The following is a 97,976-nucleotide window of genomic DNA, read 5'->3' as shown; positions in this document are numbered from 1 at the left end:
CGGTAGGCGCCGCGCCCACGCCGGCCGTCACCGCGCGGGCCATGCCGGCGCGCGCGGCCGACGCCGGCCCGCCGCTCAACCCGGCACCCAGGCCGGCCCCGAGCGCGGACCTCGGGATCTCCGGCAGCAGCGTCTGCGGCTTGTGGAACGTCTTGAACTGGACCATGCCGAAGTTGGGCCCGCTCAACACGACATTGCCCAGCCCACCGAACTTCATGACCCCGCCGAGCGTGCTGAACAGTGCCTCGTAGATGCCCGAGATCCCCGCAATCTCCGAAGCGTCCCCGGCTGCGGCGGTGCCCGGTCCGGCGTGGCCGGCCGGGTTGGTTGACTGCGGCGGCGAGGCGAACGGGGTGAGCCGGGTGGCCGCCGCGGCGGCGGCCTCGTATCGGACCATCGCGGCGGCGTCCTGGGCCCACATCTGCGCGTACTGGGCGTCAGCGGCCGCGATCGCCGCGGTGTTCTGCCCGAGGGTGTTGGTCGCCAGCAGCGCTTCTCGCAGGCTGCGGTTGGCCGCGATCACCGGCGGTGGCACCACCGCGGCCAACGCCACCTCGAAGGCGCCCGCCGCGGCACCGGCCTGCGCCGCCGCCGCAGCGGCCTGCGCGGCCGCAGCCGACACCCACTCCACGAAGGGCGTTGCGGCGGCGACCATCGCCGCCGACGAGGGGCCGACCCAGTCCACCGTCACCGTCGACAGCACGGCGCGATAGGAGGCCGTGACGGCCTGCAGTTCGGTGGCCAATCCCTGCCAGGCGGTGGCCGCGGTCAGCAGTGAGTCGGCACCCGGACCGGCGTAGATCAGGCCCGAGGTGACCTCCGGGGGAATAGCAGCGAAGTCGATCACGACGCACCCCCCTCCTCGGGCACCGGGATGACCAGGATGGTTGCGGTGGTCAGCGCCTCGGTGTCGGGCGCCTTGTCGATCACCCGCACGGCACCGCCCGCGACGGACTGCACCGCGGTGCCACCGAGGGCGCGCCCGGCCAGGCTCGACAGCGCCATCTCGTTGAACATCGCACTCGATGAGCCCTCGACGGCGAACGCCGCGGCGCCGGCGCTGGCCGGGCTGCCCGACAGTGCCGCCGGCAGCGCCTTTCCGGCCGGTGCGGCGGTGGCCCAGCTCGCCGGCACGGACAGCGATCCGACCATGCTCGCCTGTCCGGCGCTGGCCGCCACCGTGGCACCCGTCGAACCCCCCGCCGACAGTGGCAGCTGGTAGGAGATGTACCCACCCGTGAGCGGGCCCAGTGCACCGGTGACCGGTGCCGGGCCGCTGAGCACCGCGGCCACGCCGGGCGGATTCTGGGCCAAGCCCACGAGCTGCCCGGCGATCAGCCACCCGCTGCCGAGGTTGGAGAGGTGACCGAGCGGCGAGTACGGCCCCACCAGGTCGCCCAGCAGTTTGCCGACGTCGCCGATCCCCGAACCGACGTCACCCAGCGACGGCGCCGCCTGCGCCGGGGACGGATTGAGGTGCTGCAGCGCTCGGGGCACCGCCGACATCAGTTGCGAAACCCGCGACGGGGCGGCCGAGGCGGTCCTGACCCCGGCATTCTCCGCAGCCGTGACCGCCCGGGTCACGGCCGCGAGGTCGGCGGTCTCCGGGGCCGGGTCGAACACGCTGACCTCGGTGGCAGCCGCCGCCGAGCCGGCGTAGGCGTACATGGCCGCAGCGTCCTGCGCCCACATCTCGGCGTAGAGCGCGTCGGTGGCCGCGATCGCCGGGGTGTTTTGCCCCAGCAGGTTCGTCGCAACCAGCGTCATGTGCAGGCTGCGGTTGGCCGCGATCACCGGTGGCGGGACGTGCGCCGCGAACGCGGTCTCGTAGGCCGCGGCCGCCGCGGCGACCTGGCCGGCCACGTGCTCGACCCGCAGCGCCGTCGCACCGATCCATTCCGCGTAGGGGGTGGCCGCCACCGCCATCGACATCGCGGACGGCCCGTGCCAGGACCCGGACAGATCGGCGATCACCGAACGGTAGGCCGCGGCCGCGGAGTGCAGTTCGCCGGCCAGCCCGGACCACGCCGCGGCGGCGGCCAGCAACGGCCCGGGCCCCGCTCCGGAATACATCAGGCCGGAGTGGACTTCGGGGGGCGTAGCTGCAAATTCCATCTCGCCTGACCTCCGGAGGTGGGGACTCCCGACGACCACCCGCGGTGGTCAGAAGGTGAATCTAAGGCGGCCGTCTGGTAGATCGCCGGGAGGTGCCTGTCCGAATTCCTGGAGAATCCTGTGGTCGCGATCACATGTCGGCGGCCGTCCGGCCGGCCCAGCGCCTTACTGTTACGCCAAGATACTCTTAAATTTCTTAATTTGTGTGTATCGTTGGCCGCTGGCGTCGGGAAGGGGATTGCGGTGGGCGAATCGGGAACGTCTGCGGTCGTGCTGGGAGCCGGGATGGCCGGACTGCTGGCGGCCCGGGTGGTGTCGGAGTTCTACGACTGCGTCACGGTGGTGGACCGCGATCAGCTGCCCGATCACCCGGTCCACCGCAAGGGGGTGCCGCAGGGCCGCCACCTGCACAGCTTCCTCAGCGCCGGCACCAACATCCTCGGCGAACTGTTCCCCGGCATCCTCGCCGAGCTCGCCACCGCCGGCGCGGTGGTGATCGACAACCCCGACCTGTCCGGGCGGTACGCCCGTCTCGGCCGTCATGAGCTCAACCGGACGGGCAGGCTCGCCGATCCGACGTCGTTGGCGATCTACAGCGCGAGCCGGCCGCTCCTGGAGTTCCAGGTGCGGCGCCGTGTCGACCGGATCGGCAACGTCGCATTTCTCGACGGCCACGACGCGATCGAGCCGGTGCACCACCGGGGCGCGGTCACCGGTGTCCGTGTCACGAATCAACGTAACCGCCTCACGCAGGTGCTGCCCGCGGATCTGGTCGTCGACGCGACGGGACGCGCTTCGCGCACCACCGAGTTCCTGACCGGGCACGGCTTCGGCTGCGTGCCCGAGCAGCGCCGCAACGCCAACTGGGGCTACTCCAGCCAGCTGCTGCGCATCCCGCCGGACCGGCTCACCGACCGGCTGGTCTTCGTCAACCGGGGCCGGCCCGCCCCGGTGCTGTTGCTGGTGGCCTACGAACACGACACCTGGATGCTGGCCATCGCCCGCAGCGACGAGCAGGGCGCTCCCCCATCCGATTTCACCGCCATGCTGGCCGCGGCCAAGCAGCTCCTGCCGGCCGACATCATGGCGGGGTTACGCGATGCCACACCGATGGGCGAGCTCGCGGTGTCCCGCGACACCGGCGCGTTGTGGCACCGCTACGACCGAATGCCGCGGATGCCCGCCGGGTTGGTGGTGACCGGCGACGGGCTGTGCCGGCTCAATCCGCTGCACGGCCAAGGCATGACGATGGCGGCACTCGAGGCGGTCGTGCTGCGCGACTGCCTGCGCGAACGCGGACCGGCACTGCCGCAGCGGTTCTTTCGCGCCGCGGCCGGCCGGATCGCACCGGTCTGGGCTGCGAACGCCGCCGCCGACCACCCGTCCTCGCCGGATCACCCACGACCGCTCCGCCACCGGCTCGGCCGCTGGTTCGCCGAGGCGGCCGGCAACGCCGCGGCCCGTGACATCGTCGTCACCGAACGCCTGCTACGGGTGCGCAACCTCGTCGACCCGCCGTCGCGGCTACGCGACCCGGCGTTAATGGGCCGTATCCTGCTGGCCAACCTGCGCGGCGACCGACAGCTCACCCGCCCGCTGACTCCCGAAAGCCCCACGGGCACCCTGTTTTCGCGACGCCCCAGCGCCGGGGGCTCCCATGCTTGACGCGATCTACCGCGCCGCTCGCGGCCGGATCGGGGCGCTGGCCGCCGGGCTCGGCGACCACCAACTGCGCACGCCGGTCCCGGCCACGCCCGGCTGGACGGTGCACGACGTGCTGGCCCACCTCGTCGGCGGCGCCGCCGATGTGTTGGCCGGGCGCCTCGACGGTGCGCCGGGCGACTCCTGGACCGGACGGCACGTCGCCGAACGGCGCGCGCTGCCGATCGAGGAGTTGCTCGACGAATGGGAGCGCGCCGCCCCGGCGGTCGAATCGAGTCTGCCGGAGCAGCACACCGGTCCGAATCTGGCCGCGGACGCCATCTGCCACGAAGCTGACCTGCACGAGGCGCTGGGCCTGCCACGCACCGACCGCGAGCACTGGCAGCCGTTCCTGGACGTGATGGGCTACTTCCCCGGCCGCCGGCTGCGCGACACCGCGACGCTGGTGATCACCGACGAACTGGGGCAGGAATGGCATTGCGGCTCAGGGGTGTCAGTGACCGTGCTGCGCGCCGACGGCTATGAACTGCTGCGCGGCGTGTTCAGCCGGCGGTCGCGCCGGCAGATCGCCGCCTGGGACTGGTCGCCCGAGCCACTCGGTCAGCTCGTCGACGGGTTCGGCGCGTTCGGCCCCCGCGACGACGACCAGCCGATCCCGCCGCCCGGCCGGCTGACCTAGGTACGCCCGGCCCGCCGCGGCGGAGGAACTTCACCGGGAGTGACCCCGCGCGAGCCCTCACTCCCGCAGTGCAGCAACTACCTGTTTGCCGAACTCGGCGATCGTTTCCGGTGCGGCGAAATCGGAGAACCACACATAGAAGCGTTGCGCGCCATGGTCGCGCAGGCCGGTGAAGTAGGCGACCAGTTCGTCGGCACCGCCGCAGACCAGCCCGGGGCCGAGCTGACTGAACCGGCGGCGTGCCTTGCCGATCACCGCTTCGGCGTCAGCACCGTCGCCGACGAACCCGACCATCTGCTGCACCGAGGCCCGCGCCGAACCGATCTTGTCCACCAGTTGCGGCAGTTCGTTGACGTGTGTGGCCGGTAGATTCCACCAATCCGCATGCTGAGCAACCAGTTTCAGCATCCTCGGGCCACGGCCGGCCAGCAGCAGCGGGATCGGGCTGCTCGGTGTCGGCAGCTGGGTGTCCTCGCCGCCGGACCAGTAGCGTTTCAGCGCGGCCACCGTCTGTGCCAGGGCGGTGACACGGCCGCCCGCGGTGGGTTCGCCAAGGCCGAAGCGGGCCAACTCGTCGGGCATCGACCCCGATCCCAACCCCAGCTCGAATCGCCCACCGGTGGCCTCGGCCAGGGTCACCGCCTGCTTGGCCAGCACCGCGGCATGTCGGAACGCATCGCAGAGCACCAGGTGGCCGATCCGCAGCCGTTCGGTGTGCGCGGCGACCCAGGTGGCGATCGTCATCGCCTCCCAGACCGGGGCGTCGGGTGCCATCGGGGTCTCGAGGTGGTCGAGGAACGCCAGGCCGTCGAAACCGCTGGCCTCGGCGGTGCGTGCCCGCAGCACGATGTCGTCGATGCTGAGCCTGCTCTGCGGCAGGAACAGGAACCATTCGGCCATCACAAGACTCCGTCGGCGCTACAGCGCCGCCCAGATCGACTTGGTCTTCAGGTAGGCGTCGATGCCCTCGTAGCCGAACTCTTTGCCGACGCCGGACTGCTGGAAGCCGCCGAAGGGCACGTTGTGGTCGAACGTCAACTGGCAGTTGAGTCCCACCATGCCGGCGTTGAGCCGCTTGCCCAGATCGTGGGCGCGGGCCAGGTTCGTGGTCCAGGCGGTGGCGGCCAGGCCGTAGCTGGTGTCGTTGGCCATCGCCACGGCTTCGTCGTCGTCGTCGAACGGCAGGATGGTGACGACCGGACCGAAGATCTCCTCCCGGTAGAGCCGGCTGGTCGCCGGGTCGACGCCGGTGACCACGGTCGGCTTGACGAAGTAGCCCTTGCGGTCCAATCGGTAACCGCCACTGACGATCTCGACGCCGTCCTTCTTACCTTGGTCGATGTAGCCCAGCACCCGATCGAGTTGTTTCTGGCTGACCAGCGGGCTGATCATGGCGCCCTCGTCCTTCGGCCCGCCCAGCACCAGGTTCTCCCCGATCATCGCAATGCCGGCCACCACTCGCTCGTAGACGCTGCGCTGCACGAAGATTCGGGAACCGCACACGCAGCCCTGACCCGAGTGCACGAAGATGCCCATCGAGGCCATCATGATCGCCATGTCCAGATCGGCGTCGGCGTAGATGAGCACCGGGGACTTGCCGCCCAGCTCGAGGGTGACCTTCTTCAGGTTGTCCGCCGAGTCGCGCATGATCTGCTTGCCGACCTCGGTGGAGCCGGTGAAGGCGACCTTCTCCACGTCGGGATGCGCGGTGATCGCGGCACCGGCGGTGGCGCCGTAGCCGATGACGAAGTTGGCGACGCCGTCGGGCACCCCGGCCTGCGCGATCAGTTTCTCCAGCAGCACCGCCGACAGCGGGGTCTCCTCGGCCGGTTTGACGACGCTGCTGCAACCGGCGGCCAGCGCGGGGGCGACTTTGGCGCAGGCGTTGAACAGCGGGCCGTTCCACGGGTAGATCAGCCCGACGACGCCGTAGGGCTCCTTGTGGGTGTAGGCGTGGAAATTGGCGTGGGTGCTGTTGACACCGCCCTCCATCTGCACCTGGTAGCTGGCGCCGTTGATCTTGGTGCACCAGCCGGCGTAGTAGCGGAAGAACTCCGCGCAGGTGGACACGATCATCTCGGCCTGGGCCGGCGGCATGCCGGCGTCCAGCGACTCCAGTTCGGTGAACTCCTTGGCGTGCTCGTCGATGAGGTCACCGAGGCGCCACAGCACCTTGGCGCGCTCGCGAGCCGCGATGTCGGTCCAGACGCCCGACTGGTAGGCCGCCTTGGCGCGGGCGACGGCCTCGTCGACTGCTTCGGGGCCGGCGTCGCGGAACTCGGTGATCTGCTCCTCGGTGGCCGGGTCGATCACCGGGATCAGCTCGCCGGTGCCGGGACGCTTCGCCAGATCATCGATAACCGACTGCAGTGCCATAACTGGACCTTTCCCGTCGCGGAGATGCTGGGCACTTGCTTAGCACCCGGCGGGTGGCGCGGTCAACAGTGAGACAGTTTATTCATCATCTGTAAAGGTGTGTTGAGTGCGGGCGCTGGTCGGCGGCTCGCGCGACGATCAGAAAGGCACAGCGTTGGGCATCGTCACCACCAGCTCGGAAACCGCATTCAGCCACGCCGCTGAGACGATCTACGACTTCGTCACCAATCCGGCCAACTGGACGAAGACCTACCCCGGCAGTGCCCACATCGAGAACCTGCCCGATCGACTGCCGCTGCAGGTGGGCGACACCTGGGCCGAGGCCGGCCCGGATGGGGAACGCATCTTCAGCTGGCAGCTGGCGATCGCCACCCGACCCCGACTCTGGGTCTTCAGTTCGGTCGGACGCCTCGGCCATGACCGCGCCGGCAACGGGGGGATGGCAGGCCGCATCACGGTGCAGTACCACTTCACCCAGCCCGCCGATGCCACCACGCTGTTCACCCGCACCATGACCGTCGAGGCCTACAAGCACGCGCCGTTGCCGGACGGCTTCTTCCGCGCGGTCAATCCGGCCAAGATCGACGACTACCACGCCGCCATCGCGCGAGAGTTGGGCAGCTGACGCTTACCGTCGACTTTCGCTGCGGCAGTGGGGCTACCGGTCGTCGAGGCCGACGGTCTACACGTGGTGGCCAGCCGAATGACACCGTTGGACCGCGGGTCGATTACGGTTCCGGCTATGACGCGACGCCGGCTCGGGAGGTTCTGATGCGCACCCGCGGCTGGGGCGGCGATGTGCCGGCCAGCGACGATGAGGCGGTGGCCCGGATCCTGCAAGCGACCCGGCGCACCATCGACGAACGCGGTGAACAGACCAGCATCGCCGATGTGGCCCGCACCCTCGGCGTCACGCGCCAGACCGTCTACCGCTACTTCCCCAGCACCGAGGAGTTGCTGTCGGCCACCGCGATCGACGGCGTCGGGGATTTTCTGGACCAACTCGCCGCGGCACTGGCCGGCATCACCGATCCCGGGGAGGCGGTCGCCGAAGGTGTGGCGCTGACCCTGGAGCGCCTCCCCGATGATCCCTATGTCGGGCTGCTGCTGCGCGCCCAGCAGCCCAGCGCCTTCGCCGTCACGGTGACCACCGACACCGGCCGCGCTTTCGGGCACTCGATTCTCGAGCGGCTGGATGTCGACTGGTCCGGTTTCGACGCGCAGGCCATCGACGACATCATCGAGATGGTGCTGCGCACCCTGCAGTCGTTCATCCTGGCGCCGCTGCCCGCCCCGGGCGCCGAGTTGCGGCGACTGCTGCGCCGGTGGATCGCCCCGGCGGTGACCGCGGCGCGGGGCGCTACGAAGGTTCGCGGGTCAGTGGGTAGCGCACGCCGGTGAGATCCTCGGCGATCTGCCAGAGCCGCTGCTGCGCCTCGACGTCGTGGGCGCGCCCGGCGGCCCGGACCAGCACCGGCGGGCCGATCTGCTCGAAACGCCCACCCGGCCCGTAGAACTGGCCGCCCGCCGCGGCCGGGTCGGTCGCCGCCCGCAGCATCGGCAGTGCTCCGTCGGCCGGGGCCTGGGTGAACCAGCCGGTCAGGTGGCGGAAGCGCCCGTTGAACACCCAGCGAACCGATCGGGATTGCTCGCGCAGGATCCCGGTGCGGGTTCCGCCGGGGTGCGCTGCCAGCGAGATCGCTTGGCTGCCCATCGATTCCAGTCGCCGCTGCAGTTCGAACACGGCCATCAGCTGGGCGAGCTTGGACTGGGTGTAGGCCACCGCCGGGGTGAACGAGGACTCCAGCTGCAGATCGTCGAACGAGATCCGGCCGCCCCGACTGGTTTTGCTGTTCACCGCGATGATCCGCCCCGCCCCGGAGGCGAGCACCCGGTCGAGCAGCAGTCCGGTCAGGGCGAATGGCCCGAGGAAATTGGTGCCGAGGTCGCCCTCAAAGCCATCGACGGTCAGCTGCCTCCTGTGGTGCATGACCCCGGCGTTGTTGACCAGGATGTCGATGACCGGGTATGACGCCCGCAACGCGGCGGCGCAGCCGCGCACCGACTCCAGGTCGCTGACATCCAGCTGAATCACCTCGGTTCGCGCGGCCGGGGCCGTCCGCAGGATGTCGCGGCGAGCCGCGTCGGCAGCCTCGAGGCTGCGGCAGGCCAGTACGACGTCGGCGCCGAGGATGGCCAATCCCCGGGCGACCTCGAGGCCGACACCGGTGTTGGCTCCGGTCACAACGGCGGTCCGCCCGTGCTGGGGTGAACCCTGCGCCAACGTCCAGTCCGTCGCGGTCACACGCCGAACTATAGACGGGACACCACAATCAATGTGTATGGTCCTGACTTGATGCACGACGACGTCGACCTCACCGACCTGGACCGGTTCACGTCCGGCTTCCCGTATCACGTCTTCGATGTGTTACGCCGCGAATCGCCGGTCTGGTTCCATCCGGCCACCGCCCACTCCCCGGGCGGCGAAGGGTTCTGGGTGCTCAGCCGCTACGCCGACATCGTCGCCGCGGCCACCGACAGCGAGACCTTCTCCTCGGAGACCGGCGGCGGCCGCGACGGCGGCGGCACCACCCTGGAGGACATGCCGCTCGGGTTCGCCGTCGGTGCACTGCTGAACATGATGGACGACCCGCGCCACGCCAGCCTCCGAAAGCTGCTGATGCCCAGCATGACTCCGCGGGCGCTGCGCGGCATCGAGCAGGATCTGCGCCGGCGCGCGGTGACGATCGTCGACGCCGCGCTGGCCAAACGGGAATGCGACTTTTTGGTCGATGTCGCCGCGGAGCTGCCGCTGCAGGCCGTCGCGGAGTTGGTGGGCGTGCCGCAGCAGGATCGCCACGAGCTGATGGACTGGGCCAACGTCACCTTGGACTACGAGGACCGCGAAGTCGGCGAGGTCAGCGACCGACTGGTGCAGGCCCATGCCCGGATGCACGCCTACGGGGCCGAGCTGCTGGAATACAAGCGCGCCCACCCGGCCGATGACCTGCTGTCGGTGGTGACGCACGCCGAGATCGACGGCGAGCCGCTCACCGCCAACGAGCAGCAGATGTTCTTGAGCCTGATCATCGCCGCGGGCAGTGAGACGACGCGCAACTCGATCGCGATCGGCATGTCGGCACTCAGCGAGCATCCCGCGGCCTGGGAGCGGTTGCGCCGGGACCGGGAGCTGCTGCCGGTGGCCGTCGAGGAACTGCTGCGCTGGGCGTCGTCGACGCCGTACAACCGGCGCACCGCCACCCGCGACGTCGAACTGCACGGGCAGCAGATCCGGGCCGGTGACAAGGTGAGCCTGTGGTGGGCGTCGGCGAACCGCGACGACTCGGTGTTCGCCGAGCCCTACACCTTCGACATTCTGCGGAACCCCAACCCGCATTTGACATTCGGGCGCGGCGTGCACTTCTGCCTCGGCTCCACGCTGGCCCGCCTGGAGATGCGGGTGATCTTCGATGTGCTGCTCGACCGGGTGGGCGCGGTTACCCTGACCGGCCCGATCGAGTACGTCCGCAGCAACAAGCACGCCGGGGTCCGGCACATGCCGGTCACCATCGAGCCGCGCTAGCGCTTTCGAGACAGGGCGGGCGTCAGCCCAGCAGTGACTCGGCGAGCAGACCGGCGACCATCGATTCGATGGTCGACTCGATCGACGAGGCCAAGGTGGCGGTGACCGATGCGACGGCCTGGGTGCGAAACCGCACCAGCATGCCGATCAACTCCGCGATCGCGGTGTCGGCCGGCAGCGGTGCACCGGGCTGGATCAGCTCCAGGACGTGTTCGGCGCCGGCGCGCACCAACAGCTGGCTGATCGCGTCGATGTGCGGCAGCGTCTGCTCATAGAGATCGATGAGCTTGTCCACGGTGATGCCGTACCCGCGAATCTCGTTGAATGCCTCGATCAGCTTGGGCCGGGTGATGGTGGCCTGTGATCCGTCGGGCCCGTCGAGGCGGATCACTCCGAGCTGCACCAGCCGGCGCAACGCCGGCGGGTCGTCGATCAGCCGTTCGGCTTCGGCGCGCGGCATGGTTTGCGGGCGCTCGGTGGTCCAGGTTCCGGCGATGGCGCTCTCCAGCCCCAGGATGTCGCCGAGGTCCTTGCCCTGTTCCCAGGCGCCGATCATCTCTTTGACGTGCGCGATCGTGTAGCCGCGGTCGAGCATCGAGGTGATCAGCCGCAGCCGGGTCAGGTGCGTGTCGTTGAACAGCGCAATCCGCCCGACCCGCCGCGGCGGCGGCAGCAGATCCCGGTCCCGGTACACCCGGACGTTGCGGGTGGTGGTGCCGGCCATCCGGGCCAGGTCGTCGACCCGATACTCGCGCGAGGCCGCACTGCCGCCGGGGTGACGCACCACGACCTCGAACAGCTGGGTCACTGCGGCTTCGATCACCTCACGCGACTCGCGCCGCACCCGGCGGGGCACCCGTCGCAGGTTGGCCAGCACGCCGGCGATGGAGTCGGCTTTGGGGTGACGATCCGGCGTGCTCATGCCACCGCGTGATAGTCGGCGAGACGGAACCTGCGCATCTGCCGAAGATACTGGGTCGCGAACCCGGGGTACATCGATGCGTTGACGCCGTCCTCGGTGAGATACCAACTGCGGCAACCCGACATCCAGGTCGTGTTGGCCAGCCGGCGCTGGATCTGCTCATTGTGGCGGCGTTGCACCTCGTCGCGGACGTCAAGATAGCGCAGGTTCGATGTGCGGATGGCGCCGACGGCACGCACCACATAGTCGAGTTGCCCCTCGACGTACACCAGCAGGGAGTTGTGTCCCGGGCCGGAGTTGGGGCCGGTCATGAAGAACAGGTTCGGATAACCGTGCGCCTGAATGCTCTTGAAGGCCTGCGCGCCGCCGGTCCACTCGGCGGCCAGCGAGCGGCCGCCCAGCCCGGTGACCGGAAACGGCGGGCCGGTCAGGTGCACGTCATAGCCGGTGGCGAAGACGATGGCGTCGAGCTGGTGCTCCACCCCATCGCTGGTGCGGATGCCGGCCGGGCTGATCGTGGCGATCGGCCAGTCGATGAGTTTGCAGTTCTCCCGCTGCAGTGCCGGGTAATAGTCACTGGAGACCAGCATGCGTTTGCAGCCCGGGGTGAAGTCCGGAGTGAGCTGACGGCGCAGCCAGGGATCCTTGACCGTCGCCCGCAGGTGGGCCTTGCCTAGTCGGGCCACCAGGGCGCTGAGCGGAGTGTTCCATACCAGTGCGGTGGCGCTGGCCTCGTGCCCCCAGAACAGGGCCTGCCGGGCAAGCTGCTGGGCGGCAGGGACTTTGGCGAACAACTCCTGCACGACCGGCGGCATGCCCACATCGAGTCGGGGGATCACCCAGCCGGGGGTCCGCTGGAACACCTTGACGAAGCCGGCTTGCTTGACCAACTCCGGGACGATCTGCACCGCGCTGGCACCGGTGCCCACGACGGCCACCTTCTTGCCGGCGAAGTCGTAATCGGGATCCCAGCGGGCGCTGTGGATCTTGCGGCCGGCGTATGTTTCCAGACCGCGGATGGCAGGAAAGCTGGAATCGGGCAGCGGTCCGGATGCCAGCACCACCGTGCGGGCCCGAAACTTCGTGCTGCCGGCCGACACCGTCCACACGCCGGCGTCCTCGTCGAACGCCAGTCCGGTGACCTCGGTGTTGAACCGGATGTGGCGCCGCAGGCCGAACCGGTCAACCATGTCCTCGATGTGGCGATAGATCTCCTCTGCCGACGGGTACGCCCGTGACCAGCCGGGGTTGGCGACAAACGAGAACGAGTACAGCAGCGACGGAATATCGCATGCCGCACCGGGATACCGGGTGTCGCGCCAGGTTCCACCGACCCGTTCGCTGCGTTCCAGGATCACGATCTCGTCGTCGGCGATACCGGCTTCGGTCAGCTTGATCGCTGCGCCGATCCCGCTGAAGCCGGCGCCGACGATCAGAGTCTGGTAGACGGGTGCGCACGCCATGTCAGGCCGCCGGTTCGTGCGTGAGCTCTTTGAACCAGCTCGGCACGGGTTTGAGTAGCCGCTTGGGATAGAAGCCGGACAGCCACACCGCGGGATTGGCGAGCAGGTGATACGGACTGTCCGGGTTGGCCATCCAGCCCGAGTAGCGCTTGACGACCTGGTAGGCCGGTACACGCCGGGTGCCTTCGCCACGTTCGCCGAACTGGCGGAAACGCATCAGTGCCGAGTAAAGACGTTGCGGATCCAATCCCATGCCGATCACCTCGTTGCGGACCCGGTTGAGCAGTGGGACCGCGATCAGTGCGCCGACGATCAGTGAGGGGGAGGCGACAGTGCCGACGAACTCGATGGCCAGCCGGCGGGCATCGGCGTGCCCGATCATCTCCAACACCGCGAAGTCGACGGCGATGTGCCGGGACTCGTCGTTGTTGATCTTCTCGAACACCTGGTGGCAGACCGGGTCATCGACCTCATCGAGCAGGAACTTGAGCAGCGCGCCGTCGAGTGCGACTTCCAGCATCGGGATCACCGTTCCCAGCACCGACAGCGGCAAGTCATCGGAGTAGTCATCCAGCCACTGCATCGCCAATCGGATGTTGACGTTGGGCTCTGGCATTTCGCCGTCGGCAAGCATGCCCCAGCGCTTCATCAGCGCCAGTTCGGCGTTGGCATGGCGCTGTTCCTCGGCATGGAAATACCGGTAGATCTCAGCGAGCGTCGAAGTCGGGGCCTTGCGCGCCATGGCTGCGAAACCGCGGGCTCCGATGTTCTCGATCCAGCACAGATCCGCCATGAATTTCTTGAGTTTGGGCCGGAACTCATCATCGATGGTCTCGGCTCCCGGTGCGTCCCAGTCGATGTCGGCCAGTGCCCACTGCCGATCCTTGATCTTGGCGAGCATGATGTCCAAATCGAGGCTCATCGGACACTCCCTCTAGTTCGATAGATGCGAGCCGGCCCGGAACGCCAGGCCGATCGTTCGAGTGAACGTCTCGGGTGCTAATCGTTTGATGTTCCAGCCGATTTTCGCGTCCAGCTGCGGCATGCAGTACAGCCCGCCGCGGTCATGGGTGTCCAGGCAATCTCGCGCCACCCGGGCGGCGGAGATTCCGGTCCAGCGCATCAACCGGTTCGCGGCTTCGGTGGATTGTGCGGTGCTGCGGCCGGATTCGACGATGTTGGTCTTGACGAACGTCGGGCACAGCGCGGTCACGCCGATCCCGCTGCCGGACAGCTCTGCGGCCAGCGTCTCCGACAATGAAAGCACGCCGGCCTTGCTGACGTTGTAGGCCGCCATCTCCGGGGCGGCGCCGAACGAGGCCGCCGAAGCGACGTTGATGATCCCGCGTGGTTGATCGGTCTGCGCCGCACGCAGCATCGGGGTGAACACATGGCAGCCGTGGATCGGGCCCCACAGGTTGATGCCCAGCGTCCAGTTCCAGTCGTCGAGCGACATGGCCCCGATCGGCTGGCCGCCGGTGCCGACGCCGGCATTGTTGATCACCAGCGTGGGCGGGTGGCCGAACCAGGTCCGGGCGCCTTCGGCCAACGCGGTGACCTCGTCGATGGCGGAGACGTCGCAGTGCACCGCGATGGCCCGGCCGCCGGCGGCGGTGATGGCTTCGACGGTGCGTTGGACGGCATCATCGTCGATGTCGCTGCAGACCACGGCGCTGCCGCGGCGGGCGAGTTCGGTGGCGAATGCCGCTCCGATGCCGCTGCCGGCGCCGGTGATGACGGCTGAGGCTTCATGGCTGCGTTTCCGCGACCGCCCAAGGATCATGTGACTGAGTCAACAGCTAATGGTGCCATTAGTCAATGGCATGTTTTGCGGCCGCTCGGCGGCAGGGCGTCAACCGCGCGGCGACGTGGCGAACCGCTCGTCGGTGTAGCGGCGCAGGTTGGTCAGGAAGCGGCGAAACGCCAGGTTCATCAGCGGCCCGCTCAGCGGGGAGAACAGCCGCGCCGGGCCGGTCAGCCGATTGGCCAGGGTCCAGGTGAGCCGGCAGCCCTGCGCGGTCGGTTCGATGCGGTAGTCCTCGACGAAAACCGCCAGCGCCGATGTCGAGCTGGCGTTGAACCGAAACGCCATGTGCCGGCAGGGTTCCCAGGCGAGGAATTCCTCGTCGCCGATGATGCCGCCCCGCATGTCGACGAGCCGGGTGGTGCCGACACCGCGCGGCTCGGGGCTGGTCCAGGTCACGTTGGTGATCACCGACGCCCAGCGGGGCCAGGCGGCGGCGTCGGCGAGCACCTCCCACACCTGCTCGGGGGTCACGGCCAGCTCGACACTGTTGCTGAACCGCTGCGGCGCCTCGTCGATGAAGCCGAGATCGACACGCTCGCAGGGATACATCCGGGCCAAGGAATTTCCTTTCCGTGCTTCGTGATTCAGCGCGCGCCGCGCACCAGCCTGCCCGGGCGGGCGCCGGTGTCGGCGCCGTTACGCCGCGTAACGGTACCGCTGACGATGGTCGCCTGGTAGCCGCTCGCGCCTTGCAGCAGGCGGCGCCCCCCGGCCGGCAGGTCGTAGGCCATCCGGGCCGGGTGCAGGGTCAGTGCGTCCATGTCGATCACATTAAGGTCCGCCTTCTTGCCCACCTCGATGGCGCCGCGATCGGTCAGCCCGAACAGCTGCGCGGTGTCGCGGCACTGCTTGCGCACCACGTATTCCAGCGACAGTTTTTCGCCGCGGTGCCGGTCGCGGGCCCAATGGGTGAGCAGGAAGGTCGGGTAGGAGGCATCGCAGATCAGTCCACAGTGCGCGCCGCCGTCGGACAGGCCCAGCACCCCGGCGGGGTGGGTGAGCATCTCGCGGATCGCGTCATGGTTGCCGTCGGCGTAGTTGAAGAACGGCAGCATCAACATCGCGCCGGCGTCATCGCGCAGCATCAGGTCGTACAGCGTCGACAGCGGATCCTGACCGCGCGCCGCGGCGATCCCCGCCACCGAGCGGTCCGGTGTCGGCTCGTAGTCCGGCGGGTCGCCCAGGTCGAAGATGCGGTGCAGCGAGTGCTGCACCAGCGCGAACATCCCGTCGAACTGCAGGGAAGTATCGACGGGCAGGTCGTCTTCGGCCAGGATGGCGGCTTTGACCGCCGGCTCGGCGAGCCGCTGCGCGAGTTCCTCGCGGCTGCACTGCGCTTTCAATCGCCGGTAGGTCGGGCGGTGGGTGAACCCGTGGTGGCCGGGGAAGCCGAGCAGCATGCCGAAGGGCCGGGCAGCGATCTGCGGGTACAAGGCGCTGCCCGCCTGATGGGCGGCGGCGGAGATGTCGAGCTGTTGGCGCCACAGGTTCGGGTCGGCGTCAACCTGGATCAGCGCGAACGACAGCGGGCGGTCGATCTCGGCGGCGAGGCGCTGCATCCACTCGAGTTCCTTCTTCGGCGCCACGATGTCCTCGCCGGCGGTGCCCTGCGGGGCCAGCTCGAACACCGCCTGACCCCCGGCAGCCATCGCGCGGCCCAGCCCGAACAGTTCGTCGTCGGCGGCGAAGGTGCCCGGCACCGGTTCGCCGTCCATCGCGCGGTGCGCCAGGGTGCGAGAGGTCGAAAAGCCCAGCGCCCCGGCCTCGATCGCCTCCTGCACCAGTCGGCTCATCGCGGCGATGTCATCGCCGGTGGCCGGTTCGTTGCGCGCGCCACGGTCGCCCATGGCGTAGGCGCGGATCGCTCCGTGCGCGACCTGGCTGCCGACGTCGACGGCGAAGCTCTGCCGCTCGAGCGCATCCAGGTACTCCGGGTAGCTCTCCCATCCCCAGGTGATGCCTTCGGTCAGCGCGGTGCCGGGGATGTCTTCCACGCCCTCCATCAGCTTGATCAGCCACTCCTCGCGGCCGGGGCGCACCGGGGCGAATCCGACGCCGCAGTTGCCGCTGACGACCGTGGTTACTCCGTGCCCGCTGGAGGGCTCCAGCAGGCTGTCCCAGCTCACCTGCCCGTCGTAGTGGGTGTGGATGTCGACGAACCCGGGGGCGACGATCCGCCCGGTGGCGTCGATCGTCTCGGCTGCCGCGCCGGTCAGGCCGGGATCGTCGGCTCCGGTGCGGCGCTGAACAGCCACGATTTTGCCGTCCCGGACGCCGATATCGGCCGGGTAGCGATCGGCTCCCGTCCCATCGACGACGGTGCCACCGGTGATCGCGAGGTCGTACACAGCCGTCTCCTTCGAAGTACCGGACGCGGCGACGAATGGTATTGATCAATTTGTACACATTTCGTTAATGTGTGCAAGTGCCCGGCGATGCAGGATCTCGAACGCTGCCGTCGCCACTGCTCACCGCCGCGACCGACACTTTGCGCCAGCTCGGGCCTCGCCGCTTCAGCCTGACGGCGGTCGCCGAGGCGGCGGGGGTGTCACGCGGCACGGTGCACAACATCCTGGGCACCCGCCACGAAGCGATCGCCGCTGCGCTGGAGCAGCTGTCCTCGGCGTTCATCGAGACCATGGCCGCCGAGGTGAACCAGCAGCAGAACCTGGCCGAACAGGTCGCGGCCGCGGCGGTGCTGATCTCGGCGCATCGCCGCCGATCGTCGGCCGAATCCCGCGCGATCAACCAGAGTGTGCTGGTACTGCTGCTCGAACACGGCGGTGAGGAGTTGATGCGGCGCTCGGTGCAGTTGTGGATGCCACTGGTGCGCGCCGCACAACGCAGCGGGGAGGTCAGCGATGCCCTGGATCCGGGTCGCGCCAGCGAATGGATCGTGCGGATGCTGTTCAGCTTCGAGTTGCTGCCGCCCATGCGGGTGAATCTGGACAGCCCCCGCGCGGTGCGCCGCTTCGTGTGCGACCACATCGTCGCCGGGCTGAGCGGGGCCGGCCATGGCTGACCCGCACCACGTGGGGGCGATCGTCGGCGATTTCGTCATCGTGGAACGAGCCGACGACTTCGGCGGCGCCTGGCGCTATCACCGCCCCCAGACCATCACCGGCTCACGCCGGTTCAGCCGGCGCTCGTCGCTGGCCGACTATATATTTCGACAGCCAACCGGGGTTCCGCCGATCCCCGCCGACAAGGGGGACCTCAAGATATGAGCGACCGCATCGAACCGTTGACTATCGACGTCGACGACCGCCAGCTCGACGATCTGCGACGTCGACTCAGCGATACCCGCTGGCCAGCGGAGATCGACGGTGCGGGTTGGGATTACGGCACCGAACAAGGGTTCCTCAAGAACGTGGTCGAGCACTGGCTGCACCGCTACGACTGGCGCCGTGTCGAATCCGAAGTCAATGCCATCGGCTCGTTCGTCACCGAGGCGGCCGGGCAGCGGGTGCACTTCCTGCACGCCCGAGCGACCGGCCCGCAAGCCATTCCGCTGGTGATCACCCACGGCTGGCCCGGATCGATCGTCGAGTTCCTCGACGCAATCCCGTTGCTGCGGCCCCGTTTCCACGTCGTGGTCATCTCGATGCCCGGATACGGCTTCTCCGGGCCCACCCGGCAGCGCGGTGTCGACTCCGCGGCCGTGGCGGCCGCGGTCGCCGATGTGATGGCGCAACTGGGCTACCACCGATACGTCGCGCAGGGCGGCGACTGGGGTGCCATCGTCACCCGCCACCTCGGCGAGCACTACGCCGATCGGGTCACCGCCATCCACACCAACATGTGCTTCGCACCGCCCGACCGGGACGACCCGGAGTTGCTGGCCGCCGTGACCGGGACCGAGCAGGCCGCGATCGCCGCCGCGGCCCAACGGATGACCGACGGCATGGCCTACCTGAATCAGCAAGCCACCCGGCCGCATTCGCTGGGCTTCGGTCTGGACGACTCGCCGGTGGGGCTGGCCGGCTGGATTCTGGAGAAGTTCCACGCCTGGTGCGACACCCGAGAAGGCATACCGATCAGCACCGATCGGCTCATCGACAACCTGATGTTCTACTGGCTGACGGCGACCGCGACCTCGGCGGCCCGGCTGTACTGCGAATCCACCCGGGCCGGCACCGGCCCGCTCGGCACGTGGGAAGGCCGGGTCGAGGTGCCCACCGGGTATGCGGTGTACCCCTACGAGATGTTGCAGACCCCGCGGGCGTGGGCCGCGCATCGCTACAACCTGGTGCACTACAGCGTCGCAGACCGCGGCGGACACTTTGCCGCGTTCGAGCAGCCCGCGATCTTCGCCGCCGACCTGGCGGCGTTCGCCGATGTCCTGGTGGAACGGCGGGTGTTTTAACCGAGCGCTGAGCTCCGGGGAGTGGTTTGATGCCCTATGCCTCGTTTGACGTCGTTGAGCCGTTCGGTTGCGGGCAAGGTGGTCGTGGTGACCGGGGCCGGCAGCGGCATGGGCAGGGCGACCGCGCACCTGCTCGCCGATGAGGGCGCGGTGGTCGGTGTCGTCGACCGTGCCGCCGACGGGCTGGCGCGGGTGGCCGACGAGCTCCGCGCCGCCGGCGCCCGGTTCCACGCCGTGGTCGCGGACGTCGGCACCGCCGAGGCCCCCGCAGCTGTCCTCGGCGAGATTCGTGAGTCTCTGGGCGCGATCGACGGTCTGGTCAACAACGCCGGGGTGAGCCTCCCCGCGCCGGTGGACAGCGACGACTTCGAGGGCGTGTGGGCCACCACGATGGCGATCAACCTGACCACCTACGCCCGGTTCGTCCGCGCCGCGCTGCCCGATCTGCGCCGGGAGGGCGCCGGACGAATCGTCAACGTGGCGTCCACCGAAGGGCTGGGCGCGACCGCCGGAATCGCGCCGTACACGGTCGCGAAACACGGCGTGATCGGTCTGACGCGGTCGCTTGCGGTGGAACTCGGGCCGGCCGGGGTGACCGTCAACTGTGTGTGCCCGGGCCCGATCAACACCGGCATGACCGCCGCCATCCCGGACGAACAGAAGGCGGTCTTCGCTCGCCGGCGCACAGCGCTGCGCCGCTACGGGGAGCCCGAAGAGGTCGCGCATGCGACGCTGTCGCTGCTGTTACCGGCCGCCTCGTACATCACCGGAGCGATTCTCGTCGCCGACGGCGGGCTCACGATCCGCAATGCGTGAAAGGCATGTGAAATGAGTGCCACGATAAGCACCGTGCTCATTCGCATTTGACGGACACGCGCCCGGTGCTCGGGCACCATGGCGGCATGGCAGCAACCCCGCGGACGGTGCACACCTTCTGCAGGTACTGCCTGGCCTCCTGCGGCGTGGAGGTGACGGTCGAGGACAACCAGGTCCGTAAGATCTCCGCCGACAAGCCCAACCCGCACAGCTGGCATGACTTCTGCGCCAAGGGCCGCACCGCTAATGAGCTGGTAGAACATCCGCGCCGGATCATGCGACCGATGCGACGGGTAGGCGACGCCTACGTCGAGGAGACCTGGGACGTGGCGATCCGCGACATCGCCGCGCGGATGAACGCATTGATCGACGCGGGCGGGCCCGACACGATCGGGACCTACTACGGCAACCCGTCCGGGCACTCGTCGTCGAACGTGATCTTCATGAACGCCTGGATGGACGCCGTCGGCACCCGCAGCCGCTACGCCGTCGGCTCCGTCGATCAGAACGCGCTGCATGTGGTGGCCGAGGCGATGTACGGATCGGCACTGATGGTGCCGGTCTCCGACGTCGACAACTGCGACTACTTCCTGCTGGTCGGCACCAATCCAGCGGTGAGCGGCTGGAACTGGCTGGAGACGGTTCCCGACGGCTGGCGTCGCGCGCTGACCCGCCAACAGGGCGGCGCCACCATCGTGGTGGTCGATCCGTTGCGCACCGAGTCCGCGGAGAAGGCCGACGTGCACCTGGCGGTGCGGCCGGGCCAGGACTGGGCGCTGCTGCTGGCGATGGTGAAGGTGATCCTCGACGAGGGCCGCGAACACCGGCGCGACTGCGCGGAGCTGGCGACCGGCGTCCCGGAGCTACGCCGGCTGGCGGCCGGCGCGGATCTGGATGACTTGGCCGACCGGTGCGGGATCGACCGGGACCTGATCGAGCGCACCGCGCGGGATTTCGCCGCTGCCGGCGGCGCGATGGTGGTCACACGCACCGGGGTCTCGCAACACGCGGCGGGCACCGTGGGCGAATGGCTCGGCCAGGTGCTCAACGTGATCACCGGCCGGATGGACCGCCCGGGCGGGCGTCGCTTCGAGCCGGGCTATTTCGACGCACTGAAATTGGCCGAACTGGCCAAGACGAAGCCGCACGTCAGCCGGGTGGCAGGACGGGAGCTGGTGGCCGGAGCGCATGCGTTGGCCGAATTGCCCGACGAGATCACCACACCGGGCCGCGGGCAGATCAAGGCAATGCTGATCAACTGCGGCAACCCGGTGGTGTCGGGCCCGGACGGGGCCAAACTGGATAAGGCGCTCGCCCAACTGGACCTGCTGGTCGTGATCGACCTCGTGCAGCGGGAAAGTCACCGGCACGCGCACTGGCTGCTGCCCGCGGTGCACTGGCTCGAGCGCAACGATCTGCTGGCGTTCACCAGCAATATGCACGATCAACCGTTCGTCCAGTACGGCGCGAAGGCCATCGAGCCCCCGCCCGATGCCCGGCAGGAGTGGCAGATCTTCGTCGACCTCGCGATCGCGATGGGTAGACCACTGTTCGGGGTGAAGGGCCTCAACGGGTTCATCAAGGCGACCCGGCGGGTGGCGGCGATGACGGGTCGGCCCGCGCTGGCGTTCGGTCCGCACTGGCTCGACCGCCTTATCGTGCGGATGTCGCGGAAAGTCAACGGACGCAGGCTTACCTGGCGTGACCTGATGACCCACCCGCACGGGATAGTGCTGGGACCGCGGGAGTTCGGCCATTTCAAGGAGGCGTTGCGGACCGACGACAAAATGGTCCACGCGGCGCCACCCGAATTCCTCGCGCGGGCACGAGAGTTGCTTGCTGACCTGAATCCCAGTGCCCCGGAGGGTTTTCCATTCCAGCTGGGGAACCGGCGTAATCGGCATTCGATGAATTCCTGGCTCAACGAGCTGCCCGGACTGCACCGCTCCGGTAAACGCAACGAGGTCGTGATCAACGCTGAGGACGCCGCCGCCCTCGGCATCGGCGGGGGCGACCGGGTGAGGGTGTTCTCCCCGGTCGGTGAGGTCGAACTGACGGCGACGCTGTCCGACCGACCGCGGCGCGGTCTGGTGATCATCGACCACGGCTGGGGTTCGCGGATCTTCGACCCGCGGGGTGGCCGAGCACCGGAGTCGTTCGGCGTCAACCGTAATCTGCTGGTCGACGGCACGAGCCTCGACCCGCTGTCGCAGACGTCGGCCCTCAGTTCGTGCTACGTCGGCCTGGAACGGCTCTGAGCGAGCGCAGCGTGGCCGTCGGCTGATCTCACTGCTGTTTTCGGCACACACCGGCCCTCGCCGGTGACATCATCGGCAACACACCATCGTTTTTGAAGTCCACAACCTGAGGACGACGACATGGGCGAGCGGCCGATCGACCGGCTGATGGCCATCGCCGACCAGTTGCGGGAGCAGTCCGGCGAGACGGAGAAGATCGGCCATCGGCGAGGCGGCCGCCGACATCAACGCCGCCCGACAAGAGCTACTGGCAAACGTCGACCGGATCTATGACATGGTCGCCGCCGGCGAGGAGGTCGGTTTCGCCGATCGCGCCGCCGGGCGCCGCACCCAGATCCGTGCGGTGTGGCGGGCCGTGGGAGCCGTCGACCAGATCTTCGCCCGCTCGGGAGGCAACGCGTTGCGGATGGACAAGCCGCTGCAACGGTATTGGCGCGACGCGCATGCGGGGCTCAACCATGCCATCCACGTGCCCGGCACCACGTTCCACGCCGCCGCGCTGAGTTCGCTGGGTATCGAGCCGGCCGGACCACTCCGGGCGATGATCTAGGACCCCTACCCGCGTTCCGGGGCCAACCGCTTCAGGGCCAGCCCGCCCTCAAAAGGCCGGTAGCCGAATGCGGCCGGGGCGCGATAGCCGGTGTCTCCCAGCGGTGTCGCCACTTCGGCGACGGTTGGCCCTATCTCGGCGGCGACGGGAGCAAGCGCGTCGAGGTCGAAGCGGTACAGCCGGCCCGCGTTTCCGGCCAGGATCTTGCGGCACTCCTGCTCCGACCGGTCATGCAGTGCCCAGCGGATCGCCAGCTTGGAATGCGGCGCGAAGCCTTCCTCGTGGGGATAATCGCTGCCCCACATGATGTGGTCGGCTCCCAGGTAATCGATCATCGCCGCATCGTAAGGTGTCAGCTCACTGGCCAGATAGCAGTTCCGTCGGGCGTATTCGCTGGGGAGCATGGTCATCTCGTCAACGGACGAGCCGCCGAACATCCCGTAGGTGCGGTTGTTGGCCTCGGTCTTCATGGTGGGCACCATGGCGTCGAGCATCATCAGTTGCTGCTGCACCCATAAGGTGCCCTGCTCGGTCGGCACGAACCGCAGTTCCGGGTGCCGCTCGAAGACCCCGGCCAGGATCAGGTGGCTCAGCGTGCGCTGGGCCCACAGCGCCATCTCGGTGATCAGCACCGCGTTGGAGGCCGGCTGGTCCATCGGCATCTCGGGGCTGCCGGCCCCGGCGTGCTGTACCACCGTCAGGTCCAAGTCCGCGCACAGCGCCCAGATCGGCTCGTAGCGGGTGTGAAACAGCGGAGCCACCTGCGGGTCGCCCGGTGAGACGGCCGGGATCAGCACACCGCCGAAGCACTCCAGCCCGGCACCCCAGCGGATCTCGTTGAGCGCCAGGTCGATGTCGTTGGGGAAGATCTGGATCAACCCGCGCCGCCGCGCGGGTGCCAATGCGCAGAAGTCGACCTGCCACCGGTTGTGGGCCTGTACCCCGGCCCATCGCTGCTCGAACTCATCACGGGTGCGGGGCAGGCTGATGGTGATGTTGGGCGTGGTCGGAAAGAACGGCGGAACGGTGTTGGGCAGCAATACCTCGCCTGCCACCCCGTCGGCGTCCATCTCGGTGATCCGCAACTCGTGGTCCCAGTTGCGGTTGGCGGTGGCGACGATCAGGTCGTCGAACGGGCTGCTGTAGGTCTTTGCCCAGGCATCGAAATCGTCGTGGAGGCGCGCGGGCAGATACGGCTTGTAGTCGTAGAGATCGGCTCCGGCGTGGGTGTCGGTCGAGATGACGACGTACCGGTCGATCGCGTCCCACTTTGCAGTCATGGCTTCCTCAGTTCCGCTCGAGACTCCGTCGCCGTCGCGTTGCGGGCCGGTCAGCCCGGGACGGCGGCCTGCAACACGGCGAGCGCCGCGGTGCTCAACCGGGCCAGTTCCGCGGCCTCGTCCGGGGCCAGGGCGGCGGCGAACAGTTCCGCCATCCGCCGGTTGGTGGCCGCTTCGATCTGGGCGTAGCGGTCCTTCTTGTCGGCGCCGTCGGCGAACGGCTCGGGCCAGCCGAACATCGTGGCGTACTGCGGCCCCTTGTTGAGCATGTGCGCCTCGATCGGGGTGATGCCGGAGACGGTCAGCACGTTGAAATGCACACCGGCGCGCAGTTCTCGCAGCACGAACATCACCTGCAGCGCCCTCCCCGCGGCGTCGTCGGCCAACGGCATCGCCCGCCAGCCGGCGAACAACGGCAGGCCCGCCGGCGGTGTCGCCGCGATGACCTTCTCCCCGAGTGCGGCGATCCGATCCAGGCCCTGGGCACCGGAGAAGTACTTGCGCCCGAACTCGGCCGTTTGGCTCCAATATTGTTGCGCCGCGGCGGCAGCGCCGCGCACCGCGACGCCCTCGTCCCACATGGCGCTCAAGCCGGTCGGTTCGAACACCGCGAACACCGCACCGACGGCATCACCGGTGGCCTCGCCCAGCACGCCGCCGCGCCCGGCGACGTAGCCGGCCAGCGGGTTCTGATAGCCGGCGGCGATGCTGCCCGCGAAGGTCTCCGGGTGCAGCATGAACACCGCGACGGCCTGCTCCATCGCCGCTCCGGCGGCTGCGGCCGACTTTTCGATGTCGCTCATGGGTTCGGCTCCTCCCGACCAGGGCAGCCTATCCCCCGGCCCGTGCGCATCCAGCTAAACTTTCTAAAGATGAGTATCGTCGCCCTGCGCACCGAACTGCCGATTCCGGCGGAACGCGCCGCGGCACTGGCGCGAAAGCCCGAACTGATGCAATTCGTTTTGGCCCCGTTGCTCACGATGCGCCCCTTGGCAGCCCCCGATCGCGTCGAGGTGGGCACCCGGGTGTCGGCGCGGCTGTGGTGGTTCGGCGTGATCCCGTCCTGGAGGCATCACCTCGAGATTAAAGAACTCGAGGATCTGATGATCTACACCAACGAGCACGGCGGCCCGGTGCGGACCTGGAACCATCGCCTCACGTTCACGCCGCTTGATGAGCAGCGCTGCCGCTACACCGATGAGATCGAGACCGTCGACGGCGTCACCGGCTGGGGCACCCGGCTGTTCATCCGGCTGTTGTTCGCCCATCGGCACCGCCGCTGGCGCATGCTGGCGCCGCTGCTCGCTTAACCGGCTCGGGCCGGCCGGGGGCACGGAATCTCCGGTCGCCGAGTCCGCGCGCTAGGGTGCTTGGGTCGGGCGCAGCAAACACACCGACAGAACGGTTGAGTCAATTTCATGACCGCAGCACAGGTATCGCCGTTGGAAGCACGCGTCGGCCACTACTACCAGATGGACGGCACCTATCTGGTCGGCCGGGAGAAGGTCCGCGAGTACGCCCGCGCGGTGCAGGACTATCACCCGGCGCACTGGGACGTCGCGGCGGCCGCGGAGCTGGGCTACCCGGAGGTGGTGGCGCCGCTGACGTTCACCTCGACCCCCGGCATGAGTTGCAATCGCCGCATGTTCGAGTCCGTGGTCGTCGGTTATGACACCTACATGCAGACCGAAGAGGTTTTCGAGCAGCACCGGCCGATCGTCGCCGGGGACGAGCTGAAGATCGACGTCGAGCTGACGTCGGTACGCCGGATCGCCGGACGAGACCTGATCACCGTCACCAACACCTTCACCGACACCGCCGGTGAGCGGGTGCACACCCTGCACACCACCGTCGTCGGGGTGACCGCCGAGGACATCGACCCGGCCATCAAGACCGCCGTGCACAACGCGATGATGCACGACGTCAACATCCTCGGCGTCGGCGAATCCGAGGCCGGCTACGAAAAAACGGTGCGACCCGAAGGCGAGGTCCACATCGCCGACGGCGGCCTGACCCGCACCCCGGCCACACCGTCGTTCGACGAGCTGAAGGTCGGCGACCCGCTCCCGGTGCGCCACACCCGGCTCTCGCGGGGCGACCTGGTGAACTACGCCGGGGTGGCCGGTGACGCCAACCCGATCCACTGGGACGAGGAGATCGCCAAGCTGGCCGGGCTGCCCGACGTGATCGCCCACGGCATGCTGACCATGGGCCTGGGAGCCGGTTTCGCCTCCGCCTGGACCGGCGATCCCGGTGCGGTCACCCGCTACGCGGTGCGGCTGTCGGCGCCGGCGGTCGTGTCGGCCAAGGAGGGCGCCGACATCGAGTTCAGCGGCAAGATCAAGTCGCTGGATCCCGAGACCCGCAGCGGCGTCATCCTGGTCGGTGCGAAATCCGGTGACAAGAAGATTTTCGGCCTGGCGACGCTGCACGTTCGGTTCCGCTGAGGCAACCGGCGCGACATCGGGCGCCGATTCCAGCGCTTCGGCAGTGCGCGGTCCAGTGTCGGGGGCGACGAAGTGGGACCGGCGGTAGCGGGCCGGCAGGGCGGGTGTTCACCGTCGATAGCCTTGAGCAGGTGGGCGCACTGCTAGCCGGCCTCGCCAACGACGATCGGTGGTGGCCGCACCAGACCTGGTCGGCGATACCACCGGGTGGCCGCGGGCCACGCAGCTCGTGGTCGGTGGACGTGCGGATGTTGCGCTGGGCCGCGAGCCGGGGCCGGCCGTGATCGATCCGTTCGACAACTACACCGACCTCACCATCTGCGGCGGACCGGTGCGGGTCTACCGCGCCGGCGATACCGGACCGCCCCTGCTGTTGCTGCACGGCGCGATGCTCGATACCGCGCAGGGGGTGTGGCGCCGAGTCGCTCCGGAGCTGGCCGCCGACTACCGCGTGCACCTGATCGATCTGCCCCGCCACGGGGCCAGCAGGCCCTGGCGCGGGGTGCTCGACGACGCGTTCTTCCGCCGCTTTCTCGCCGAATTGCTCGACGCGCTGGAGCTGCCGCAGGCGGCGTTCATCGGGCTGTCGTTAGGCGCCGGTATCGCCACCGGCTTCGCCCTCGAGCATCCCGAGCGCGTCAGCGCCCTGGTCGCGATCGGGCCCGGCGGACTCGACGCCAAGCGCCCGGCGCAGTTGGTGACCTGGTTGGTCATGCGCACACCGGGCCTGCTGCGCGCCGCCAGCTGGTATCTGGCCCGGTTTCCCGGCGCCATCCGCCGGTCCATGCTCGCCAACCTGGCTGCCGGAGAACGGACCCCGGATTTCGAGGAGATCATGGCCGCGGTGGTGGGCGAGGCCCGCGCCAAGCACCGGCACGGCGAGAAGGCCTTGGACGACTGGCAGATCGAAGCCTACGGCCCGCGCTCGATGCGACTGAACCTGCTGCCCGAGTTGCCGCGACTGTCGGTGCCGACGCTGTGGGTCCGCGGCGCGCACGATCCGCTGGTCGGCGCCGCCCAGCTGGCCGCGGCCCATGCCGCCGCACCGCAATCCCGGCTGGTCACCATCGCCGGCGCCGGGCACATCGTCACCTACGACCGGCCCGAGGAGTTCACTCGCCTGGTGCGGGAGTTCCTCGAATCCGTCCCATAACTCCGTCCACCAATAGGGCGCGGCTCTCGGCACTGCCGTCGAGGCGGCGGGTGATGCGTGTGACGATCTGCCACCGCCACGGTGACTCGGGCGCCCTGCTGAGGTGAAAGTAGTTGGCGCCGCCGCGGGCTACCCGGTAGCCGTTCTCATGTCTGACCAGCAGCGTCGAGTCGCACACCGCGACCGCGTCGTCGCCGTGCACGGTGACCACCGCCGGACCCAGGAAGTGAACGCAACCACCGTGGATCAGATTCTGGTGTCCCGGCGAGCGCACCATAGCGGCGATGTCGTTGCGGCCCTGCATCACCCAATTCTCGACGTCATAGACACCGTCGTCACACCAGAGGGCGGCGGTGGCGTCGGCATCGCCGGCATCCACCAGGGGGCCGTAGCAGCCGATCATCCGCTCGATGGCGCGTTCGTCTTCGATGCGTTGCAGCCGGCGTTCGAGGTCGGCGAGCCGTTGTTCGCTCACGATCCTTCCTCGGCCAGGTTCGTCAACTGCGCGAGTGCTGCGAGCTGGTCGCAGAAATGCCCCACCGATTGCGCCGAGATCACACAGCTGACATCCGTCGCCCCCGCTTCGGCCAGCCGCTCGATCTGATCGGTGGCGCGTTGCGGGGCGCCGATCGGGTCCAGCGGCGGCGTCGCCAGCACGACGGCGAAGTCATCGGGAACAGCTATGGAGCCAAGCATTTTCGCGATCTTGTCCACCGTAAGGCCGAACGGCGTCCAGCCGTCACCCAGTTCGACCGCCCGTCGCAGCGAGCGCCTGGTTCGGCCGCCCACCCAGATCGGCACCCGCGGTTGCACCGCACACGGCTCCACGATCAGCGAGTCGTATCGGTAATAGTCGCCGTGGTAGGCGGGCCGGCTGGTCGACAACGACGCGCGCAGTGCCTTCATCGCGTCGTCGGCGCGGGCGCCGCGATCCTCCCAGGCGCAGCCCAGCAGGTCGAACTCCTCTCGCAGCGAACCGACACCCACCCCGAGCGTCAGCCGGCCGGCGCTGACCCGGTCCAGGGTGCCGTAGCGCTTGGCGATCTCTAGCGGGTGGTGGTATCCGAGCACCAGCACAGAGGTGACCAGCCTGATCCGTCGGGTGCGTGCGGCGAGAAACGATAAGGTGGCCAACGGGTCCCAGTACGTCGCGCCGCGCAACGCCGCCACTTCGACGGGCACCGCGACGTGTTCCGAGCAAGTGAGGTGGGTGTAGCCGAGTTCATCGGCGGCCGTGGCTATCTCGGCGATGTCGCCGATACCGCCGTCGGCTTCCCACTCGGATGCGGTGCCGGGCACCTGGATGACCACCGGCGTGAACAGGCCGACGCGCATCAACGAGCCCGGCGAACGTCGTACCGCAATCGGTTCATGCACTTTCCTTGCGCTGCGTGCCCGAGGTAGCCTTGCGAGAAAACTAAAGCGAATTTTAGTTATGGAGGCGGCTGTTGTCCAGCGGTGAGGAACCGACCTGGGGCCCGCAGTACGGACCGTGGGCCGTGATCGCGGGCGGTTCCGAAGGTGTCGGGGCCGAGTTCGCGCTGTTGCTGGCACGCGCGGGAATCGACCTGGTTCTGATCGCACGCAAACCGGAACCGCTGCACCACACCGCTGACCGCTGCCGCCAACTCGGCGTGGACGTCCGCGAACTGGCGCTGGATCTGTCGCGGGCCGACAGCATCGAGCAGATCCGCTCGGCCACAACGGGTCTAGAGATCGGCCTGCTGATCTACAACGCCGGCGCCAACACCCACAGCGCGGAGTTCCTCGACGGCGATCTGGCGGCCTTCCAGCAGGTGATCGACCTGAACGTGAGCACGCCGCTGGCACTGATCCATCACTTCGCCGGCCCGATGCGTGCTCGCCGTCGCGGCGGTGTGCTGCTGGTCGGCTCGCTCACCGGCTACCAGGGTTCGGCGCGGCACAGCGTGTACGGCGGCGTGAAGGCCTTCACCCGGATCTACGCCGAGGGCCTGTGGCTGGAGTTGCGCGAACACAACGTGCATGTGCTCGAACTGGTGCTCGGCGTCACCAGGACACCGGCCATGCAGCGGGTGGGGCTCAACTTCGACATCCCCGGGATGCCGGTCTCCGATCCGGCCGACGTTGCCCGCGAGGGACTGGCCCAGCTCCCCCACGGCCCGGTGCACGTCGTCTCGGCTCATGCCGGCAATCCCGCGCTGCGCGCCACGCCCGACCGGGCCGCAGCCATACTCGCGTCCCATCGGATGATGCAGAAGCTGCTCGGCGGCAGGCCCACCCCCGACTCCGATGCCCCGCCCACCGGTTGATCGCGAGCCGGCGGCTCCCAGAACGGCCGCCCAGCGACGGCGCTGCGAACGGATACTCGCCACCGCCGCCCGACTCGGCGCCCGCCACGGGCTGGAGGCGGTCCGGATGCAGGCTGTGGCGGATCAATCCGGCGTTTCGATCACCACCGTCTACCGCTACTACCCGACGAAGCATCACCTGTTCAGCGCGCTGCTGTTGCACTACACCCGATCCATCACGCCGCCGGAGCCGGTGACCGGCTGTCCAACAGCCGATGTCAGCGAACTCATGGCCGGTATCTGCCGGTCCATGCTCGCCCGACCCCGGTTGGCCCGCGCGATGATCACCTCGGTCAATGCCCGGCGAGCCGAGTCCAGAGCGGCCGGCGATTTCAATCTGCGCGAGATCATCCTGTCGGTCGCCGGGATCACCCGACCCGCACCGCAGGACGCCCAGCTTGCGCTGCTGGTCGAGCAGTGCGCCTATGGCGTCTTGTCGTGGGCGGTGATGGGTGAGACCACGCCGGCGCAAGCCGAAACCGACATGCGCCGCGCGTGCGAACTGCTGCTGGCAGCCTGGCGCAAAACCTAGCTCCGCGTCACCGATGTATAGCACGTTTTCATGCCGCGCACAGCTAGTTCTACGCTGATCCAACGGGGACACCTCCCCGACGCGAAAGGGCGGCTCCTGCGACCAGACTGACACCCAACGTATTTCGAAACGCGCCCCACGGGGCCAACGTCGGCCGCGGGAAAGCGCCTTCTCTCTAGCCCCGAAATACGTTGCTGGCCAGCGGGTTTCCATACCCAGATTGGTCCGGCACGGCAGCCACGCCACGCCGGTCGAGTTGACTCTGCGCACTGTTGATGCCAACATGGCCGCGAACGCACCTCGCTAGGTGAGGCGTCTGTACGGATACAGGCCACTGACCTCCAACGTCGAGAGACGCCCAGGGTCAGGACAGCTCTTCCCGGCTTAAGGGTTGAGCCCAAGTGGCTTCCGGCTTCTGGCCGGATACGGCGTGCAGTGCCGAAACTCTGACGAGAGGGGTGCTGGCCGGCGGTGTTGTCGGCCCGGCTCTCCCTGATGTGCATGCTGCGCCGGCATCCCCGTGTGCCCTGGCCGTGAGGAGGTGAGAGTGACATTGAGTCCAGACGATAGTCCTTATCCGAGTTCGACGACCCCTTCACTCGAACCCGTTCGCGGCGCCGCTTTCACTTTCTGACTCGGCTCGCGCCTTACCGTACCCGCGCTCCCGTCTGCTGTCCCGAGCGCGGTCCCTCCGCGCGAATTTGCTTGCTCTGCAGCGTTATTCGCCATGCCAAAAGGAGTTTCGATGTCTTTTGTGTCTGCACTTCCCGAGGAACTCACCGCGACGGCGGCTGATCTGAACAGCATCGGCAACGCGGTGGCTGCGCAGAACACGGCCGCCGCCGGGCCGACAACCGGCGTGGTTCCGGCGGCCGCCGACGAGGTCTCTGCGCTGACCGCCGCACAGTTTGCCCGACATGCGCAGATGTACCAGACGATCAGCAAGCGCGCCGCTGTGGTGCACGAGAGGTTCGTGATCATGCTGCAGCGCAACGCGCAGTCCTACGCAGCGACCGACGCCGCCAACGCCATCTCGATCTAGCGAAAGGGTCCACTGATGATGGATTACGGAGCAGTTCCCCCGGAAATCAATTCCGCACGCATGTACGCCGGTCCCGGTGTCGGTCCGATACTGTCCGCCGCAGCGGCCTGGAACCTGTTGGCGGCAGAATTGCGGTCTGCAGCAATATCTTTCGAATGGTCGGTAGCGAGCCTGGTCAGCCAAGGTTGGTGGGGTCCTTCGGCATCGGCGATGACTGCGGCCGCTGAGCCCTACATCAGCTGGATGAGCGTCACCGCCGAACAGGCAGAGCAGACCGCAGCGCAGGCCTACGCCGCCGCCGATGCCTACGCCTCGGCCTACGCCATGACGGTGCCGCCGGCGGCGATCGCAGACAATCGAGTGATGTTGGCGGCATTGGTGAAGACGAACGCTCTGGGACTGAATACACCGGCGATCGCGGCGACCGAAGCCCGCTACGCTGCGATGTGGGCGCAGGACGCCGTTGCGATGTACAGCTACGCCGCCGCTGCCGCATCCGCCACCGAACTGATTCCGTTCGCGGCAGCGCCGGAGACCACCAGTTCAGACGACGAGGGTAGTTCGGGCGCCCTCCCCGCCGACACCGGAAATGCGCATTCCCAGGTGCCCAGCGCATTGCGGAGCATGGCGTCGCCGGCACAGGGCACGAGGCCGACGGACCCCGATTGGCATTGGACGAAGTTCTTCGACGGCCTCTTCGACGGGACCTGGGGCCACGACGACGGCTCGGGCCTGAATGTCAACGCGCAGCTGTGGAACACGATCGCCGCAACCGGGATCTTCGATCCGGGCGGGAACATCGAGGGCTTCGCGGGTCTGGCCACGCTCGGGTTTTTGGCCCGCGGCATGGACGGCGGCACGGCCGCCCTGACTGGGGGCGGGCTCAGCTCCGCGCCCGGTATCACACTGGCGTCGACCGAGACCGCCGGTCGTGCTGCCGGAGCTGCGGTCGGCGGCGCGGGCTCCCCGGTGTCGGCCGGAGTGGGCAGAGCGACCCTGATCGGATCCTTGTCCGCGCCACCGAACTGGGCAACGGCCGTCCCGGCAGCTGCGCCGAGTGCCGGAACAGCCAGCGGCTGGACGGTCGCCCCGGACAGCAGGTCAATGACGGCCATCCCGCCTCCGATGCTCCCGAACGGTGGCGGACGGAGCGGCAGCTTCGGGCTCGGGACGCCGCGCTATGGCGTCAAGCTCACCGTGATGCCGCGTCCGGTGGTGGTCGGGTAGGTGCATCGGCGCGGCGTGGGCGAACTGAGGAACCGACCGCTAAGCCTTACGCGGCATCCCCAACGCGGTTCCCAGGACCCACGCGAACAAGAACGCCGGCATGGCGGTGATCGAGAGTCCTTCCAGCGACAGCGGTCCGGCGCCGACGATGAACGCCAGCAACAACAGCGGATGTACCGCGGCAGCGGCAACGGCGAGGTGGGCGGTGTATCGGGGCAGCACCCCGTGGACGTACACCGCGACCGCGAACGACGCCAGGGCCACCACGGTCGGCATACCGGACATGGCCAGCAGACCGAACGCCAGGTCGTAGAGCAGCGCGACTGCTTCGGGGCTGTGGAATCGGTACAGCAGGATGTCGAACGCGGTGAACCCGCTGAGCAGCAGCGTCACGCAGCCGATGAAGCCGGTGGCGAAGCACGGCGCAAGAACCGATCTCACCGGCAGCCGATCCCGCAGCAGTGTCCACACTGCCCCGCCGAACACCAGCCACAGCGTCACACCGACCGTGTTGAGCAGCATCGTCACGACCAGTCGATCGTGATGCTGGGTCGCCCACCAGGCCACCTCGGTGGCCAGCGTCTGGGTGCCGGGGAACGACCAGATCGGATACACCGCGAGCGTCACAACCGGGAGCGCGAAGCCGAGCGTGCCGGACCATCGCGCCACCCGCGCCGCGTCCCACTCCATCAGCGCACCAGCTCCCACTGGCCGAAATCGGCCGCCAACACGTCGTCCACGTCGACGTGGATGTCGTCGATCAGGAAACCCGGGTCGGTTGCGGTGACCATCTCCCGCTGGAAGAGCACGGCCGCCGGTTCGCGTTCGCCGCCCGACCACGCCCGGGTCTGCCAGGCCCACCGGTGGCCCGCACTGGTCGAGTGCCCGATGACGTCGTCGGCGATCGCCCAGGAACACTGCCGGGCACCGCCGTAGATCCCGGTGCGCGCTGCCCCCAGCACCGAGTTGATGCCCCGAAACCACCCGACCGCGAGGTTCTTCCAGGTCTTGGCGTCGATGTCCTCATCGACGCTGAAGAAGATCGGCGCGCTCTGCGGGCCCCCGGCGGCGGTGTGCAGCCGCAGCGCCGTGCGGGCATCCGCGGCGCCGCCGTCGTAGCCGCGGGTGAAATCCGACGGCGAATCCGGCCAGCCGGGCTTGCCGAACTGGTAGCAGCTGACGATCTGCAGGCTCGCGGCACGGAGCCGGTCGGCGTAGTCGCGGGTGACGGGCTTGAAATCGAAGGTGGCGCCGGACCGCAGCTCCGAGACGTAGACCAGCGCCCCGGCGAAGCCGGCCGCCTTGATCCGCTCGGGCTCGACCAGCCGGTGGGCGAAATCGATGAGCTGCAGTCCCTCGGCCGAGGCCTTCGGCGCACCGGCTGTTGCCGCGAAGAAACCGGGGACCGCCAATGCCGGTGCCAGCAGCGCGCCGTACCGCAGGGCTTCGCGGCGGGAAACCGATCGCGTCACACCGGAAGGGTAGCCGCCGCCGGCGTCCGGCGCGCCATCAGCAGGCCCGTGCATCGCTAAACGTGCTTGATCACCGCTTCCCCGAACTGCGCTATCGCCTCGATCGCGCGCCCCAGACTATCGCCGGGAAGCGCGACCTGCACCCAGCTGACCCCGACGTCAGCGAGCCGGCCCAGACCGTCCAGGTAGGCGTCGGCGTCGAAGTCGTCGTAGCCGAGGCGGCCGCCGGCCAGGTTGGAGAAGCAGATGTCGATGGCCGACCAGTCCCGGCCCGCCTGGTCGCAGCGGCGCTTCAGGTCATCGCCTCCCGCCGCAAGCATTTCGATGGAATCCATCGCGGCGGTGCGAGCCGTGCCGGCCAGACCGGGCGGCGCAGCGAACGGCGCCCACCCGTCACCCCGGGTGGCGACCCGCTGCCGCGCCTTGCCGGTGTTGCCGCCGATCCAGATCGGCGGATGCGGGCTGCTGACCGGGCGCGGATGCGCGGTGACCCCCCTGGCATTGAAGTGCCGGCCCTGAAACGACACGTCGTCCCCGGTCCAGATGGCCCGGATGACGTCGAGGCTCTCTTCGACCAATGCGGTGCGCTCATCGAAATCCACGCCCAACGCCGCGAATTCGCCTTTGAGGTAGCCCACGCCGACCGCCAGGGTGAACCTGCCGCCGGACAACAGATCCAGCGTGGCCCCGGACTTGGCCACCACGAACGGGTTCCGGTAGGGAAGCACAACGACGTTCGGGATGAATCGCAGCGTTCGGGTGTGCGCCGCCGCGAACCCCATCGCCACGAACGGGTCCAGGCTGTCGTGTCCGCCGGCGTCGAGCCAGCGCTGGGTCGGCGCGGGATGGTCAGTGAAGCCCATGGCGCCGAAACCGGCGGCTTCAGCGGCCTTCGCCACCGTGGTCACCCCGTGCGGGGAGACCAGTTCCGGGTCACACGGATGCGTGATGATCGGGTAGGTGAACGCGAACCGCATGCGGATTCCTCTCATTCTGGTTTCGGCCGCGGCGGACCGAGTAGGTAGTCGCCGGTGTCCGGGTGGTGATACCAGCCGCCCGCCGCGTGCGTCCCACCGTCGACGTGCAGCGTCTGGCCGGTGACGTAGCTACTCAGATTGCCGGCGAGAAACACTGCGGCACCGGCCATCTCATCGACATGGCCGGGCCGTCCCATCGGGATCATGTAGCCGGCGTGCGCCAGCATCTCGGCCGAGCCGACCCGCTCGATACCTTCGGTGAGCGTGAGATCGGGCGCCAGGCAGTTGACCCGGATGCCGTGCGGCGCCAACTCCAGCGCCGCCGTCTTGGTGACGTTGATAACGCCGGCTTTCGCCGCCGCGTAAGCCGCGTAACCGGGTGCGGCACGGGTGCCCTCGATGCTGGCGATGTTGATAATGCTGCCCGGTGCGCCGTGTTGCACCAGGGCCCGCGCGACGCGCTGCGTGCAGAGTAGGACCTGCGTCAGATTGGAGCGGATCAGCGTGTCCCACCCCTTCGGCGCGGTTTCCAGCAGCGGTGAGGCGAACACCCCGCCGGCGTTGTTGACCAGCACCGTCGGCAGCCCCACCTCGGCGATGGTGCTGGCCAACGCCGCATCGACCTGATCGGCGTCGCGGACATCGATCGCACCGGCCAGCCCCCCAACCGCGGCAGCCGTGCTCTCCGCAGCCTGCGGGTCACGCTCCCAGATCACCACCCGGGCACCGAATTCCGCGAACGTCTCGGCGATCCCGCGGCCGATACCGGAACCGCCGCCGGTGATGACGGCCACCCGGCCGTCAAGGGCCGGCGCGTCCTTGCGCAGCACCACTAGCCACCTCCGGGCGGGATCACCGGCACGGTCGGTCAGAGACTGATGTAGACCGATTTGGTGTTGAAGTAGGCCTCGATGCCCTTGCGGCCGCGTTCGCCGCCCCAACCGGACTGCTTGTGCCCACAGATCGGCATGGACGGGTCGGCCGCCAACGCGCAGTTCACCCAGATCTGGCCGCCCCGGAGCTGATTCGCGACGCGGTGGGCGCGACTGAGGTTCTCGGTCCAGATCGCCCCGGCCAGCCCGTACTCGGTGTCGTTGGCGGCAGCGATCGCCTCTTCCTCTTCGTCGAACGGGATCACCGAGCCGACCGGGCCGAAGATCTCTTCGCGGATGAGCCGCATATCCGGCGTGGTGTTGGTGATGATCGTCGCCTCATAGAAGTAGCCGCGCCGATCCATCGGCTTGCCGCCGGTGATCACCTGCGCACCGGCGGCCACGCCGTCGTTGACGATGCCCGCCACGCGCTGGCGCTGCTTCTCACTGATCAGCGGGCCCAGCACCGAGTTCGGGTCGTCGCTGCCGCCCATCGGCAGCAGCTGGGCGAAGTTGGCCAGGCCCTCCACGACCTGGTCGTAGATACCGCGTTGGACGTAGATCCGGGAGGTGCAGGAACAGTTCTGGCCCGAGCCGGCCAGCAGACCCATGCCGGCCATCATGATGGCCTTGTCGAGGTTGGCGTCGTCGAACATGATCAACGGCGACTTGCCGCCGAGTTCCAGGGTGAGGCGCTTGAGGTTGCCGGCGGCCGCCTTGACGATCAGCCGGCCCACCTCGGTGGATCCGGTGAACGAGATCTTGTCGACGTCGGGATGCGCGGTCAGCGCCGCACCGGTGGTCTCGCCGTAGCCGGTCACGACATTCAGCACGCCGTCGGGCAGGCCGGCCTCGCGGAAGATCTCTTCCAGCTTCAGCGCGGTCAGCGGTGTCTCCTCGGCGGGCTTGAGCACACAGCTGCACCCCGCCGCCAACGCCGGCGCCACCTTGAGCATCGCCACGAAGAACGGTCCGTTCCAGGGGATGATCAGGCCGACGACGCCGACCGGCTCGAGCTGGGTGAAGGTGTGGTACTCCTCGAAGTGGCCAAGCAGACCGTCGGAGACCAGGTTGGCCGACTCACCGTGGATCTTGCCGACCCAGCCCGCGTAGTAGGTCAGCATCTCCTGGGACACCTTGATGATCTGGCTGGCGCCCATGGCGGTCATGCCGTTGTCACGGGACTCGATCTCGGCGAGCTCGGCGGTGCGTTCCTTGATGATCTCCGCCGCACGGAACATGATTTCGGCGCGCCGCGCGGCCGGCAGCTTGCGCCACACCCCGGATTCGAAGCTCTCCCGCGCGCGGGCCACCGCCGCGTCGACGGCCGCCTGGTCGGAATCGGGGACCTCGGCGATCTGTTCTTCGGTCGACGGGTTGAAGACCGGGATGATGCCGCCGCCGGCCACCACTGTTTCGGTTTCGATGGTGCTGCTCACTGGTTTTCGTCCTTCCATGGTTCATCTGGTGTGCGATAGCCGTCGCGGGTCAGCAGCCGGATCGGATCCGTGCCGTCCCAGGTCTCACAGGTGCGCGCGATGGTGGCGAGGTTGATTCGAAAGCTGGGCTTGTCCTCGACGATCTCGGTGAAGAAGCCGAATTCGGCGAAGGTGTCGATGAACGCCACCCGCTGACCGGGATTGGTGAACTCGCACGCCAGTTCGTAGCCCTGATCGAGGTAGTGGGCGAGCTTGGCGTCGTAGTCACGGGTGAGCGTGGACACCTGATGGAAGCCGAACTGGTTGCCGCCGTGCAGCGACGCCATCTCGGCGAACACCGAGTTGGTCGCGGTGTGGTCGCGGATGAGTTCGACCTGCACGGGTCCGGCCTGAGCGACACCGATCTGGACATCGACGCCGGCATCGGTGCCGCGGTACCGGCAGCGGCTCTGCGCTCGCGGCATGACGTGAAACGGCCCCACGCCGAAGACCTTCACCCACCGCGCCGCCGCACTCAACAGGTCGGGGACAACGAAACCCAGTTGGAAGAGCCGGAATTCTCCATCGGGCCAGCGATATTCGAACAGCGGGTTCGGGTCGGCCGTCACGCGGTGTCGCCTTGTTCGGGCGACTCGGCGATCGGCCGGACCAGGACTTCCTGCGCGGTGCTGGCGACATGTCGGCCCGCGGCGTCGACGATGGTTCCGTTCACCACCGCGCGGTGGCCGGCGGCGGCGACGACCTGCTGGGTGTGGCGATGCCACTGATCGAATCGCACCGGACGGTGCAGCCAGATCGTGTGATCGAGGGTCAGGCCACGATGCGTGCGGTAACCGACGGGTTCGGGATGGGCCCGAAACGCCGTGTCCACCAGCAGATAATCGCTTGCGTAGGACAGCATCGCCGCGTGAGCTCCCGGCCCGCCGTCGATCGCCCGTGGCAGCCGCATCCATACCGAGCGCGGGCCGCCGGCCTGGGCGCCGCCGAGGAATATCGGCGCGTCGGCGATGCGCATCTCCAACGGCGGCGGCGTGTCGACCCACGTGCTTGCCGACCCGGCCAGCTCCTGCGGCGCCTGCTGCGCCCAGTGCTGCAGCAGCGGAAGAGCTTCCGGTGCCGTCACCGACCCCTCGACGGTGACGGCCTCGGAGCACTCGGGGTTCGTGTCGAAGGACACCATCGCGGTCACCAGCACCCGTCCTGCTTGCCGGATGACCACCTGTCGTGCCGACATCGTCCGCCCGTCGCGGGTGCGGTCGACGGCGATGTCCAGCGGGGCGGCAGAGTCCCCGGGCCGCAGGAACATCGCATGAATCGAGTGCGGGGCGAGTTCGGCGACGGTGGCCGCGGCCGCGGTCAGCGCCTGCGCGACCAGTTGACCGCCGAAGATTCGGCCGAACCTGCCGGGTTCGCTGTCCGCGCGAAAGCGATCCGTGCCCGCCGGCTGCAGCGTCAGCACCTGCTGGAGATGGTCGAGTGCACCGAGCGTGGCGGCTTCCAACCGGCTGCCGGACCCGAGCAGCGGTGCGTCGTGGCCGGGGCGGGCGGGAGCTTCGGGCGTCGGCGTCGGCCGCAACGCATCCTCCTCACCGCGCTCAGCCGGTGCTTGGGCGCTGGGCCCAACGGGCGAACCGGACTGTGACTGTCGGTCCATTTAAGTAAAACGTTTGACTTAGGTCAAGGGGGCGATGTTGACTGAGCTCATGCCCTCACCCGTGCGCAGCCCGCGGTCCACCCGCGCCGACAGCACCCGGGAGGCGCTGTTATCCGCGGCTGAGCGGCTGATCGCCGAGCGCGGTGTGGAAGCTGTTACCCATCGGCAGATCGTCGAGGCCGCCGGCCAAGGCAACAACGCCGCGGTGGCCTACCACTTCGGCACCAAGAAGGAGCTGGTGCGCGCCATCGAGGCCAGCCACGCCGGGCACATCGAGGAGTTGCGCACCGCCCGGATCGCCGACACCGATGATTCGGCCGGCCTGCGCGACTGGGTGGGGTGCCTGGTGCAGCCGCTGACCGACCATCTGGCGTCGCTGCCCGCGCCCACCTGGTACGCGCGGTTCGCCGCTCAGGTGATGACCGACCCGACGTATCGGCGCGTGGTCACCAAGAGCGCACTGGAGTCCGAGTCACTGCGACACGTCATCGAGCGCATCGGCCACGGCATCCCCGAATTGCCCAAACACGTTCGATCCGAACGCAACATCATGATGCGCATCGTGCTGATGTATACCTGCGCGGAGATCGAACGGGGCTTCGCCGACGACGCCAGCGGGCCGCGCCCGGACTGGCCGCGCGCCGGCCGCAGCCTCGTCGACGCGATCGCGGGCCTATGGCAGGCGCCGGTGACAGACCGGTGATGGCTCCGGTAGCACGGTGTCGCGAGTAGTTCGACCACCCGGCTTGGGCACGCCACGCTACGGCCTCAAACCAACAGTCATGCCGCGTCCCACCGTGGTCGGCTAGTCCGCCCTGCTCTGGCATAGCCGTGCTACCGCGATGGCGACCACCAGCACCATCGTGAACCATGTTGTCGCAACGGAAGTGGCATAGATGTCGGAGAAGGGAACGGACCGGCCGCCTTGAATCGTCGCCGAACCGTCACCGACACGCAGCATCTCCAAATTCACCTGCAGTGCCAGTCCGAACCAGACCACGACCGGCATCACCAGCGTCGAGCGAACGGGTGCGGGTGCCGAGTCCCGGCGCCACCGCCGTTCGACCAACGCGAAAAGCTGGAACAGCACCCATCCGGTGAGCAGCCAGCCGAAGTAGTTGCTCAGCGGAACGCCCAGCGCGCCGTTGGGTGACCCGTAGGAGAACAGCCCGCGCACATAAGCCCCGATCGGATCGATCACCAGGTCGTATCCGCCCAGGATCAGGGTGGCGACGACGGGCGTCGCCACCACCGGAAGCCGGCGATTGTGGTCGTCCCCCACGATCACGCGGGCCAGGTTCCAGGCCAGCCAGGCCAGGATCACCCAGGCGACGACCACGGTGAACGGCACTCCCAGCGCGCGGGGGCCTTCCATGTGGTGGATGTAGAAGCCGAACGGGAAACCGGTTGCCACACTGCACGCCTCGAGGCCGAACGACACGGCGACGGCGAGGGCGAAGTATGCGGCGGCGCCGGCGGGCCGGTACAGCGTCAGCGTGTGCAGCACCACGAACAGCGCCAGCGCGCCACCGTAAATCGCCTGGGCGACGGCCGCTATCGGTGATCCGCCGCCCAGCGCGCCCGCCACCGTCGCGGCGAGCCAGATCGCGACCAGACACCAGCCGGCCGGCACCAGCCATCGGGTCCGCGAAGGCGTCTGGTCACCGGGAATCGTCGTGCCGTCGGTCATCGTGGTCTCCCTCAGCTGTCGGCCGCCGCCCGCACCGGAGATGAGTGTGGCACGGCTCGCGATGGCCGGGTGCAGATCCCGGATACCTGGCGTGGACCGGCTCGGTCGCAGCCGAGGAGTACCTGCCGGCCGCCTCGGTGCGGCTAGCGTGGGCACCGCAACAGCAAGAATCGAGGTATCGCAGCCATGAGCATGCCGGTCGGGCCACGGGTCATCCCATCGCAGCAGACGGTGCAGGTTTGGACGGTCGAAACGGCCCCTCACGACGGCGAGCAGCAGCGCCGTATCCCGAAGTGGCAGCGCAGCTGATGCCGCTGCCGCGCCTGGTTCCCCCGGCCACCGGCGATCCGGCCGACACTGCGGTCCTGCGAGCGGAGGTCCGCGCCTTCCTGGCCGAGCAGCTCGCGGCCGGCGCTTTCACCCCGTCGGTGGACGCCTGGTTGTGCGGCTGGAGCGAAACCTTCACCGGAGCGCTGGCAGCTCGCGGCTGGCTGGGCATGACCGTGCCGAAAGAGTATGGCGGAGCTGGCCGCTCGTTCCTCGAACGGTTCGTGGTCACCGAGGAGCTGCTTGCCGGCGGTGCTCCAGTAGCCGCGCACTGGATCGCTGACCGGCAGATCGTGCCGGCCTTGCTGAAGTACGGGACCGAGGCACAAAAACGGGAATTCCTCCCGGCGATCGCAGCCGGCGAGTGCTTCTTCGGTATCGGGATGAGCGAGCCCGACTCCGGCTCGGATCTGGCCAGCGTGCGGACCCGTGCCGTACAGGTCGACGGCGGCTGGGCGTTGACCGGCACCAAAGTCTGGACGTCCGGCGCGCACCGCGCTCACGCGTTCATCGTGCTGGCCCGCACCGCACCGGTCGACCCACAGCATCGACACGCCGGGCTGAGCCAGTTCATCGTGCGCCTCGACGGCCCCGGCGTCAAAGTGCGGCCCATCATCTCGATGAACGGGGGTCACCACTTCAACGAGGTCATCCTCGACGACGCCTTCGTGCCCGACGCCATGGTGTTCGGCGAGATCGGCGAGGGCTGGCGTCAAGTCACCTCGGAGCTCAGTTTCGAACGAAGCGGACCCGAGCGGCTGCTCTCCACGTTCACGCTGCTGGCCGCGGTGACGGACGACATGGCCAATGATCGGCTGGCCCATGACGCTGGACTGGGCCGGTTGGTGGCTCGGATCGCCGGGCTGCACCAGATGTCCACCGCCGTGGCAGGCGCGCTGGAACGCAAGGAGTCTGCCGATGTTGCGGCAGCGGTGGTCAAGGTGCTCGGCACCACCACCGAGGGCGATGTCGCCGATTTCGCAGACCTGCGCACCGGCGACCGCACCGGCGGGGCATCCCATCAGCTGATCGCGGAAGCGGTCGACCAGCGGCCCGGCTTCACGCTGCGGGGCGGCACCAACGAGGTGCTGCGCGGTGTGATCGCGCGCGGATTGGGGCTGCGATGAACGTTTCCCGCCCCGATCGTGGAGCAGAGCTCGATGCCGATCTGGTCGACATGATGAACGCGGTGTTCGCCGACTACCGCGCGGCGCAGCCGCCGACCGCGCCGATTCGGCGCGACACCGACTTGTGGGCCGCCCTCGATCGACTGGGCTTGCTGCGATTGACCGGCTCCGAACAATCCGGGGGAAGCGGGGCCAGCTGGTACGCGGCCGCCGAACTCCTCGCCGCGGCAGCGCGAAACTCCGTTCGCGTCCCGCTTGCCGAACACGATCTGTTGGCCTGCTGGCTGCTCGAGAAGGTCGGTGCGCCCATCGCGGAGACCGCACGTACCGTCTGCGTTCTCGATGAGACCGGTGTCGCAACGGCGGTGCCCTGGGCGTCGACGGCCGAGCGGATCGTGGTCATCTGGCGAGATGACGACACCCAGCTACTTGCCGACGTGGATTGCGCCGATCTGCGAATCATTCCGGGCAGCAATCTGATCGGTGAGCCCCGCGACACCGTCTCCGCCGACACCGCGGCACTGGCGGGAACACCCGTACCGGCGGAACTGGTTGCGCAACTGCACTTGAAGGCCGCATTGGTGCGGTCGATCCAAGTCTGCGCCGCGCTCGACAAGATCCTGGAGTTGGCCGTCGAGCATGCCTCCGCACGTACCCAGTTCGGCCGCCCACTGTCGCGATTTCAAGCGGTCCAGCAGCTGATCGCCGACACCGCCGCCGAGGCTGCGTTGGCGCGCGCGGCCACCGAGGCCGCGCTGTCAGCGGCGGTCCGCAGCGACTGGTCGGGGCCCAATGTCACATTCGCGGTTGCGGTGGCGCGCTCGTGTGCCGGGCACGCGGCGTCGGTCGCCGTCCGCAATGCCCACCAGGTGCTCGGCGCCATCGGCACCACTATCGAACACCGCCTGCACGAGTACACCCGCGCCGCGCTGGCATGGCGGTCGGAGTTCGGGTCCGTCCACCACTGGGATGAGCAGGTCACCCGTGCCGCCCTGGCCGCCGGCGCCGACGGGCTGTGGCGCCTGATCGCCGATTGACCGCCGCGCGCCTCGGCGCCGGCCTCGCCCCGGCGAGGCTCCATCGTTAACACCAGCAACATTGTTAACATCGGCCGGTGCAGGATTCCCCGAGGATCGACCCGCCTCGGCGTCCCGTTTCCCGACGTGATGCGCTGCGGTATGGCTCCGCGGCGGCACTCGCCGGGCTGGGGGCGGCCGCCGGCGCCGGCACGCCCCCCGCTTCGGCCGCCGCGCCCACGCTGATCGACTACGCCATGCGCCAGATCCCGGCGCAGGACATCCGGGCCGCTGGCCATGCGGGGGTGATCAACTACGTCTCGACGTCACGCCCCGGGTCGAACTTCGGGGCCAAGCCGATCACCCGGCCCTACGCCGAGTCGCTGACCGCCGCGGGGCTGGTGATCGTCAGCAACTTCCAGTACGGCAAGCCGGGCGGGACCGCACCGTCGGACTTCACCCGCGGGTTCGCCGGCGGTGTCGCCGACGCCCAGACCGCCTGGAACATCCACACCGCGGCCGGCGGTGGCCGCAGCGCCCCGATCTTCTTCAGCGTCGACGACGACATCAACCGCGACACCTGGAACAACGTTGCGCTGCAGTGGTTCCGGGGAATCAACTCGGTACTGGGGGTACAACGCACCGGGATCTACGGCGGCGTCAACGCCTGCAAGTGGGCGGCCGCCGACGGTGTCATCGGAAACTCACGCACCCCGGGCCACCGGTGGGCGTGGCAGACCAGATCCTGGTCGCGTGGCGAGCGCTTCCCCGCCGCCGTGCTCTTCCAGCGCATCGTGAGCACCGCCTCAACCCCGGGCCCGATCGTGGGCGGGATCGAGGTCGACGTCAACGACGTGATGGCCCAGGACTGCGGCCAGTGGAACCTGCACCCGTGACGTAGTCGGTCGGTAGACGCTGCCGACGGCTCGGCTACTGGTTGGTCGTCAAGAAGAGGCCCACGGTGAGCAGCACCACGCACGCAATGGACGTCCAGACGCCCAGGGTCGCTGACGCCATGAGTCGGCTCCTGTCTGTAGTCGGTCGACGGCCAATCTACCGCAGCCCCCTGGACGCCCCGCCCGCCGCGGGCTGGACCACGCGATTTCAAGGGCTCGCGGTGCGCCCTCCGGTTGCCATGCTCGTCGGGTGCGATCCCGACGATCGAGGAGGCAAGGATGAACTTGGACAACGCCCTACGAACCGGGCCTGAGCTGGTTCCGTCGCGCTACGCGGTGCAGGTCGGCGACATAGAAGTCCTGGTGATCAGCGACGGGGTGCTACCGATCACCGCCTCGACGATGGCCACCAACGTCGACCCGGCGGACTTGGCGCATTGGCTCGACGACATGTTCCTGCCGCCCGAGGTGATCGACTGGCCCCTGAACGTCGTCGTGGTACGCAGCGGGGGCCGGACCATCCTGGTCGACGCCGGGCTCGGGATGGAGTTCCCGGACTTTCCGCGGGCGGGCCAGACCGTGGCGCGGCTGGAGGCCGCCGGCATCGACCCGGCGGCCGTGACCGACGTGGTGTTGACCCACCTGCACATGGACCACGTCGGCGGGCTGCTCGCCGACGGGCTCCAGGCGCGGCTACGGTCGGACCTGCGGATTCACCTGGCAGCCGCCGAGGCCGAATTCTGGGAGGCACCCGATTTCTCGGGCACCCGGATGCCCGCCCCGGTGCCGGCCGCGCTGCAATCGATCGCGTCCCGATTCCTCGACGAGTACCGCTCCCGGCTGGTCCCGTTCGAGACCGAGTACGAGGTGGCGCCCGGCGTGCTGGTCTGCCGCACCGGCGGCCACACCCCCGGGCACAGCGTGGTGCGGCTGGCATCCGGTGGCGACCGGCTGACCTTTGCCGGCGACGCGGTGTTTCAGGTCGGCTTTGCGAACCCGGAGTGGCATAACGGATTCGAGCACGATCCCGAGGAGGCCGCCCGCGTCCGGATCCGGCTGCTGCGGGAATTGGCGTCGACGGGCGAGTCGCTGGTGGCCACCCACCTGCCGTTCCCGTCGGTGTGCCGGGTCGGGGTGGCAGGCAACGCCTTCCGGTGCGTACCGGCCGTCTGGAATTACTGAGGCGGGCCGGCGTGGGCCCACCGCATAGATTTTTGCCAGCACCCCGCTGAATTAATTAAATTCATCGCCAGAAAAACTGAGGATTTCCTGGGTTTCTGCTAGTGTCTCGCGCAACTGGCCTGCCGGCCGGCGCAACGTCGAAGTAGGGACACGACCGTGACCACAATCAAAAAGTTCCTGTGTGGTGCCACCGTCGCCGGCATGGTCGCCGGAACCGGGGCGGCCGTCGGGGTGCCGTCCGGGTTGTCGGCGCTGACCGCCGACTGGCTGCTGGCCGCCGAACATGTGCTGCTCATCGGCGTCGACGGCACCAACCTCGACAAGATTCTGCAGTACGCCTACGACGAGGACAGCGGCTTCAAGACGGCGATGGACCAGGGCATCACCGGCGCCACCAGCGAAGTCAACCACACCACGATCTCCGGTCCGTCGTGGTCGACGATCCTCACCGGCGTGTGGGACGACAAGCACGGTGTGGTCAACAACCTGTTCCGGCCCGAGCCGTATGACCAGTGGCCGACGGTGTTCAACTTGCTCGAGTACCACAACCCCGATATCGAGACCTCGGTGATCGCCGACTGGGACTACATCAACGACATCGGGGCCGCGGGCGGCTACGGCGCCGACAACAACCTGTTCATCCCGTTCCAGGACAGCTGGGCCGACACCGACGCGGCGGTCACCGCGGCGACCATCTCCCAGATCCTGGCGACCGCGAACAACCCCGCTGACATCGACAGCTTCCTGTTCTCCTACCAGGTGCAGGTCGACGAGGCCGGACACTCATTCGGCGGCGGGTCGCAAGAGTACGCGCAGGCCGTCATGAACGTCGGGGCCAACATCCAGCAGATCCTGGCCGCGGTCGCTGAGGCGAAATTGGCCAACCCGGACGACAACTGGTCGATCATCATCACCACCGACCACGGCCACCAGCAGTCACTGGGCTTCGGTCACGGCTTCCAGTCACCCAACGAGACATCGCAGTTCGTCATCTTCGACCAAGCCGGCGATCACGCGACCGACGGCAGCCAGAACCTGAACTACTCCATCGCCGACATCACTCCCACGATCTTGGCGCTGCTCGGTGCCCCGATGCGGTCGGACTTCGACGGCACCCCGATGAACGTCGACCCGGCCATCCTCGACAGCATCGTCACGCCCACCGATCTCAAGCAGTCGCTGCTCGACGCGATCTCGATGTACGGCTACCCGAACATCGGCAACGACATCACCCTGGGCTTCCGGACGGTGATCACCTCCATCCCGTACTTCCTCGACAAGTTCGTGGGCCAAATCGACACCTTCCTGCAGTCGATCGTGGACCAGGACATCTTTCTGATCAGCGGGCTGGCCGAGTTCGTCCAGCAGATCAACGACTTCTTCGGCGGCCTGCTGGTGGATGCGACCAACGCGGTGGCACTCGGCGTCGGGTACCTCACCGGGGCGGGAGTCATCGCGCCGACCGACCCCCCGCTGCCGCCGCCCGGGGGTGCGGAGGCCTCGCTGTTCGACACGCTGCTGGGGGACCACAACTGGTTCAGCCCCGACGAGGGCAGCCTCGACTTGGCGTCGCTGCTCGACTTCGGCGCACTGTTCGACTGATCCCTCCCCGCGCTCTCGCGCACGGCCGCGGGGTGCGTTTCTCCACCGCTAAACGGGTATAGGGCTGCGGTACGGCACCGCAGCGGCGCCGGTGGACGGAGGAATCACTGCCGTGGTCGGACGACCGATGATGCCGTTTCAGCGGCGACGTTCCGGGCTTCGCCGGATCACCGAAGGCCTCGGCGAACTCGACGCCGAGGTGTTCGAGGCGATCGCGCACTCGCCGAGCCGGCTGCTGGACACCACCATGCCGGGGCTGACGCGCGCTGCCGACCACTCCAAACTGTGGCTGGCGCTGGCCGCGGTCATGGCGGTGACCGGCCGGCCGACTGCCCGGCGCGCCGCCGCGCGCGGGGTGGCCAGCCTGGCGGTCACCAGTCTGGTGACCAACCAGCTGGTCAAGCGGATCCGGCCCCGCGCGCGCCCCAACGTGATGCTGGTCCCGCTGCTGCGCCGCGCCCATCGGCTGCCACGGTCGAACTCGCTGCCGTCGGGCCATGCCGCGAGCGCGGCGGCGTTCGCCACCGGGGTCGGGCTGGAAAGTCCGCTGCTGGGTCTGCCGATCGCAGGATTGGCCGGGCTGGTCGGCCTGTCCCGGATCGCCACCGGCGCCCACTATCCCGGTGACGTGCTCGCCGGCCTGGGCATCGGCGCGGCGATCTCGGTGCTCGGCGCGCAACTGGTGCCGCCGATCGCGTCGCCGCCACCACCCCACGCCGACGCCCTGCGGGTGGGCTGTCCCGCGCGTCCCGACGGCGCCGGCGTGACCTTGGTGGTCAACCCCCGCTCCGGCGGCGGGCGGGCCGGCGCGGTCGCCCAGCAGGTGCGCGAGGCGCTGCCCGCGGTCAGGGTGATCGAACTCGGACCCGATGACGACGTGACGCAAGTGTTGCGCCGGGCGGCCGATTCCGCCGAGGTGCTGGCGATCGCCGGCGGCGACGGATCGGTGGCCGCGGCGGCGGGGGTGGCGGTGGAACGCGACCTGCCGCTGGCGGTCTTCCCGGGTGGCACGCTGAACCACTTCGCCAAGGACATCGGCTGCGACACCACCGCCAAAACCGTTGCGGCCGTGGCCGACGGCGACCTGTCTCGCGTCGACGTGGTGCGGTTCAACGATGCGGCGACCGTGGTCAACACCGCCAGCATCGGCGCCTATCCGGCGTTCGTGCGACGGCGAGAACGGTTGCAGCACAAGGTCGGCAAACCATTGGCCAGCGCTTACGCGATGCTGCTGACATTGCGTCGCGAACAACCGGTGCGCATCGCCTACGACGACAAGACGCTGCAAACGTCGCTGTTCTTCCTCGGCAACTCGGTGTATCTGCCGGCCGGCTTCGCTCCGGCCGTCCGGCACCGGATGGACGACGGGTTGTTGGACGTGCGGATCCTCGACGTCGGCCAGCCGTGGGCCACGCTGCGGATCGCCACGGCCCTGCTGACCGGGCGGCTGCAGCGCAGCCGGCTCTACCACGAGCTTCGGGTTCCCCGATTCCGGTTCACCGCCCTCGACGGTCCGGTCCCGATCGCCCGCGACGGCGAAGTCGACAGCCCTTGCGCCGAAGCTGAATTCACCGTTTGCTATCGCGCGCTGCAGGTTTTTCGGCCACTGCCGCCGGACCCGCGGTGAGCGGACCACCGGGCGGCAGGCCGCCCGGCGGTGGGCGGTCGATCAGACCATCGGGAACCAGGCGTCGAGGGTGTCCTCGACGCCGGCCCAGTCGATGCCCATCCAGTCGGTGAAGAAGCCCTCGATGTTGCCGAAGGCGTTGTAGACCAGGGCCACCAGCGAATTGAAGAAGGCTTCCAGCGAGGCGCTGTCGAGCAGCCCGTTGCCGAACGCGGCGAGCCAGGCGCTGAACTGGTCGATGTCACCGGAGATGTCGATGTTGGTGATCAGACCGTCGGTGATGGCGGTGTGGTCGGCGACCTGCTCCGGGGTGAGCCCGAGGTACATGACGTGCTCGTAGAACAGCCCGAGCATCGAATTGGAGCTCGCGTCGGCGACCGGGTCGCCCGGGAAGGTGTAGATCGTTGCCGCGAACGCGTCGTTCGGGGTCTGGTTGCCGTTGAGGATCGGCATGTCGAAAAGCCGGTCCCACAGCGTGTCGCTGGTGTTGCCCGGCCAGGTGCCGCTCGCATCGGAGGGGTCCCCGATGAATACGAAGTGCAGTGCCTGCGGGTCGACGCCGTCGTGGGCCAGCTGCGTCATGGCGATCGAGGCGGCCGTGGCGCCCTGCGAGTACCCGAACACCCACAGCGGGTTCTCGGCGTCGAAGCCGCCCGGATTGGCGTCGAGTTGGGCGTGCACCGCCCGAACGATCTCCGCGGCCCCGACGAAGCTGCTGTGGCCCTGCAGGATGAGTTGCGGGGTGGTCAGCACCTGCAGCGGGGCATCACAGACGCCGGCCCCGATGACGCACACCGCCGGATCGTCGCCGGCGTCGAAGCCCAGCGGCTGCAGGAACAGGTCGGCCGCGGTCTGGGCGAACGTCGCCGACGGGGTGGACAACATGGTCCCGCCGACGAAGATGGCGGTGTCGGACAGCAGCGTCACCCGGGCAAGCGTCGTCTGGACGACCGGAGTTCCCACGACGCCGGCGGCGATCGCGCTCGCGACGGCGATCGGAGCGAAAGCTTTGGTTAGGTTCATTGCGACACACCTAGGGTTTATGTAGCGGCCCGGACAGCACAGCATGAAGCGCTGATAATCGCATTCTTTCGTGACGAGAGTCAACGGCGACGCGAACGGCCGGGCACCCGGTGAGCGGCGCATCTGTGGCAACGCTCCATTGACTTCGCGGCAGCGCCCTTGCCATGATCGCCCTCAGCCGACGCTTTTCGTTTACTCGCAGAATTTTCAGTTCCAGCGGGCGCGGCGGCGCGGCAGTGACTCCGATGACGAGCGAACGGGAGCGACCAGTGATGCTGACCAAGGCCTTCGCGCCGATCGCCATTGCCGGCACCGTGGCCGGCGGGGTGCTCGCCGGCCCGCCGGCCTACGCCACGCATGCCGACATCAACCTGCTGGCCGGCACCGCGTTCTTCGTCGGCCCCACCACCTTGTCCACCCCGTCACCGACCTTCGCCCAGACCGCGGCCGATCTGTTCCTGCAGCCGCTGGGTTTCGACGCCGGCGATGATCCGACCTCATGTGTGGTCGGCGTCGGCGACTGTGACGCGCCGCTGCGGGTGCTGTCCACCCCTGCCCTCATCCAGCAGGGCCACAGCAGCTTCGTCGGGGCCGCCGAGATCGTTCGCGCGGTGCACGCCGAGCTCGACGCCAACCCGGACGCCTACGACGCCGACAATCCGCTGTGGGTGTTCGGCTGGTCGCAGGGCGCCACGGCCGGTTCGATCGCGATGGCCCAGCTGGCCCACGACGGCGTCGACCCGGAGTTGCTGCACTTCGTGTTCATCGGCAACCCGGTCGGTGCCGACACCGTGTCGCCGGATCTGGGCGGGGCCTCCTCGTCCGACTTCTTCGACACGGGTCTGCTGTCTGGCGTGCAGACCCCCAACGACTGGTTCTCGGTCACCGACTACACGATCCCCGGCGACCCGGTCACCGACCCCACCTCCACCTCGGCGTTGGGGCTGTTCTACGAACACATGATGTACCTGGGGCTCACCCCCGACCAGGTGGCCAATCACATAGCGACCACCGACGGCACGATCACCGACATCGACATCTCCGGCGATTTCGACCAGTTCGCCGCCTGGCTCAACGCCTGGGGCCACGGCCTGATCGACAGCGGCTGGTGGGAAGGCATCTTCTACTCGGTCGTGGCGTTCTTCTACAGCGCGTTCGGCAACATCGAGGACTTCTTCGGCGACTGGCTGGGCATCGACTGGGGCGGGGTCGAGGACACCCTCGACTTCTGGTTCCCGATGGAGCCATAACGATAATCGCCGGATGGCTGATCGCACCGCGCCCACCATCCCCGTCATCGCCCTCACCGGCTACCTCGGGGCGGGTAAGACCACGCTGCTCAACCATGTGCTGCGAGCACCGGAGGCACGAGTGGGGGTGATCATCAACGACTTCGGGGAGCTCAACGTCGACGCCGGTTTGGTCACCGGTCAGGTCGATGAACCGGTTTCCATCGCCGGCGGATGCATCTGCCATCTGCCGGACGAAGGCGGACTGGACGAGGCGCTGGAGAAGCTGGCCGATCCGAAGCTCGCACTCGACGCGATCATCGTCGAGGCGAGCGGGGTTGCCGAGCCCACGGCGGTATCGCGAGTTATTCGATTCAGCGGGGTGGAACGAATACGGCACGGCGGTGTCGTCGACGTCATCGACGCGGTGGAGCACTTCAACACCGTCGATACCGCGGAGGCTCCGCCCGCGCGTTACAGTGCGGCCTCGCTGGTGGTGGTCAACAAGCTCGATCGGATCGCCGAGGGCGCCCGCGAGGACGCGCTGCGTCGGGTGCAGGCCCGGGTACGCGAGCTGAACCCCGATGCTCACGTGGTGGGCGCGGTGGCAGGACGCGTGGATCCCCGGCTGCTCTACGACGTCGACGACGGTGGCGAGTCCGGGCAGATGTCCTTTCGGGAACTGCTCCTCGACGAGTCCGCCGGCGCCCACGACGAGCACCACGATCACGTGCCTGCGGACGCTGTCACCGTCGTCAGCGACGGCGCCGTCGACCCGGGCCCGCTGATCGACCTGCTCGAGCAGCCGCCGCGGGGTGTCTACCGAATCAAGGGCACGGTCGCGATCGGCAGGCGCCACTACCTTTTCAACGTCGTCGGCACGTCCGTACACGTGACGACCGCCGCCGCGGGCACCGGCGCCAATCACCTTGTGGCGATCGGGACACACCTCGACACCGACGACGTCCGCGCACGGCTCGAGGAGGTGCTACGCCCGTGCTCGAACAAGGTGGCCGCCGCCGGCATGCGACGCCTGCAACGGCTGCGGCAATACAGCATCTAGGCCTGCCCGGGCGCTCGGCGCCGGCCGGCGGCACAGTCGGCCCGTCAATCCGTTGCGGGGCCGATGAATTCGACGCCCGCACGAATCGCGGGGCGATGCCGCAGAATCCGGAAATGCGCCAGCCGGCCGAGACCCTGCGTCGTCATCAACCGTGCGCCGGGCCAGGACGCGACGATCTTCTCACTCGTCACAAAGGGCGTCTCGGGGTCATCGGGGTCATGGATCAGTAGCAGCGGCGGGTAGTCGGTCTTCTCGGCGATCCGGACCATGTTGGTGTCCTCCAGCGACATGCCGATGCGGCGTTCCAGACGCCGGTGCAGGCCGGCGCGTATCCGCCGGCCGAAGCCGTGGCGCGCGGCGAACAGATCCAGGTAGATCGGGAACTCGCCCATCGGCGCGAGGAACACCAGCCGCCCGACCGTCGTGCCCCATGACGCCGCGAACGCGGTCGCATTGGACCCGAGGGAGTGGGCGACGACCGCGCGGGCCGGCCCGTGCGTACGGATCATGGCGGCGACCGCTTCGGCGCACTCGATGGCGGTGGTGCGGCCGGGAGCCAGCGCGCCCGGATCGGACTCGTTGTGGCTGGGCAGGTCGAACGCGATCACGCGGTGCCCGGATTCGACCAGTGGTTTGATGAACATGCCGAGATGCGGGCGCCGCCCTCCCCAGCCGTGCACCAGGTAGACCGGTGGCCCCTCGCCCCAGGCCTCGCCGACGATCCGGTGCCCGTTCCAGTACGCCTCCAGCGGCTCGCCGGGCTTGACGCCGGGCGGCATCCGCAGGCTGGACTCGAGGACCGGTGGGGTGCACCACAGTTCGACGGCCCACCGCGACCCGAGACCCGGCGCGAGTCGCTCCAGCAGCCAGAACGCCCGACGCACCTTGGTGGCCACCGGGGGCTGAACCCCGGAGCCCTCGACATCGAGAACCGGCTGCGGGTTGGTCGGCTGCACCACACATCGAGAGTAGCCAGCCGATGGGGTCTGTAGCCATCCTCGGACTGGTACCGGTCAGATCTGCGCTTCCCGCGTCACTTCCAGAACGCGTTCATCGGTTGGGCGTACATGTCGTTGGCGGTGAGGGGGGCCAAAGTTCCAGGTGCAGAACGCAAGGCGTCCTCGATCGTAGCCATCAGGCTGTACTGGTTGTAGTAGTCGTCGGTGGTGAAGTGACCCGATTGCATTCCCCCGGCGGTCACGGCGTCCTGGTTGGGGATGACGATCATCGGAACGTTGTTGCCGTCGTTACCGAAGCCCAGCGACAGGTTGTTGTTGTCCTCGTCGAACGTGATGATGATCGCGTCTCGCTGCGTCGGGTCATTCCACGTCGCCGAGTTTTCGATGGCGGCCACCTCTTGCTGGACGAACTGGTCGCCGACCGCGACGTTGTACTGGTGGTCCGTGAACTGGGTGGCAATGAACTGGAGAACGCCACTGAGAGTGTCGACCGGTCCCTCCATGTTGTGGTCTTCGTCGGCGGAGATCCACGTGAATGCCGGGAAGGTGGTCGGGTTCTGCAGGTTGGTAGACAGGTCCGCCAGCGAGAACAGGTGTTGTTGCAGGTAGGCAGAGGTGTTGTCGACGACGTAGTTGAATTGGCCGAAGGGCGTTCCGACGTCCTGCGGCGTGACGGTGGTACCCGGGGCGATGTCTTGCTGGTAGCCGGCCCACGTGATGCCCGCCTGATCCATTTCCTGCATGAGGCTGGGGGCGTCGACGACGGCCGAGTTCGGGTTGTAGTCGATGCCGAAGTCTGATCCACCCATGACCCGGATGTAGTTGGGGTCGCTGGGGTGGCTCAGCGCGAAGAAGTTGTCCGCGTATCCCTCGGTGTTGATCAGGTGGTTTATGAACGGCGCGTTGGGGCTGCCGACGATGTCCTCGGCGCCCTTGTTCTCCATGTAGATGAGGAACACGTGGTCCAGGTGGCCGACGTCCGACGTCGGTGTGGTCAGGGATGCCGCGGTGAGGCTCGGATCGCCGACCGTGAAGGACTCATTGTCGGCGTAGGCGCCGTTGTAGTTGCCCAGGTACAGGTTCTTGTCGACGAAGGTGTCTGTGATCGTCGCGGACGTGGCGCCCTCGGGGACAGTGCCGGTGATATCGCGATGCTCAAACCCGCTGAAGCCCAGGCGATCCCATACCGTTACCGGTTCCAGTGAGGCGGTGCTGCCAACCACATCACCGTTGGCGTCGTGGAAGGTGACCTGCACGTCGGTGTAGGACGGGTTCCACGTTTGGCCGCCGAGATCCGCACTCAGCTGGAAGGGCGTTCCATCCGCGCCGGTGACATCGACGACCTGGCTGATGCTGGATGTGGCAACCGGTCCGCCGCCGGCGAAGTTGGCCCCGTCGCCTGCCGGCGCCGCCGGGAAGCCGAACAGCCCCGTCGCGCCAGGGAGCGAAAATGATAGCCCCAGCGGGTAATTGACCGGGGCGCCGTAGGGGATCACGGTCGGGGTGCCGGTCTCCGTCCAGCCCGGAATGGTCACCCCGCTGTAGCCCGACTCGGACGCGTCGGCCAATTCGAAGCTCGGGTTGACCAGCAGGTTCTGACTCATCGCCGGCGCGGCCAAGGCGCTGGTACCGGCGTCACCGAAGATCAGCCCGCCCCCGACCCCATCAGCGCCGTTGCAGATCAGCCCACACACACCGGTCATGGGATCGAGCTGGTTGAACCAACTATTGATGACGGTGTCGACCTGCTGACCGAGGGCGCTGTTGATCCAGCCCTGTTCCAGCTCATGCAGCCAGTCATCAGCCGGATTGGTCACCGCTCCCGACCCCACGTCGAAGAGCGAGGCCAGGCCCGTTGACGCGGCGGCGCCCACGCCGTCGAAATCCGGAAGCGCCCCGGAAACGGCGGCCTGATCACCCAGGGCACCGGTTACGGCATTGAGGACCTGATCGATGATCACGTCGAACTCATCGGCACTGGCCTCGGGCGCAGCTGCCAGCAGCCCGACTGTCGCAAACGCGCCGATCGCACCGGTCAACTCGGCAGCCCGCCGACAACGCTGGATGTTGGTTTTACGCGACCGCCAATTCTCTTGCTTGCTAACGCGTGGATCAGCCATTGCCGGTACTTCCTTAGATAAGGATCTGCGCGGTCTGATATCCGTTTAAGGTAGGTCTCAAAGTTTTGGTTCAGCAAGAGTTTCCAGCAATTTGCCAGCCCTCCTGCAGTAAACGCTCCGTGACCCGAGTTCCTGCGTCAATTGACGTTGAGCAGCGTGAGCGGCGAACTTCGGGCCGGCTTCGCCCACCGAACCTTAGCTACCCCCGGCCTCCAGCTGGCGTGGCCGGGATCGGCGGGCACCCGATATCGGGCAGAATCCGACCATTTCTCGGACAGCGCTGAAAAGATGCCACCGTGAACATATTCGGGATGTTTGCCCACGCCACGGCCGTTGCCCTGCTCGCCGGCGCCGCTACCGCACCGATCGCGCAGGCCGCGGACACCGGGTTCACCCTGTTGGCTGCCGACGGCCCGCTCGCAGGCAGTCAGTCGGCGATCATCATCGGAGGAACCGTTGAGCCCACCCCGTCGGTCGATTTCGCGCGGGCTGCCGAGACGTTGTATCTCAATGCGCTGGGCTTCAACAGCGGAGCGACCGGCTCAACAGTCTGTTATATGGACGGCACCGACCCGTGCAGCGCTCCTTTGCAGGTACTGACCACTCCCCAACTGGTTCAACAAGGCCACAGCACGCTTACCGGAGCATCGAATCTGGTGCTGGCGGTACAGAATGCCCTGGCTGCGGACCCCGACGCCTACAGTGCTGAGCACCCCCTGACCGTGTTCGGGTACTCACAGGGCGCTGCAGTCGGCTCGGTCGCAATGACCCAACTCGCCGCAGCCGGTATTCCCAGCGAGCTGCTGCACTTCGTGTTCATCGGCAACCCCGCCGTGGCAGACGGCATCTGGCCCAACGTGCTTGCCAGCCTGGAGTCGGTATTGGGTCCGGACCTCACGAACTTCTTCATCAAGCTTTTTGATCTCGAGGACGTTCTCGGCCTGATCACACCAAATGATCTGTACCCGGCGACCATCTACTCCATCGACAATGACTTCGCCTCGGACTGGCAAGGCAACTTCGAAACCTGGGGTCTGCTGGGCGAACTCGTGCCCGGCCTCATCCGGCACGGCGAATACCTCGGGCTGACACCCGAACAGATCGCGGACGCGACCACGTCGGTCGACGGCCAGCTGACATACGTCGACATCTCCGATGACATCGACAACATCGGCGCGGCGGTCAATGCCATTGCAACCGGGGGGCTGTTGAACAGTGGACTGTTCCAGAGTCTGTTCGACTCGCTGGTGTTCGCGCTGACCGGTTCGTTCTGACCGGGAGCATGCCGCACCGCGCGGTGCGTTCGCCGAGGGGATATGGTCGGACACTGGTCGGGCCGGGACATCGCGCCCTACGGTTTCCGTCGGGCCTGCGCCACCTGCACAGCACCGTTGCCGGTGATCAGCCAGAGGGTCGCGATGCTCTGGACCAGTTCCTCTTTGGTCACTTCGGCCCGGCCTTGGATGAACGAGAGGATGGCATCGGCGGTGCCGCCGATGATGAACGCCGGTGCTACCTGCGCCAGCGGGTCACTTTCGAGTTCGACATCGTGCACGGTGCGGGCATGCTCGACGAGCATCCCGGTCAGACCGACCATGATGTCATCGCGGTGGCGCTGCAGTGCGGGCGATAAGGCCACTGCGCCCAGCAACACCGTCGCGCGCCGCGGATCCTCGGCCAGGGTGTTCACCAGTGCGTCGACCGTCGCCAGGGCCTGCACCGCCAGCGGCTGGGTCGCGTTGGCTGCGGTGGCCTGCAGTGCGACGGCCCGCAATTGCTGGGCGATGTCGTCGACCACGGCGGTGGCCACTGCGTCGAGGTCGGAGAAGCTCTCGTAGAAGTAGCGTTTGTTCAGCCCGGCTGCAGTGCACAGTTTCTCAACGGTGATGCCTCGCCAGTCGCCATTGGCCAGGACGTGGAGCGCGGCTTCGGTTAGCCGGGCCCGCCGATCGCGGCGCCGGACGTCTGCCGGCTGACCGGCGTACGTACGGGAGGCATCAGGCACCCGATGATCGTCGCACTTTCTTTTCATTCCGCATCTCTTGACAGCAGGCAACCGGATCTGGCACCGTTTCGGACCAGATAGTTCTGGTACTGAATCGTGCCAGATACCGGAAGGAGAGCCGTGAGCACCTCTCGCCAGGTCCAGCCCCCCGCCGACGCGTCGGCTAGCGACACCGGCACGTCCGCGCTGAGCGAGCTGCGTGAACTCGCGCGCGTTGCGCCGGTTCTGGCACAACGGCAAGGCTGGGACTACCTCAGGGAGTTGGGCAACCGAGGGCGACAGGACCAGCTCGCGATACTGTTCGGTCGCGGCGATGCGCCGGAGAAGATCGACGGCGCCCTGGAAGGCCTGATCGTCGGCAAGCTGTTCGGTATCCCCGAGGCGCACCCGGCCAACCCGCTGCTCAAGATCGAGCCGACCTGGCGCGGCAAATCCTTCGATCACGCCGGTGGGACCGGATTCAACCGGCTCGCGCCGATCGCCCGGCTGGTGATGCCGCTCATCGCGCCCGGATACCGTGGTCTGCGGCGTGCTGGTAACGAGGTCAACGGTTTCCACTTCAGTCATTGCCTCGACACAGCGGCGGTCGCACCATTCGTCACGGTGCGCGCCTTGGACTATTCCGTTGCGGCCTATCGGAACCCCAGTGTGCGCACGTTCCCCATCAAGCGCACTCGGGACGAGATCGTGGAACTGACTCCCGGCCTCTATCTGGGTCGAGCGCTGCTCACCATGCCCGACGGGCAGGTACGGCTGATCGCCTACTTCGCGCTGCGAGAGTTCAGCGACGAAACCAGCGGCGCGTCATGATCGAGCTGGCAGGGTCCGTCGCGTGTGTCACCGGCGGCGCACGAGGCATCGGCCGGGCCACCGCCGAGGAATTGACTCGCCGGGGCGCCCGGGTATGGATCGGTGACCTCGACGCCGACGAAGCGCGCCGTACCGCCGACCAGATCGGCGCTCGGGCTGTCCATCTGGACGTCACCGACCCCGACAGCATCGCCGCGTTCCACAAGTCGGCGGCCGCCGACGGGCCCGTCGCGATGTTGGTCAACAATGCCGGCATCCAGTACATGGGGCCGTTCGCCGAGCAGAAGCTGTCGCTTTATCACCGCGAAGTCGCCGTCAACCTGGGTGGCGTGATCAATGGCATGCACGAGTTCCTGCCCGGCATGCTGGAACGCGATCGCGGCCACATCGTCAACGTCGCGTCGATGGCCGCCAAAGTGACCACCCCCGGGATGTCGGTGTACTGCGCCACCAAATACGCCGTCGCCGCGTTGTCCCGCGCCATCCGAGCCGAAATCGCCGGGACACACGTCACCCTGACGACCGTGTTTCCCACCGCGGTGCACACCGACCTGACCGCCGGGGTCTCCTTGGATCTGTTACCGACCCGAGAACCCGCCGACATCGCTTCAACGATCGCTGACAGCGCCCGCCGTCCCCGCGATGAGATCACTGTGCCGCGCTGGCTGGCGCCGTTCGGTGCGCTGGAAGAAGTGACGCCCGAGCCGCTCCTGCAGCGGCTCAAACACCTTGCGACACTGCGGCGGCCACCCGGGCACTACGACCCCGTCGGCCGGCGCGCCTATCTGGACCGGATCGGCCAGTGACCGGTGTCTTGACCGCCGGCGCCGGTTGACAGCCGCGCCTAGCCCCGCGGGGACCGCTACTTCGGTACGCGGAAATAGGGCTCAACCGTGCCGCTGAGCTTGACGATCATCGGATTTCCGCGGCGATCCTTCGCGGTAGGGACTTCGACACGTACCCAGCCCTCGGCCACGTTGTACTCGTGAACATTGGTTCTCTCGACGCCATTGAAGCGGATACCCACATCGCGGGAGAGCACCTCTTCGTCATAGAAGGCGCTGCGCGGATCGACGGAGAGCTGGTTCGGTGGAACGTCCGTGCTTTGGTCCTCGGGCATGATGACTTCCGTTGAATGTTGTCAATAGGTCCTGGGGTCTGAGTCCCAACGAATCTTACGCGACGCAGCAGTAGCGCAGTGCTCGTAGGTCTTCACTGCCCGCGTATCGGCCTCCTTCGCGCATCATCCCAATCACGCTGGCCTAGTGGTTCTTTGCGGAACTTGTAAAGCTCTCGGGTAAAGAAGCCCGGGACCGCGGTCCGAAACTCACACCCGCCGAGTCAACTGAATTCGAGGCAGTCCCCACGCCGCGAACGGGCGCGTGTTCACAGGCTGCTTAGCTCGGGCGAGAAACACCCCGATCGGACTGCTGAACTGTCCCTACAACAACTGTGGTCCCTAGTGCGCCATGTTCGTAAACCGCGACAAGTGCAACTGGTGTGCCACGGTGACGGTCTTCGTCGGGCCGTTACGGTGTTTGGCCAGAATGAGATCCGCCTCGCCGCCGCGCGGGTCGTCACGTTCAAACGCATCGGGCCGGTGCAGCAGGATCACCATATCGCTATCCTGCTCAATGGCGCCCGATTCCCTTAGATCAGCTAACATTGGCTTCTTGTCGGTGCGCTGCTCGGGACCGCGGTTGAGCTGGCTGAGTGCGACTACCGGCAACTCCAGCTCCTTCGCCAAAAGCTTTAGCTGCCTTGAGAATTCCGACACCTCTTGCTGGCGCGACTCGACCTTCTTGCCGGAGGTCATCAGCTGCAGATAGTCGACCACCACCAGTCGCAGGTCGGCCTTCTGCTTCAGCCGGCGCGCCTTGGCGCGGATCTCCATCATGGTCAGGTTCGGTGAGTCGTCGATATACAGTGGCGCTTCACTGATTTCGCTCATCCGCCGGGCCAGCCGGGTCCAGTCGTCGTCGGTCATCCGGCCCGAGCGCATGTCGCCGAGCTTGATCTTCGCCTCGGCCGAGAGCAACCGCATGACGATTTCGGTCTTGCTCATTTCCAGCGAGAAGATGACGCTGGGCAGCCGATGTTTGATCGAGCACGACCGCATGAAATCTAATGCAAGCGTCGACTTGCCCATACCCGGCCTCGCCGCAATCACGACCATCTGCCCCGGGTGCAGCCCGTTGGTGACCTCGTCCAGATCGATGAAGCCCGTCGGCACCCCGCGCGCGATCCCGCCGTGGGAGGCGATCGCGTCGATCTCGTCCATGGTGGGCTGCAGCAGGTCTTCGAGCGGGACAAAGTCCTCGGAGAGCCGGCGGTCGGCGACGTCGTAGATCTCGGCCTGGGCGCGGTCCACGATCTCGGCCACATCAGCGCCCTCCGCGCCGGCGTAGCCGTACTGCACCACCCGGGTGCCGGCCTCCACCAGCCGGCGCAGCAGCGCCTTCTCGGCGACGATCCCGGCGTAGTAGCCCGCGTTGGCCGCCGTGGGCACCGTCGAGATCAGCGTGTGCAGATACGGGGCGCCACCCACTCGGCGCAGCAGGCCGCGGCGGTCGAGTTCGGCCGCCACCGTCACCGGGTCGGCCGGCTCGCCGCGGCCATAGAGATCCAGGATCGCGTCGTAGATGTTCTGGTGCACCGGACGGTAGAAGTCGCCGGGCCGCACCCGCTCCAACACGTCGGCGATGGCGTCCTTGCTCAACAACATGCCACCGAGCACCGACTGTTCGGCGGCGACGTCCTGGGGCGGCTGGCGGCCGACATCCTCGCGCGGCGGCTCCTCGAGCTCAGAGTGCCCGCGGTCGTCGACCACTGCCATACGCCCCACCTCCTCTACGGCACGCTCGAACGTCTATTCGATGCTGCTGCCCCGGCATGCTAGCCGTGGGCTGAGACATCTTCGGACACCCCCGGTCCCGTCGTGCCGGCTTGACGCTAGGCGTTGCTGGCGACGCCGCCAAACGGCCTTGTTCACAAAGGTGTGGATGAAGTGTGCATACCGGACCTCCACTTGTTTGGGACCGTGGGGAAGACCTGTGGATCATTCACCGCTGGTTAGGTATCACCGCAGGTAAGCGCACCACACCGCGGTGTCGTCGTTGTGGAAGACAATCTCTTCGGCGTGTCGGCTCAGGTTGCCGTCTTGGGCGTGTTGCCTGACGGGGAGGTAGCCGGCGCTCCACGACCGGGTAAATAGCACCAGGACTTCACACCGGCCGAAAAGTTAGCCAGAGTTAACCGGCCTTAACCGGATCCGGGCACAGCAACGCCCCGGCGGAGCCGATCAGGGCGCCACCGGGGCAGCTGGGAATGCTAGTTCGCCGCGGCGACGTCGAGCGTGACGTCGACGTGGACCTCGGGGTGCAGGTGCACCGATACCGGGTGGCTGCCGATCGCCTTGATGTGCGCCTTGGGCAGCCGCACGATCCGCCGGTCGAGGTTGGGCCCGCCCGCCTTCTTGATGGCGGTGACCACGTCGCCTGCGGTCACCGAACCGAACAGCTTGCCCGAGTCGGCGGCGGTCTTCATCGGCAGCGTGACCGGGCCCAGCGCGTCGAGGGCCGCCTTGAGCTCCTTGGCGTGGTCCAGGTCGCGCACCTGCTTGGTCTCGCGGGCCCGACGGATGTCGTCGGCCTGCTTCTGCGCGCCGCGCGTGGCGAGGATAGCCAGGCCCCGCGGGAGCAGGTAATTGCGGCCGTATCCGTCCCTGACCTCGACGGTGTCTCCGGCCGCTCCGAGGTGGTCCACCTCAGCGGTCAAAATCAGCTTCATCGTTTCGTACTTTCTCGGCTCGGACGGTCGGCTAGCGGGCCGACGAGGTGAAGGGCAGCAACGCGACCTCGCGGGCGTTCTTGACCGCGATCGCGATGTCGCGCTGGTGCTGAACGCAGTTGCCGGTCACCCGCCGGGCGCGGATCTTGCCCCGCTCACTGATGTAGGTGCGCAGCAGCGAGGTGTCCTTGTAGTCGATCTCCTGCTTCTTGTTCGAGCAGAACGCGCACTTGCGCGTCTTGATCGGCTTCTCGGGAGCCGGACGCCGCTTGTTGGATTTGGCCATCTATCTATCTCTTTCGTGCTGTGTGGTTCGGTTGTCTAGAAGGGCGGCTCGTCGTCGGCGCCGCCGAAGGAGCCGGACGCCGGAGCACTGCCCCACGGGTCTTCCGCGGGCGCGCCGCCGGACTGGGCCATCGGTGCCGCACCCGCTGTGGCACCGCCGCCCGCGCCGAAGCCTCCCCCGCCGCCACCGCGACTGACCTTGTTGATCTTGGCGGTGGCATACCGCAACGAGGGGCCGATCTCGTCGACCTCGATCTCGTAGACGGTGCGCTTCTCGCCCTCGCGGGTTTCGAAGGACCGCTGCCGCAGCCGGCCGGTGACGATCACCCGCGATCCGCGGGTGAGGCTCTCGGCGACGTTCTCTGCGGCCTCACGCCAGATGTTGCACCGCAGGAACAGCGCGTCGCCGTCCTTCCACTCACCGCTCTGCCGGTCGTAGATCCGCGGGGTGGACGCCACCGTGAAGTTGGCGACCGCCGCCCCCGACGGGGTGAACCGCAGATCCGGGTCCGCGGTCAGGTTTCCGACGACGGTGATCGTGGTGTCACCAATAGCCACGGGGCCCTCCTGGGATCGTATCGACGCTGCATGTGTCAGCTGAGCCTACGCAACGGCGGCGACAGCCTGCTACGACTTGTCGGTCCGCATCACCTTGGTGCGCAGCACCGCCTCGTTCAGGCTGAGCTGCCGGTCGAGTTCGGACACCGTCGCCGGGGCGGCCTTGACGTCGATCACCGCGTAGATGCCCTCGGCATGCTTGGCGATCTCGTAGGCCAGCCGGCGCTTGCCCCAGATGTCGACCTTGTCCACCGTGCCGCCGTCTTTGCGGATGACGTTCAAGAACGTCTCCAGGGACGGGGCGACAGTGCGCTCGTCGAGAGTGGGGTCAAGGATGACCATGATTTCGTATGGACGCATGGGAACCTCATCACCTCCTATGGTCGTAGTGCGGCCGTGGATCTGACCACGGCAGGAGGGTCGCCTGCGTCGGCAACCCGGCTAGGTTACCGGAGGCCGGGCCGCGGCGCGAAATCGGCCGAACCGCCGGGCGTCGGGCGCGCGATCGAACACCCCGCCGGCGGGATCGTCGACGCCCCGCTCGCGCACCAGATCCACCGGGGCTTGATCGGGCCGGTAGATCTGCCGGATCACCAACGCACACAATCCCAGCACCGCCAGATCGCGCAGCAGCACCGTGGAGGTGAACACCTGCTCGGGCAGGCTGCGGTCCGAGACGCTGTAGAGGTAGTACATCCGCGGCACCCACACCAGTGCGTCCACGGCCATCCAGGCCAGCAGTAACCGGCGATGCGGTAGCGCCAGCACGGCCAGCGGCACCAGCCACAGCGAGAACTGCGGGCTCCACACCTTGTTGGTCAGCAGGAAGGCGGCCACCAGCAGGAAGGCCAACTGCGCCACCCGCGGCCGCCTCGGCGCCGTCAGCGCGATGTAGCCGATCCCGGCGCAGCACAGCGCGAACGACACCGCGACCACGATGTTGAGCACGGTCGGTGGCTGCCACAGCCCCAGCTCTCCGTCGAAGCCCCGCCAGCCGGTCAACGACTTCACCACGTTGTAGATCGAGTCCATGTCATCACCGCGGCGGGAGTTGAGCCGGAAGAACTCGGTCCAGCCGCGCGGGGCGAAAACCAGTACCGGCAGGTTCACCGCCAGCCAACTCAGCGCAGTCGCCGTCACCGTGCGCCTGACGTCACGCAACCGCCCGGTCCGCAGCCCCAGCAGTAGCAGCGGGTAGAGCAGCAGTACCGGATACAGCTTGGCGGCGGTACCCAGGCCGAGCAGCACGCCGGCTGCCACCGGCCGGCGTCGCGCCCAGGCCAGCAGCCCAGCCCCGGCGAACGCGGTGGCCAGCGCGTCGAAATTGGTGAAGACCTGGAATATGACCAGCGGCGAGGCCGCCACCAGGGCGGCATCCCAGACCCGGCGGCCGGCCAGCCCGGCGGTGGACCACACCGTCACCAGCCAGGCCAGGGCCAGGCCCACCGCGACGATGTCGAAGAACACCACCACTTCGGCGACCCCGCTCAACGCCGGGATCTTCACCACCTTGGTGATCGCCGTGTACGTCTTGGCCAGGGCCATCGCGGAGTACTGGTAGAGCCCGGTCAGCACCGGATACTCCATGTAGCGCTGCGCGGGCAGCCCGTCGTAGCGGATCTGCGGCTTGCCGGTGCCGTCCTTCTCCACCCAGCTGGACTTGTAGGGAAACTTGCCCTGGTTCAGCAACTCCGCGGTGTACAGCGGTACGACGTCGGAGTAGCAGAGCTGGAAGTAAGCGCGCTCGTTGTCCCAGTTGGCCACCCGCTCGTCGGGGCCGCCGGAGCCGACGCTTTGCAGGCACGCCGACTTGGTGGTCCAGCCCAGCGCCAGGAACAGCACCGCGATCAAGAACATCACCCGCAGCGGCGTCATGAATCGGGCACGCCCGATCAGCGCGTGGCGGCCCACCGGTCCGCCGATGGTGTTCGACAACGCGTGCACGACGTCGTCGGTGCGGGACGGCAGGTCCCGGTCGTCGGCGCTGCGCAGGTCCTCGGCAAGGGGCAGTGGCGACACCACCGGGCGGCCTGGGATCACCTCCGTCACGGTAGTTGCTCCGGCGGAGGGGGCGGCGGCTCAGGTGGAGGTGGAGGTGGCGGCGGGGGCGGCGGGAACAGCGGCGGCGGGAACGGCGGCGGCTCCCCGAACGGCGGTGGCGGCTCCGGTATCTCCGCGTCCGGGGGCGGCGGTGGCGAGAACCACTCCGGCTGCGGCGGCGGCGCGGACGGCACCCCGGCGAAGCCGCCGATGTCGGTGGGCTTGGGGAACTGCGCGATGGGATCGCCTCGCAGCGCGCCGTCCATGCTGGCCTTCCAGATGTCGCTGGGCAGCCCCGCACCGTAGACCGGACCGCCCCATTTGTTCCGCAGCGGTTCGTCACCCTGGTCGGTGCCGACCCAGACCGCCGTCGACAGCGTCGGGGTGTAGCCGATCATCCAGGCGTCCCGGTTGGCTCCGGTGTTACCCAGCTGGGTGGTGCCGGTCTTGGCCGCGGCGGGCCGACCGCCGGCCAGCTCGTGACCACCCGACCAGCCCGGGATCGCCTTCATGGCGTCGGTGACGTTGTCGGCGACCGCCTTGGGGATGCGTTGTTCGCCGGTGTCGCCGGCGGTGGTGCTGTCGAAGATCACCCTGCCGTCGGCGCCGACGACCCGCTGGATGAAATGCGGCCGGTGATATCTCCCGGAGTTGGCCAGCGTGGCGTATGCCGAGGCCATGTCGATCACCCGGGTCTGGTACTGGCCGAGCACAATGCCGTTCACCGGTGGCCCGCCGTGGCCGTCCTCGGACAACGTGTGCGCGACGCCGGGAAAGCTCTCGGCGACCCCGGCGGCGTGCGCGGCATCGGCGACGTCCTGCGGGCCGTTCTTGAGCTTGAGCATCAGCCGGTAGTAGGCGGTGTTCAGGGAGCGCTTGAGCGCCTCGGCGATATTGCAGACCCCGCAGCTGGCGCCGCCGACATTGCTGATCTTGGTGCGGCCGACGGTCAGGGGTGCGCTGTCGATCTGGTAACCCAGGCCGAGGCCCTGTTGCAGCGCGGCCACCAGGGCGAACACCTTGAACGACGACCCGGTCTGCAGGCCCGCCTGGGCGAAGTCGAAACCGCCGCCATCGGCGCCGCCGTAATAGGCGCGCACCGCACCGGTACGCGGATCGATGGCGACCACCGCGGTCCGCAACGCCGGTTTCTGCCCGGCCATGACGTCTCCCACCGCCTTCTCCACGGCGCGCTGCGCCTTCATGTCGATGGTGGTGGTGATCCGCAGCCCCAACATGTTCAGCGCCTGCTCGTCGATGCGGAACATGTCGAGCAGTTCAGCGATGACCTGCCGCTGGATCAGTCCCTCGGGTCCGGTGGCCTGATCGGCGTTGCGCGCCTGCTGCGGCGGGATCGTCGCTGGAAACACCTGCCGGGCGCGTTCGGCCGGACTCAAAGCGCCGGTCTCGACCATGCCGTCGAGCACCCAGTTCCAACGGCTGAGTGCGCGTTCGGCGTTGAATGCGGGATCCAGCGCCGACGGCCGCTGGATCACCGCCGCCAGCAACGCGCCCTGCGCGATGTCGAGTTCTGAGACCGGTTTGCCGAAGAACGCCCGCGCCGCCGCGGCGATCCCGTAGGCGGTGCGCCCGAAGTAGATGATGTTGAGGTAGGCCTCCAGCACTTCGTCCTTGGGCCACTCCCGTGACATCTTGCTGGCGATCACCAACTCTTTGCCCTTGCGGACCACCCCGGCGAACCCGCTCCGCTCCGAGCCCACCAGCGCGTTCTTGACGTACTGCTGGGTGACCGTCGAACCGCCCTGGGTGTCGCCCCCGAGCAGGTTGTTGCGGACCGCCCGGAAGAACCCCGAGAAGGAGTAGCCGGAGTTGGTGTAGAAGTCGCGGTCCTCGGCCGCCAACACCGCGTCACGCACGTGCACTGGCACCTGGTCGATCTTGACGTCGGTCCGGTTGCCTTCCGGTGGAACGACTCTCGCCAGCTCGGTGCCGTCGGCCGCGAGGATCGTCGAGACCTGATCGGTGTGGATGTCGCCCGGCTGGGGAATCTCGACGGTGCGGTAGGCCATGCCGAACGTGACCACCGGGGCGATCACCGTGGCAGCGACGACGGCGTACACCCCGCGCCGGACCCCACGCCAGGTCACTCGTCGAGGGGGCGGGTCTTGTGCACCGCCCGCCGCCACTGCGGCTCCGCTTAGCTCATCGGAGTGCGGCCGCGGTCGTTCCAGCGCCGCCTTGACCTCCTCGATGGGATCCCGCAGATCCTCGCCGTCGCCGTTGCGCGGATCCGCCGGCGAGTCGTCCGTCGTCGTCAAGAAGTGTTCTTCTGCAGCGCTTCCGGCCCCCGGCGCCGGCGGCCCCTGACTCTTCACCGTCGGCGGGGACGTCCCCGCGCTGCGCGACCGGGTTTCGGGCTTGCCGCCATCGTCACAGGGGCGCAACCCATCTCAGTCAACGGCAACGCGCCCGACGGCCCGTCGTCCCCCACCCGTTGCTGCGGTCGCATGCTTACCAGGTTACGTCCGCACGCCGCGGCGTCGAGTGCAAACGAGATCCCAAACCCGCTACGGCATCGGCGGCGCCGGTTCGCCCGGCGACGGCCCGGTCGTCTCGGGTTCGCCCGGCGACGGAACCTGCTGTTGCGGCGGCTGCCCCGGCAGCGGCGCCTGCGGTTGCGGCGGTGCGACCGGGATGGTGGTGGGCGGACCGATCGGGATGGTGATCCCCGGCGCGATCTCGATCGTCGGCTGGATCACGGTCTCCGACGGCTCCGGCGGCGCCAACTCCTCCGGCGGGGGTGGCGGCGGCGCGGCGGGAACACCGGCGTAGCCGCCGATCTCGGTGGGCGTCGGGAAGGACTCGTTGGAGGTGCCCCGCAGCGCGCCGTCCATGGTGGCCTTCCAGATGTCGGCCGGAATGCCCGCGCCGTACACCGGCCCGCCCCACTGGTTCACCAGCGGTTCGTCACCGCCGGTGGTACCGACCCACACCGCGGTCGACAACGACGGCGTGTAGCCGACCATCCAACCGTCCCGGTTGGCCCCGGTGTCACCCAGCTGGGTGGTGCCCGTCTTGGCCGCCGACGGTCGCCCCCCGGCCAGGTTGTGCCCACGCGACCAGCCGGCGATGGGCTGCATCGCCGAAGTGACGTTGTCGGCGACCGCCTTGGGAATGCGCTGCTCGCCGGTGTCTTCGGAGGTCTGGGCGTCGAACAGCACCTGGCCGTCGGCGTTGACGACTTTCGCCACGAAGTGCGGCGGGTGATACACCCCGGAGGCGGCCAGCGTGGCGTACGCCGAGGCCATGTCGATCACCCGCGTCTGGTACTGGCCCAGCACGACGCCGCCTTCGGGCGGGCCGCCGTCCTGCGACAGCGTGTGCGGAACACCGGGGAAGCTCTTGGCGACGCCGGCGGCGTGCGCGGCATCGGCGACGTCCTGCGCGCCGTTCTTGAGCTTGAGCATCAGCCGGTAGTAGGCGGTGTTCAACGAGCGCTTGAGCGCCTCGGCGATGTTGCAGACCCCGCAGCTCTCCCCTTCGGCGTTGGTGATCTTGATCCGGCCGCCCTCGAGGGACAGCGGGGAGCTGTCGACCTGATAGCCCAGCCCGATACCCTGCTCGAGCGCGGCCACCAGCGCGAACACCTTGAACGACGACCCGGTCTGCAGCCCCGCCTGGGCGAAGTCGAAACCGTTGGCGTCCGAACCCCCGTAATACGCGCGCACCGAGCCGTCGCGGGGGTCGATGGACACCACCGCCGATCGCATGTTGGGAATCTGGCCCTTGAGGTAGGTGTCCACCGCATCGACCGCGGCCTCCTGCGCCTGCGGATCGATGGTGGTGGTGATCTGCAGGCCCTGGGTGTTCAGGGTCTGCTCGTCGATGTCGAACAGCTCCAGCAGTTCCTTGGTGACCTGCCGCTGGATCAGCCCGTTGGGTCCGGTGGTGATGTTCTGGGAGCGCGCCAACTCGGGCGCCACCGTCTCCGGGAACTGTTGGGCGGCACGTTCACCGGCGGTCAGCGCCCCGGTCTCCACCATCCCGTCGAGAACCCAGTTCCACCGGTCGAGGGCGCCTTCGGGGTCGACGGCGGGATCCAGGGTCGAGGGTCGCTGAATCAGCGCGGCCAGCAGCGCGCCTTCGGCGACGTCGAGTTGCTCGACGGGTTTGTCGAAGTAGGCCCGGGACGCCGCAGCGATGCCGTAGGAGCCGCGACCGAAATAGATGATGTTCAGATAGGCCTGCAGCACATCGTCTTTGGGCCACGCGCTGGACATCTTGGTGGCGATCACGAGCTCTTTCGCCTTGCGGACCAACCCCCGCACACCAGCCCGCTCGGAGCCCACCAGGGCGTTCTTGACGTACTGCTGGGTGATGGTGGAGCCGCCCTGGGTGTCGCCTCCGAACAGGTTGTTCTTGACCGCGCGGGCGAAGCCGGACACCGAGAAACCCGGGTTGGAGTAGAAGTCCCGGTCTTCTGCGGCCAGCACCGCATCCCGCACATACACCGGCACCTGACTGATGTCGATGTCGACGCGATTGCCTTCCGGCGGGATGATCTTGGCCAGTTCCGAGCCGTCGTTGGCCAGGATCGTCGACACCTGGTTGGTGCGGATGTCGCCGGGTGAGGGCACATCGGTGATGGAGTAGGCCATCGCGAACGTGATGATCGGCAGCAGCAGGATCACCGCGGCCGCGACGTAGAGTCCGCGCCGAACCCACCTCCAGTTCGGGGGGTGGCGACGCAGCCAGTCCAGCGGGTCGGCCGCTGCCGGCCGGTCGGTGTGCTCGACGCGGTCGGTTCGCCGCGGCGGCGGCTCGACCGGCTTCTCCGGCGGCGGTTGCCGGCGCGGCCCGCGTCCGCTCAGCGCCTGCTCGCGCTGCCGCGGCCCGCCGTCGAGGGCCGCCCGCACCGCGTCGATCGGATCGCGCAGGTCGTCGGTCGCCGCGTCGTCGACCGCGGGGATGATCGCGGTCTGCCGGTCATCCGGCGACCGGGGCCCACGGCGCGCACCCACTTCGGAAGACCCGGTCGAACCAGTGTCCGGCCGGTCGTCGTGGTGTTTACTCACTGGCGGTACGGGCTCCGCTGCGTGCCGTCCGCCGTCCCCGGGATCCCTTCGGCGGGCGCGCGAGGCCCAGCACATACGACTTCACAAGATGATTCCAGCTGCAGGTCCGGCACACCTCGACCACGTGCACCGAGAACTCCGGGTAACGGGTGGCCAGCAGGACCAGTTCCTCGGCGGACCGCGCCGAACCCGACACCGCTCCCAGGTCGTCGCCGTAGACCCACGACACCAGGGTGAGCTGCTCCTTGCGGCAGATCGGGCAGACCACCGCGCTGGGCTTGCCGTGGAACTTCGCCGCCCGGAGCAGATACGGGTTGGCGTCGCACACCTCGGAGACCCCGGTGCGCCCGGAGTAGACCTCGGCCAGCAGGGAACGGCGCCGGAGCGCGTAGTCCACCACCTGTCGCTGCAATCGCACGGTGACCAGAGTACGTCGGGTCCGCGCGGGCCGGTGTGATGAACGCCCGTATCCCGCACCAACCGGCGCATTCGGGCCTCGCCGTAGCGCGCTGAAGTCTTACGATCGTCGCCGTGGCAACACGGCAGACCTCCGGAACCCGGGCGAAGGACAGCGACCGGGAAGACGTCTGCCGCATCCTGGACGCCGCCCTGGCCGAGGGGCAGCTGTCGAGCGAGGAGCACCGGGAACGCGTCAGTGCGGCCACCCGCGCCGTCACACTCGGTGACCTGCACGCGCTGATCGCCGATCTGCAGACCGCGAGCGCGCCCGTGCAACTGCCGGCGCTGAACAAGCCCGCCGGATTCGGCGGTCGCGCCCTGGCGGCGGCGGCACTGGGCGCGGCGGTGCTGCTGGGACTGGGCATCGGGTGGGGGGTGTACGGCAACACGAGTTCGCCGCTGAGCTTCACCTCCGACCCCGGCGCCAAGCCCGACGGCGTCGCCCCGCTGGTGCTGACCCCACCGCGCCGGCTGCATTCGCTGGGCGGGTTGAGCGGCCTGCTGGAACAGGCCCGTAGGAAGTTCGGTGACACCCTCGGTTACCGGCTGGTCGTCTACCCGGACTACGCGTCGCTGACCCGGGCCGATCCCACCGAGGATCGCCGCGAACTGGATTACAGCTACCGGGGCGGCTGGGGCGACCCGTCCAGTTCGGCCAAGAGCAGTGACGCCGTGCTGGTCGACCTGAGCGGCTTCGACGTCAAGGCCGCGGTCGGCATCCTGCGCGGGGCCCCCGAGACGCTCGGGATCAAAGACGGCGACGTCAAGTCGACCTATCTGATCGTCGACCCGGCCCGGGATCCGACGACGCCGGGGGCGCTGTCGCTGTCGGTCTACGTCTCCAGCGACTACGGCGGCGGCTATATCGAGTTCGCCGGCGACGGATCGGTCAAGCGCATCAATTACCCGTCCTGACCGCCGGAGCCGGCGAGCGGTGTAGTTCCGCGAGCAAGAGCTCCGGCGGCAACAGAACAGGTGCCGTCGGGACGCTGAACGTTGGGCGAACATCAGGCCACTTGGGTTCTGTTATATCGGCGCGATACTATGGCCCGAACCGTCGAACGGTCGTAGCCACAAATCATTGCAGGAGGTGAATCGGTGCTTGAGCTTGCCATACTGGGTTTGCTGCTCGAGTCTCCGATGCACGGCTACGAGCTGCGGAAACGGCTGACCGGTCTGTTGGGCGCATTCCGGGCGTTCTCCTACGGCTCGCTGTATCCGGCGCTGCGGCGCATGCAGGCGGCCGGGTTGATCGCCGAGGACGCCGCCCCGGCGGGCACCCCGGTACGCCGGGCCCGACGGGTCTACCGGCTGACCGACGCCGGCCGCCAGCGCTTCACCGAGCTGGTGGCCGACACCGGACCGCAGAACTACACCGACGACGGCTTCGGGGTCCACCTGGCCTTCTTCAACCGCACCCCCGCCGAGGCGCGGATGCGGATCCTGGAAGGCCGCCGTCGGCAGGTGGAGGAACGCCGGGAGGGTCTGCGTAACGCCGTGACGCGGGCCAGCAACTCATTGGATCGCTACACCCGCCAACTGCACCAGCTCGGGCTGGAGTCCAGTGAGCGGGAGGTCAAGTGGCTCAACGAGTTGATCGCGGCCGAACGCGTCTCCCAGGGCCGCGCCGAACAGTCTTGACCCCTGCCCGGCGCGGGAATCAGCACAACACAAACAGCACGTCAGCAGTGACAGCAAAGAAGGAGAACGTCGGAAATGACTGAGCAAACGACGGATGTGCGGGTCGCCATTGTCGGCGTCGGTAACTGCGCCTCCTCGCTGGTCCAGGGCGTGCAGTACTACCAGAACGCCGACGACAGTTCGACGGTGCCCGGTCTGATGCACGTGCGATTCGGTCCGTATCACGTCCGCGATGTGAAGTTCGTCGCCGCGTTCGACGTGGACGCCAAGAAGGTCGGCTTCGACCTGTCCGAGGCCATCTTCGCCTCGGAGAACAACACCATCAAGATCGCTGACGTGCCGCCGACCAACGTGGTGGTGCAGCGCGGTCCCACCCTCGACGGCATCGGCAAGTACTACGCCGACACCATCGAGGTCTCCGACGCCGACGCCGTCGACGTGGTCTCGGTGCTCAAGGAGGCCAAGGTCGACGTGCTGGTGTCCTACCTGCCGGTGGGGTCCGACGAGGCCGACAAGTTCTACGCCCAGTGCGCCATCGACGCCGGGGTCGCGTTCGTCAACGCGCTGCCGGTGTTCATCGCCTCCGACCCGGTGTGGGCCAAGAAGTTCGCCGACGCCGGCGTGCCGGTTGTGGGCGACGACATCAAGAGCCAGGTCGGCGCGACCATCACCCACCGCGTTATGGCCAAGCTGTTCGAGGACCGCGGCGTCACGCTGGACCGCACCTACCAGCTCAACGTCGGCGGCAACATGGACTTCAAGAACATGCTCGAGCGCGAGCGCCTGGAGTCCAAGAAGGTCTCCAAGACCCAGGCCGTCACCTCCAACCTGACCGGCTCGCTGGCCGGCAAGGTCGAGGACAAGAACGTGCACATCGGTCCGTCCGACCACGTGGCCTGGCTCGATGACCGCAAGTGGGCCTACGTGCGGCTGGAGGGCCGCGCTTTCGGCGACGCGCCGCTGAACCTGGAGTACAAGCTCGAGGTGTGGGACTCGCCGAACTCGGCCGGCATCATCATCGACGCGGTGCGCGCGGCCAAGATCGCCAAGGACCGCGGTATCGGCGGACCGATCATCCCCGCCTCGGCCTACCTGATGAAGAGCCCGCCCAAGCAGCTGCCCGACGACGTCGCACGCGCCCAGCTCGAAGAGTTCATCACCGGCTAGCAGTCGACTCTGCACTGAGGGCGTGACCCACTCGCACTTCTACGCCATGGTTGCAGTGTGAGCGAGGAACTGAGCGACGAGTTCGCCCTACTGGCCGGCAACGCCGAACAAGCCGGTGTCACCGGCCCGCTGCCGGCCGTGCAGCGCATCCAGACCGCAGCCGTCAGCGCGCTGCGGTGGGGAACCGAGCCGCCGCGGGTGGTGTTCCTGCACGGCGGCGCACAGAACGCGCACACCTGGGACACCGTCATCCTCGGGCTCGGGCAACCCGCGCTGGCCGTGGACCTGCCCGGCCACGGCCGGTCGGCCTGGCGCGACGACGGCGACTACTCCCCGCAGCGCAACGCCGCGGCCGTCGCGCCGGTGCTGCGCGAGCTCGCACCGACCGCCGAGCTGGTGGTCGGGATGTCGCTGGGCGGGCTGACCGCGATCCGGGTGGCCGCCGCCGCCCCCGAGCTGGTCCGTCGGCTGGTGCTCGTGGACGTGACTCCCTCAGCACTGCAACGGTATTCACAGCTGAGCGCCGCCGATCGCGGGACAGTGGCGTTGGCCCAGGGCGAGCGCACCTTCCCCGACTTCGAGTCCATGCTGGCGGTCACCCGGTTGGCGGCACCGCATCGGGATCCGGAATCTTTGCGGCGCGGGCTGTTCCACAACACCCGGCAACTGCCCGACGGGCGGTGGACCTGGCGTTACGACACGATCCGCCGTGTCGGGGACTTCACCGAGCTGTGGACCGACGTCTCGGCGGTGACCGCGCCGACGACCTTGATCCGGGGCGGGGACTCGGCGCTCGTCACCGCCGACGACGTCGCCGAGTACGCCCGGCGCTCACCGGACCTGACAACCCACGTCGTGGCCGGCTCCGGGCATTCGGTACAAAGCGACCAGCCGCGCGCTCTGGTCGAGCTGCTGCGCCGGACGCTACCGTGACTGGGGTGAGGCCCATCCGAATCGGCGTGCAACTGCACCCCCAGCACGCCGCGCACTATGGTGCGATCCGCGACGCGGTCCGGCGGTGCGAAGACCTCGGTGTCGACATCGCGTTCAACTGGGATCACTTCTTCCCGCTCTACGGCGACCCCGACGGACCGCACTTCGAATGCTGGACCATGCTGGGCGCCTGGGCCGAACAGACCTCGCGGATCGAGATCGGCGCGCTGGTGACGTGCAACTCCTACCGCAACCCGGAGCTGCTCGCTGACATGGCCCGCACCGTCGACCACATCAGCGACGGCCGGCTGATCCTGGGTATCGGCTCGGGCTGGAAAGACCGGGATTACCACGAATACGGCTATGAATTCGGTACCGCCGGAAGCCGGCTCGACGACCTGGCCGCCGCTCTGCCGAGAATCAAGACCCGGCTGTCCCGGCTCAATCCGCCGCCCACCCGGCACCTTCCGTTGCTGATCGGAGGGGGCGGCGAGCGCAAGACGCTACGCCTGGTCGCCGAGCACGCCGACATGTGGCACAGCTTCACCGACGCCGACACCTACCCGCACAAGGCGGCCATACTCGCCGAACACTGCGCCGCGCTGGGCCGTGACCCCGCCACGATCGAACACTCGACCGCGCTGAGCAACGACCACACCGAAGCGGAGTTGCTCGCCGCGGCGGAATCGATGGCCGAACTCGGGGTGAGCCTGCTGACCGTCGGCAGTAGCGGACCGGACTACGACCTGACCGCCGCCGAGGCGCTATGCCGATGGCGCGACCAGCGATAAAACTGGCGGCGCTTCTCGCCAGCTGGCTGATCGTGGGCGGTCTGGCAACCGCGCCGTCCGCCGGGGCCGCCCCCGACCTGTGCGCACCGCCCGGGGAGCAGGCGGCGGTCACGCTGCCGGTCCAGCTCGCCACCGCCAAACGTCCGCGCGAGGACAAATACACCACGGCCGGCGTGGATCCGCTCAACTCGATCGACGTGACCAAGCTGGGTCTGGTCACGCCCGGTGTGCTCACCGTCGGCACCCTGACCGAGAGCCCCCCGACGAACTGCATCAACGCCGCGGGACGCTACACCGGGTTCGACAACGAACTGCTCCGCGCCATCGCCAAGAAACTCGGCCTGCGGATCCAGTTCGTCGGCACCGACTTCTTCGGGCTGCTGGCCCAGGTGGCGTCCGGGCGCTTCGACGTCGGATCGGCGTCGATCAACGCCACCGACGAGCGCCGTCGCACCGTCGGCTTCACCAACGGCTACGACTTCGGCTACATGGCCCTGGTCGTCCCGGCCGGCTCGGAGATCACCGGGTTCGACAACCTGAGCGCGGGGCGGCGGATCGGCGTGGTGCAAGGCACCATCGAAGACGCCTACGTCGTCGACACCCTCGAGATGGAGCCGGTGCGCTTCCCGGACTCGATCACGCTGTACGCCAGCCTGAAAAGCCGCCAGGTCGACGCCTGGGTGGCGCCGTCGCTGACCGCGCTGAACCTGCTGCGGCCGGGAGATCCGGCGCAGATCGCCGGTTACACGTTCAGCCCCGCCGGTTTCGAGGCGTACGCGGTGGCCAAGGAGAACCGGGCGCTGATATCGGCGCTGAACTCCGGCCTGGATGCGGTGATCGCCGACGGCACCTGGCCGCAGCTCTACACCGATTGGGTGCCCAGGCCGCTGCCACCGGACTGGCAACCGGGCTCGAAGTCGGCGGCTACCCCGCATCTGCCGGACTTCGCGGCGATCGCGGCGCGCAACCACAAAGCCGGTCCGGAGCCGTACCAACCCAAATCGACGCTGGCACAATTGCGCGACTCCTTCTTCGACTGGCAGCTGTACCGCGAAGCGCTGCCGGATCTGCTCAAGACCGGCCTGCCCAACACGCTGCTGCTGACCGTCAGCGGCGGTGTCATCGGATTGGTGGCAGGGCTGGGGCTGGCCGTGGCCGGGATCTCCCGCACCCGCTGGCTGCGCTGGCCGGCGCGGGTCTACACCGACATCTTCCGGGGACTACCTGAGGTGCTGATCATCCTGCTCATCGGCCTGGGCGTGGGTCCCCTGGTAGGCGGGCTGACCAACAACAACCCCTACCCGCTGGGCATCGCGGCGCTGGGACTGACCGCGGCGGCCTACATCGGGGAGATTCTGCGCTCGGGCATCCAGAGCGTGGAGTCCGGCCAGCTCGAGGCGTCCCGGGCGCTGGGTTTCGGCTACCCCGCCTCGATGCGCCTGGTGGTGATACCGCAGGGCATCCGGCGGGTGCTGCCGGCGCTGGTCAACCAGTTCATCGCGTTGCTGAAGGCCTCCGCGCTGCTGTACTTCCTGGGTCTGGTCGCCGGCCAGCGGGAACTGTTCCAGGTGGGGCGCGACTTCAACGCCCAGACCGGCAGCCTGTCACCGCTGGTGGCGGCCGGCGTCCTCTACTTGGCGCTGACCATTCCGTTGACCCACCTAGTCAACGTCGTCGACCACCGGCTGCGCCGCGGAAGGCCCGCCGACGACGATGATTCGCTCGAGCTGAGCCCGGCGATCTCCAGTCAGGAGATGACGTGAGGGTCTCAGCTCGTGAGCCGGTGTCGTTGACCGCCAAGGGGATCCAGTTGTCCTTCGGCAAGAGCGCCGTGTTGCGCGGGGTCGACCTGGACGTGCCGGCCGGCAGTACCACGGCGGTGATCGGCCCCTCCGGATCCGGCAAGTCCACCATGCTGCGCACCTTGAACCGGCTCCACGAGCCCGATGGCGGCGACATCCTGTTGGGCGGGCGATCGGTACTCGACGACAACCCCGATGAGCTGCGCCAGCGGATCGGCATGGTGTTCCAGCATTTCAATCTGTTCCCGCACCGCAGCGTGCTCGACAACATCGCGCTGGCCCCGCGCAAGCTGCTGGGGATGTCGCAGGACGCCGCGCGTGAACTGGCACTGGGACTGCTGGATCGGGTCGGCCTGAAAAACAAGGCCGCCGCGCGTCCCTCGGCGCTCTCCGGTGGCCAGCAACAGCGGGTCGCGATAGCCCGCGCCCTGGCGATGCAGCCGCAGGTGATGCTCTTCGACGAGCCGACCTCGGCGCTGGACCCGGAACTGGTCAAGGGGATCCTGGCGTTGATCGCCGAGCTCGGCGCGGACGGTATGACCATGGTGGTCGTCACCCACGAGATGGCCTTTGCCCGGTCGGCGTCGGACAGCGTCGTGTTCATGGACCGCGGGAAGGTGGTGGAATCGGGGCCGCCCGAACAGATCTTCGACAACGCCGAGACCGACCGGCTGCAGAAGTTCCTCTCGCAGGTGTTGTGACAGCAACCTGCGCGACCTATCCCCTCTCATTAGAGCCACAGGTTAGACTGGCGAACTATGGCGGAGAGCAAAGCCGAGACCCCGCAGGTGACGGCGGTCGCAGAGGGCTTGCATCGTTCGCTGTCCAAATTGTTCTCGATACTGCGGCGCGGTGAGATCAGCGGCGGAACCAAGACCGGCGAACTCACGCTGGCGCAGCTGTCGATCCTGATCACGTTGTTGGACCGCGGGCCGATCCGGATGACCGAACTGGCTGCCCACGAACGGGTTCGCACCCCCACCACCACCGTGGCGATCCGCCGTTTGGAGAAGATCGGGCTGGTCAAACGCAGCCGGGATCCGTCCGACCTGCGGGCCGTGCTGGTCGACATCACCGAGGAGGGCCTGGCGAGCCACCGTGAGTCGCTGGCCAACCGGCACGCGGCCCTGGCGGTGATGCTCAGTGAGCTCAGCCAGGAGGATCTGGACACCTTGACCCGCGCGCTGGAACCGCTGGAGCGGCTGGCCTCCTACGGCGCCGCCGGGACGTCCGCAGCCGGCGAGTCCGACTGCCCGCTGGATTGCGGTTGATGCCGACCGCCCTGATCACCGGCGCCGGCGGCGGGATCGGTTCGGCGATCGCGTCCGCACTGGCGCCCACCCACACCCTGCTGTTGGCCGGGAGACCGTCGGCGCGGCTCGACGCCGTCGCCGAACGGCTCGGCGCCACCACCTGGCCGCTCGATCTCGCCGACGCCGACGCGATCGAGTCGGCCGTCGAGATCGTCGACGAACTCGACGTGCTGGTGCACAACGCCGGGGTGATGCTGCCCGGCGCTGCGGGCGAGTCCTACATCGAGGAGTGGCGGGCCACCTTCGAGGTCAACGTGTTCGGTGCGGTAGCGCTGACACTGGCGCTGCTGCCCGCGTTGCGGCAGGCCGGCGGGCATGTGGTGTTCATCAACTCCGGTGCCGGGCAGCAGGTTTCCGCTGGAATGGCCTCGTATTCTGCCAGTAAGTTCGCACTGCGCGCGTTCGCGGACTCACTGCGCAGCGATGAGCCGGCGCTGCGCGTCACCACCGTTTACCCCGGCCGCGTCGACACCGGGATGCAGCGCGACCTCGTTGCTTATGAAGGCGGGCAATACGACCCGGGCCGCTTTCTGCGCCCCGACACCGTCGCGGAGGTGGTGGCCAATGCGGTGCGGACCCCGGCCGAGGCACAGCTGCACGAAGTGACAGTCCGGCCGCGGTAGTCTCTTCCCGCGGGGGTGGTTCTACTGCCGCCGCACCCGGAACAGCCTCGTCTCACCCTCCACGCCTTTGAGTGCGTGGGTGGCGACGAATGACCACGTGTAGCCCGGTGCGTCGCCGATGATTTCGCGGGCCGCCCCTTCCACCATCACCTCTCCGGGCTCGGCAACATTGGTGACCCGGCTCGCCACGTTGACCGGGCTGCCGAACCAATCCCGGGCACGGCTCACCGCCCACCCCGAGGCGATACCCGCCCGCAGCTGCGGGAGAGCCTCGTCGGCGGCGGCACTCTCCAGCAGCTGCAGGGTCGCGGCGAGTAACTTCGTGGCGTCCGCCGATACCAACATGACCGCATCACCGATCGTCTTGACCAGCCGCACGGGCGGGTCGACCACCTCGCGTGCCAGCTCCCCGAGTCGTTCCACCAGTCCCACCAGTTCCTCCGGGGGAACCACCTCACCCAGCCGGGTGAACCCGACCATGTCGGCGAACGCCACCGCCAGCTGCCGCGGGCCCGGCAACGCCATCCCGGCCGCCCGTTCACTGGCGTTGACCTCCTCCCCTTCCAGCACTCGCCGCAGTTGGACGAAGAAGATGTCGCGAATAGTGGTCTCCAGCAATGGGATAATGGCTCGCACAATCTCCTTGTGGGACTTCGCGAGCTCCAGCTCGGTCAGGCCCGGCCGCATGATCGCCGATATCGTGCTGTAGCGAAACGCCGGAACCGCACGTGAGATGCCGTCGGAGAGCCGCCGGATCATCAGCAGCACCTGACCCGGATCGAGGCCGGCCTCGATGAGCTGGTGCAGACTCAGGGCGGCCTCGGCGTCGGCCTGCAGCATCAACGGCGCGTCGGGATCTTCCAGCCGGGGCAGCCCCAGCGCACGTTCGATACCCTGCAGTAGATCCAAGTCGATGCCATGCTCGGCGCTGACCTCACGTTCGGAGACATACCTGCCGTCATCGCCGAGCTCACGGTGCGCCGGCATCAGCATCGGTGCCATCTCGTCGCGGATCTCTTCCCAACCAAAGCCCTGTTCCAGCAACCAGGCCACCAGCTCGGTGCGCTCTTCACGGGCGCTGGCGTCGAGGCCGTCGAACAGACCCAGTTCCGCCATCGTCTCGCGGAATGCTTCGGCGTCTGCCCACATGATTTCGCCCTAACGCGCTGTCATACCACCAGATTGACCAACCGGCCGGGCACCACGATCACCTTCTTGGGCGTGGCGCCGGCCAGGAACGCCTGCACCTTCTCGTCGGCCAGGGCAGCCGCCTTGATCGCCTCGGTGTCGGCGTCGGCGGCAACCGTGACCAGCCCCCGCTTCTTGCCGTTGACCTGCACCGGGTAGTCGGCGGTGTCGGTGACCAGATAGGCCGGGTCGGCCACCGGGAAGGGGCCGTGCGCCAGCGAGGAATCGTGGCCGAGCCGCTGCCAGAGCTCCTCGGCCAGGTGCGGGGCCAGCGGTGCGAGCATCAATGCCAGCGGCTCCACGGCCTCGCGCGGAACCCCGTCGCGGTGCTGCTTGGTCAGATGGTTGGTGTACTCGATCAGCTTGGCGGCAGCGGTGTTGTTGCGCAGCGCCGCATAGTCTTCCGACACTCCGACGATGGTGCGGTGCAGCAGTCGCAGCGTCTCGGTGTCCGGCTCGGCGTCGAGCACCCGGGTGGCGCCGGTCTCCTCGTCGACGATCAACCGCCACACCCGCTGCAGAAAGCGGTGCGCGCCGACCACGTCCTTGGTGGCCCACGGCCGTGACATCTCCAGCGGGCCCATCGACATCTCGTAGACCCGTAGCGTGTCGGCGCCGTAGGCATCGCAGATCTCGTCGGGGGACACCGAATTCTTCAGGCTCTTACCCATTTTGCCGTATTCGGCGAAGACTTCCGTATCGCCGTCGGGCCCCGGGAGGTAGAACGTCCCGTCGCGTTCCACGACATCGCCGGCCGGCACATACGACCCCCGCGAGTCGGTGTAGGCGGCCGCCTGGATGTAGCCCTGATTGACCAGGCGGCGGTAGGGCTCGCGCGAGCTGACGTGGCCCAGGTCGTAGAGCACCTTGTGCCAGAAACGGCAGTACAGCAGGTGCAGTACCGCGTGCTCGGCACCACCGACGTAGAGGTCCACACCGCCGGGATCGTCGGGCCCGTGTTCGGCAGGCCGCGGACCCATCCAGTAGGCCTCGTTCTCCGGGGCGCAGAACTGGTCGGCGTTGTGCGGGTCGGCGTAACGCAGCTCGTACCAAGAACTTCCGGCCCACTGCGGCATGACGTTGGTGTCGCGGGTGTAGGGCTGCAGTCCGTCACCGAGATCCAGTTCGACATGCACCCAGTCGGTCGCCTTGGCCAGCGGTGGCGACGGTTCGCTGGATGCGTCGTCCGGGTCGAACAACACCGGCGAGTAGTCACCGACATCGGGCAACTCGACCGGCAGCGCCGCCGCATCCAGGGCATGCGGCCGGCCGTCGGCGTCGAACACGATCGGGAACGGTTCGCCCCAGTACCGCTGCCGGGCGAAAAGCCAGTCCCGCAACTTGAATTCGATGCGCGCCCAGCCCCGGCCCTGCGACTCCAGTTGCTGCGTGATGGCCTGCTTGGCATCGTCGACGGTCATGCCGTTCAACGGACCGGAATTCACCAGGGTTCCATCGCCTGCATACGCGGCCTCCGAGATGTCGCCGCCGGCAATGACTTCGATGACCGGGAGACCGAACTCGACGGCAAACTCCCAGTCCCGCTGGTCGTGGCCCGGGACCGCCATGATGGCGCCGGTGCCGTAGCCGGCCAGCACGTAGTCGGCGATGAAGATCGGCACCTGCTGGCCGTTGGCCGGGTTGGTGGCGTAACTACCGAGGAACACACCGGTTTTGGTCTTGTTCTCCTGGCGTTCCAGATCCGACTTCGCGGCGATCGCCTTGCGGTAGGCGGCGACGGCTTCAGCCGGCGTTGCAGACCCGAACGTCCAGCGTTGATCTACCCCGTCCGGCCAGGCGGCCACCGTCAACCGGTCGACCAGATCGTGTTCGGGTGCGAGCACCAGGTAGCTGGCGCCGAACAACGTGTCGGGGCGGGTGGTGAACACCTCGATGTCCACCTCGGCGCCGTCGGTGGTGCCGGCGCCGAACAGCGCCGCGGCACCCGTGGAGCGCCCGATCCAGTTGCGCTGCATGGTCTTGACCTTCTCCGGCCAATCCAGCACGTCCAGGTCGTCGAGCAGCCGGTCGGAGTAGGCGGTGATCCGCATCATCCACTGCCGCAGCCGCTTCCGGAACACCGGGAAGTTGCCGCGGTCGCTTCGTCCATCCGCGGTGACCTCTTCGTTGGCCAGCACCGTGCCCAGCCCCGGGCACCAGTTGACCATCGAGTCAGACCGGTAGACCAGTCGGTGAGCGTCGATGACATCGGCGCGCTCCCCCGCCGACAACTGCGCCCAGTCCCGCCCGTCGTCGAGGGTGCGCGTGCCGTCATCGAATTCGGCGACCAGTTCCGCGATCGGCCGGGCCTTGTTCGCGCTGGTGTCGAACCAGGCGTTGTAGATCTGCAGGAAGATCCACTGCGTCCACTTGTAGAAGTCGACGTCGGTGGTGGAGAAGCTGCGCCGGCTGTCGTGACCGAGACCGAGACGCCGCAGCTGCCGGCGGAAGTTCTCGATGTTGGCCTCGGTGCGGATGCGCGGGTGGGTGCCGGTCTGCACCGCGTACTGCTCGGCGGGCAGCCCGAACGCGTCGAAGCCCAGCGCATGCAGCACGTTGTGGCCCGTCATCCGGAAGTAGCGCGCGTAGACGTCGGTGGCGATGTAGCCCAGCGGATGGCCGACATGCAGTCCGTCGCCCGACGGGTAGGGGAACATGTCCTGGACGAACATCTTGTCGGCCGGTATCTCGGAACCGTCCGCCGGCGCCAGCGAGCCGACCGGGTTGGCGACGTTGAAGGTCCCCGCCTGCTCCCAGTGCTGCTGCCAGGCGCCTTCGATGCGCCCGGCCAGCGCCGCGGTGTAGCGATATGCGGGTGCCTGCTCGCTGGATCCCTGGGTGGTCGGGGCTTCGTTCACCTCAACAGGGTAATGGGCGCGGTTTTTCGGCCCGATCGCCACAGCTTGATATCGGTTGCGTTGCAGGCCGATGAGGGCTTCGTTCCAGGTCGGTTGCGGCCCTGGCGGCACCGGGCCGCCGCTGGCTACCGTCGATCCACGGCCGGGGCACCATCGCCCGGCCCGTCCCGGAAGGACCCCTGGAGATGACGAACACGGTTCGCCGCTGGCGGTTACTTGTCGGCTGCGCGGCTGTCACGGCGGCGGCCTTCGGCGGCCCACTGGGAGTGCCGGTCGCCATGGGCGACCCGCTGCTGCCGACGCCTCCCAGCCCCTACGGCCCGGCTAGCCCCTACGGCCCGGCGGCCCAGCCCGCCGCCCAACCGGCCGCCGTGCCGGTGACCTCACCGCTGCCGGCGGCACCCCGGCCGATCGCACCCGGAGCGACGGCGGGCGCACCGTCGGTCGTACCGGGATCGGCGGGAAGCGTCGCGCCGAACGCCCTGGTGCCCGCCACCTCCGGCACGTTGCGCGACTACTTCGCCGCCAAGCAGGTCCAGTTGGAGCCGCAGCAGGCCGCGGGCTTCACCGCGTTCAACATCACCCTGCCGATGCCGGTCGGCTGGACCCACGTCCCCGACCCCAACGTGCCCGACGCGTTCGCCGTCATCGCCGACCGGCGCAGCGGGTCGCTGTACACGCCCAACGCGCAGGTGGTCGTCTATCGGCTGGTCGGGCAGTTCGATCCGAAAGAGGCGATCACCCACGGGTTCGTCGACAGCCAGCAGCTGATGGCCTGGCAGACCACCAACGCCTCGCTGGCCGACTTCAACGGGTTCCCCTCCTCGATCATCGAGGGCACCTACCGCGACGCCGACATGACGCTCAACACCTCCCGGCGCCACGTGATCGTGCCGACGCCCGACTCCGCCTACCTGGTCTCGCTGACGGTGACCACCGGCGCCGGCCGCGCTGTCGGTAACGCTCCGGCGACCGATGCGATCGTCAACGGATTCCGGGTGAGTCCACCCGGGGCCGAGCAGCCCGGCACCGCGCATCTGCCGGCTGCGCCCCACGGCCCGGCGGCACCGGCTGCGGTGCAACCCCGGGCGGGCCACGCCGGCTGATCGGTTCCCTCGTATTCTTGAACCCATGCTGATCATGGGGGTGTTGTGCCTGGCCGCGGCCGTCGTGTCGCTGGTGTTCGGAGTGCGGACGCTGGCCCGCCCGCTCACCGGCGACCCCGAACAACTGGTGCTGCGCGCGGTGGCGCCCGCCCAGGTCGCCGTCGGGGTGATCCTGGCGGTGGGCGGCGCACTGGTGCTGGCCGGCCCGCCCGCGGTGGCGCTGCTGGCGTTGATCATCTCGATCACCGGTGCGCTGGTCATTCTGGCCGCCGGCGCCTGGCAGGGCGCCCGCTACGCGGCGCGCCAGTCCGCGGCGGCTGGTGCGGCCGGTGGCTGCGGCTCGGGCTGCGGCTGCGGTGATGCCGCGCCGGTCGAGGACGTCGGTTGTGGCGCCGGCTGCGGTTGCAGCGCACCGCCGGAGCCGGCGTCGGGCTGCGGCAGCGGTTGCGGCTGCTCGTAACCGGCGGTGCCGCGCTCAGTTGCGGCTGATGTCGACCGGGTGGGTGGCCAGCAGCGCCGTGGGCCACGGCTGGCGTCGCAGCGCCCGACTCCACACGTCGACCCGGGGCGGGACCAGCACGTCTGAGGGCAACGCCGACAGCACGATCCAGTCGTCACGCTCGATCTCGCCTTCGAGCTGGCCGATGGTCCAGCCGGCGTAGCCGGCGAAGATCCGCACCCCCTCGACGTGGGGGGCGATGGACTCCGGTTCGGCGTCGAGGTCGACCATCACCAACCGGCCGTCGATATGGCGCACGCCCGGCACATCGTTGGGATCCGCGCCGACCTTCAACAGTCCGACGCACAATGCCGCGTCGCGTTTCACCGGGCCGCCGATGAACATCGTCTTCGGCTTGGCGGCCAGCTCGGACCACTGCGGCAACACGTTGTAGACGGCGGTCTCGCTGGGTCTGTTGAGCACCACGCCCAGCGTGCCGCCGTCGTTGTGCTCGACCACGTAGATCACGGTGCGGCGAAAGGTGGGTTCGAGCAGGTCGGTGTTGGCCAGGAGCAACGTCCCGGCCCGTACCCGATGCGCGGCGGGCGCGACGTAGTCCTCTGGGTCTTCGGGTTGCGCCACCCTCCCATCATGGCACCCGAACCCGGCGATCGGGGGCGACCTGTACCGAACGTCGAGCGACCGCCAAGATTTGTACTCTGGTCTGGGGCCGGTGCCGCGCCGCCGCCCGCGTCCGGAAGTAGGTCTTTTGGTGGACACCCGCGCACCCGCATCGCTGTGGCGATCGGCGCGCAGCCTGCCGGAGTTCTGGCGCCTGTTAGAGCTGCGTGCCGCAAGCCAGTTCGGCGACGGCTTGTTTCAGGCCGGCCTGGCCGGCGCCTTGCTGTTCAATCCCGATCGGGCCGCGGCGCCGTGGGCGATCGCGGGCGCGTTCGCCGTGCTGTTCCTGCCCTATTCGGTGCTGGGGCCGTTCGCCGGGGCACTGCTGGACCGCTGGGATCGGCGCCTGGTGCTGGTGGTGGCCAACATCGCCCGCCTGGTGCTGGTACTGGGCATCGCCGCACTGTTGGCCGTGGGCGCCGGAGATCTGCCGGTGCTGTGCGCGGCCCTGATCGCCAACGGGTTCACCCGTTTCATCGCCTCCGGGTTGTCGGCGGCGCTGCCCCACGTGGTGCCGCGCGAGCAGGTCGTCACGATGAACGCGCTGGCGATCGCCACCGGTGCGGTGGCGGCCTTCCTGGGCGCGAACTTCATGCTGGTGCCGCGCTGGCTGGTGGGCGCCAACGATCGTGGCGCGGCGTCGATCATCGCGGCGGTGGCGATCCCGGTCGCGATCGCGCTGCTGCTCTCGCTGCGTTTCGGCCGCCACGTGCTCGGCCCCGATGACACCAAGCGCGCCATCCACGGCTCGGTGCTCTACGCGGTGACGACGGGCTGGCTGCACGGGATTCGGACGGTGCGGGACCGGCCCACCGTCGCGGCGACGCTGTCGGGGCTGGCCGGCCACCGGATGGCGTTCGGCATCAACACCCTGCTGGTGCTGGTGATGGTGCGCCACGTCGGCGAGCACACGGTTTCGGGGCTGGGCACCACCGCCTTGTTCGTCGCCGCGGCCGGTGCGGGATCGTTCCTGGCCACCCTGCTCACCCCGCCGGCGGTCCACCGCTGGGGCCGGTACGCCACCGCCAACGGGGCACTGGCGGCGGCGGCGGTGATCCAGTTCGCCGGGATCGGCCTGTACCTGCCGGTGCTGGTGTTGTGCGGATTCCTGCTCGGGGTGGCCGGGCAGGTGGTCAAGCTGTGCGCGGACACCGCCATGCAGATCGACGTCGACGACGCGCTGCGCGGACACGTGTTCGCGGTGCAGGATTCACTGTTCTGGGCGTCGTTCATCCTGGCCGTGTCCGCCACCGCGGCGGTGATTCCCCCCGACGGGCAGGCGCCGTGGCTGATCGTGGCCGGAACGTTGTTGTACCTGGCCGGCCTGGCGGGGCACAGCCTGATCGGGCGGCCCCGGGATCCGGTGAGCGGCATACAGTACGGGCATGGCTGAAACCCAATCGATCGTCGCCGATCTGAGTGCCGAGAGCGACGACCTCGACACGCTGGTTGCCCCACTCACCGACAGTCAGTGGGGTACGCCCACCCCGGCGGTGGGCTGGTCCATCGCCCATCAGATCGCGCATCTGCTGTGGACGGACCGGGTCGCGTTGCTGGCCATCACCGACGAAGCCGGCTTCGGCGACCAACTCGCGGCGGCGATGGGCGATCCGACCGGCTTCGTCGACGCCGGCGCGGCCGAGTTGGCCACCGCGGCGCCGGCTGATCTGCTGGCGGACTGGCGCTCGACGCGCGCGCAGCTGCACCAAGCCCTGCTGGGTGTCCCCGACGGCCGCAAGCTGCCGTGGTTCGGCCCGCCGATGAGCGCGGCGTCCATGGCCACCGCGCGACTGATGGAGACCTGGGCGCACGGCCTGGACGTCGCCGACGCGCTCGGGGTGCGACGGGCCGCGACCGCGCGGCTGCGGTCCATCGCGCATCTGGGGGTGCGAACCCGCGACTACGCGTTCACCGTCCACAACCTGACCCCGCCCGCCGAACCGTTTCACGTGGAACTACACGCACCCGGTGGCGGGGTGTGGACATGGGGCCCGGTGAATGCCGAGCAGCGGGTGACCGGTTCGGCTGAGCATTTCTGTTTCCTGGTCACGCAGCGCCGGCCGCTGGGCGACCTCGACGTCGCCGCGCTCGGCGCGGATGCCCAGCGCTGGCTGGAGATCGCCCAGGCTTTCGCGGGACCTCCCGGCTCCGGGCGATGAGCGCGCCAGCGCGAAGCGAGCCGGAGCCCACCCAACACAGCTCCGGGCGATGAGCGCGCCAGCGCGAAGCGAGCCGGAATTCGGCGACGAGTCGCGTCGTCAGATTTCGACTCGGCTAGCGCCGTCGGGGCGCAGACTCCGCTAGCGCCGTCGGGGCGGAGACTCAGCAGAGCCGCCCGTGCCGCCAGCGGCTCAGAACCAGGCGATGATCCCGCCCAGGATCATGTCGAACGAGTTCAGCAACGCCTGGAACATGTTCACGTTGGCGGTGTCGATCATGTGGTACGTCGTGTTCCCGATCACCTCGTCGGTCGCGGAGCCGATCTCCTCCGGCGACAAGCCCAGGTATGCCAGGTGGTCGCTGAACATGCCGCCCATTTGCTGGCCGTTGTCCCAGTTCGCGAAGCCGTCGCTGGACAGCGAGTAAACGTCGGTGGTGTAGAGCTCACTGGGAGTCACCAGGCCGATGACCGAGTCGATGTGCATCATCTCGGCGAACTGATAGACCATGTTGGTCACGTCGTCATGCCAGGACTCCGGAAAGTAGCTGAGCAACGTCGGCAGGAACCCGCTGAGGAATCCACCCTCGGCTGCACTGTCCCCCACCATGACGAAATGCAGTGCGTCTAAGGGGATTCCCTGCTCGAACAGTTGCTCCTGCGCCAACCCCGCCGCCACGTTGGACTGCGAATACCCAAAAACGTAGAGCGGGTCGTTGCCGCTGAAGTCGCCCGCCTCCCACCGCGTCATGATCGCGTCGACCAGGATCTTGGTGGCGCCGCTGATACTCGCGTTGAGGTCGTTCGTCTCGGGCACCTGCAGGAAGCTCGCGTCGCCGTCTTCGGGGAATCCGTTGGGCACCAGGTACAGCGATTTGCTCAGATCGAGCCAGTTCTGATTCATCGCCGGAATCATGACCAGGGCCTCGGCGGCCAGCGCGTAGTCCAGAATCTGGCGATCGATGCGATCTGGCTGACCCACCGCGCCGATCGCCGCCGGCGCAACAATCACGGGCGCTGCCAACAGCGCGCCCACCGTCATCTTGCTCACGAGCCCTCCCCCCGCGTTCTAGCCTTAAGTGCGCTTACCGCCACCCGAACTTGTGGGAAAGCGTCCTGTTCGGATTTCGGCGTTCACTTAATCATCTTCGGCCGATCGAGTCCACCCGGGTGATCCTAACCGCTGCAGCCTCCGGTTACACCTCCGAAAAAGTGGGGGAGAGTCTCGAACAGACATTCGGAGATTTGCCCCTTGGGGGGCCGGGCGAGCTACCGCCGGACGGCGTTTCCACCCGGTGCCGGGGACGCGCCTTAACTTCGGCCGCTCACAGCGGCGTGGCCCCGTCGGCGGCCCCGTCGCCGTCGGAGTCGGTCAGTTTGATGTCCCACCGCCCATCGCCGTCGGTGTCCACGTAGGCCGCCCGGTAGCCACCCGATCCATCGCCGATCAGCACCCGATCGGCGCGGCCGTCGCCGTCGGAGTCGAGCAGCCGGTCGTTGATGCGGCCGTCGCCGTCGAAATCCACCAGTGGACCGCCGAGATGTTCGGCGTCGTCGAGTCCCGACCACCGCAACCCGCCCGATCGGTCCGCCGAGCCCGCCGCCACGCCATGCCCCCACGTGCCGGATCCGTCGTCGGTGAAAGAGGCCTCTGGTGCGCCGTCGTCGTCGAGGTCCAGCATCAGGTGGTCGGCCACTCCGTCACCGTCGAGGTCGACCAGCGCGTCGTCATGCAGCCCGTCGCCGTCGAAATCGAGTCCGATCGCATCGGCCACACCGTCGCCGTCGAGGTCGAGATCGGGCGGCCCGGTCCACATCGTCGCCGCACCGTCACCGTCGCCCAGGCAGTAATCCATACCCGGATCAGACGTGCCTGCGCCGCTAGCGGTTCCGCTGGGTCTGCCACCAGGCCAGTAGTTCGGCCGTCGCCTCGTCCCGCGACAACGGTCCCCGCTCCAAGCGCAACTCCTTGAGGAAGTTCCACGCCCGTCCCACCTGGGGCCCGGCCGGGATGTCGAGCAGCGCCATGATCTCGTTGCCGTCCAGGTCCGGCCGCACCCGCTGCAGGTCCTCCTGCTCGGCCAGCGCGGTGATGCGTGCTTCGAGCTGGTCGTAGTTGGCCTGCAGGCGTGCTGCCCGCCGCTTGTTTCGGGTGGTGCAGTCCGCGCGAACCAGCTTGTGCAGCCGGTCCAGCAGCGGTCCGGCATCGGTGACGTAGCGGCGCACCGCCGAATCGGTCCACTTTCCGTCGCCGTAGCCGTGGAAGCGCAGGTGCAGATACACCAGCTGCGAGACATCGTCGACCATCTGCTTGGAGTACCGCAGCGCGCGCATGCGCTTGCGCGCCATCTTCGCCCCCACCACCTCGTGGTGGTGAAAGCTCACCCCGCCGTCGGGCTCGTGGCGGCGGGTGGCGGGCTTGCCGATGTCATGCAGCAGCGCCGCCCAGCGCAGCACCAGATCAGGACCGCCCCGAGGGTCCTCGAGCTCGATCGCCTGCCGCAGCACGGTCAGGGAATGCTGGTAGACGTCCTTGTGCTGGTGGTGCTCGTCGATCGCCATCCGCATGGCGCCGACCTCGGGCAACACCACCTCGCCCATCCCGCTGGCCACCATCAGGTCGATGCCGGCTGGGGGGTCGGCGCCCATCAGCAGCTTGTCCAGTTCGGCGGCCACCCGCTCGGGGGTGATGCGGGAAAGCTGCTCGGCCATCTCCTCGATCGCGGCGCGCACCCGCGGCGCCACCGTGAAGCCGAGTTGCGAAACGAACCGGGCGGCGCGCAGCATCCGCAGCGGATCGTCGCCGAAGGAGTCCTGCGGCGCCGTCGGTGTGTCCAGCACCCCGGCCCGTAACGCCGCCAGGCCGCCCAGCGGGTCGAGGAACTCCCCCGGACCGGCTCCGGTGATACGGACCGCCATCGCATTGGCGGTGAAATCCCGGCGCACCAGGTCCTCGTGCAGCGAATCCCCGAAGCGCACTTCGGGATTACGCGACACCCGATCATATTTGTCGGCCCGGAACGTGGTGATCTCCACGCGGTACCCGCCCAGGCCGGCACCGATGGTGCCGAATTCGATCCCGGTGTCCCACAGCGCCTCGGCGCGACCCCGCAGCAGCTGCTGCACCTGCTCGGGGCGGGCGTCGGTGGTGAAGTCCAGGTCGGGGCTGGACCGGCCCAGCAGGGCGTCGCGGACCGATCCGCCCACCAGGTACAGCTGGTGGCCGGCCGCGTCGAACATGGCGCCGAGGTCGCGCAGCAGCTCGGCGTGCCGGTTCAGGGCGACCGCCGCCGCTGTCAGCAGGTCGGCATCCTGGTGGGCTTCGGGCACGTTCGATGAGCTTAGACGGTGGGGCACGCCGGGCCCTCATTCCCGGCCGCCGGCGAGCGGGTGTGCGATTCGGTCGGTTTCGCGCCCTCGGCGAGCCGGATACCGACGGGCTGGGCCGGCGATGCGGGCCGCCGCCACCGAGGCCGACCCGGCGAGGGACGCCGGTGGGCTCGCCCGTGCCAGCTACTATCACATGGGTGTCGGCCGACGGCGAAGAAGCCAATTCGGGACGGCGCCGCAGGCGGCGCCGCGGTCGACGCACTTCAGGTCCGAAAACCGGCCACACCGAGGCCGCGGCCACCGACAGCAGCGCGGCCGCGCCGACCGGCCGCTCAGCGCAGCGTCGGCCCCGCACCGCACGTCACGGGCCGGCGCGGCTACGCACCGTGCACGAGACCTCGGCCGGTGGCCTGGTCGTCGACGGCATCGACGGGCCGCGTGAGGACCAGGTCGCGGCGCTGATCGGCCGCATCGACCGCCGCGGCAGGATGTTGTGGTCGCTGCCCAAGGGTCACATCGAGGTCGGTGAGACCGCCGAGCAGACCGCGATCCGGGAGGTCGCCGAGGAAACCGGCGTTCAGGGCGACGTGCTGGCCGCTCTGGGCAGCATCGACTACTGGTTCGTCACCGAGGGCCGCCGCGTACACAAGACCGTGCACCACTACCTGCTGCGGTTCTCCGGCGGAGAACTGTGCGACGACGACGTGGAGGTCAGCGAAGTGGCGTGGGTGCCGGTCCGGGAACTGCCGTCCCGGTTGGCCTACGCCGACGAACGCCGGCTGGCGGTGGTCGCCGACGAACTGATCGACCGGCTGCAGGCCGACGGCCCGGCCGCGCTGCCGCCGCTGCCGGTGACCGCGCCGTGGCGGCGGCCGCAGACGCATTCGCGCACCCGCCACTCTCGCCCCGACGGCCGCGCACCGGACCGGAAGAACGGTCGCGGGCTGGACCCGTGATCCGCACCCGACGTAGCGGTGGGGGCAGGCTGCCCGCCTTGTCAGTGCCCCGCACGGCCGCTCGGGCGGTCGTGGCCGCCTTCCTGATGGCCCTGGGCATGGCGCTCGGCTCGGCCGCCGCCCCGCATGCCATCGCCGGCGAGCCCGGCGGAATGTCATTCGTGCAGATCCGTGTCGATCAGGTCACCCCTGAGCTCATCACCACCTCCAGCGTCCCGGTCGTCACCGTCTCCGGCACGGTGAGCAATGTCGGCGACCGGCCGGTCCGCGACGTGATGGTGCGCCTCGAGCAGGCCGGCGCCGTCGCCTCATCGGCCGGCTTGCGCACCAACCTCAGCGGCAGCAATGACCAATACCGGCCGGTGGGCCCGTTCAGCACGGTGGCGGCCGAACTGCAACGCGGCCAGGAGGTCCGCTTCACGTTGTCGGCGCCGCTGCGCTCGGCGAGCCAACCGGCGTTGAGCATCGACCGTCCGGGTATCTATCCGCTGCTGGTCAACGTCAACGGCACGCCCGACTACGGCGAGCCGGCCCGCCTCGACGACGCGCGCTTTCTGCTTCCGGTGACCGGCCTGCCCAAAACCGAGGCGGACTCCGATCCGCTCTCCGGCGTCGTCGCGCCCGACACCTCCCGGCCGGTGCGGCTGACCATGTTGTGGCCGCTGGCCGACCGGCCCCGACTCACCCCCGGGGCGCCCGGCGGCACCCTTCCGGTTCGGCTCACCGACGACGAGCTGGCGAGGTCGCTGGCCCCCGGTGGCCGGCTCGACGCCCTGCTGTCGGCCGCCGAGTTCGCCACCAGCCCGACCGTCGACGGCGGCGGCGTTGTCAATCAGGCGCTGTGCCTGGCGATCGACCCCGACCTGTTGGTCACGGTCAACGCGATGACCCAGGGCTACCTGGTCGCCGACTCCCCCGAGGGCGCCGCGTCCCACCCGGGCACCGGCCAGGCGGCCGCCACGAGCTGGCTGGAGCGGCTGCGCCGGCTGGCACACCGCAGCTGTGTCACCGCGACGCCGTACGCGCAGGCCGACCTCGACGCCCTGGCCCGGGTCGGCGACGCCGGACTCGACGCGATCGCGGTGAGCCGGCCCTCCGACATCGTCGACCGGATCCTCCGGGTGACGTCGACCCGGGGCGCGGTCGTGCTCGGCGACGGCAAACTCACAGCCGGCGCCGCCGACCTGATCAGCGCCGAGAGCTCCGAGGGCGAAGCGGTGGTGATCACCGCCGGTGACTGTTCGGCCCAGGACTCCGCCACCGGCGCGTCGGCCACCGCCGACGTCACCCCGCGGCGGCTGTCCCCGCAACTGGTAGTCGCACCGTATGACCCTGCCGTCGGCGCGGCATTGGCCGGCCTGGGCACCGATCCGGTGGCCCCGACCTACCTCGACAGCTCGCTGACGGTCCGGTTGCACCATGACTCCGCGCTGGCCCGCCGGCAGGACGCTCTCGGAGCGATGCTGTGGCGGGGGCTGGAAGCCCCCGATGGCCCCGACGAGCCGCGCGACCAGATTCTGATGCCCCCGGCGTACTGGAAGCCGCGGGTCGACGACGCCCAGGCCGTGCTGACCACGGTCGGCACCGCACTGCGGTCCGGGCTGGCGGTCCCGCGGCCGCTGACCGCGGTGATCGCCGAAGCGCAGGGCGTCACCGCCGCACCGGCGCATCCGCCACCGGCCGAGCAGGCGCTGGGCGGTTTCGGCCCGGATGTCATCGGCGCGGTCACCGACCACATCGGCCGGCTGTGGGCATTGACGGCGGCGCTGACCACCGACGTTCGCACCGGCCTGACCGGCGAGGCCTACACCGCGCCGCTCGCCGAGGACATGCTGCGCGCGTTGAGCCAGTCCGAGCCGCTCGACGTGCGCGGCGGCCTGGCAGCGCAGCGGCTGTCGGTCGTCGGCGACACCGTCGCGGATCTGATCGGCGCGGTCACCATCGTCAACCCGGCCGGGTCCTACACGCTGGCCACCGAGCACAGCCCGCTGCCGCTGGCGCTGCGCAACGATCTGGCGGTGCCCATCCGGGTACGGCTGCACGTCGACGCGCCGCCCGGGATGACGGTGGCCGACATGGGCGATCTGGAGCTGCCCCCGGGTTACCTGCCACTGCGGGTCCCGGTGGAGGTGCGGGTCAACCAGCACTTCGTCGTCGACGTGGCGCTGCAGACCCCGGCCGGGCTGCCGTTGGGCGAGTCAGCGCGGCTGTCGGTGCACTCGAACGCCTACGGCATGGTGCTGTTCTTTTTCACCATGACGGCGGCGGCGGCGCTCACCGTGCTGACCGGTCGCCGGCTGTGGCACCGCTTCCGCGGCCAGCCCGACCGCGCCGACTTGGATCGTCCCAGCCCACCCGACCCGAACCGCCCGCGTTCACCGGCGGCGACCGCGGGCCGCAGCAGCCGGGATGTGGACCGGTGACCGCACCGGCGCCGCAGCCCGCACGGCCGGAGCTGACCGACGCCGCCGTGGTGTCGCGGTCATGGGGAATGGCACTGGCCACCCTGGTCAGCCGGATCACCGGCTTCATCCGGATCGTGCTGCTGGCCGCCATCCTCGGCGCGGCGCTCTCGAGCGCCTTCTCGGTCGCCAACCAGTTGCCGAACCAGATCGCCGCGCTGGTGTTGGAGGCGACCTTCACCGCGATCTTCGTGCCGGTGCTGGCCCGCGCCGAACGCGACGACCCCGATGGCGGGGCCGCGTTCGTGCGGCGCCTCGTGACACTGGCCACCGCACTGCTGCTGGCGACCACCGTCATCTCGGTGGCCGCTGCGCCGCTGCTCGTCCGATTGATGCTGGGCGGCGACCCCCAGGTCAACGAACCGCTGACGACCGCGTTCGCCTATCTGCTGCTCCCCCAGGTGATCTGCTACGGGCTGTCGTCGGTGTTCATGGCAATCCTGAACACCCGCAACATCTTCGGGGTGCCGGCCTGGGCGCCGGTGGTCAACAACGTCGTCGCAATCGCCACGTTGGTGGTCTACCTGCTGGTGCCCGGCGAACTGTCGGTCGACCCGGTGCGGATGGGCAACGCCAAGCTGCTGGTGCTGGGCCTGGGCACCACGGCAGGTGTCGTGGCCCAGACCGCGGTCCTGCTGGTCGCGATCCGGCGGGAGCGGATCAGCCTGCGGCCGTTATGGGGCATCGACGACCGGCTCAAGCGCTTCGGCGCGATGGCCGCCGCGATGGTGCTCTACGTGTTGATCAGCCAGATCGGCCTGGTGGTCACCAACCAGATCGCGGCCACCTCGGCGGCGTCCGGTCCGGCGATCTACTACTACGCCTGGCTGCTGTTGCAGCTGCCGTTCGGCATGATCGGGGTGACCGTGCTGACGGTGGTGATGCCGCGGCTGAGCCGTAACGCCGCCGCCGGCGACGATCCCGCGGTGCTCGCCGATCTGTCGCTGGCCACCCGGCTGATGATGATCACGCTGATCCCGATCGTGGCGCTGATGACCGTCGGCGGTCCGGCCATCGGCAGCGCGCTGTTCGCCTACGGCAACTTCGGTGACGTCGATGCCGGATACCTGGGTGCCGCGATCGCCATGTCGGCGTTCACCTTGATCCCCTACGCCATGGTGCTGCTGCAATTGCGGGTGTTCTACGCCCGGGAGCAACCCTGGATCCCCATCGCGATGATCGTGATCATCACCGCGGTCAAGATCGCCGCATCGGTGATGGCCCCGCACCTGACCGACAATCCCGACCTGGTGGCCGCCTACCTGGGCTTCGCCAACGGCCTGGGGTTCCTCGCCGGCGCGGCCGTCGGGCACATCCTGTTGCGGCGCGCGCTGCGGCCGGTCAGCGGCCACCTGCTGGGCCCGAACGTGGTCCGCACCATTCTGGTCACGGTGACGGCGTCACTGCTGGCGGGCCTGGTCGCCGAGGTGCTCGACCGGGTGCTCGGCCTGCGAACGCTGACCGACCACGGCGCGGCCGGATCCATGCTGCGCCTACTGGTGCTGGCGCTGGTGATGCTGCCGATCATCGGGGCGGTCCTGGTGGGCGCACAGGTGCCCGAAGCCGCCGCGGCGCTGGCCGCCGTGCGCCGCCGACTCGGCACCCGCCGTGCGCATATCGGCATGGCCAACCCACCGTCTCCCGAACCGGCCGTCCCGTACGCTGAGCACAACCGTTTGCCCACGCCGGGCGGGGACGCCACCAACGATCCCGGCCGGCACTCGCCCCCGGACCACATCGCCGGTGGCTGGACACCGAAAGGCACGGAGGTGGCCAACAAACCCTCGGAGGGTGCCGGGGCTGGCGCGGCGTCGCGATCGGTTGCTCCGCCGCAACCCCAGCGGCCTGTCGCCGGCTCCGCCGCCAACCCCGAGCCGGCCGACGAGGGCCAGCTGACCCCCGGTCTGAGCATCGCCGGCGGTCGCTACCGGCTGCTGGTGCGCCACGGCGGCACCCCGCTGCTGCAGTTCTGGCAGGCCCTCGACACCGCATTGGACCGGCAGGTGGCGCTGACGTTCGTCGATCCCGACCAGACCATGCCCGAAGAGCAGCTCACCGGCATCCTGTCGCGTACCCAGCGGCTCAGCCAGATCGACCTGCCCGGCATCGCCCGCGTCCTGGACGTGGTGCGTATCGGCGCCGGCGGGCTCGTGGTGTCCGAATGGGTTCGCGGCGCCTCGCTGCAGGAGGTCGCCGGCACCGCACCGTCGCCGATCGGCGCGGCCCGCGCGATGCGGTCGCTGGCCACCGCCGCCGAGGCCGCCCACCGCGCCGGCGCGACGCTGTCGATCGACCACCCGGGCCGGGTCCGGGTCAGCATCGACGGCGACGTCACCCTCGCCTTCCCCGCGACGCTGCCCGACACCAAGCCCGAGGACGATATCCGCGGGATCGGCGCCACCCTGTACGCGCTGCTGGTCAACCGGTGGCCGCTGGAGGGCGCGACCGGCGGTGGCCTGGCCCCGGCCGACCTCGACGCCACCGGCAATCCGGTCAAACCCGACTCGGTCAACCCCGAGATCCCGTTCCAGATCTCCGCCGCGGCCAGTCACGCGATCCAGTCCGACGGCGGCATACGCGGCGCATCGACGTTGTCGAACCTGCTGCAGCAGGCCACCGCGTTGCACGAGCAGACCGAGCTGCTGGGCCCGCTCAGCGATGAGCCGCCCGCGCCGCGTCCGGCGCCGCCGGTGGATGCCGAGATGCGCGCCGAGCGGCGACGCCGGGTGCTGATCGGCGCCGGTATCGGCGGTGCCGTCATCCTGGTCGCGCTGCTGGTGCTGGCATCCGTGCTCAACCGGATCTTCGGTGACGTCAACGGGCTGGACAAAACGGAGCTGGGCCTGAGCAGTCCGTCGGCGTCGTCGTCACAGCAGGGCTCGAGCACACCGGGGAGTACGGTGAAACCCGTTCAGGCGACGGTGTTCTCGCCCGGCGGGGAGGCCGACCGTCCCCAGGATGCCGGGCTGGCGATCGACGGGAATCCCGCGACCTTCTGGTCGACGGACACCTACTCCGATCCGGTGCCCTTCCCGAATTTCAAGAGCGGCGTCGGGCTGATGCTGCAACTGCCCAAGCCGACGGTGATCGGCAGCGTCGGGATCAACGTCTCCAGCACCGGAACCCGGGTGGAGTTGCGGTCGTCGACGACGCCGCGGCCGACCCGCCTCGAGGACACCACGCTGCTGGCGCCCGCCAAGGCGCTGCAGCCCGGTGCCAACAAGATCTCGGCCGACTCGTCGGCGCCGACGTCGAACCTGCTGGTGTGGATATCGACGATGGGCAACACCGGCGGCGAGAGCCGCACCCAGATCTCCGAGATCACCGTGCAGGCGGCGTCCTAGGCGCCACGACGCGCGAACGGTACGGCCGCCTGTGCACAACTGAAGTGCCGTCGGGCCGCCGGCTGGTTAGTGTCCGCCCATGGGTCAGCCGGAGCGCAGCGACGCCGAACTGCTGGCCGCGCACGTCGCCGGCGACCGCCACGCATTCCAGGAGCTCTACGGCCGCCACCAGCGCCGGCTCCGCCGGCTGGCCCGGGTCATCACCGGCTGCCCCGAAGACGCCGAGGACGCCCTGCAGGAGGCGATGCTCTCGGCGCATCGCAGCGCCGCATCGTTTCGTTACAACGCCGCCGTCGGCAGCTGGCTGCACCGCATCGTGGTCAATGCCTGCCGGGATCGACTGCGGCGCAACCGGCTTCACCCGTCGGTGCCGCTCGCAGAGTCTCCGGCCGTCGCCGATCGCACCGCCGAGGTGGAGACCGCACTGGAAGTGCGCGCAGCGCTGCGCCGGTTGCCGACCGAACAGCGCGCCGCAGTGGTGACCGTGGACATGCACGGCTACTCCATCGCCGATGCCGCCCGCGCACTCGGTGTGGCGCAGGGCACGGTCAAGAGCCGCTGCGCCCGCGGCCGGGCCCGGCTCGCGGTACTGCTGGGCGGGGACCACACCGGGCCCGCCGCTCCGGTCCGCCCGGCTGCCCAGCGGATAGCCTTGGCGGCTGACGGTGTCCTGCACGGCCGGGTCGACGACTGTGCCTAGCCACGAAGCGAGCGGGAGCGGCACTGCGATGGACGCAGCTGATCGAGAAGGCCGGGAACGGCGCCCGGCGCATTCGAGCCGGCCGCTGCCCCGGCTCAACCGGATCGCCGCGATCGCCGGGGCGGCGGCCGCGGCGCTCGCGGTCGGATTGGGCACTGCCGCGCTGATCCGGTTTCCCGGTGACACCCCCAGCGGGCCCCGCTCGTTCGACGCCATCACGGTGGCCTCCGAACCGACACCGGTAATGCCGCTGACCGAAGCGGAGCTCCTCGAGCTGCTCGACCGACGCCCCGAGTACGGCGCGCTGGCCGATCCCGGACGACGGGCCGGCTGCCTGGCCGCCCTGGGTTATCCGGCGTCTACCCGCGTGCTGGGCGCACGCGAGCTCGCGGTCAACGGTCATCCCGGCGTCGTGCTGCTGCTGCCCGGCGCCTCTCCCGGCACCCTCGTCGCGCTGGCGGTCGCCCCCAACTGCAGTTCCGCCGACACCGGGCTGCTGGCCGACACCACCGTCCGCCGCCCCTAGCCGGTGCCTCAGAACCCGTCCGTATCGGGGCCGGGAACATCGCCCCCTACGCTGACGTTGGTAGCCCCTGTAACGGTCCGAGCGGAAAGGCCC

Annotated in this window: 90 protein-coding genes, 1 pseudogene and 1 riboswitch; of the genes and pseudogenes, 48 read left to right on the top strand and 43 right to left on the bottom strand. The window is 68.6% G+C overall.

What is annotated here, in order from left to right:
* On the bottom strand, positions 1-847 hold an 847-nt coding region (locus tag ACAG20_RS09195; protein ID WP_370492324.1), incomplete at its 3' end, for a PPE family protein.
* Entirely contained in the window at positions 844-2,115 is a 1,272-nt protein-coding gene (locus tag ACAG20_RS09190) for a PPE domain-containing protein (RefSeq protein ID WP_370492322.1), read from the bottom strand. The genes ACAG20_RS09190 and ACAG20_RS09195, both read right to left, overlap by 4 nt.
* A 243-nt stretch (positions 2,116-2,358) precedes the next feature.
* Between ACAG20_RS09190 and ACAG20_RS09185 the strand changes: the two genes are divergently transcribed.
* Together ACAG20_RS09185 and ACAG20_RS09180 are read left to right on the top strand one after the other, a co-directional pair.
* Positions 2,359-3,780 carry an FAD-dependent oxidoreductase gene (locus ACAG20_RS09185; RefSeq protein ID WP_370492321.1) on the top strand — a complete coding sequence of 474 codons (1,422 nt, stop codon included), beginning with the start codon at positions 2,359-2,361 and terminating at the stop codon, positions 3,778-3,780.
* Positions 3,773-4,456, top strand: coding sequence for a maleylpyruvate isomerase family mycothiol-dependent enzyme (locus tag ACAG20_RS09180; RefSeq protein ID WP_370492319.1), 684 nt, complete (start codon positions 3,773-3,775; stop codon positions 4,454-4,456). Before ACAG20_RS09185 ends, ACAG20_RS09180 begins: the two co-directional genes overlap by 8 nt.
* Before the next feature lie 57 nt (positions 4,457-4,513).
* Here the strand turns inward: ACAG20_RS09180 and ACAG20_RS09175 are convergent, their stop codons facing one another.
* Complete coding sequence (locus ACAG20_RS09175; protein ID WP_370492318.1) at positions 4,514-5,356, bottom strand: LLM class flavin-dependent oxidoreductase; 843 nt, start codon at positions 5,354-5,356, stop codon at positions 4,514-4,516.
* A gap of 18 nt (positions 5,357-5,374) precedes the next feature.
* Positions 5,375-6,832 carry an aldehyde dehydrogenase gene (locus ACAG20_RS09170; RefSeq protein ID WP_370492317.1) on the bottom strand — a complete coding sequence of 486 codons (1,458 nt, stop codon included), beginning with the start codon at positions 6,830-6,832 and terminating at the stop codon, positions 5,375-5,377.
* Between the two features lie 154 nt (positions 6,833-6,986).
* Between ACAG20_RS09170 and ACAG20_RS09165 the strand changes: the two genes are divergently transcribed.
* Positions 6,987-7,457, top strand: a complete 471-nt coding sequence (locus ACAG20_RS09165) for an SRPBCC family protein (RefSeq protein ID WP_370492349.1) — start codon at positions 6,987-6,989, stop codon at positions 7,455-7,457.
* 146 nt (positions 7,458-7,603) lie between these two features.
* Positions 7,604-8,233 carry a TetR/AcrR family transcriptional regulator gene (locus ACAG20_RS09160; protein WP_370492315.1) on the top strand — a complete coding sequence of 210 codons (630 nt, stop codon included), beginning with the start codon at positions 7,604-7,606 and terminating at the stop codon, positions 8,231-8,233.
* On the opposite strand, the gene ACAG20_RS09155 is transcribed toward ACAG20_RS09160, so the two are convergent.
* Positions 8,193-9,137 carry an oxidoreductase gene (locus ACAG20_RS09155; RefSeq protein WP_370492314.1) on the bottom strand — a complete coding sequence of 315 codons (945 nt, stop codon included), beginning with the start codon at positions 9,135-9,137 and terminating at the stop codon, positions 8,193-8,195. The two genes, ACAG20_RS09160 and ACAG20_RS09155, sit on opposite strands and share 41 nt — an antisense overlap.
* Before the next feature lie 51 nt (positions 9,138-9,188).
* On the opposite strand from ACAG20_RS09155, the gene ACAG20_RS09150 reads away from it, so the two are divergent.
* Positions 9,189-10,415 carry a cytochrome P450 gene (locus ACAG20_RS09150; RefSeq protein ID WP_370492348.1) on the top strand — a complete coding sequence of 409 codons (1,227 nt, stop codon included), beginning with the start codon at positions 9,189-9,191 and terminating at the stop codon, positions 10,413-10,415.
* Positions 10,416-10,437: 22 nt separating this feature from the next.
* Here ACAG20_RS09150 and ACAG20_RS09145 read toward each other — a convergent pair whose 3' ends face one another.
* From ACAG20_RS09145 to ACAG20_RS09120, 6 genes are all read right to left on the bottom strand, one after another.
* On the bottom strand, positions 10,438-11,337 hold the full coding sequence (locus tag ACAG20_RS09145; protein ID WP_370492313.1) for a MerR family transcriptional regulator: 900 nt from the start codon (positions 11,335-11,337) through the stop codon (positions 10,438-10,440).
* On the bottom strand, positions 11,334-12,800 hold the full coding sequence (locus ACAG20_RS09140; protein WP_370492312.1) for a flavin-containing monooxygenase: 1,467 nt from the start codon (positions 12,798-12,800) through the stop codon (positions 11,334-11,336). Before ACAG20_RS09140 ends, ACAG20_RS09145 begins: the two co-directional genes overlap by 4 nt.
* Before the next feature lies 1 nt (position 12,801).
* Positions 12,802-13,722, bottom strand: a complete 921-nt coding sequence (locus ACAG20_RS09135) for a ferritin-like domain-containing protein (protein WP_370492311.1) — start codon at positions 13,720-13,722, stop codon at positions 12,802-12,804.
* 12 nt (positions 13,723-13,734) lie between these two features.
* A complete protein-coding gene (locus ACAG20_RS09130) occupies positions 13,735-14,583 on the bottom strand; it encodes an SDR family NAD(P)-dependent oxidoreductase (RefSeq protein WP_370492310.1) in 849 nt (282 codons plus the stop codon).
* 69 nt (positions 14,584-14,652) lie between these two features.
* On the bottom strand, positions 14,653-15,156 hold the full coding sequence (locus tag ACAG20_RS09125) for an SRPBCC family protein (RefSeq protein WP_370492347.1): 504 nt from the start codon (positions 15,154-15,156) through the stop codon (positions 14,653-14,655).
* A 35-nt stretch (positions 15,157-15,191) separates the two neighbouring features.
* A complete protein-coding gene (locus ACAG20_RS09120) occupies positions 15,192-16,955 on the bottom strand; it encodes an amidohydrolase family protein (RefSeq protein WP_370492309.1) in 1,764 nt (587 codons plus the stop codon).
* Between the two features lie 77 nt (positions 16,956-17,032).
* Here ACAG20_RS09120 and ACAG20_RS09115 point away from each other — a divergent pair, with 77 nt between their 5' ends.
* From ACAG20_RS09115 to ACAG20_RS09090, 6 genes and pseudogenes are all read left to right on the top strand, one after another.
* Positions 17,033-17,629, top strand: coding sequence for a TetR/AcrR family transcriptional regulator (locus ACAG20_RS09115; RefSeq protein WP_370492308.1), 597 nt, complete (start codon positions 17,033-17,035; stop codon positions 17,627-17,629).
* Positions 17,622-17,834: a hypothetical protein gene (locus tag ACAG20_RS09110; protein WP_370492307.1), complete on the top strand. Its 213-nt coding sequence runs from the start codon at positions 17,622-17,624 to the stop codon at positions 17,832-17,834. The genes ACAG20_RS09115 and ACAG20_RS09110 overlap by 8 nt, the downstream gene beginning before the upstream one ends.
* Complete coding sequence (locus ACAG20_RS09105) at positions 17,831-18,973, top strand: epoxide hydrolase family protein (RefSeq protein WP_370492306.1); 1,143 nt, start codon at positions 17,831-17,833, stop codon at positions 18,971-18,973. The genes ACAG20_RS09110 and ACAG20_RS09105 overlap by 4 nt, the downstream gene beginning before the upstream one ends.
* A 54-nt stretch (positions 18,974-19,027) precedes the next feature.
* The gene (locus tag ACAG20_RS09100; RefSeq protein ID WP_370492305.1) at positions 19,028-19,789 is read left to right on the top strand and encodes an SDR family NAD(P)-dependent oxidoreductase; all 762 of its coding nucleotides are present in this window, start codon (positions 19,028-19,030) and stop codon (positions 19,787-19,789) included.
* 86 nt (positions 19,790-19,875) lie between these two features.
* Positions 19,876-22,047 (top strand): molybdopterin-dependent oxidoreductase, encoded by a 2,172-nt coding sequence (locus ACAG20_RS09095; protein ID WP_370492304.1) that lies wholly within the window; start codon positions 19,876-19,878, stop codon positions 22,045-22,047.
* Positions 22,048-22,246: 199 nt separating this feature from the next.
* Positions 22,247-22,597, top strand: a pseudogene (locus ACAG20_RS09090) (hydroxylase); the annotation flags it as partial.
* A gap of 5 nt (positions 22,598-22,602) precedes the next feature.
* On the opposite strand, the gene ACAG20_RS09085 reads toward ACAG20_RS09090, so the two are convergent.
* Both ACAG20_RS09085 and ACAG20_RS09080 read right to left on the bottom strand, forming a co-directional pair.
* On the bottom strand, positions 22,603-23,877 hold the full coding sequence (locus tag ACAG20_RS09085) for an amidohydrolase family protein (RefSeq protein ID WP_112683610.1): 1,275 nt from the start codon (positions 23,875-23,877) through the stop codon (positions 22,603-22,605).
* 50 nt (positions 23,878-23,927) lie between these two features.
* Positions 23,928-24,680, bottom strand: coding sequence for an evbL (locus ACAG20_RS09080; protein WP_370492303.1), 753 nt, complete (start codon positions 24,678-24,680; stop codon positions 23,928-23,930).
* A 69-nt stretch (positions 24,681-24,749) separates the two neighbouring features.
* On the opposite strand from ACAG20_RS09080, the gene ACAG20_RS09075 reads away from it, so the two are divergent.
* From ACAG20_RS09075 to ACAG20_RS09065, 3 genes are all read left to right on the top strand, one after another.
* Positions 24,750-25,187 (top strand): hypothetical protein, encoded by a 438-nt coding sequence (locus ACAG20_RS09075; protein ID WP_370492302.1) that lies wholly within the window; start codon positions 24,750-24,752, stop codon positions 25,185-25,187.
* 108 nt (positions 25,188-25,295) lie between these two features.
* The gene (locus ACAG20_RS09070) at positions 25,296-26,324 is read left to right on the top strand and encodes a fused (3R)-hydroxyacyl-ACP dehydratase subunits HadA/HadB (protein ID WP_370492301.1); all 1,029 of its coding nucleotides are present in this window, start codon (positions 25,296-25,298) and stop codon (positions 26,322-26,324) included.
* Between the two features lie 172 nt (positions 26,325-26,496).
* Positions 26,497-27,477, top strand: coding sequence for an alpha/beta fold hydrolase (locus tag ACAG20_RS09065; RefSeq protein ID WP_370492300.1), 981 nt, complete (start codon positions 26,497-26,499; stop codon positions 27,475-27,477).
* On the opposite strand, the gene ACAG20_RS09060 is transcribed toward ACAG20_RS09065, so the two are convergent.
* Positions 27,437-27,952, bottom strand: coding sequence for a nuclear transport factor 2 family protein (locus ACAG20_RS09060; protein WP_370492299.1), 516 nt, complete (start codon positions 27,950-27,952; stop codon positions 27,437-27,439). The two genes, ACAG20_RS09065 and ACAG20_RS09060, sit on opposite strands and share 41 nt — an antisense overlap.
* On the bottom strand, positions 27,949-28,812 hold the full coding sequence (locus tag ACAG20_RS09055; protein WP_370492346.1) for an LLM class F420-dependent oxidoreductase: 864 nt from the start codon (positions 28,810-28,812) through the stop codon (positions 27,949-27,951). Before ACAG20_RS09055 ends, ACAG20_RS09060 begins: the two co-directional genes overlap by 4 nt.
* Positions 28,813-28,925: 113 nt before the next feature.
* On the opposite strand from ACAG20_RS09055, the gene ACAG20_RS09050 reads away from it, so the two are divergent.
* The 4 genes from ACAG20_RS09050 to ACAG20_RS09035 all read left to right on the top strand — a co-directional run bounded on the left by ACAG20_RS09050 (position 28,926) and on the right by ACAG20_RS09035 (position 32,608).
* Positions 28,926-29,768 carry an SDR family NAD(P)-dependent oxidoreductase gene (locus ACAG20_RS09050; protein WP_370492298.1) on the top strand — a complete coding sequence of 281 codons (843 nt, stop codon included), beginning with the start codon at positions 28,926-28,928 and terminating at the stop codon, positions 29,766-29,768.
* Complete coding sequence (locus tag ACAG20_RS09045; RefSeq protein ID WP_370492297.1) at positions 29,749-30,339, top strand: TetR family transcriptional regulator; 591 nt, start codon at positions 29,749-29,751, stop codon at positions 30,337-30,339. The genes ACAG20_RS09050 and ACAG20_RS09045 overlap by 20 nt, the downstream gene beginning before the upstream one ends.
* Positions 30,340-30,631: 292 nt before the next feature.
* Positions 30,632-30,804: riboswitch (M-box (ykoK) riboswitch) on the top strand.
* Between the two features lie 280 nt (positions 30,805-31,084).
* Entirely contained in the window at positions 31,085-31,381 is a 297-nt protein-coding gene (locus tag ACAG20_RS09040) for a PE family protein (RefSeq protein ID WP_370492296.1), read from the top strand.
* A 15-nt stretch (positions 31,382-31,396) separates the two neighbouring features.
* On the top strand, positions 31,397-32,608 hold the full coding sequence (locus ACAG20_RS09035; protein ID WP_370492295.1) for a PPE family protein: 1,212 nt from the start codon (positions 31,397-31,399) through the stop codon (positions 32,606-32,608).
* A 39-nt stretch (positions 32,609-32,647) separates the two neighbouring features.
* Here ACAG20_RS09035 and ACAG20_RS09030 read toward each other — a convergent pair whose 3' ends face one another.
* The 7 genes from ACAG20_RS09030 to ACAG20_RS09000 form a co-directional block, all read right to left on the bottom strand.
* A complete protein-coding gene (locus ACAG20_RS09030) occupies positions 32,648-33,298 on the bottom strand; it encodes a hypothetical protein (RefSeq protein WP_370492294.1) in 651 nt (216 codons plus the stop codon).
* Entirely contained in the window at positions 33,298-34,035 is a 738-nt protein-coding gene (locus ACAG20_RS09025) for a DUF1906 domain-containing protein (RefSeq protein WP_370492345.1), read from the bottom strand. The genes ACAG20_RS09030 and ACAG20_RS09025 overlap by 1 nt, the downstream gene beginning before the upstream one ends.
* Positions 34,036-34,136: 101 nt before the next feature.
* Complete coding sequence (locus ACAG20_RS09020; RefSeq protein ID WP_370492293.1) at positions 34,137-35,057, bottom strand: LLM class F420-dependent oxidoreductase; 921 nt, start codon at positions 35,055-35,057, stop codon at positions 34,137-34,139.
* A gap of 11 nt (positions 35,058-35,068) precedes the next feature.
* Complete coding sequence (locus ACAG20_RS09015; protein ID WP_370492344.1) at positions 35,069-35,851, bottom strand: SDR family NAD(P)-dependent oxidoreductase; 783 nt, start codon at positions 35,849-35,851, stop codon at positions 35,069-35,071.
* A gap of 74 nt (positions 35,852-35,925) precedes the next feature.
* Positions 35,926-37,368, bottom strand: coding sequence for an aldehyde dehydrogenase family protein (locus tag ACAG20_RS09010; protein WP_370492292.1), 1,443 nt, complete (start codon positions 37,366-37,368; stop codon positions 35,926-35,928).
* The gene (locus tag ACAG20_RS09005; RefSeq protein ID WP_370492291.1) at positions 37,365-37,976 is read right to left on the bottom strand and encodes a VOC family protein; all 612 of its coding nucleotides are present in this window, start codon (positions 37,974-37,976) and stop codon (positions 37,365-37,367) included. The genes ACAG20_RS09010 and ACAG20_RS09005 overlap by 4 nt, the downstream gene beginning before the upstream one ends.
* Positions 37,973-38,944 carry an acyl-CoA thioesterase gene (locus tag ACAG20_RS09000; protein WP_370492343.1) on the bottom strand — a complete coding sequence of 324 codons (972 nt, stop codon included), beginning with the start codon at positions 38,942-38,944 and terminating at the stop codon, positions 37,973-37,975. The genes ACAG20_RS09005 and ACAG20_RS09000 overlap by 4 nt, the downstream gene beginning before the upstream one ends.
* A 127-nt stretch (positions 38,945-39,071) precedes the next feature.
* Here ACAG20_RS09000 and ACAG20_RS08995 point away from each other — a divergent pair, with 127 nt between their 5' ends.
* Complete coding sequence (locus ACAG20_RS08995; protein WP_370492290.1) at positions 39,072-39,725, top strand: TetR/AcrR family transcriptional regulator; 654 nt, start codon at positions 39,072-39,074, stop codon at positions 39,723-39,725.
* A gap of 102 nt (positions 39,726-39,827) precedes the next feature.
* Here ACAG20_RS08995 and ACAG20_RS08990 read toward each other — a convergent pair whose 3' ends face one another.
* Entirely contained in the window at positions 39,828-40,712 is an 885-nt protein-coding gene (locus ACAG20_RS08990; protein WP_370492289.1) for a carotenoid biosynthesis protein, read from the bottom strand.
* A gap of 308 nt (positions 40,713-41,020) precedes the next feature.
* Between ACAG20_RS08990 and ACAG20_RS08985 the strand changes: the two genes are divergently transcribed.
* The 6 genes from ACAG20_RS08985 (at position 41,021) to ACAG20_RS08960 (ending at position 48,489) form a co-directional block, all read left to right on the top strand.
* The gene (locus ACAG20_RS08985) at positions 41,021-42,166 is read left to right on the top strand and encodes an acyl-CoA dehydrogenase family protein (RefSeq protein WP_370492342.1); all 1,146 of its coding nucleotides are present in this window, start codon (positions 41,021-41,023) and stop codon (positions 42,164-42,166) included.
* On the top strand, positions 42,163-43,203 hold the full coding sequence (locus ACAG20_RS08980) for an acyl-CoA dehydrogenase family protein (protein WP_370492288.1): 1,041 nt from the start codon (positions 42,163-42,165) through the stop codon (positions 43,201-43,203). The genes ACAG20_RS08985 and ACAG20_RS08980 overlap by 4 nt, the downstream gene beginning before the upstream one ends.
* A 77-nt stretch (positions 43,204-43,280) precedes the next feature.
* The gene (locus ACAG20_RS08975) at positions 43,281-44,078 is read left to right on the top strand and encodes a DUF1906 domain-containing protein (protein WP_370492287.1); all 798 of its coding nucleotides are present in this window, start codon (positions 43,281-43,283) and stop codon (positions 44,076-44,078) included.
* Between the two features lie 279 nt (positions 44,079-44,357).
* On the top strand, positions 44,358-45,260 hold the full coding sequence (locus ACAG20_RS08970; RefSeq protein ID WP_370492286.1) for an MBL fold metallo-hydrolase: 903 nt from the start codon (positions 44,358-44,360) through the stop codon (positions 45,258-45,260).
* Positions 45,261-45,416: 156 nt separating this feature from the next.
* Entirely contained in the window at positions 45,417-46,862 is a 1,446-nt protein-coding gene (locus ACAG20_RS08965; protein WP_370492285.1) for an alkaline phosphatase family protein, read from the top strand.
* Positions 46,863-46,989: 127 nt separating this feature from the next.
* A complete protein-coding gene (locus ACAG20_RS08960) occupies positions 46,990-48,489 on the top strand; it encodes a diacylglycerol kinase family protein (protein WP_370492341.1) in 1,500 nt (499 codons plus the stop codon).
* Between the two features lie 42 nt (positions 48,490-48,531).
* Here the strand turns inward: ACAG20_RS08960 and ACAG20_RS08955 are convergent, their stop codons facing one another.
* On the bottom strand, positions 48,532-49,512 hold the full coding sequence (locus tag ACAG20_RS08955; protein WP_370492284.1) for a PE-PPE domain-containing protein: 981 nt from the start codon (positions 49,510-49,512) through the stop codon (positions 48,532-48,534).
* Between the two features lie 272 nt (positions 49,513-49,784).
* Here ACAG20_RS08955 and ACAG20_RS08950 point away from each other — a divergent pair, with 272 nt between their 5' ends.
* Both ACAG20_RS08950 and ACAG20_RS08945 read left to right on the top strand, forming a co-directional pair.
* Positions 49,785-50,762, top strand: a complete 978-nt coding sequence (locus ACAG20_RS08950; RefSeq protein WP_370492340.1) for a PE-PPE domain-containing protein — start codon at positions 49,785-49,787, stop codon at positions 50,760-50,762.
* Positions 50,763-50,775: 13 nt separating this feature from the next.
* Positions 50,776-51,804, top strand: coding sequence for a GTP-binding protein (locus ACAG20_RS08945; protein ID WP_370492283.1), 1,029 nt, complete (start codon positions 50,776-50,778; stop codon positions 51,802-51,804).
* 44 nt (positions 51,805-51,848) lie between these two features.
* On the opposite strand, the gene ACAG20_RS08940 is transcribed toward ACAG20_RS08945, so the two are convergent.
* Positions 51,849-52,763 (bottom strand): alpha/beta fold hydrolase, encoded by a 915-nt coding sequence (locus ACAG20_RS08940; protein ID WP_370492282.1) that lies wholly within the window; start codon positions 52,761-52,763, stop codon positions 51,849-51,851.
* A 74-nt stretch (positions 52,764-52,837) separates the two neighbouring features.
* Positions 52,838-54,802: an alkaline phosphatase family protein gene (locus ACAG20_RS08935; protein ID WP_370492281.1), complete on the bottom strand. Its 1,965-nt coding sequence runs from the start codon at positions 54,800-54,802 to the stop codon at positions 52,838-52,840.
* A 392-nt stretch (positions 54,803-55,194) separates the two neighbouring features.
* Here ACAG20_RS08935 and ACAG20_RS08930 point away from each other — a divergent pair, with 392 nt between their 5' ends.
* Complete coding sequence (locus ACAG20_RS08930; protein ID WP_370492279.1) at positions 55,195-56,157, top strand: PE-PPE domain-containing protein; 963 nt, start codon at positions 55,195-55,197, stop codon at positions 56,155-56,157.
* A 77-nt stretch (positions 56,158-56,234) separates the two neighbouring features.
* Here the strand turns inward: ACAG20_RS08930 and ACAG20_RS08925 are convergent, their stop codons facing one another.
* Positions 56,235-56,888, bottom strand: a complete 654-nt coding sequence (locus tag ACAG20_RS08925) for a TetR/AcrR family transcriptional regulator (protein WP_165824963.1) — start codon at positions 56,886-56,888, stop codon at positions 56,235-56,237.
* Positions 56,889-57,008: 120 nt separating this feature from the next.
* Between ACAG20_RS08925 and ACAG20_RS08920 the strand changes: the two genes are divergently transcribed.
* On the top strand, positions 57,009-57,698 hold the full coding sequence (locus ACAG20_RS08920) for a hypothetical protein (protein ID WP_370492278.1): 690 nt from the start codon (positions 57,009-57,011) through the stop codon (positions 57,696-57,698).
* Positions 57,695-58,504: an SDR family oxidoreductase gene (locus ACAG20_RS08915; protein WP_370492277.1), complete on the top strand. Its 810-nt coding sequence runs from the start codon at positions 57,695-57,697 to the stop codon at positions 58,502-58,504. Before ACAG20_RS08920 ends, ACAG20_RS08915 begins: the two co-directional genes overlap by 4 nt.
* A gap of 56 nt (positions 58,505-58,560) precedes the next feature.
* Here ACAG20_RS08915 and ACAG20_RS08910 read toward each other — a convergent pair whose 3' ends face one another.
* The 10 genes from ACAG20_RS08910 to ACAG20_RS08865 all read right to left on the bottom strand — a co-directional run bounded on the left by ACAG20_RS08910 (position 58,561) and on the right by ACAG20_RS08865 (position 69,824).
* Positions 58,561-58,818, bottom strand: a complete 258-nt coding sequence (locus ACAG20_RS08910; protein ID WP_112684920.1) for a DUF3297 family protein — start codon at positions 58,816-58,818, stop codon at positions 58,561-58,563.
* A gap of 339 nt (positions 58,819-59,157) precedes the next feature.
* On the bottom strand, positions 59,158-60,534 hold the full coding sequence (dnaB, locus tag ACAG20_RS08905) for a replicative DNA helicase (protein WP_370492276.1): 1,377 nt from the start codon (positions 60,532-60,534) through the stop codon (positions 59,158-59,160).
* Between the two features lie 494 nt (positions 60,535-61,028).
* Positions 61,029-61,487 (bottom strand): 50S ribosomal protein L9, encoded by a 459-nt coding sequence (rplI, locus tag ACAG20_RS08900; RefSeq protein ID WP_112684938.1) that lies wholly within the window; start codon positions 61,485-61,487, stop codon positions 61,029-61,031.
* Between the two features lie 31 nt (positions 61,488-61,518).
* Entirely contained in the window at positions 61,519-61,773 is a 255-nt protein-coding gene (rpsR, locus tag ACAG20_RS08895; protein ID WP_085081861.1) for a 30S ribosomal protein S18, read from the bottom strand.
* 35 nt (positions 61,774-61,808) lie between these two features.
* A complete protein-coding gene (locus ACAG20_RS08890) occupies positions 61,809-62,324 on the bottom strand; it encodes a single-stranded DNA-binding protein (protein ID WP_112684952.1) in 516 nt (171 codons plus the stop codon).
* A gap of 75 nt (positions 62,325-62,399) precedes the next feature.
* Positions 62,400-62,690, bottom strand: a complete 291-nt coding sequence (rpsF, locus tag ACAG20_RS08885; protein WP_019736048.1) for a 30S ribosomal protein S6 — start codon at positions 62,688-62,690, stop codon at positions 62,400-62,402.
* An 81-nt stretch (positions 62,691-62,771) separates the two neighbouring features.
* Positions 62,772-64,379: a glycosyltransferase family 87 protein gene (locus tag ACAG20_RS08880; RefSeq protein WP_370492275.1), complete on the bottom strand. Its 1,608-nt coding sequence runs from the start codon at positions 64,377-64,379 to the stop codon at positions 62,772-62,774.
* Complete coding sequence (locus ACAG20_RS08875; protein ID WP_370492274.1) at positions 64,376-66,706, bottom strand: transglycosylase domain-containing protein; 2,331 nt, start codon at positions 66,704-66,706, stop codon at positions 64,376-64,378. The genes ACAG20_RS08880 and ACAG20_RS08875 overlap by 4 nt, the downstream gene beginning before the upstream one ends.
* A gap of 192 nt (positions 66,707-66,898) precedes the next feature.
* The gene (locus ACAG20_RS08870; RefSeq protein WP_370492273.1) at positions 66,899-69,481 is read right to left on the bottom strand and encodes a transglycosylase domain-containing protein; all 2,583 of its coding nucleotides are present in this window, start codon (positions 69,479-69,481) and stop codon (positions 66,899-66,901) included.
* Positions 69,399-69,824, bottom strand: coding sequence for a DUF5318 family protein (locus ACAG20_RS08865; protein ID WP_041319268.1), 426 nt, complete (start codon positions 69,822-69,824; stop codon positions 69,399-69,401). The genes ACAG20_RS08870 and ACAG20_RS08865 overlap by 83 nt, the downstream gene beginning before the upstream one ends.
* Positions 69,825-69,937: 113 nt before the next feature.
* Between ACAG20_RS08865 and ACAG20_RS08860 the strand changes: the two genes are divergently transcribed.
* The 9 genes from ACAG20_RS08860 (at position 69,938) to ACAG20_RS08820 (ending at position 78,135) form a co-directional block, all read left to right on the top strand.
* On the top strand, positions 69,938-70,780 hold the full coding sequence (locus ACAG20_RS08860) for a DUF1707 domain-containing protein (RefSeq protein WP_370492272.1): 843 nt from the start codon (positions 69,938-69,940) through the stop codon (positions 70,778-70,780).
* A gap of 183 nt (positions 70,781-70,963) precedes the next feature.
* Positions 70,964-71,506 (top strand): PadR family transcriptional regulator, encoded by a 543-nt coding sequence (locus tag ACAG20_RS08855; RefSeq protein WP_013831235.1) that lies wholly within the window; start codon positions 70,964-70,966, stop codon positions 71,504-71,506.
* A 75-nt stretch (positions 71,507-71,581) separates the two neighbouring features.
* Complete coding sequence (locus ACAG20_RS08850; protein ID WP_112689377.1) at positions 71,582-72,673, top strand: inositol-3-phosphate synthase; 1,092 nt, start codon at positions 71,582-71,584, stop codon at positions 72,671-72,673.
* 57 nt (positions 72,674-72,730) lie between these two features.
* Positions 72,731-73,606, top strand: coding sequence for an alpha/beta fold hydrolase (locus ACAG20_RS08845; protein WP_370492271.1), 876 nt, complete (start codon positions 72,731-72,733; stop codon positions 73,604-73,606).
* A 5-nt stretch (positions 73,607-73,611) separates the two neighbouring features.
* Complete coding sequence (locus tag ACAG20_RS08840) at positions 73,612-74,397, top strand: LLM class F420-dependent oxidoreductase (RefSeq protein ID WP_370492270.1); 786 nt, start codon at positions 73,612-73,614, stop codon at positions 74,395-74,397.
* Complete coding sequence (locus tag ACAG20_RS08835) at positions 74,379-76,160, top strand: ABC transporter substrate-binding protein/permease (RefSeq protein WP_370492269.1); 1,782 nt, start codon at positions 74,379-74,381, stop codon at positions 76,158-76,160. The genes ACAG20_RS08840 and ACAG20_RS08835 overlap by 19 nt, the downstream gene beginning before the upstream one ends.
* On the top strand, positions 76,157-76,900 hold the full coding sequence (locus ACAG20_RS08830; protein WP_370492268.1) for an amino acid ABC transporter ATP-binding protein: 744 nt from the start codon (positions 76,157-76,159) through the stop codon (positions 76,898-76,900). Before ACAG20_RS08835 ends, ACAG20_RS08830 begins: the two co-directional genes overlap by 4 nt.
* 57 nt (positions 76,901-76,957) lie before the next feature.
* Positions 76,958-77,470: a MarR family winged helix-turn-helix transcriptional regulator gene (locus ACAG20_RS08825; protein WP_112688406.1), complete on the top strand. Its 513-nt coding sequence runs from the start codon at positions 76,958-76,960 to the stop codon at positions 77,468-77,470.
* Positions 77,470-78,135 (top strand): SDR family oxidoreductase, encoded by a 666-nt coding sequence (locus ACAG20_RS08820; RefSeq protein WP_112688408.1) that lies wholly within the window; start codon positions 77,470-77,472, stop codon positions 78,133-78,135. Before ACAG20_RS08825 ends, ACAG20_RS08820 begins: the two co-directional genes overlap by 1 nt.
* A 21-nt stretch (positions 78,136-78,156) precedes the next feature.
* On the opposite strand, the gene ACAG20_RS08815 is transcribed toward ACAG20_RS08820, so the two are convergent.
* Positions 78,157-79,284, bottom strand: a complete 1,128-nt coding sequence (locus ACAG20_RS08815; protein WP_370492267.1) for an adenylate cyclase regulatory domain-containing protein — start codon at positions 79,282-79,284, stop codon at positions 78,157-78,159.
* A 20-nt stretch (positions 79,285-79,304) separates the two neighbouring features.
* Positions 79,305-82,181 (bottom strand): leucine--tRNA ligase, encoded by a 2,877-nt coding sequence (leuS, locus tag ACAG20_RS08810; protein ID WP_370492266.1) that lies wholly within the window; start codon positions 82,179-82,181, stop codon positions 79,305-79,307.
* 185 nt (positions 82,182-82,366) lie between these two features.
* Between leuS and ACAG20_RS08805 the strand changes: the two genes are divergently transcribed.
* Both ACAG20_RS08805 and ACAG20_RS08800 read left to right on the top strand, forming a co-directional pair.
* On the top strand, positions 82,367-83,287 hold the full coding sequence (locus ACAG20_RS08805; RefSeq protein ID WP_370492265.1) for an LpqN/LpqT family lipoprotein: 921 nt from the start codon (positions 82,367-82,369) through the stop codon (positions 83,285-83,287).
* 25 nt (positions 83,288-83,312) lie between these two features.
* The gene (locus tag ACAG20_RS08800) at positions 83,313-83,747 is read left to right on the top strand and encodes a hypothetical protein (protein ID WP_370492264.1); all 435 of its coding nucleotides are present in this window, start codon (positions 83,313-83,315) and stop codon (positions 83,745-83,747) included.
* A gap of 15 nt (positions 83,748-83,762) precedes the next feature.
* Here ACAG20_RS08800 and ACAG20_RS08795 read toward each other — a convergent pair whose 3' ends face one another.
* Positions 83,763-84,368: a YqgE/AlgH family protein gene (locus tag ACAG20_RS08795; protein WP_112689048.1), complete on the bottom strand. Its 606-nt coding sequence runs from the start codon at positions 84,366-84,368 to the stop codon at positions 83,763-83,765.
* A gap of 130 nt (positions 84,369-84,498) precedes the next feature.
* On the opposite strand from ACAG20_RS08795, the gene ACAG20_RS08790 reads away from it, so the two are divergent.
* Complete coding sequence (locus ACAG20_RS08790) at positions 84,499-85,800, top strand: MFS transporter (protein ID WP_112689046.1); 1,302 nt, start codon at positions 84,499-84,501, stop codon at positions 85,798-85,800.
* The gene (locus tag ACAG20_RS08785) at positions 85,793-86,566 is read left to right on the top strand and encodes a TIGR03084 family metal-binding protein (protein WP_370492263.1); all 774 of its coding nucleotides are present in this window, start codon (positions 85,793-85,795) and stop codon (positions 86,564-86,566) included. The genes ACAG20_RS08790 and ACAG20_RS08785 overlap by 8 nt, the downstream gene beginning before the upstream one ends.
* 192 nt (positions 86,567-86,758) lie before the next feature.
* Here ACAG20_RS08785 and ACAG20_RS08780 read toward each other — a convergent pair whose 3' ends face one another.
* The 3 genes from ACAG20_RS08780 to ACAG20_RS08770 all read right to left on the bottom strand — a co-directional run bounded on the left by ACAG20_RS08780 (position 86,759) and on the right by ACAG20_RS08770 (position 89,895).
* A complete protein-coding gene (locus ACAG20_RS08780; RefSeq protein ID WP_370492339.1) occupies positions 86,759-87,607 on the bottom strand; it encodes a PE-PPE domain-containing protein in 849 nt (282 codons plus the stop codon).
* Positions 87,608-87,890: 283 nt separating this feature from the next.
* Positions 87,891-88,421 (bottom strand): pullulanase, encoded by a 531-nt coding sequence (locus ACAG20_RS08775; protein ID WP_112689040.1) that lies wholly within the window; start codon positions 88,419-88,421, stop codon positions 87,891-87,893.
* Between the two features lie 25 nt (positions 88,422-88,446).
* On the bottom strand, positions 88,447-89,895 hold the full coding sequence (locus ACAG20_RS08770) for a CCA tRNA nucleotidyltransferase (RefSeq protein ID WP_370492262.1): 1,449 nt from the start codon (positions 89,893-89,895) through the stop codon (positions 88,447-88,449).
* A 197-nt stretch (positions 89,896-90,092) separates the two neighbouring features.
* Here ACAG20_RS08770 and ACAG20_RS08765 point away from each other — a divergent pair, with 197 nt between their 5' ends.
* The 5 genes from ACAG20_RS08765 (at position 90,093) to ACAG20_RS08745 (ending at position 97,883) form a co-directional block, all read left to right on the top strand.
* Positions 90,093-90,851, top strand: coding sequence for an NUDIX hydrolase (locus ACAG20_RS08765; RefSeq protein ID WP_370492261.1), 759 nt, complete (start codon positions 90,093-90,095; stop codon positions 90,849-90,851).
* A 29-nt stretch (positions 90,852-90,880) separates the two neighbouring features.
* Positions 90,881-93,274: a hypothetical protein gene (locus tag ACAG20_RS08760; RefSeq protein WP_370492338.1), complete on the top strand. Its 2,394-nt coding sequence runs from the start codon at positions 90,881-90,883 to the stop codon at positions 93,272-93,274.
* Positions 93,271-96,657, top strand: a complete 3,387-nt coding sequence (gene murJ, locus ACAG20_RS08755) for a murein biosynthesis integral membrane protein MurJ (protein WP_370492260.1) — start codon at positions 93,271-93,273, stop codon at positions 96,655-96,657. The genes ACAG20_RS08760 and murJ overlap by 4 nt, the downstream gene beginning before the upstream one ends.
* A 79-nt stretch (positions 96,658-96,736) precedes the next feature.
* Positions 96,737-97,357, top strand: coding sequence for an RNA polymerase sigma factor SigM (gene sigM / locus ACAG20_RS08750; RefSeq protein WP_370492259.1), 621 nt, complete (start codon positions 96,737-96,739; stop codon positions 97,355-97,357).
* A 28-nt stretch (positions 97,358-97,385) separates the two neighbouring features.
* Positions 97,386-97,883, top strand: coding sequence for a hypothetical protein (locus ACAG20_RS08745; protein WP_370492258.1), 498 nt, complete (start codon positions 97,386-97,388; stop codon positions 97,881-97,883).
* The last annotated feature ends 93 nt before the right edge of the window (positions 97,884-97,976 follow it).

Origin of the sequence: Mycobacterium sp. pW045, from assembly GCF_041287085.1 — a bacterium.
Lineage (GTDB): Bacteria > Actinomycetota > Actinomycetes > Mycobacteriales > Mycobacteriaceae > Mycobacterium > Mycobacterium algericum_A.
Note: the sequence above shows the minus strand (reverse complement) of the source record. Positions and strands in the feature narration are given on the sequence as shown.

Bases quoted from the DNA above. Each gene is read 5' to 3' on its own strand.
- ACAG20_RS09190 (WP_370492322.1), bottom strand. From the start codon at position 2,115: ATGGAATTTGCAGCTACGCCCCCCGAAGTCCACTCCGGCCTGATGTAT.
- ACAG20_RS09180 (WP_370492319.1), top strand. From the start codon at position 3,773: ATGCTTGACGCGATCTACCGCGCCGCTCGCGGCCGGATCGGGGCGCTG.
- ACAG20_RS09175 (WP_370492318.1), bottom strand. From the start codon at position 5,356: ATGGCCGAATGGTTCCTGTTCCTGCCGCAGAGCAGGCTCAGCATCGAC.
- ACAG20_RS09170 (WP_370492317.1), bottom strand. From the start codon at position 6,832: ATGGCACTGCAGTCGGTTATCGATGATCTGGCGAAGCGTCCCGGCACC.
- ACAG20_RS09160 (WP_370492315.1), top strand. From the start codon at position 7,604: ATGCGCACCCGCGGCTGGGGCGGCGATGTGCCGGCCAGCGACGATGAG.
- ACAG20_RS09150 (WP_370492348.1), top strand. From the start codon at position 9,189: ATGCACGACGACGTCGACCTCACCGACCTGGACCGGTTCACGTCCGGC.
- ACAG20_RS09145 (WP_370492313.1), bottom strand. From the start codon at position 11,337: ATGAGCACGCCGGATCGTCACCCCAAAGCCGACTCCATCGCCGGCGTG.
- ACAG20_RS09140 (WP_370492312.1), bottom strand. From the start codon at position 12,800: ATGGCGTGCGCACCCGTCTACCAGACTCTGATCGTCGGCGCCGGCTTC.
- ACAG20_RS09135 (WP_370492311.1), bottom strand. From the start codon at position 13,722: ATGAGCCTCGATTTGGACATCATGCTCGCCAAGATCAAGGATCGGCAG.
- ACAG20_RS09130 (WP_370492310.1), bottom strand. From the start codon at position 14,583: ATGATCCTTGGGCGGTCGCGGAAACGCAGCCATGAAGCCTCAGCCGTC.
- ACAG20_RS09125 (WP_370492347.1), bottom strand. From the start codon at position 15,156: ATGTATCCCTGCGAGCGTGTCGATCTCGGCTTCATCGACGAGGCGCCG.
- ACAG20_RS09110 (WP_370492307.1), top strand. From the start codon at position 17,622: ATGGCTGACCCGCACCACGTGGGGGCGATCGTCGGCGATTTCGTCATC.
- ACAG20_RS09105 (WP_370492306.1), top strand. From the start codon at position 17,831: ATGAGCGACCGCATCGAACCGTTGACTATCGACGTCGACGACCGCCAG.
- ACAG20_RS09095 (WP_370492304.1), top strand. From the start codon at position 19,876: ATGGCAGCAACCCCGCGGACGGTGCACACCTTCTGCAGGTACTGCCTG.
- ACAG20_RS09085 (WP_112683610.1), bottom strand. From the start codon at position 23,877: ATGACTGCAAAGTGGGACGCGATCGACCGGTACGTCGTCATCTCGACC.
- ACAG20_RS09080 (WP_370492303.1), bottom strand. From the start codon at position 24,680: ATGAGCGACATCGAAAAGTCGGCCGCAGCCGCCGGAGCGGCGATGGAG.
- ACAG20_RS09075 (WP_370492302.1), top strand. From the start codon at position 24,750: ATGAGTATCGTCGCCCTGCGCACCGAACTGCCGATTCCGGCGGAACGC.
- ACAG20_RS09070 (WP_370492301.1), top strand. From the start codon at position 25,296: ATGACCGCAGCACAGGTATCGCCGTTGGAAGCACGCGTCGGCCACTAC.
- ACAG20_RS09055 (WP_370492346.1), bottom strand. From the start codon at position 28,812: ATGCGCGTCGGCCTGTTCACGCCGGTGGTCATCCAGGTGCCCGGCACC.
- ACAG20_RS09045 (WP_370492297.1), top strand. From the start codon at position 29,749: ATGCCCCGCCCACCGGTTGATCGCGAGCCGGCGGCTCCCAGAACGGCC.
- ACAG20_RS09040 (WP_370492296.1), top strand. From the start codon at position 31,085: ATGTCTTTTGTGTCTGCACTTCCCGAGGAACTCACCGCGACGGCGGCT.
- ACAG20_RS09035 (WP_370492295.1), top strand. From the start codon at position 31,397: ATGATGGATTACGGAGCAGTTCCCCCGGAAATCAATTCCGCACGCATG.
- ACAG20_RS09030 (WP_370492294.1), bottom strand. From the start codon at position 33,298: ATGGAGTGGGACGCGGCGCGGGTGGCGCGATGGTCCGGCACGCTCGGC.
- ACAG20_RS09020 (WP_370492293.1), bottom strand. From the start codon at position 35,057: ATGCGGTTCGCGTTCACCTACCCGATCATCACGCATCCGTGTGACCCG.
- ACAG20_RS08995 (WP_370492290.1), top strand. From the start codon at position 39,072: ATGCCCTCACCCGTGCGCAGCCCGCGGTCCACCCGCGCCGACAGCACC.
- ACAG20_RS08990 (WP_370492289.1), bottom strand. From the start codon at position 40,712: ATGACCGACGGCACGACGATTCCCGGTGACCAGACGCCTTCGCGGACC.
- ACAG20_RS08985 (WP_370492342.1), top strand. From the start codon at position 41,021: ATGCCGCTGCCGCGCCTGGTTCCCCCGGCCACCGGCGATCCGGCCGAC.
- ACAG20_RS08980 (WP_370492288.1), top strand. From the start codon at position 42,163: ATGAACGTTTCCCGCCCCGATCGTGGAGCAGAGCTCGATGCCGATCTG.
- ACAG20_RS08970 (WP_370492286.1), top strand. From the start codon at position 44,358: ATGAACTTGGACAACGCCCTACGAACCGGGCCTGAGCTGGTTCCGTCG.
- ACAG20_RS08960 (WP_370492341.1), top strand. From the start codon at position 46,990: ATGATGCCGTTTCAGCGGCGACGTTCCGGGCTTCGCCGGATCACCGAA.
- ACAG20_RS08955 (WP_370492284.1), bottom strand. From the start codon at position 49,512: ATGAACCTAACCAAAGCTTTCGCTCCGATCGCCGTCGCGAGCGCGATC.
- ACAG20_RS08950 (WP_370492340.1), top strand. From the start codon at position 49,785: ATGCTGACCAAGGCCTTCGCGCCGATCGCCATTGCCGGCACCGTGGCC.
- ACAG20_RS08945 (WP_370492283.1), top strand. From the start codon at position 50,776: ATGGCTGATCGCACCGCGCCCACCATCCCCGTCATCGCCCTCACCGGC.
- ACAG20_RS08930 (WP_370492279.1), top strand. From the start codon at position 55,195: ATGTTTGCCCACGCCACGGCCGTTGCCCTGCTCGCCGGCGCCGCTACC.
- ACAG20_RS08915 (WP_370492277.1), top strand. From the start codon at position 57,695: ATGATCGAGCTGGCAGGGTCCGTCGCGTGTGTCACCGGCGGCGCACGA.
- ACAG20_RS08910 (WP_112684920.1), bottom strand. From the start codon at position 58,818: ATGCCCGAGGACCAAAGCACGGACGTTCCACCGAACCAGCTCTCCGTC.
- dnaB (WP_370492276.1), bottom strand. From the start codon at position 60,534: ATGGCAGTGGTCGACGACCGCGGGCACTCTGAGCTCGAGGAGCCGCCG.
- rplI (WP_112684938.1), bottom strand. From the start codon at position 61,487: ATGAAGCTGATTTTGACCGCTGAGGTGGACCACCTCGGAGCGGCCGGA.
- rpsR (WP_085081861.1), bottom strand. From the start codon at position 61,773: ATGGCCAAATCCAACAAGCGGCGTCCGGCTCCCGAGAAGCCGATCAAG.
- rpsF (WP_019736048.1), bottom strand. From the start codon at position 62,690: ATGCGTCCATACGAAATCATGGTCATCCTTGACCCCACTCTCGACGAG.
- ACAG20_RS08870 (WP_370492273.1), bottom strand. From the start codon at position 69,481: ATGTGCTGGGCCTCGCGCGCCCGCCGAAGGGATCCCGGGGACGGCGGA.
- ACAG20_RS08850 (WP_112689377.1), top strand. From the start codon at position 71,582: ATGACTGAGCAAACGACGGATGTGCGGGTCGCCATTGTCGGCGTCGGT.
- ACAG20_RS08835 (WP_370492269.1), top strand. From the start codon at position 74,379: ATGGCGCGACCAGCGATAAAACTGGCGGCGCTTCTCGCCAGCTGGCTG.
- ACAG20_RS08825 (WP_112688406.1), top strand. From the start codon at position 76,958: ATGGCGGAGAGCAAAGCCGAGACCCCGCAGGTGACGGCGGTCGCAGAG.
- ACAG20_RS08820 (WP_112688408.1), top strand. From the start codon at position 77,470: ATGCCGACCGCCCTGATCACCGGCGCCGGCGGCGGGATCGGTTCGGCG.
- ACAG20_RS08815 (WP_370492267.1), bottom strand. From the start codon at position 79,284: ATGTGGGCAGACGCCGAAGCATTCCGCGAGACGATGGCGGAACTGGGT.
- ACAG20_RS08805 (WP_370492265.1), top strand. From the start codon at position 82,367: ATGACGAACACGGTTCGCCGCTGGCGGTTACTTGTCGGCTGCGCGGCT.
- ACAG20_RS08800 (WP_370492264.1), top strand. From the start codon at position 83,313: ATGCTGATCATGGGGGTGTTGTGCCTGGCCGCGGCCGTCGTGTCGCTG.
- ACAG20_RS08785 (WP_370492263.1), top strand. From the start codon at position 85,793: ATGGCTGAAACCCAATCGATCGTCGCCGATCTGAGTGCCGAGAGCGAC.
- ACAG20_RS08780 (WP_370492339.1), bottom strand. From the start codon at position 87,607: ATGACGGTGGGCGCGCTGTTGGCAGCGCCCGTGATTGTTGCGCCGGCG.
- ACAG20_RS08775 (WP_112689040.1), bottom strand. From the start codon at position 88,421: ATGGATTACTGCCTGGGCGACGGTGACGGTGCGGCGACGATGTGGACC.
- sigM (WP_370492259.1), top strand. From the start codon at position 96,737: ATGGGTCAGCCGGAGCGCAGCGACGCCGAACTGCTGGCCGCGCACGTC.
- ACAG20_RS08745 (WP_370492258.1), top strand. From the start codon at position 97,386: ATGGACGCAGCTGATCGAGAAGGCCGGGAACGGCGCCCGGCGCATTCG.